The 110,461-nt window shown below is 64.3% G+C and carries 112 protein-coding genes, 1 pseudogene and 2 riboswitches (2 of these 115 running past the window's edge); of the genes and pseudogenes, 66 read left to right on the top strand and 47 right to left on the bottom strand.

Annotated features, from left to right (window positions below):
- A protein-coding gene (locus MY55_RS01900; RefSeq protein WP_047236852.1) for a hypothetical protein crosses the window boundary here: on the bottom strand, positions 1-278 show its 5' portion. The gene continues 73 nt to the left of window position 1, outside the view; only the first 278 of its 351 coding nucleotides appear in the window; its start codon is at positions 276-278; its stop codon lies beyond the left edge, outside the window.
- The gene (gene smpB / locus MY55_RS01895) at positions 275-751 is read right to left on the bottom strand and encodes an SsrA-binding protein SmpB (RefSeq protein WP_255361852.1); all 477 of its coding nucleotides are present in this window, start codon (positions 749-751) and stop codon (positions 275-277) included. The genes MY55_RS01900 and smpB overlap by 4 nt, the downstream gene beginning before the upstream one ends.
- Before the next feature lie 167 nt (positions 752-918).
- On the opposite strand from smpB, the gene MY55_RS01890 reads away from it, so the two are divergent.
- Complete coding sequence (locus MY55_RS01890; protein ID WP_043574228.1) at positions 919-1,356, top strand: type II toxin-antitoxin system RatA family toxin; 438 nt, start codon at positions 919-921, stop codon at positions 1,354-1,356.
- Positions 1,349-1,651 carry an RnfH family protein gene (locus MY55_RS01885; protein ID WP_047248746.1) on the top strand — a complete coding sequence of 101 codons (303 nt, stop codon included), beginning with the start codon at positions 1,349-1,351 and terminating at the stop codon, positions 1,649-1,651. Before MY55_RS01890 ends, MY55_RS01885 begins: the two co-directional genes overlap by 8 nt.
- Before the next feature lie 33 nt (positions 1,652-1,684).
- Here MY55_RS01885 and MY55_RS01880 read toward each other — a convergent pair whose 3' ends face one another.
- The 5 genes from MY55_RS01880 to MY55_RS01860 form a co-directional block, all read right to left on the bottom strand.
- Entirely contained in the window at positions 1,685-3,460 is a 1,776-nt protein-coding gene (locus MY55_RS01880) for a GGDEF domain-containing protein (RefSeq protein ID WP_065201873.1), read from the bottom strand.
- Between the two features lie 45 nt (positions 3,461-3,505).
- A complete protein-coding gene (gene ftsB, locus MY55_RS01875) occupies positions 3,506-3,829 on the bottom strand; it encodes a cell division protein FtsB (RefSeq protein ID WP_043574237.1) in 324 nt (107 codons plus the stop codon).
- A gap of 4 nt (positions 3,830-3,833) precedes the next feature.
- Positions 3,834-5,117 (bottom strand): phosphopyruvate hydratase, encoded by a 1,284-nt coding sequence (gene eno / locus MY55_RS01870; protein WP_047243423.1) that lies wholly within the window; start codon positions 5,115-5,117, stop codon positions 3,834-3,836.
- Positions 5,118-5,197: 80 nt separating this feature from the next.
- A complete protein-coding gene (gene kdsA / locus MY55_RS01865; RefSeq protein WP_043574243.1) occupies positions 5,198-6,040 on the bottom strand; it encodes a 3-deoxy-8-phosphooctulonate synthase in 843 nt (280 codons plus the stop codon).
- Between the two features lie 5 nt (positions 6,041-6,045).
- Positions 6,046-7,686 carry a CTP synthase gene (locus MY55_RS01860; protein ID WP_043574245.1) on the bottom strand — a complete coding sequence of 547 codons (1,641 nt, stop codon included), beginning with the start codon at positions 7,684-7,686 and terminating at the stop codon, positions 6,046-6,048.
- A 268-nt stretch (positions 7,687-7,954) separates the two neighbouring features.
- On the opposite strand from MY55_RS01860, the gene rpmB reads away from it, so the two are divergent.
- Both rpmB and rpmG read left to right on the top strand, forming a co-directional pair.
- Positions 7,955-8,188 (top strand): 50S ribosomal protein L28, encoded by a 234-nt coding sequence (gene rpmB, locus MY55_RS01855; protein ID WP_011137003.1) that lies wholly within the window; start codon positions 7,955-7,957, stop codon positions 8,186-8,188.
- A gap of 34 nt (positions 8,189-8,222) precedes the next feature.
- On the top strand, positions 8,223-8,378 hold the full coding sequence (gene rpmG / locus MY55_RS01850; protein ID WP_017506994.1) for a 50S ribosomal protein L33: 156 nt from the start codon (positions 8,223-8,225) through the stop codon (positions 8,376-8,378).
- A 146-nt stretch (positions 8,379-8,524) separates the two neighbouring features.
- On the opposite strand, the gene MY55_RS01845 is transcribed toward rpmG, so the two are convergent.
- The 9 genes from MY55_RS01845 to MY55_RS01805 are packed head-to-tail and all read right to left on the bottom strand — an operon-like array spanning position 8,525 to position 16,871.
- A complete protein-coding gene (locus MY55_RS01845; RefSeq protein ID WP_047236850.1) occupies positions 8,525-9,376 on the bottom strand; it encodes a uracil-DNA glycosylase in 852 nt (283 codons plus the stop codon).
- Positions 9,373-9,816: a ribosomal protein S18-alanine N-acetyltransferase gene (rimI, locus tag MY55_RS01840; protein WP_047236849.1), complete on the bottom strand. Its 444-nt coding sequence runs from the start codon at positions 9,814-9,816 to the stop codon at positions 9,373-9,375. Before rimI ends, MY55_RS01845 begins: the two co-directional genes overlap by 4 nt.
- Complete coding sequence (tsaB, locus tag MY55_RS01835) at positions 9,813-10,484, bottom strand: tRNA (adenosine(37)-N6)-threonylcarbamoyltransferase complex dimerization subunit type 1 TsaB (protein WP_043574258.1); 672 nt, start codon at positions 10,482-10,484, stop codon at positions 9,813-9,815. The genes rimI and tsaB overlap by 4 nt, the downstream gene beginning before the upstream one ends.
- Before the next feature lie 31 nt (positions 10,485-10,515).
- Entirely contained in the window at positions 10,516-11,739 is a 1,224-nt protein-coding gene (locus MY55_RS01830; protein WP_043574259.1) for an EAL and HDOD domain-containing protein, read from the bottom strand.
- 20 nt (positions 11,740-11,759) lie between these two features.
- On the bottom strand, positions 11,760-13,643 hold the full coding sequence (locus MY55_RS01825) for a chemotaxis protein CheA (protein ID WP_043574261.1): 1,884 nt from the start codon (positions 13,641-13,643) through the stop codon (positions 11,760-11,762).
- Positions 13,644-13,689: 46 nt separating this feature from the next.
- On the bottom strand, positions 13,690-14,442 hold the full coding sequence (gene cheZ / locus MY55_RS01820; RefSeq protein ID WP_043574738.1) for a protein phosphatase CheZ: 753 nt from the start codon (positions 14,440-14,442) through the stop codon (positions 13,690-13,692).
- 44 nt (positions 14,443-14,486) lie between these two features.
- The gene (gene cheY, locus MY55_RS01815; protein WP_080509481.1) at positions 14,487-14,882 is read right to left on the bottom strand and encodes a chemotaxis response regulator CheY; all 396 of its coding nucleotides are present in this window, start codon (positions 14,880-14,882) and stop codon (positions 14,487-14,489) included.
- Positions 14,883-14,933: 51 nt separating this feature from the next.
- A complete protein-coding gene (locus tag MY55_RS01810; RefSeq protein WP_043574264.1) occupies positions 14,934-15,875 on the bottom strand; it encodes a chemotaxis protein in 942 nt (313 codons plus the stop codon).
- A gap of 42 nt (positions 15,876-15,917) precedes the next feature.
- Positions 15,918-16,871: a chemotaxis protein gene (locus tag MY55_RS01805; protein WP_043574266.1), complete on the bottom strand. Its 954-nt coding sequence runs from the start codon at positions 16,869-16,871 to the stop codon at positions 15,918-15,920.
- 291 nt (positions 16,872-17,162) lie between these two features.
- Between MY55_RS01805 and MY55_RS01800 the strand changes: the two genes are divergently transcribed.
- The 10 genes from MY55_RS01800 to cheD all read left to right on the top strand — a co-directional run bounded on the left by MY55_RS01800 (position 17,163) and on the right by cheD (position 28,202).
- Positions 17,163-18,206 carry a sensor histidine kinase gene (locus tag MY55_RS01800; RefSeq protein WP_244270642.1) on the top strand — a complete coding sequence of 348 codons (1,044 nt, stop codon included), beginning with the start codon at positions 17,163-17,165 and terminating at the stop codon, positions 18,204-18,206.
- A gap of 65 nt (positions 18,207-18,271) precedes the next feature.
- Positions 18,272-18,586 carry an STAS domain-containing protein gene (locus tag MY55_RS01795; RefSeq protein WP_043574272.1) on the top strand — a complete coding sequence of 105 codons (315 nt, stop codon included), beginning with the start codon at positions 18,272-18,274 and terminating at the stop codon, positions 18,584-18,586.
- A gap of 243 nt (positions 18,587-18,829) precedes the next feature.
- Entirely contained in the window at positions 18,830-19,141 is a 312-nt protein-coding gene (locus MY55_RS01790; protein ID WP_043574275.1) for an STAS domain-containing protein, read from the top strand.
- Between the two features lie 282 nt (positions 19,142-19,423).
- Complete coding sequence (locus MY55_RS01785) at positions 19,424-19,789, top strand: response regulator (RefSeq protein WP_047236847.1); 366 nt, start codon at positions 19,424-19,426, stop codon at positions 19,787-19,789.
- Between the two features lie 23 nt (positions 19,790-19,812).
- Complete coding sequence (locus MY55_RS01780; RefSeq protein ID WP_047236846.1) at positions 19,813-21,921, top strand: chemotaxis protein CheW; 2,109 nt, start codon at positions 19,813-19,815, stop codon at positions 21,919-21,921.
- Positions 21,922-21,938: 17 nt separating this feature from the next.
- Positions 21,939-22,421, top strand: a complete 483-nt coding sequence (locus tag MY55_RS01775; RefSeq protein ID WP_099049588.1) for a chemotaxis protein CheW — start codon at positions 21,939-21,941, stop codon at positions 22,419-22,421.
- Positions 22,422-22,448: 27 nt separating this feature from the next.
- Complete coding sequence (locus MY55_RS24530) at positions 22,449-25,622, top strand: methyl-accepting chemotaxis protein (RefSeq protein WP_341864701.1); 3,174 nt, start codon at positions 22,449-22,451, stop codon at positions 25,620-25,622.
- A 58-nt stretch (positions 25,623-25,680) separates the two neighbouring features.
- Entirely contained in the window at positions 25,681-26,523 is an 843-nt protein-coding gene (locus MY55_RS01765) for a CheR family methyltransferase (RefSeq protein ID WP_043574282.1), read from the top strand.
- A gap of 9 nt (positions 26,524-26,532) precedes the next feature.
- Positions 26,533-27,591: a protein-glutamate methylesterase/protein-glutamine glutaminase gene (locus MY55_RS01760; protein ID WP_043574285.1), complete on the top strand. Its 1,059-nt coding sequence runs from the start codon at positions 26,533-26,535 to the stop codon at positions 27,589-27,591.
- A 5-nt stretch (positions 27,592-27,596) separates the two neighbouring features.
- Positions 27,597-28,202 carry a chemoreceptor glutamine deamidase CheD gene (cheD, locus tag MY55_RS01755; RefSeq protein WP_047243427.1) on the top strand — a complete coding sequence of 202 codons (606 nt, stop codon included), beginning with the start codon at positions 27,597-27,599 and terminating at the stop codon, positions 28,200-28,202.
- Between the two features lie 12 nt (positions 28,203-28,214).
- Here cheD and fdxA read toward each other — a convergent pair whose 3' ends face one another.
- On the bottom strand, positions 28,215-28,538 hold the full coding sequence (gene fdxA, locus MY55_RS01750; protein ID WP_043574289.1) for a ferredoxin FdxA: 324 nt from the start codon (positions 28,536-28,538) through the stop codon (positions 28,215-28,217).
- 92 nt (positions 28,539-28,630) lie between these two features.
- On the opposite strand from fdxA, the gene gluQRS reads away from it, so the two are divergent.
- From gluQRS to MY55_RS01705, 9 genes are all read left to right on the top strand, one after another.
- Positions 28,631-29,527 carry a tRNA glutamyl-Q(34) synthetase GluQRS gene (gene gluQRS / locus MY55_RS01745; protein WP_043574291.1) on the top strand — a complete coding sequence of 299 codons (897 nt, stop codon included), beginning with the start codon at positions 28,631-28,633 and terminating at the stop codon, positions 29,525-29,527.
- A gap of 349 nt (positions 29,528-29,876) precedes the next feature.
- A complete protein-coding gene (locus MY55_RS01740; RefSeq protein ID WP_047243474.1) occupies positions 29,877-31,160 on the top strand; it encodes an amino acid permease in 1,284 nt (427 codons plus the stop codon).
- A 217-nt stretch (positions 31,161-31,377) separates the two neighbouring features.
- Positions 31,378-31,468, top strand: a riboswitch (glycine riboswitch).
- Between the two features lie 14 nt (positions 31,469-31,482).
- Positions 31,483-31,581: riboswitch (glycine riboswitch) on the top strand.
- A 40-nt stretch (positions 31,582-31,621) separates the two neighbouring features.
- A complete protein-coding gene (gene gcvT, locus MY55_RS01735; RefSeq protein ID WP_065201871.1) occupies positions 31,622-32,710 on the top strand; it encodes a glycine cleavage system aminomethyltransferase GcvT in 1,089 nt (362 codons plus the stop codon).
- Between the two features lie 62 nt (positions 32,711-32,772).
- Complete coding sequence (gene gcvH / locus MY55_RS01730) at positions 32,773-33,159, top strand: glycine cleavage system protein GcvH (RefSeq protein ID WP_047236843.1); 387 nt, start codon at positions 32,773-32,775, stop codon at positions 33,157-33,159.
- Positions 33,160-33,310: 151 nt separating this feature from the next.
- Entirely contained in the window at positions 33,311-36,163 is a 2,853-nt protein-coding gene (gene gcvP, locus MY55_RS01725; protein ID WP_047236842.1) for an aminomethyl-transferring glycine dehydrogenase, read from the top strand.
- A 208-nt stretch (positions 36,164-36,371) separates the two neighbouring features.
- On the top strand, positions 36,372-37,007 hold the full coding sequence (locus tag MY55_RS01720) for a class I SAM-dependent methyltransferase (protein ID WP_065201870.1): 636 nt from the start codon (positions 36,372-36,374) through the stop codon (positions 37,005-37,007).
- Between the two features lie 207 nt (positions 37,008-37,214).
- Entirely contained in the window at positions 37,215-39,194 is a 1,980-nt protein-coding gene (locus tag MY55_RS01715; protein WP_043574301.1) for a putative bifunctional diguanylate cyclase/phosphodiesterase, read from the top strand.
- Positions 39,195-39,309: 115 nt separating this feature from the next.
- Positions 39,310-40,893: an ABC transporter substrate-binding protein gene (locus tag MY55_RS01710; protein WP_047243431.1), complete on the top strand. Its 1,584-nt coding sequence runs from the start codon at positions 39,310-39,312 to the stop codon at positions 40,891-40,893.
- A gap of 401 nt (positions 40,894-41,294) precedes the next feature.
- The gene (locus MY55_RS01705) at positions 41,295-41,945 is read left to right on the top strand and encodes a TetR/AcrR family transcriptional regulator (RefSeq protein ID WP_052941300.1); all 651 of its coding nucleotides are present in this window, start codon (positions 41,295-41,297) and stop codon (positions 41,943-41,945) included.
- A gap of 341 nt (positions 41,946-42,286) precedes the next feature.
- Here the strand turns inward: MY55_RS01705 and MY55_RS01700 are convergent, their stop codons facing one another.
- A complete protein-coding gene (locus MY55_RS01700; protein WP_047236738.1) occupies positions 42,287-43,429 on the bottom strand; it encodes a porin in 1,143 nt (380 codons plus the stop codon).
- Positions 43,430-44,102: 673 nt separating this feature from the next.
- Between MY55_RS01700 and MY55_RS01695 the strand changes: the two genes are divergently transcribed.
- Positions 44,103-44,957: a Rossmann-like and DUF2520 domain-containing protein gene (locus MY55_RS01695; RefSeq protein ID WP_047236739.1), complete on the top strand. Its 855-nt coding sequence runs from the start codon at positions 44,103-44,105 to the stop codon at positions 44,955-44,957.
- Between the two features lie 3 nt (positions 44,958-44,960).
- On the opposite strand, the gene pncB is transcribed toward MY55_RS01695, so the two are convergent.
- From pncB to MY55_RS01680, 3 genes are read right to left on the bottom strand one after another with little or no spacing between them, the layout of a single operon-like run.
- Entirely contained in the window at positions 44,961-46,169 is a 1,209-nt protein-coding gene (pncB, locus tag MY55_RS01690; RefSeq protein WP_047236740.1) for a nicotinate phosphoribosyltransferase, read from the bottom strand.
- Between the two features lie 8 nt (positions 46,170-46,177).
- Positions 46,178-46,882 carry an SAM-dependent methyltransferase gene (locus tag MY55_RS01685; RefSeq protein ID WP_043574310.1) on the bottom strand — a complete coding sequence of 235 codons (705 nt, stop codon included), beginning with the start codon at positions 46,880-46,882 and terminating at the stop codon, positions 46,178-46,180.
- Positions 46,879-47,460, bottom strand: coding sequence for a Maf family protein (locus MY55_RS01680; protein ID WP_043574315.1), 582 nt, complete (start codon positions 47,458-47,460; stop codon positions 46,879-46,881). Before MY55_RS01680 ends, MY55_RS01685 begins: the two co-directional genes overlap by 4 nt.
- A 107-nt stretch (positions 47,461-47,567) precedes the next feature.
- Between MY55_RS01680 and MY55_RS01675 the strand changes: the two genes are divergently transcribed.
- The 11 genes from MY55_RS01675 to MY55_RS01625 all read left to right on the top strand — a co-directional run bounded on the left by MY55_RS01675 (position 47,568) and on the right by MY55_RS01625 (position 57,576).
- Positions 47,568-48,071: a YceD family protein gene (locus tag MY55_RS01675; RefSeq protein ID WP_043574318.1), complete on the top strand. Its 504-nt coding sequence runs from the start codon at positions 47,568-47,570 to the stop codon at positions 48,069-48,071.
- 45 nt (positions 48,072-48,116) lie between these two features.
- Complete coding sequence (gene rpmF / locus MY55_RS01670; protein ID WP_011136965.1) at positions 48,117-48,296, top strand: 50S ribosomal protein L32; 180 nt, start codon at positions 48,117-48,119, stop codon at positions 48,294-48,296.
- 61 nt (positions 48,297-48,357) lie between these two features.
- The gene (gene plsX, locus MY55_RS01665; RefSeq protein WP_043574320.1) at positions 48,358-49,395 is read left to right on the top strand and encodes a phosphate acyltransferase PlsX; all 1,038 of its coding nucleotides are present in this window, start codon (positions 48,358-48,360) and stop codon (positions 49,393-49,395) included.
- Between the two features lie 5 nt (positions 49,396-49,400).
- Positions 49,401-50,360 (top strand): beta-ketoacyl-ACP synthase III, encoded by a 960-nt coding sequence (locus MY55_RS01660; RefSeq protein ID WP_065201869.1) that lies wholly within the window; start codon positions 49,401-49,403, stop codon positions 50,358-50,360.
- A gap of 124 nt (positions 50,361-50,484) precedes the next feature.
- Positions 50,485-51,414, top strand: a complete 930-nt coding sequence (gene fabD / locus MY55_RS01655; RefSeq protein WP_043574334.1) for an ACP S-malonyltransferase — start codon at positions 50,485-50,487, stop codon at positions 51,412-51,414.
- Between the two features lie 84 nt (positions 51,415-51,498).
- A complete protein-coding gene (gene fabG, locus MY55_RS01650; protein ID WP_043574336.1) occupies positions 51,499-52,236 on the top strand; it encodes a 3-oxoacyl-ACP reductase FabG in 738 nt (245 codons plus the stop codon).
- A gap of 108 nt (positions 52,237-52,344) precedes the next feature.
- Positions 52,345-52,587 carry an acyl carrier protein gene (acpP, locus tag MY55_RS01645; protein ID WP_043574342.1) on the top strand — a complete coding sequence of 81 codons (243 nt, stop codon included), beginning with the start codon at positions 52,345-52,347 and terminating at the stop codon, positions 52,585-52,587.
- 165 nt (positions 52,588-52,752) lie between these two features.
- Positions 52,753-53,994 carry a beta-ketoacyl-ACP synthase II gene (gene fabF, locus MY55_RS01640; RefSeq protein WP_047236741.1) on the top strand — a complete coding sequence of 414 codons (1,242 nt, stop codon included), beginning with the start codon at positions 52,753-52,755 and terminating at the stop codon, positions 53,992-53,994.
- A gap of 133 nt (positions 53,995-54,127) precedes the next feature.
- The gene (locus MY55_RS01635; RefSeq protein ID WP_047236742.1) at positions 54,128-55,420 is read left to right on the top strand and encodes an aminodeoxychorismate synthase component I; all 1,293 of its coding nucleotides are present in this window, start codon (positions 54,128-54,130) and stop codon (positions 55,418-55,420) included.
- Positions 55,420-56,232, top strand: coding sequence for an aminodeoxychorismate lyase (gene pabC, locus MY55_RS01630; RefSeq protein WP_047236743.1), 813 nt, complete (start codon positions 55,420-55,422; stop codon positions 56,230-56,232). The genes MY55_RS01635 and pabC overlap by 1 nt, the downstream gene beginning before the upstream one ends.
- A 162-nt stretch (positions 56,233-56,394) precedes the next feature.
- Entirely contained in the window at positions 56,395-57,576 is a 1,182-nt protein-coding gene (locus MY55_RS01625) for a dicarboxylate/amino acid:cation symporter (protein WP_047243476.1), read from the top strand.
- A gap of 170 nt (positions 57,577-57,746) precedes the next feature.
- On the opposite strand, the gene MY55_RS01620 is transcribed toward MY55_RS01625, so the two are convergent.
- On the bottom strand, positions 57,747-58,010 hold the full coding sequence (locus tag MY55_RS01620) for a DUF4936 family protein (RefSeq protein WP_043574350.1): 264 nt from the start codon (positions 58,008-58,010) through the stop codon (positions 57,747-57,749).
- Between the two features lie 94 nt (positions 58,011-58,104).
- Here MY55_RS01620 and MY55_RS01615 point away from each other — a divergent pair, with 94 nt between their 5' ends.
- Both MY55_RS01615 and MY55_RS01610 read left to right on the top strand, forming a co-directional pair.
- Positions 58,105-58,989, top strand: coding sequence for a prephenate dehydrogenase (locus MY55_RS01615; protein ID WP_043574351.1), 885 nt, complete (start codon positions 58,105-58,107; stop codon positions 58,987-58,989).
- Between the two features lies 1 nt (position 58,990).
- A complete protein-coding gene (locus MY55_RS01610) occupies positions 58,991-59,731 on the top strand; it encodes an SDR family oxidoreductase (protein WP_047236744.1) in 741 nt (246 codons plus the stop codon).
- Here the strand turns inward: MY55_RS01610 and MY55_RS01605 are convergent.
- The gene (locus tag MY55_RS01605) at positions 59,728-60,612 is read right to left on the bottom strand and encodes a LysR substrate-binding domain-containing protein (protein ID WP_047236745.1); all 885 of its coding nucleotides are present in this window, start codon (positions 60,610-60,612) and stop codon (positions 59,728-59,730) included. The two genes, MY55_RS01610 and MY55_RS01605, sit on opposite strands and share 4 nt — an antisense overlap.
- Positions 60,613-60,714: 102 nt before the next feature.
- Between MY55_RS01605 and MY55_RS01600 the strand changes: the two genes are divergently transcribed.
- The gene (locus tag MY55_RS01600; RefSeq protein WP_047236746.1) at positions 60,715-61,965 is read left to right on the top strand and encodes an MFS transporter; all 1,251 of its coding nucleotides are present in this window, start codon (positions 60,715-60,717) and stop codon (positions 61,963-61,965) included.
- Positions 61,966-62,025: 60 nt separating this feature from the next.
- Here the strand turns inward: MY55_RS01600 and mnmA are convergent.
- From mnmA to MY55_RS01585, 3 genes and pseudogenes are all read right to left on the bottom strand, one after another.
- Positions 62,026-63,126: pseudogene (mnmA, locus tag MY55_RS01595) on the bottom strand (tRNA 2-thiouridine(34) synthase MnmA); the annotation flags it as partial.
- Positions 63,117-63,683 (bottom strand): hypothetical protein, encoded by a 567-nt coding sequence (locus tag MY55_RS01590; protein WP_047236753.1) that lies wholly within the window; start codon positions 63,681-63,683, stop codon positions 63,117-63,119. The gene MY55_RS01590 and the pseudogene mnmA, both read right to left, overlap by 10 nt.
- A 46-nt stretch (positions 63,684-63,729) precedes the next feature.
- Positions 63,730-64,197 carry an NUDIX hydrolase gene (locus tag MY55_RS01585; protein WP_047243435.1) on the bottom strand — a complete coding sequence of 156 codons (468 nt, stop codon included), beginning with the start codon at positions 64,195-64,197 and terminating at the stop codon, positions 63,730-63,732.
- A 59-nt stretch (positions 64,198-64,256) separates the two neighbouring features.
- On the opposite strand from MY55_RS01585, the gene MY55_RS01580 reads away from it, so the two are divergent.
- The gene (locus tag MY55_RS01580; RefSeq protein WP_043574365.1) at positions 64,257-64,457 is read left to right on the top strand and encodes a (2Fe-2S)-binding protein; all 201 of its coding nucleotides are present in this window, start codon (positions 64,257-64,259) and stop codon (positions 64,455-64,457) included.
- Positions 64,458-64,570: 113 nt separating this feature from the next.
- Positions 64,571-65,047 carry a bacterioferritin gene (gene bfr, locus MY55_RS01575; RefSeq protein ID WP_043574367.1) on the top strand — a complete coding sequence of 159 codons (477 nt, stop codon included), beginning with the start codon at positions 64,571-64,573 and terminating at the stop codon, positions 65,045-65,047.
- A gap of 73 nt (positions 65,048-65,120) precedes the next feature.
- Here the strand turns inward: bfr and MY55_RS01570 are convergent, their stop codons facing one another.
- A complete protein-coding gene (locus tag MY55_RS01570) occupies positions 65,121-66,710 on the bottom strand; it encodes a YdgA family protein (protein ID WP_230623350.1) in 1,590 nt (529 codons plus the stop codon).
- 130 nt (positions 66,711-66,840) lie between these two features.
- Here MY55_RS01570 and MY55_RS01565 point away from each other — a divergent pair, with 130 nt between their 5' ends.
- The 7 genes from MY55_RS01565 (at position 66,841) to MY55_RS01535 (ending at position 73,797) form a co-directional block, all read left to right on the top strand.
- Complete coding sequence (locus MY55_RS01565; protein WP_279625422.1) at positions 66,841-68,058, top strand: DesA family fatty acid desaturase; 1,218 nt, start codon at positions 66,841-66,843, stop codon at positions 68,056-68,058.
- Positions 68,059-68,224: 166 nt separating this feature from the next.
- Positions 68,225-69,061: a class I SAM-dependent methyltransferase gene (locus MY55_RS01560; RefSeq protein ID WP_047248715.1), complete on the top strand. Its 837-nt coding sequence runs from the start codon at positions 68,225-68,227 to the stop codon at positions 69,059-69,061.
- A 113-nt stretch (positions 69,062-69,174) separates the two neighbouring features.
- Positions 69,175-70,545: a pyridoxal-phosphate dependent enzyme gene (locus tag MY55_RS01555; RefSeq protein ID WP_043574761.1), complete on the top strand. Its 1,371-nt coding sequence runs from the start codon at positions 69,175-69,177 to the stop codon at positions 70,543-70,545.
- A 61-nt stretch (positions 70,546-70,606) separates the two neighbouring features.
- Positions 70,607-71,749, top strand: a complete 1,143-nt coding sequence (locus tag MY55_RS01550) for a trans-sulfuration enzyme family protein (RefSeq protein WP_043574373.1) — start codon at positions 70,607-70,609, stop codon at positions 71,747-71,749.
- A gap of 52 nt (positions 71,750-71,801) precedes the next feature.
- The gene (locus MY55_RS01545) at positions 71,802-72,149 is read left to right on the top strand and encodes a RidA family protein (protein WP_043574375.1); all 348 of its coding nucleotides are present in this window, start codon (positions 71,802-71,804) and stop codon (positions 72,147-72,149) included.
- Between the two features lie 335 nt (positions 72,150-72,484).
- Entirely contained in the window at positions 72,485-73,192 is a 708-nt protein-coding gene (locus tag MY55_RS01540) for a hypothetical protein (protein ID WP_080509582.1), read from the top strand.
- A 14-nt stretch (positions 73,193-73,206) separates the two neighbouring features.
- A complete protein-coding gene (locus MY55_RS01535) occupies positions 73,207-73,797 on the top strand; it encodes a C39 family peptidase (protein WP_043574377.1) in 591 nt (196 codons plus the stop codon).
- Between the two features lie 64 nt (positions 73,798-73,861).
- Here the strand turns inward: MY55_RS01535 and miaA are convergent, their stop codons facing one another.
- On the bottom strand, positions 73,862-74,839 hold the full coding sequence (miaA, locus tag MY55_RS01530; protein WP_043574379.1) for a tRNA (adenosine(37)-N6)-dimethylallyltransferase MiaA: 978 nt from the start codon (positions 74,837-74,839) through the stop codon (positions 73,862-73,864).
- 116 nt (positions 74,840-74,955) lie between these two features.
- On the opposite strand from miaA, the gene MY55_RS01525 reads away from it, so the two are divergent.
- The 5 genes from MY55_RS01525 (at position 74,956) to greB (ending at position 78,779) form a co-directional block, all read left to right on the top strand.
- Positions 74,956-75,474 carry a GNAT family N-acetyltransferase gene (locus MY55_RS01525; protein ID WP_043574381.1) on the top strand — a complete coding sequence of 173 codons (519 nt, stop codon included), beginning with the start codon at positions 74,956-74,958 and terminating at the stop codon, positions 75,472-75,474.
- A gap of 80 nt (positions 75,475-75,554) precedes the next feature.
- Entirely contained in the window at positions 75,555-76,187 is a 633-nt protein-coding gene (gene scpB, locus MY55_RS01520; protein ID WP_043574383.1) for an SMC-Scp complex subunit ScpB, read from the top strand.
- Between the two features lie 37 nt (positions 76,188-76,224).
- Positions 76,225-77,625, top strand: coding sequence for a pseudouridine synthase (locus MY55_RS01515; protein WP_047243437.1), 1,401 nt, complete (start codon positions 76,225-76,227; stop codon positions 77,623-77,625).
- Positions 77,626-77,715: 90 nt separating this feature from the next.
- Complete coding sequence (locus MY55_RS01510; protein ID WP_052258010.1) at positions 77,716-78,177, top strand: NUDIX domain-containing protein; 462 nt, start codon at positions 77,716-77,718, stop codon at positions 78,175-78,177.
- 47 nt (positions 78,178-78,224) lie between these two features.
- Complete coding sequence (gene greB / locus MY55_RS01505) at positions 78,225-78,779, top strand: transcription elongation factor GreB (RefSeq protein ID WP_043574385.1); 555 nt, start codon at positions 78,225-78,227, stop codon at positions 78,777-78,779.
- A 75-nt stretch (positions 78,780-78,854) separates the two neighbouring features.
- Here greB and MY55_RS01500 read toward each other — a convergent pair whose 3' ends face one another.
- The 5 genes from MY55_RS01500 to MY55_RS01480 all read right to left on the bottom strand — a co-directional run bounded on the left by MY55_RS01500 (position 78,855) and on the right by MY55_RS01480 (position 85,020).
- Positions 78,855-79,313 carry a MarR family winged helix-turn-helix transcriptional regulator gene (locus MY55_RS01500; RefSeq protein WP_047236749.1) on the bottom strand — a complete coding sequence of 153 codons (459 nt, stop codon included), beginning with the start codon at positions 79,311-79,313 and terminating at the stop codon, positions 78,855-78,857.
- A gap of 88 nt (positions 79,314-79,401) precedes the next feature.
- Positions 79,402-80,037, bottom strand: a complete 636-nt coding sequence (locus tag MY55_RS01495) for a hypothetical protein (RefSeq protein WP_043574386.1) — start codon at positions 80,035-80,037, stop codon at positions 79,402-79,404.
- 120 nt (positions 80,038-80,157) lie between these two features.
- Positions 80,158-82,173, bottom strand: coding sequence for a M3 family metallopeptidase (locus tag MY55_RS01490; RefSeq protein WP_047243438.1), 2,016 nt, complete (start codon positions 82,171-82,173; stop codon positions 80,158-80,160).
- 97 nt (positions 82,174-82,270) lie between these two features.
- Positions 82,271-82,852, bottom strand: a complete 582-nt coding sequence (locus MY55_RS01485; protein WP_047243439.1) for a hypothetical protein — start codon at positions 82,850-82,852, stop codon at positions 82,271-82,273.
- Positions 82,853-82,995: 143 nt separating this feature from the next.
- Positions 82,996-85,020: a M3 family metallopeptidase gene (locus MY55_RS01480; RefSeq protein WP_047243440.1), complete on the bottom strand. Its 2,025-nt coding sequence runs from the start codon at positions 85,018-85,020 to the stop codon at positions 82,996-82,998.
- Positions 85,021-85,233: 213 nt separating this feature from the next.
- On the opposite strand from MY55_RS01480, the gene MY55_RS24375 reads away from it, so the two are divergent.
- From MY55_RS24375 to MY55_RS01450, 6 genes are all read left to right on the top strand, one after another.
- Positions 85,234-86,412: a methyl-accepting chemotaxis protein gene (locus tag MY55_RS24375; protein WP_052877967.1), complete on the top strand. Its 1,179-nt coding sequence runs from the start codon at positions 85,234-85,236 to the stop codon at positions 86,410-86,412.
- Positions 86,413-86,663: 251 nt separating this feature from the next.
- Complete coding sequence (locus tag MY55_RS01470) at positions 86,664-88,607, top strand: methyl-accepting chemotaxis protein (protein WP_081284605.1); 1,944 nt, start codon at positions 86,664-86,666, stop codon at positions 88,605-88,607.
- Between the two features lie 87 nt (positions 88,608-88,694).
- Positions 88,695-89,249 (top strand): chemotaxis protein CheW, encoded by a 555-nt coding sequence (locus tag MY55_RS01465; protein WP_065201867.1) that lies wholly within the window; start codon positions 88,695-88,697, stop codon positions 89,247-89,249.
- A 27-nt stretch (positions 89,250-89,276) separates the two neighbouring features.
- Positions 89,277-89,642 carry a response regulator gene (locus MY55_RS01460; RefSeq protein WP_047237821.1) on the top strand — a complete coding sequence of 122 codons (366 nt, stop codon included), beginning with the start codon at positions 89,277-89,279 and terminating at the stop codon, positions 89,640-89,642.
- Positions 89,643-89,644: 2 nt separating this feature from the next.
- Positions 89,645-89,989 carry an STAS domain-containing protein gene (locus tag MY55_RS01455; RefSeq protein ID WP_052877969.1) on the top strand — a complete coding sequence of 115 codons (345 nt, stop codon included), beginning with the start codon at positions 89,645-89,647 and terminating at the stop codon, positions 89,987-89,989.
- A gap of 7 nt (positions 89,990-89,996) precedes the next feature.
- Entirely contained in the window at positions 89,997-92,144 is a 2,148-nt protein-coding gene (locus MY55_RS01450) for a chemotaxis protein CheA (protein ID WP_047243442.1), read from the top strand.
- Positions 92,145-92,174: 30 nt separating this feature from the next.
- Here the strand turns inward: MY55_RS01450 and MY55_RS01445 are convergent, their stop codons facing one another.
- The 9 genes from MY55_RS01445 to minC all read right to left on the bottom strand — a co-directional run bounded on the left by MY55_RS01445 (position 92,175) and on the right by minC (position 98,988).
- Complete coding sequence (locus tag MY55_RS01445; RefSeq protein WP_047237824.1) at positions 92,175-92,501, bottom strand: Hpt domain-containing protein; 327 nt, start codon at positions 92,499-92,501, stop codon at positions 92,175-92,177.
- Between the two features lie 47 nt (positions 92,502-92,548).
- Positions 92,549-93,178: a response regulator transcription factor gene (locus tag MY55_RS01440; protein ID WP_047237825.1), complete on the bottom strand. Its 630-nt coding sequence runs from the start codon at positions 93,176-93,178 to the stop codon at positions 92,549-92,551.
- A gap of 90 nt (positions 93,179-93,268) precedes the next feature.
- Positions 93,269-93,631: a response regulator gene (locus MY55_RS01435; protein WP_099049587.1), complete on the bottom strand. Its 363-nt coding sequence runs from the start codon at positions 93,629-93,631 to the stop codon at positions 93,269-93,271.
- A 102-nt stretch (positions 93,632-93,733) separates the two neighbouring features.
- Entirely contained in the window at positions 93,734-95,674 is a 1,941-nt protein-coding gene (locus tag MY55_RS01430; protein ID WP_052877970.1) for an ATP-binding protein, read from the bottom strand.
- Positions 95,675-95,919: 245 nt separating this feature from the next.
- Positions 95,920-96,051, bottom strand: coding sequence for a VOC family protein (locus tag MY55_RS24370; RefSeq protein WP_269082735.1), 132 nt, complete (start codon positions 96,049-96,051; stop codon positions 95,920-95,922).
- Between the two features lie 180 nt (positions 96,052-96,231).
- Complete coding sequence (locus MY55_RS01420; RefSeq protein ID WP_043574401.1) at positions 96,232-97,170, bottom strand: LysR substrate-binding domain-containing protein; 939 nt, start codon at positions 97,168-97,170, stop codon at positions 96,232-96,234.
- Between the two features lie 3 nt (positions 97,171-97,173).
- Positions 97,174-97,431: a cell division topological specificity factor MinE gene (minE, locus tag MY55_RS01415; protein ID WP_043574404.1), complete on the bottom strand. Its 258-nt coding sequence runs from the start codon at positions 97,429-97,431 to the stop codon at positions 97,174-97,176.
- A gap of 3 nt (positions 97,432-97,434) precedes the next feature.
- Positions 97,435-98,247 (bottom strand): septum site-determining protein MinD, encoded by an 813-nt coding sequence (minD, locus tag MY55_RS01410; RefSeq protein WP_043574406.1) that lies wholly within the window; start codon positions 98,245-98,247, stop codon positions 97,435-97,437.
- Positions 98,248-98,271: 24 nt separating this feature from the next.
- Positions 98,272-98,988, bottom strand: coding sequence for a septum site-determining protein MinC (gene minC / locus MY55_RS01405; protein WP_047243443.1), 717 nt, complete (start codon positions 98,986-98,988; stop codon positions 98,272-98,274).
- A 409-nt stretch (positions 98,989-99,397) separates the two neighbouring features.
- Between minC and MY55_RS01400 the strand changes: the two genes are divergently transcribed.
- A complete protein-coding gene (locus tag MY55_RS01400) occupies positions 99,398-99,964 on the top strand; it encodes a phasin family protein (RefSeq protein ID WP_043574408.1) in 567 nt (188 codons plus the stop codon).
- A gap of 63 nt (positions 99,965-100,027) precedes the next feature.
- Here the strand turns inward: MY55_RS01400 and MY55_RS01395 are convergent, their stop codons facing one another.
- Both MY55_RS01395 and ppa read right to left on the bottom strand, forming a co-directional pair.
- The gene (locus tag MY55_RS01395) at positions 100,028-100,744 is read right to left on the bottom strand and encodes a hypothetical protein (RefSeq protein ID WP_152681570.1); all 717 of its coding nucleotides are present in this window, start codon (positions 100,742-100,744) and stop codon (positions 100,028-100,030) included.
- 169 nt (positions 100,745-100,913) lie between these two features.
- Entirely contained in the window at positions 100,914-101,441 is a 528-nt protein-coding gene (gene ppa, locus MY55_RS01390; RefSeq protein WP_043574411.1) for an inorganic diphosphatase, read from the bottom strand.
- A gap of 127 nt (positions 101,442-101,568) precedes the next feature.
- On the opposite strand from ppa, the gene coq7 reads away from it, so the two are divergent.
- From coq7 to MY55_RS01355, 7 genes are all read left to right on the top strand, one after another.
- Positions 101,569-102,189: a 2-polyprenyl-3-methyl-6-methoxy-1,4-benzoquinone monooxygenase gene (gene coq7, locus MY55_RS01385; RefSeq protein ID WP_043574413.1), complete on the top strand. Its 621-nt coding sequence runs from the start codon at positions 101,569-101,571 to the stop codon at positions 102,187-102,189.
- 190 nt (positions 102,190-102,379) lie between these two features.
- The gene (gene frdA, locus MY55_RS01380; protein ID WP_065201866.1) at positions 102,380-104,155 is read left to right on the top strand and encodes a fumarate reductase (quinol) flavoprotein subunit; all 1,776 of its coding nucleotides are present in this window, start codon (positions 102,380-102,382) and stop codon (positions 104,153-104,155) included.
- Positions 104,152-104,898 carry a succinate dehydrogenase/fumarate reductase iron-sulfur subunit gene (locus tag MY55_RS01375; RefSeq protein ID WP_047237829.1) on the top strand — a complete coding sequence of 249 codons (747 nt, stop codon included), beginning with the start codon at positions 104,152-104,154 and terminating at the stop codon, positions 104,896-104,898. Before frdA ends, MY55_RS01375 begins: the two co-directional genes overlap by 4 nt.
- Positions 104,895-105,293, top strand: coding sequence for a fumarate reductase subunit C (locus tag MY55_RS01370; protein WP_043574423.1), 399 nt, complete (start codon positions 104,895-104,897; stop codon positions 105,291-105,293). Before MY55_RS01375 ends, MY55_RS01370 begins: the two co-directional genes overlap by 4 nt.
- A complete protein-coding gene (frdD, locus tag MY55_RS01365; protein WP_080509568.1) occupies positions 105,290-105,658 on the top strand; it encodes a fumarate reductase subunit FrdD in 369 nt (122 codons plus the stop codon). The genes MY55_RS01370 and frdD overlap by 4 nt, the downstream gene beginning before the upstream one ends.
- A gap of 252 nt (positions 105,659-105,910) precedes the next feature.
- Entirely contained in the window at positions 105,911-106,552 is a 642-nt protein-coding gene (locus tag MY55_RS01360) for a hypothetical protein (RefSeq protein ID WP_146008356.1), read from the top strand.
- Between the two features lie 211 nt (positions 106,553-106,763).
- Positions 106,764-107,450, top strand: coding sequence for a hypothetical protein (locus MY55_RS01355; protein WP_146008355.1), 687 nt, complete (start codon positions 106,764-106,766; stop codon positions 107,448-107,450).
- 70 nt (positions 107,451-107,520) lie between these two features.
- Here MY55_RS01355 and MY55_RS01350 read toward each other — a convergent pair whose 3' ends face one another.
- From MY55_RS01350 to MY55_RS01340, 3 genes are all read right to left on the bottom strand, one after another.
- Positions 107,521-108,549 carry a DUF475 domain-containing protein gene (locus tag MY55_RS01350; protein ID WP_065201865.1) on the bottom strand — a complete coding sequence of 343 codons (1,029 nt, stop codon included), beginning with the start codon at positions 108,547-108,549 and terminating at the stop codon, positions 107,521-107,523.
- Between the two features lie 112 nt (positions 108,550-108,661).
- Positions 108,662-109,861: a DUF1615 domain-containing protein gene (locus tag MY55_RS01345; RefSeq protein ID WP_047236980.1), complete on the bottom strand. Its 1,200-nt coding sequence runs from the start codon at positions 109,859-109,861 to the stop codon at positions 108,662-108,664.
- Positions 109,862-109,904: 43 nt separating this feature from the next.
- Positions 109,905-110,461 carry the 3' portion of a peptidoglycan DD-metalloendopeptidase family protein gene (locus MY55_RS01340; protein WP_043574438.1) on the bottom strand. 121 nt of this gene lie beyond the right edge of the window, so 557 of the gene's 678 nt are visible here — the last part of the coding sequence; the start codon falls outside the window, past its right edge — the gene reads right to left on this strand; the stop codon is at positions 109,905-109,907.

The following is a 110,461-nucleotide window of genomic DNA, read 5'->3' as shown; positions in this document are numbered from 1 at the left end:
ATCAGCACGCCCATCAGCACCATGCCCACCGCCGCGAAGTGGCTGACGCGCAGGCCCAGCTGATCGACCGCGTAGACGGCGGCGCCGGTGTAGGCCAGCATCGGGCTGGTCACCAGCGTGGATTTGTTGAATCCATCCAGCGCCAATAGCAGCACGCCCGCCGCGAACAGCAGCAGGGCGAGCAGGGTGGTGGTGTTGGGCAGCAGGGCGGTGCTTTTCAGCAGCCAGACGCATCCCAGGCAGATCAGCGCGATGGGCAGGGCGGCGCCGCGTTTCATGCCGCGCCCCGGTGGCTCTTCATCACGCGCTGTTTCTCGCGCTGCCATTCGCGGTCTTTTTCGGTATCGCGCTTGTCGTGCAGCTTCTTGCCCTTGGCCAGGCCGACATTGGCCTTGACGTTGCCCTTGGAGTAGTGGAGGTCCAGCGCCATCATGGTGTAGCCGGCGCGTTCCACCTTGCCGATGAAACGGTTGATCTCGGCCTGCGACAGCAGCAGCTTGCGCGGACGCACCGGGTCGGGATTGACGTGGGTGGAAGCGGATTGCAGAGGGGTGATGTGGCAGCCTATCAGCCAGAAGGCGCCGTTTTTCCAGTCGACGTAGCTTTCCTTCAGCTGCACGCGGCCGGCGCGGATCGCCTTGACCTCCCACCCTTCCAGCACAAGCCCGGCCTCGAGTTCTTCCTCGATGAAGTAGTCGTGGAAAGCCTTGCGGTTCTGGATGATGCTCATGTGTGGCGGGTTCCTTTGAATCCGCCATTGTAGCAGAAGCCGGCGCGCAACCAAAGTCGTGCCTTTTCAGTGGTTTGACGTGAAGATATCGTCTTGGCAGCCGCCGCCAAGGCGGAGCGGGGCGGTTTTTGCTAGAATTGCGGCTTGATTGTCAGATCCGAGACCCCGGCCGCGCCGGGTTTTTGCCGATGCAGCATGTCGAAAAAAGCGTCCTGGTGGCGCACACGCCGGCGCAGATGTATGCGCTGGTGGACGATATCGAACACTACAGCCGTTTCCTGCCCTGGTGCGGCAAGACCGAGGTGTTGTCGCGCGGTGAGGGGCAGGTGGTGGCCAGCCTGCACATCGACTACCTGAAGGTGCGCCAGCACTTCACCACCCGAAACCGCAATGTCGAGAACGAGTCCATCCACATGGAGCTGGTCGACGGGCCTTTCGAGTCGCTGGAGGGTTTGTGGCGCTTCAAGCCGCTGGGCGATTTCGGCTGCAAGATAGAATTCAGCCTGCGCTACCAGTTTTCCAGCCGCATCCTGGAGAAGCTGATCGGCCCGGTGTTCGGCCATATTTCGGGTTCGTTGGTGGACGCCTTCATCCAGGAAGCGGACAGGAAGTACGGCAATGATTGAGACGCTGGAGGTGGAAGTGGCGTACGCGCGGCCGGACCGGCAGTGGCTGGTGCCGCTGCGGCTGCCGGCAGGCGCCACCGCGGCGCAGGCTGCGGCCGAGTCCGGCATTCTGGCGCAGTGTCCGGAACTGGACATGGCCACGCTGAAGCTGGGCGTGTTCGGCAAGGCGGTCAAGCCGGACGCGCCGCTGCGCCAGCATGACCGGGTGGAGATCTACCGCGCGCTGCTGGCCGACCCCAAGGAAGTGCGGCGCCAGCGCGCCGCCGCCGGCAAGGGCATGAAAAAAGGCGGCTGAGCCGCCTGTCCGCTTCCGCATGGCCGCGTCTGCTTACTCCAGCGCTTCCTCGGCGGAACAGACGCGGTTCTTGCCGTTGATCTTGGCCTGGTACATCGCGTGGTCGGCGCGCTCCAGCACGTCGGTTTCCTGTTCGCCCAGATGCCAGCGGGCGACGCCGGCGCTGAAGGTGATCAACAGCTTGTCGTTGTTGGCCAGGAAGAAGGTTTTGGTCAGTTCGCGTTGCAGCCTTTGCACCGTCAGGATGGCTTCGTTCTCCGGCGTGTCCGGCATCAGGATCACGAATTCCTCGCCGCCGAAGCGGGCGACGATGTCGGCCGGGCGCAGGCTGTGCTTGATGGTGTCCACCAGGTATTTCAGCGCGTCGTCGCCGGCCAGGTGGCCGTAGCGGTCGTTCAGCTGCTTGAAGTTGTCGACATCTATCAGCGCCACCGACAGCGGCGCCGCGGTGCGCTCGGCGCGGCCGATCTCGCGCTGGAAATATTCGGCCAGGCCGCGGCGGTTGTAGGCGCCGGTCAGCTGGTCTTCCTTCACCTTGGCGCTGGCGGCCTCCAGCGCGTTTTCCAGTTCGTGGATGCGGTGCTCGGCGGCTTCCACCTGCTCCTTGGCGGAAATCAGCTCGTCGCGCGAGCGGGTGAGGTCGAGCTGCATCATCGAGGTGTCTTCCATCAGCGCGCTGATGATGCCGCCCAGGTCGTCGACATTGCTGGTTTGCTTCAGCTTTTCGCTGTGGGTCTGGATCTTGGCGTGGAACTCGTCGGTGCTGTCGGTCATCAGCGCCAGCCGGCTGACGAAGCGGTCGAGCAAGGCGCGCAGCGAGCTGGCGGCCTCGTCCAGCGAGCTTTTCTGCATGCCTTGCTTGCGTATCACTTCCTTCAGGCTGGTTTCCAGCTGGTAGACCTGCTGCATCGACAGCGGTTCGTGGGTGAGCAGCTCCTGCAGCGAGCTGACCTGGCCCAGCAGGTATTCGTCGGAGCGGTTCAGCTCCGCCACATTGTCCAGCATCAGCCGCAACAGGTTGGTGAGCCCGGAGGCGAGGCGGCCTTCCTGCTGCGACTGCAGCTCCAGCTTGATCATGAAGGCCCTGAGCTTGGGCATGAAGGCGTTGAGGCTGGCGTCGTCGGCGACGCCGTCCAGCTCCTTGAGCAGGCCTTCCAGGCAGTCCACCAGGTCGGGGTAGCTGGCCAGCCGCGGCTCCAGTCCGTGCTTGAGCGCGAAAGCCAGCGTGCGCTGCCACGACAACCAGTTGTCGGAAACGGCGGCGGGCGTGCCGGTATCCGCCGCATCCGCGGCGCCATCCGGCTGCGGGGTGGTTTCCCGGAGGGAGGGCGCGGCGTTCCAGTTTTGCAGCAGCGCGGTCAGTTTCTGGTTGAGTTCTTCCGGCTGATTGCCGTAATTGATCAGCACGCGTTCCAGCGCGCTTTGCTTGTGGTGTTGCGGCAGGTCGGGCTGGCGGGTTTCCCAGCTGCGCATCAGGTTCTGGATCAGCAGGCCCCAGCTTTGCGACAGCTGCTGGGTGGCGAAGCTGCCGCGCAGGAAATCGATGACGAGCTGCGGCGCCTGCTCCCAGCGGCTTTCGTCCAGGGCCTGGCGCAGGCGCGACAGGGTGACCTTGGCCTGGACGTTGTCCTGCGGCAAGGTTTCCAGCGCCCGCAATAGCAATACGGCCAGCTTGTTGTCGCGCACCATCGGGGTTTGCGTCAACTCGTGGTAAACCCGCTCGAAGTTTTCCGGCGTCGGCAGCAGTTTCCGCGTGGACAGCTGCTTCAGGGTTTCACGTGCCACTTCGATAGGGTTTTGTGTCGTCATTGCCCAAACCTTGGTGCTTTTAAGGCGGCCTGCCATCATGGGTTGTCAGTGGGAGTGAGTGTCCGTTATCGGGTGACTCGGCAGCGGGGTGTTCTTGCTGGGATCCAGCAGTTGGAAGAACACTTCGCCGTTGCGAATCATGCCAAGTTCGTTACGAGCTCTTTCCTCTATCGCATCGCTGCCTTGCTTGAGGTCGCGCACTTCGGCGTCAAGGGCGGCATTGCGGGCGACCAGCTTTTGGGTGGTCGCCCGCTGTTCCTGCAGCTGTTTGTCCAGCTGCCAGACCCTGAGCCAACTGCCCTTGCCGAACCACAGCGGCCATTGCAAGGCAAGGATCACGGTTACCAGGGTCACGGTCAGCCAGCGCATGCAATCACTTCAGATGGTAGAAAGCCGCGCGGCCCGGGTAGTGGGCGGCGTCGCCCAGCTCTTCCTCGATGCGCAGCAGTTGGTTGTACTTGGCCATGCGGTCGGAGCGCGACAGGGAGCCGGTCTTGATCTGCATGCAGTTGGTGGCGACTGCCAGATCGGCGATGGTGCTGTCTTCGGTCTCGCCCGAGCGGTGGCTCATAACGCAGGTATAGCGGGAACGCTTGGCCAGATCAACTGCTTTCAGGGTTTCCGACAGCGTGCCGATCTGATTCACCTTCACCAGCAGCGAGTTGGCCACGCCCTTGGCGATGCCTTCTGCCAGGATCTTCGGATTGGTGACGAACACGTCGTCGCCGACGATCTGCACCTTCTGGCCCAGACGCTCGGTCAGCAGCTTCCAGCCGTCCCAGTCCTGCTCGGACATGCCGTCCTCGATCGAGATGATCGGGTACTTGTCGGCCAGGTTTTCCAGGTAGTCGGCGAACTCTTCCGAGCTCAGCGACAGCTTCTCGGCGGTCAGGTGGTACTTGCCGTCGCGGAAGAATTCGGAGGCGGCGCAGTCCAGCGCGATCATCACGTCCTGGCCGGCGACGTAGCCGGCGGTGTCGACGGCTTCCAGGATCAGCTTGATCGCGTCTTCGTGGCTTTCCAGATTGGGGGCGAAGCCGCCTTCGTCGCCGACGGTAGTGGCGTAGCCCTTCTTGTCGCAGATCTTCTTCAGGTTGTGGAAGATCTCGGCGCCCATGCGCAACGCTTCGCGGAAGGTTTGCGCGCCCACCGGGATGATCATGAATTCCTGTATGTCCAGGGTGTTGTTCGCGTGTTCGCCGCCGTTGATGACGTTCATCATCGGCACCGGCAGCGCCATCGGGCCGGCGCCGCCCAGGTAGCGGTATAGCGGCAGGCCGGCGTCTTCGGCGGCGGCGCGGGCCACGGCCATCGAAACGGCCAGCATGGCGTTGGCGCCCAGGCGGGACTTGGTCTCGGTGCCGTCGAGTTCGATCAGGGTCTTGTCGATGAAGGTCTGGTCGGAGGCGTCCAGGCCGATGATCGCTTCGCAGATCTCGGTATTGATGTTGTCTACGGCCTTCAGCACGCCCTTGCCCAGGTAGCGGCTCTTGTCGCCATCGCGCAGTTCCAGGGCTTCCCGGGTGCCGGTGGAGGCGCCGGACGGCACCGCCGCGCGGCCCATCACGCCGGATTCCAGCAATACGTCCGCTTCCACGGTCGGATTGCCGCGGGAGTCCAGGATTTCGCGAGCTACCACGTCAACGATCGAACTCATTGTCTTTCCCTTCATAGCTTTCGGTTGAACTTGCAGAGGCGGTTCGCCGGGCCTGCCCGGCGGACTCTACCGGCTGTGTATTACAGCGAGTGCTCAGGCCAGGGAGTTTGCTTGACCAGCTCGTCCATCGCCTTGAGCGTGGTCAGCAATTCCTTGATGCGAGCCAGCGGCCAGGCGTTGAGGCCGTCGGACATCGCGCGGGCGGGGGCCGGATGGGTTTCCAGGAAGATGCCGGCGATGCCGGCGGCCACCGCGGCGCGCGCCAGCACCGGCACGAAATGGCGCTGGCTGGCGGCGGCGTTGCCGGGCAATTGGACCGAGTGGGTGGCGTCGTACACCACCGGACAGCCGGTTTCGCGCAACATGCTGAGCGAGCGCATGTCGGATACCATGTTGTTGTAGCCGAACGAGGCGCCGCGCTCGCAGACCATGAAGCTGTCTTCCTCCAGGCCGGCTTCGCGCGCCGCTTCGCGGGCCTTGAGGATGACCTGGCTCATGTCGCCAGGGGCCATGAACTGGCCCTTCTTGATGTTTGCCGGTTTGCCGCATTGGGCGACTGCGCGGATGAAGTCGGCCTGGCTGCTGAGGAAGGCCGGCGTCTGCAGCACGTCCACCACGCTGGCCACCTGGACCACTTCGTTTTCGGTGTGGACGTCGGTCAGCACCGGCACTTCGATCTGGCGCTTCACCTCGGACAGGATGCGCAGGCCTTCGTCGATGCCGAAGCCGCGGAACGAGCCGCCGTAGGTGTAGCTGGCCTTGTCGTAGCTCGACTTGTAGATGAAGTGGATGCCCAGCGCGTGGGCGATCTCCTTCAGCTGGCCGGCGGTGTCCAGCGCCATCTGTTCGCTTTCGATCACGCTGGGACCGGCGATCAGGAACAGCGGCTGCTGCAGGCCGACTTCAAATCCGCACAATTTCATCTACTTCAGTTTCCTTGCTTGTCAGCCTGGTATGCCAGAGCGGCCTTCACGTAGGCGATGAACAGCGGGTGGCCGTCGCGCGGAGTGGAGGTGAACTCGGGGTGGAACTGGCAGGCAAAGAACCAGCGGTGGTTGGCCAGCTCGACGGTTTCCACCAGCTTTTCGTGGCCGGAAGAACGGCCGCTGATGGTCAGGCCGGCTTGCTCCAGGCGCTGGATGTAGTAGTTGTTCACTTCGTAGCGGTGGCGGTGGCGCTCGACGATCTCGGTGTTGCCGTAGACGCGCGCCGCCAGCGAGCCGTCGACCAGGTCGCATTGCTGGCCGCCCAGGCGCATGGTGCCGCCCAGGTTGGAGTTCTCGTCGCGCTTTTCCACCTTGCCGTCGTGGTTCACCCACTCGTCGATCAGCGCCACCACCGGGTAGTTGGTGTCGAGGTCGAATTCGGTGGAGTTGGCGCCGGCGAGGCCCGCCACGTCGCGCGCGTATTCGATCAGCGCGATCTGCATGCCCAGGCAGATGCCCAGGTAGGGGATGTTGTTCTCGCGGGCGAACTTCACCGCCTTGATCTTGCCTTCCACGCCGCGCTTGCCGAAGCCGCCCGGCACCAGGATGGCGTCCATGTCCTTCAGCGAGTCGGCGCCGTCGCGATCGATCTCTTCGGAGTCGACATAGATGATGTTGACGCTGGTGCGGGTGTGGATGCCGGCGTGCTTCAGTGCTTCGGTCAGCGACTTGTACGATTCGGTCAGATCGACGTACTTGCCCACCATCGCGATGTTGATGGCGTGGTCCGGATGCTGGATGGCGTCGATGATGCCGTCCCATACGGCGAGATCGGCCTTGGGCAGGTCCAGTTGCAGCTGTTCGGCGATGATGTCGTCGATGCCCTGGGCGTGCAGCATGCCCGGCACCTTGTAGATGGAGTCGGAGTCGTAACAGCCGATCACCGCGTTCTCTTCGACGTTGCAGAACAGCGCGATCTTGCGTTTTTCGTCTTCCGGCAGCTCGCGGTCCATCCGGCACAGCAGGATGTCCGGCTGAATGCCGATTTCGCGCAGTTCCTTCACCGAGTGCTGGGTCGGCTTGGTCTTGATTTCGCCGGCGGTGGCGATGTAGGGCACGTAGGACAGGTGCACGTACAGCGTGTTCTTGCGGCCGTGGTTGGAGCGCATCTGGCGGATGGCTTCCAGGAAGGGCAGCGATTCGATGTCGCCGACCGTGCCGCCGATTTCGACGATGGCGATGTCGGCGTCAGCGGCGCCTTCCTTCATCTTCAGCTTGATTTCGTCGGTGATGTGCGGAATCACCTGCACGGTGCCGCCCAGGTAGTCGCCGCGGCGTTCCTTGGTGATGACCGATTCGTACACCTGGCCGGTGGTGAAGTTGTTGCTCTTCTTCATCTTGGCCTGGATGAAGCGTTCGTAGTGGCCGAGGTCCAGGTCGGTTTCCGCGCCGTCTTCGGTCACGAAGACTTCGCCATGCTGGAATGGGCTCATGGTGCCCGGGTCGACGTTGATGTACGGGTCGAGCTTCAGCATGGTGACTTTCAGCCCGCGGGATTCGAGGATGGCGGCGATGGACGCGGCGGCAATGCCCTTACCCAGGGAGGACACCACACCGCCGGTTACGAAGATGTACTTGGTCATGAGATTACGGCTCTATGGGAATCCGGGATTTTACCCTGAATTTGTCGCAAGTTAAATCACCTGTGGCCATCTTGTTGCGGGAAAGAATGCAACACTGGACGCCGGCTGTGGAGATAGTGCTCGCGTCGCTGTGGTGAATCCGTTACAATCCCCGCCGAATGTTTGAACGAGAATCGCACCCGGCAGCACCAAGGGTGCGTTTTATGCTTGAATGTCTGGCTTTATTTATGTTATAAATCCAGCTTTTACCGGTTTTGGGAGTTTAACCATGGCGCGTGTTTGCAAAGTCACCGGCAAGCGTCCGATGACCGGGAACAACGTTTCCCACGCCAACAACAAGACTAAACGTCGTTTCCTGCCGAACCTGCAATATCGCAAGTTCTGGGTGGAGAGCGAAAACCGCTGGGTGCGCCTGCGCGTATCCAACGCTGCACTGCGTACCATCGATAAAGTTGGCATCGATGTAGTGCTGGCTGATCTGCGCGCTCGCGGCGAGATCTGAGCGGTCAACCAGATAAAGCACTGAGGTACACATCATGCGCGATAAAATCAAGCTGGAATCCACTGCTGGCACCGGCCACTTCTACACCACCACCAAGAACAAGCGCACCATGCCGGAAAAAATGGAGATCAAGAAGTTTGATCCCGTTGCCCGCAAGCACGTTCTGTACAAAGAAACCAAGCTGAAGTAAGCCTTGTTTCCGGTTGGTTGAAGAGCCCTTCTCTGGTGCACGGAGAAGGGTTTTTTATTGCCTGCGGCCCGTCCGCCGGCGAGTGCATGCGAAAAAGCCAGTCCACGGACTGGCTTTTTCGCGTTCATGGCTGGCGGCGGGGCGGATCAGCCGCGGCCGGCGGTCTGCTGGAAGATGCGCCTGGCCAAGAGCAGGTCCTGCCAAGCCTTGGCCTTGTCCGGCTGGTTGCGCAGCAGGTAGGCGGGATGGTAGCTGACCACCATCGGCACGTCCTGGTAACGGTGGACGCGGCCGCGCAGCCGGCCGATCGATTCCTCGGTCTGCAGCAGGGTTTGGGCGGCGAAGCGGCCCAGCGCCAGGATCAGCGTCGGCTGGATGTGGCGGATCTGCTGCTGCAGATAGCCGTGGCAGGCGGCGATTTCATCCGGGGCCGGATTGCGGTTGCCCGGAGGCCGGCATTTGAGCACGTTGGCGATGTAGACGTCCTGCTCGCGATCGAGTCCGGTGGCGGCCAGCATATTGTCGAGCAGCTGTCCTGCCTTGCCGACGAAAGGCAGGCCCTGCCTGTCCTCCTGTTCTCCCGGCGCTTCGCCTATCAGCAGCCAGCGCGCCTTGGGATTGCCGCGGCCGAATACCGTCTGGATGCGGGTTTCGCACAGGCGGCAGCGCTGGCAGTCGGCAACCTGGCGCTCCAGCTGCGGCCAGTCGAGCAGGGGCATTTCGCTGCGGGCGGCAGGGGCGGGCGCCATTTCGGGCGCCGGCTGCGGCTGGGCGGGCTCGCGCAGCGTTTCCGCCTTGGGCGTTTCCGCCGGGATGGAGGCGATGGCGACTTGCGGCGCGACGTCGATGGCTGGGGCCGAGGTTTCCGGTTCGGCATCGGGCAGGGCGGCGGCCTGGGCGCGCAGCAGCAGCGCCGGGTGTTGTTCGAACCAGCCGTCGCGCGGCTGCCAAGCCGGGCCCAGGCCCATGGTTTGCTGCAGCAGGCTGTTGCGGCTCACAGGGCGGCCTCCATCAGGATGGCGTGCTCGCGGCCATCCTGGGTCGGGTAATAGTGTTTGCGCATGCCGCACTGGCGGAACTGGCAATGCTGGTACAGGCGCAGGGCGGGGGCGTTGCTTTCGCGCACTTCGAGAAACAGGCGGCGGCAGCCGGAGGCGGCGAGGTCCAGCATCGCGTGCCGCAGCAACTGGCGACCCAGCCCTTGCCCCTGATTCGATTTGGCGATGACGATGTTGAGGATCTCAGCTTCATCCAGCGCGCGCATCACCAGCATGAAGCCTTGCAGCGCGTCGCTGTCGTCGAATACGCCGTAGCATGGGTAGCCGGCGGCGATGGCGTCGCGGTACTGGCCAGCGCTCCAGGCGTGCCCGGCGGCTTGCCGCTCGATATCGGCCAGTCGTTGCGGATCGTCCGGGCTGAACGGGCGGACCACGCTCATCGGCTGCGGACCTGCTGCTGCTCGACCGAGGTCAGCGCCACTTTGTTGCGTACGTAGAGCAGTTCCGCCTCGCGCGGGTGGCCGGCCGGATAGCGGCCGCTTTCGGCCAGGCGGATGTAGGCTTCGGCATGGGGGCGCGGGAAGGGCGACAGCGGCAATTGCGCGCGGCTGTCGGCCAATAGCTGCGGATAGCTGTCGAAGCCATCGCCGGCGAGCAGGGTGGTGCCGGCGGGGAGGCGGATGTCTTCAGGGGACATCACGCTGATCGGCGACAGGCGCCGCCAGTCGGCGCCGGTCTGGTAGAGCGCGGTGTAGACCTGTTGCATGCGGGCGTCGAAGCAGACCAGCACCTGGCCTTCTCCAGCTTGCCAGGCCAGATTGTCCAGCGTCGGGATGCCGGTGACGGGCAGGTCGGCTGAGTAGGCCAGGCCCTGGGCCAGGCCGCAGGCGATGCGCAGGCCGGTGAAGGAGCCCGGGCCCTGGCCGAAGACGATGCCGTCCAGCGACGACAGCGCGACGCCGGCCTCGGCGAGCAGGCGCGACACCTCCGGCAGCGTGCGCTCGGCGTGCTTCTGCGCGACGCATTCGTGGAAGACCAGCGTTTCCGTTTCCAGGCTCAGCGCCAGGGAGAGATAGGTGGTGGAGGTGTCTAGGGCTAACAGTTTCATTGGGCTTGAGGCAACCTTGCAAGGCTGTGGATTATAAGCCCAGTTCCTCCACCCAGGCGAGCGCGGAGATGTGGGCCTGGTTCAGCTGTTCGCTGGAGAGCCCCAGTTGGTCGCACAATTGCGGCACGCCATCTAGCCCACCGTCCTCGCAGGCCTTGGCCAGCCGCAGGTAGTGGCTCATGGCGCCGCGCTCGTGCAGCAGCGCGTCGGTGATGGGAGTGGGCAGTTGCAGATGTTCGATGATCTTGTCCATCGGCATGTCGAACAGCACGTCCAGCAGGCTGAACAGGCCGACGATGAACAGATTGTCGTTGACGTCGTGGCGTTCGCCCAGCGTGATGCCCAGCAGCTCCATGAAGCGGCCGCGGGTGACCGCGGTTTTCTGCAGCGCCGGCGGCGCATGGTTGTCGTCGGAGGCGGTGACCAGCAGCAGGGTCAGCCAGCGGTAAAGCTTCTGGTAACCCAGCACGGTGACGGCGTGCGAGAACGAGCTGATCGAGGTGTTGAGCCCCGCCGCCGCCGAGTTCACGTAGCGCAGCAGCTTGTAGGACAGCGCCACGTCGCGCTTGAGCACCTGTTCGATGTCGCGGATGTCGGCATCCAGCCGCAGCAGGTTGAGCAGCTCCAGGGTGTTGCTGAAGGTGGGGTGGATCACCTTGGCGGCCAGCGTTTCCGGCTTGGCGAAGTAATAGCCCTGGAAGCCGTCCATGCCCAGCTCCTTGCACAGGTGGAATTGGGCGTGGGTTTCCACCCGTTCGGCAATGCGGATCAGCGGGTAGCTGCGCAGCCGCGCCGCCAGCATCTGGAAGCGGGTGGTGTCCTGGTTTTGGATGTCCAGCTTGACGTAGTTGGCGAGTTCGAGGAAGGCGGCGGCCGGCGATTCGAAGCTGAAGTCGTCCAGCGCGATGCCGAAACCCATCGCGCGCAGATGGCGCGCGCGCGACAGCAACTCGTTGCTGGGCACGATGCGCGGCGAGATGTCGAGGATGATGCGGCGCGGCGGCAGCAGCTCAAGGAACTCGCTGTTGAGCATCGTCTCGCCGATATTGATGAAGGCCAGCTTGTTGCCTATCAGCCAGCTGGTGCCCATATTGTTGAGCGTGTTCACCAATACGTCGGTGTCGGCCTGCAGCTCGGTGTGCTTGCCGACGCCCACTGCGTCGCCGCTGGGACGAAAAAGCAGCTCATAACCTATGAGCTGCTGATTGCGGTTCAGAACCGGCTGCCGTCCGATGAAGGCAGTGTTTGAGGTCATTCTTGCACCTTACTGTGAGCTTAGGTGGCAATCACATCCGTCGTCCGCACCGTGGTGTTGTTGCTTTCGCTGGAGGCGAGCAGGTCTTCCATATCGAGCACCAGCACGACTGAGCCATCGCCGGACAGCGTCGCGCCGGCGACGCCTTTGGGGCGGATGTTCTGCAGCGGCTTGATCACCACGTCGTCGCGGCCGACGAAGGAGTCGATCGCCAGGATGAAGGACTTTTCCGCGGACTGCATCAGCACGCCGAAGTATGGCTTCTGCGTCGGCGCCCAGCCCAGCAGGCCGGCCAGCGTCTTCAGCGGCAGGATTTCATCGCGCACCACGATGGTGGGCTTGCCCGAGACCTCCTGGATGGCGCCGCTGTCGATGGTGATGATTTCGCGCACCATGGCGAGCGGAACGGCGAACGGTTGATTGCAGGCGCGCACCACCAGCACTGGCAGGATGGCGAGGGTCAGCGGCAGCGAGATGCTGATGCGGGTGCCTTCGCCGCCTACCGAGTTGATGTCGATGCGGCCGTTCAGTTTCTGGATGTTGGTGCGCACCACGTCCATGCCGACGCCGCGGCCGGACACGCTGGAAATCTGGTCCTTGGTGGAAAAGCCGGGCAGGAAGATCAGCTGCAGGCACTGCTTCTCGTCCAGCGAGTTGGCGGTTTCCTGATCGATCAGGCCCTTTTCGATCGCCTTGCGGCGCAGGGCGTCCGGGTTCATGCCCTTGCCGTCGTCGGTGATCTCGATCAGGATGTGGTCGCCGACCTGTTCTGCGGTCAATTGCACCAGCGCTTGCGGCTTCTTGCCGCTGGCGACTCGGTCCTCAGGCGACTCGATGCCATGGTCGACGGCGTTGCGGACCAGGTGGACCAGCGGATCGTTCAGATCCTCGATCATGGTCTTGTCGAGCTCGGTTTCCTCGCCGGACAGCACCAGTTCCACTTCCTTGCCCAATTGGCGCGCCAGGTCGCGCGCCAAGCGCGGATATTTCTGGAACAGGCGGCCGATAGGTTGCATGCGGGTTTTCATCACCGCGTTCTGCAGATCCCCCACCAGCAGGTCCAGCTGGCTGATGGCTTCGTCCAGCGAGCGCAGCGTGTTGGTGTCGCGGTTGCCTTGCAGAATTTCGGTGCGCAGCGTGGTCAGGCGGTTCTTGGTCAAGCCGATTTCGCCGGACAGGTTGAGCACCATGTCGAGCCGCACCGTATCGATGCGGATGGTGTTTTCCTGCGGGCCGCTGGCGGCGGGAGCGTTGCCGCTGGGCTTGGCTTGCTGCGCAGGCTTCGGCGCCGGCGGCTTGGCGGCCGGAGGCGGGGCATCCACTCGCGCCGGCGCCGGTGCCGCGGCGGCGACTGGCGCGGCAGGCGCTGCCGCGGGGGCCGCAGCGGCGGCTGCGGGAGCGACTGCCTGGTACAACTGATTCCAGTCCGGGCTGCCGGCGGCAGGGACTGCGGCCGGAGCGGCTTGCTGGACGGCCGGCTCCGGCGCGGCGGGCGCGGCTTCGGTCAGCGGCTCGCCCGCCAGCGCGGCATCCAGCGCGGCCAAGATGCGGGGGTCGGCGTCGCCGGGCATCAGGCCCTGGCCCAGGGTGCCGAACATGTCGCGCACGATGCCGGTCGCGTCCAGAATCACGTCCATCACTTCCGAGGTGATGTGCAGCTCGCCGTTGCGCAGCTTGTCGAACAGGTTTTCCGTGCGGTGGCACAGGTTGACCATGGGGATGACGTTGAGAAAGCCCGCCCCGCCCTTGATGGTATGGAAACCGCGGAAGATATCATTGAGCAGCGCCTTGTCTTCCGGACGCTTTTCCAGTTCGACCAGTTTGTTGTCCACATCGGACAGAAGGTCGGTGGACTCCATCAGGAAGTCCCCTAACAACTCTTCCATGCCGCCAAATTCGCTCATTTTTCCACCCCACGCGTCGTACGTTGTCTGCTCTTGCTTGCGTTGCTCAGAAGCCCAGGCTTTCCAGCAGATCGTCTACCTGCTGCTGGCTGTTGACCACGTCGGTCCGGCCTTCCGGATTGATGACGGGGCCGTTCAGCAGGCTGCTGTTGAGCTCGCCCTTTTTCTCGTCGGGAGAGAACTCGATCAGGAAGCTGACCAGCTCGGTTTCCAGAATCTTGACCATGCCCATCATCTTCTTGATGACCTGCCCGGTCAGGTCCTGGAAGTCCTGCGCCATGACGATTTCGAGCAACTGGGTATTGGTCGCCTGGGTCTGGCTGGGCACGTCCTTCAGGTATTGTCGGGTTTCGGCCGCCAGGTTCTTGAATTCTTCCACGCTCAGCAGGTTGGCGAACAGCTTTTCCCAGCGTTCGCTGAGCGCTTGCGCCTGGCGTTCGAGATTGTCCTGGAACGGTTTGGCGATGTCGGTGGCGTTCAGCACGCGCTCGGCCGAGTTTTCGGTCAGCGTCGCGATATAGGCCAGCCGGTCCTTGGCATCCGGAATGGTTTCGGCTACCCTTTCCAGCGATTTGTCATATCCAAGATCGCGCAGCGCGTCATGCATCTTGCGGGTCATCTGCCCGATGTGTTCGTACATCGTGGAGGGATTGGTTTCACTTGAGAACATCTTGGAAGCGGTCTCTTCGCCTGCCGGCGCGGCGGCCGGCGGCTCCTGATCCTGCTGCTGGCGCGCAACGCTTTCAAACAGGGCTTCGAGCTCTGGCGAGTCTCCATTCTCCAACATATGGTCCGGCACTTTCAATCCTCCTCAATGCGAATGCGGGCAGTCTTGTGCGATGCTCAGGCTGGCTTGTTCATGTTCTGGAAGATTTTGTTCATTTTCTCTTCCATGGTGGCCGCGGTGAAAGGCTTCACTATGTAGCCGCTGGCGCCCGCCATGGCTGCCTCGATGATGTTTTCCCTTTTGGCCTCGGCGGTGATCATCATGAACGGGAGATGCTTGAGCTGAGGATCGGCCCGGACTGCCTTGAGTAGCTCAATGCCCGTCATATTGGGCATGTTCCAGTCGGAAACGACGAAGTCGAAGCTTTGGGTTTTCAGCTTGTGCAACGCCACCTGGCCGTCTTCAGCCTCGTCGACGTTGGTGAAACCCAACTCTTTCAGCAGGTTGCGGACGATCCTTCGCATGGTGGAGAAGTCGTCCACGACCAGAAATTTCATATTCTTGTCTGACATCGAGGTATATCCTGAATTATCTATGTTCCATCAAGGCGCACATTGTAGCGACTACCTTTGCAGGAATGGAATCAAAGTTTCTGCCAACACGCCCGGGTCAAACTTCGCCACATAGGAATCCACGCCGACGCTGGAGCCCATCGCCCGGTTGGCGTTGGACGACAGCGACGAGTGCATGATCACCGGAATGCCCTTGAAACGCTGGTCGGATTTGATCAGCTTGGTCAGCACGTAGCCGTCCATTTCCGGCATTTCGGCATCCACCAGAATGATCTTCAGGTAGTCGTGCAGGCATTCGCCTTCGCCCCAGTTGCGGCCGGCCAGCACCTGCAGGCGGTCCCAGGCCTCGCGGCCGTTGGTGGCCTGCTGGAACTTGATGCCCATTTTTTCCAGCACGCCGGTGATTTCCTTGCGGGCAACCACCGAGTCGTCGACGAAGAAGATGTACTGGTCGATTTCCAGCTGGGCGGTCGGCACGTCCGGCAGGCGCGGCTCGCCGACGACGCTGGCGAGAATCTGCTCGACGTCGAGGATGGAGACCAGCTTGCCGTTTTCCAGCTCGGTGACGGCGGTGATCAGGTTTTGATTGGTGCCCGCCGCCGCCATGATGTTTTCCGGCGCGCGCACCTTGTCCCAATCCACCCGGATGATGCGGTCCACCGAGTCCACCAGGAAGGCCTGGGTGCTCTTGTTGAATTCGGTGACGATCATGGTGTCGAACTTGCTGCCGTTGTTGTCATGGCCGATGAACTTGGCCAGAGAAATGACCGGAATGATGTTGCCGCGCAACGACAGCACCCCCTCCACGCCGAAGGGCATGTTGGGGGTCTTGGTGATGGCCGGCGTCTGCGAGACTTCGCGCACCTTGAACACGTTGATGCCGAATGTCTCGCGGGTTCCCAGAGAGAACAGCAGAATCTCCATCTTGTTGGAGCCGGCAAGCTTGGTCCTGGCGTCAACAGTGGCAAGCAAGGAGGCGTCGGTGCTAGGCATGTCTTATCCCTATCCCTTGAGAATCTTGAAGTAAGGCCGTACTTAGTTGCTCGGTTCCAGTTTCAGCATCTGACGCAGCTTGCTGGCCAGCTTCTGCGGCTCGAATTTGGCGACGTAGGAGTCGACGCCGACCGACTCGCCGAGCTTCTGGTTGGACGATCCGGACAGCGACGAGTGCATCAGCACCGGGATGCCGGAGAAGCGCGGATCGCTCTTGATCATCTTGGTCAGCATGTAGCCGTCCATTTCCGGCATTTCCACGTCGGTCAGCACCAGATGCAGTTCGTCGCACAGCTGGCGGCCGGCGGCCTCGGCCTGGCTGGCCATTTTCTGCAGGTCTTCCCAGCCGCGCATGCCGTTGATGGCCGAGGTGTACTTGATGTTCATCGCTTCCAGCGTGCGCTCGATCTGCTTGCGCGCCACCGCGCTGTCGTCGGCGAAGAAGATGCGGCGCTCTTCCTTTACCGGTTCGATATTGATGAAGCTGTGCCCGTCATCGACGATGCTGGTTTCGGCAAGCACTTTTTCCACGTCCATCATCATCACCAGCGTGCCGTTGTCCAGCTCGGTGACCGCGGTCACCAGGCCGGCCATGCGGTTGGTGATCATGTCGGGCGGCACGCGCATGGCGGACCAGTCCAGCCGCAGAATTGTGTCGACCGCCTCGACGAGGAAGCCTTGAGTGTGGCCGTTGTACTCAGTGACTATCATGATTTCCGGGCGGTTGCTGGTCACAATGCCAGCGTATTTCGCCAGGTCGATCACCGGCACCAGCGCGCCGCGCAGGCTGACCATCCCTTCGACCGAGGACGGCATTTCCGGCGCCGACGTGATTTCCGGCGTGCGCATGACTTCGCGCACCTTGAACACGTTGATACCAAAAACTTCCTTGCGGCCGGTACGCTGATCATGCCCTAGGGAAAACAGCAGGATTTCCAGCTTGTTGGTGCCTGCCAGTTTGGTTCTGGCGTCGATTTTTTTGAGAAGCTCTGACACAGAAACCTCCGCAGCATCTTTTGGAATGGCGTACTACTTCCCTTTATACGCCAGATATGAGTTTTTCCCGGTTTTTTTTGCTCGCGGCCATGTCGGACGCAAGTTGGCTGACCGTAGATGGATCATTATCATACTGTTTAAGTGGTTTTTACAAATGACAGTGAAGCGATGGCGACTATGGTTTCAAGCCTGAAGGATCAGCAGCAACTGGAGGCGGCATTTGAGCAGTTCAATGCGGTTTCCAGCCAACTCATTGATGCATATAGGCAACTTGAGGTTCAGGTCAACGTTTTGAACGCCCAATTGGACGAGGCGAACAATCAGTTGCGCAAACAGCGCGACGAGAATGCCGCGTTGGCGGAACGTTTGGCACTGTTGCTTAAAGTGCTGCCGGCCGGCGTGGTGGAGCTGTCGCCGGAAGGACGGGTCATCGCGGAGAACCTGGCGGCGGAGATGCTGTTAAATGGCTGTTATATAGGTGAAATGTGGTCGGATTTCATGACCGGCCTGCAGCGTTCGGAATTGGACGATACCTATGCCTTGGAACAGGGCGGCGAGTCGCGCCGGCTGACGCTGCAATACCAGGATCTGCCGGCTTCGGGCGGGCGGATTGTGCTTATTCACGATGTCACCCGGCTGCATCAGCTGACCAGCGAGCTGGCGCAGCAGCAGAAACTGGCCTCGATGGGCAGCATGGCCGCGGCGCTGGCGCACCAGCTGCGCACGCCGCTGGCCAGCGCGATGCTGTATACCGCCAATCTGAAGCAGGATATTCCGCGGCCAGAGGACCGCGCCCGCTTCGTCGACAAGAGCCTGGCCAGGATGCGGGCGCTGGAGGGCTTGATCCAGAATATGCTGAGCTATGTGCGCGGCCAGATTTCGTCGCTGGAGATGGTGGAGGTGGCCGCGCTGTTGGAGGATGTCTGTTCGGTAATGGCGCCGCAATGCCATGACAAAGGTGTGATTTTTGATTGCCATCTGCCGGCGGAGTCTGCCATAACGGTCTTGATAGACCGCAAAGCGTTGCAGGGCGCCTTGCTCAATCTGCTGGAAAACGCGCTGCAGTTCACGCCGCCGGGCGCGATGGTGGCGCTGGCGGTGGAGAAGCTGCGGGACGGCGTGGTTTTCCGCGTCGACGATGGCGGTCCGGGGGTAGACGCCGCGGTGGCCGACAAGATTTTCGAGCCGTTCTTCACCATGCGCCCGGGCGGCACCGGCCTGGGGCTGGCCATCGTGAAGAAGGTGGCGGAAGAACTGGGCGGCAATGTACGTTGTTACAACAGGACGTCGGGCGGCGCCTGTTTCGAGTTGAAGCTGCCGGTCTGCCGGGAGTAATGTCCGCGATGGGCGACGCAGTCCGTTCAATGTATCTGGAATCTAAGGAAAGCCGAGGATCAGTGATGAAACCGATTGTGAGCGTAGAGGGGAGTATCGGAACCATGCGGCTGATTGGGCAGTTCGACTTCAACTTGCACAAGGATTTCCGCCAGGCCAGCCAGGAGTTGCTGGACAATCCGGCGGTGCAGGAGATTCATGTCGATTTCGACCAGGTGCCCTTTCTCGACAGTTCCGCGCTGGGGATGCTGCTGCTGTTGAAGGAGCGCGCCGCCGGGCAGAAGAAATCGATGATCTTGATCAATTGCCGGGAGGCAGTGATGCAGGTGTTTGAAATCGCCTGCTTCAACAAGATGTTCACCATCCGCCCCGCGTCCTGAGCCGCGGTCGGCGCCGCGCGTCCGCCGGCCGGCGGACGCATTCGTTTTCTGTTTGGGATGCCGGGCCAGGGGGAGCGAACTGTCGGCCTGCCCGGCCATGATTTTGAAAGTGGCAATCTGCGTTGTTGCAGCAAGGTGGCGGATGGCGAAGGCTTCTCCCTTGCAACTGGCAGGCCGCGGGCGAAGCATTCGGCTGTCCGTCAAATTTTGGAGGCAAACCTGAAGGAAAGCCGAGGATCTGAAATGAGACCGATAGTCAAAGTGGAAGGCGGCATTGGCCGGATCATCCTGATCGGGCAGTTCGATTTCAATCTGCACCGAGAATTTCGCCAGGCAGGCCAGGAGTTGCTGGACAATAACGCGGTGAAAATCATCCGCATCGATATGGAACAGGTGCCGCAAATAGACAGCTCGGCGCTGGGCATGCTGCTGCTGTTGCGGGAGAGAGCGGCCATGAACCGGATGACTATGGAGATAGTCAACTGCCAGCCGGCGGTGAAGCAGGTGTTTGAGATCGCCAATATGTCCACCCATTTCAACTTCCAGTTCGCCTAAGCCGCGTCCGGCGCATCATCGTGGCACGTCCTCAGCCGGGCAGCGAGCTGCCCGGCTTCGCACAGAGTCCTTGCCCCGTCTCCCGCGTGCTTCGCGCAGAATCTGCTTGATTCGCTTCCGATTATGGTTGATCACATAAAATGATGAGCGGGATTGGCCGAGCGGCGAAAGACGGCGACGGCGCGGCTGCCGTGTTTGCCGATGACGCCATCCGCCGGTCCCGGCCAGCAGGCCTGGCGGCGGCGATCGCATCGATCGGAATCATTTGCTAGCGGAAATCCCATGTCGAAGAAAATCCTTACCGTCGATGATTCGGCGTCGATCCGCCAGATGGTCAGCTTCACGCTGAAGAGCGCCGGATATGAGGTAGCCGAGGCGGCGGACGGCAAAGCCGGGCTGGGCAAGGCGCTGGGCGCGCAGTTCGATCTGGTGCTCACCGACCAGAACATGCCGGGCATGGACGGGCTGACGCTGATCCGCTCGCTGCGCAAGCAGCCCGCCTACGCGGCCACGCCGATCCTGATGCTGACCACCGAGTCCAGCGATGAAATGAAGACGCTGGGGCGAGCCGCCGGCGCTTCCGGCTGGCTGGTCAAGCCCTTCGACCCCCAACGGCTGCTGGATGTCGTCAAGCGCCTGGTCGGTTAGCGCGGCGTCCGGAAGGAGGGCCCGTGGCCATCGATATGTCGCAGTTTCACCAGGTTTTCTTCGACGAGGCGGATGAGCACCTGGCCGGCATGGAATCGCTGCTGTTGGCGATCGATGTCGGCGAGCCGCAGGCGGAAGACCTGCATGCGGTGTTCCGCGCCGCGCATTCGATCAAGGGCGGCGCGGCCACTTTCGGTTTTTCCGACATGGCGGACCTGACCCACGTGCTGGAAAGCCTGCTGGACCGGGTGCGCAAGGGCGGCGTGAAGCTGACTGCGCAGATGGTGGACGTTTTCCTGCAAGCCAAGGATGTGCTGCACGGCATGCTGGCCGCCCACAAGGGCGGCGCGCGCGCCGACCCGGAACGCGCCGAGGCGGTGCGGCGGCGGCTGCGGGACATCGAAGACAGCGCCGGCGGCGAGCCGGCGGCGGCGCCGGCGCTGGTCGGGGCGGCGATGGCGCCTGGGCAGGAGCGGATCTGGACGCTGTTTCTCGAATTGTCGCCGGCGGAGGGCCTTGATATGCGCCGGCTGCTGGACTCGCTGGCCGCCCATGGCGACCTGACCGTGGTGCAGCAGGGCGCGGCGCAGGCCGGGCTGCCCTGGGTGGCGGTATTCACGTCTGCGCTGGACGCCGGCGAGGTGGCCGAGTCGCTGGCTTTCATGCTGGCCCCCGAGCAGTTCCGCATCAGCGTCGATCATGGCTGCGAGGAAGGCGGCGGTTTCGGCTTGTTCCTGTCGGGCGACGCCGCGGCCGCCGCAGCGGAGGGAGCCGGCTCCGGCTTCGGTTTGTTCGAGCCGCCGCCGCCAGCCCGCGGCGCCGATATCGAGGGCGAGGGCTTCGGCTTGTTCGCCGAAGCGCCCGGCGTGGTCAAACCCGCGCCAGCCGCCGTTGCGCAGGCGGACAAGGGGCCGGCGGCCGGCGAGAGCTCGATCCGGGTCAATATCGAAAAAGTGGACCTGCTGCTCAATCTGGTGGGCGAGCTGGTGATCACCCAGTCGATGCTGGTGCAGTCCGGCAGCGCGCTCGATCCGGCCGAGCATGAGCGCCTGCTCAGCGGCATCGGTGCCTTGCAGCGCAATTCCCGCGAACTGCAGGAGGCGGTGATGTCGATCCGGATGACGCCGATCGCCTTCGTCTTCAAGCGATTTCCGCGAGTGGTGCGCGACTTGGCCGGCAAGCTTGGCAAGCAGGTGGAGCTGAAAATGGCGGGGGAGAACACCGAACTGGACAAAAGCTTCGTCGAGAAGCTGTCCGACCCCCTGACCCACTTGGTGCGCAACAGCCTGGACCACGGCATCGAATCTCCTGCAGTCCGCAGCGAAAAGGGCAAGCAGCCGGCCGGCAAGCTGACGCTGCGCGCCTTCCATCAGGGCGGCAGCATCGTCATCGACGTTTGCGACGACGGCGCCGGCCTCGACCGCGAGCGCATCCTGGCCAAGGCGCGCGAGCGCGGCATGGAGGTTCACGACGCCGCGTCCGACCAGGAGGTCTGGAACCTGATCTTCGAGGCCGGTTTCTCCACCGCGGCGGAAGTCACCGACATCTCCGGCCGCGGAGTCGGCATGGATGTGGTCAAGCGCAATATCCAGAGCATGGGCGGCCGCATCGAAATCGACTCGATGCTGGATGTCGGCACCACCATCAGCATCCGCCTGCCGCTGACGCTGGCGATCATGGACGGCATGTCGGTGCGGGTGGGCCGGGAGATTTATGTGCTGCCGCTGGGTTGCGTGCTGGAGTCGCTGCAGCCGGCGCCGGGCGAGATCAAGACCATCGCCGGCCGCGGCGAAGTGGTGCGCATCCGCGGCGAATACCTGCCCATCGTCATGCTGGGCCGGCATTTCGGCGTGGCGGACGCCGGCTGCGCCGCCACCGGCGGGATTCTGGTGGTCGTCGAGGCATCGGGCGGGCGGGCGGCGCTGCTGGTGGACGACCTGATCGGACAGCAGCAGTTCGTGGTGAAAAATCTGGAAACCCATTACCGCAAGGTGGACGGCCTGGCCGGCGCCACCATCCTGGGGGACGGCCGGGTGGCGCTGATCCTGGATATCGCAACCATAGTCCGCAGCCACGGCGGCCAGCGCGGGCCGGCCAGCGCCGTCGCGCCGGCCGAGACGGGCGCAGGGTAGGCGGGGGGGAGCGGCCCATGCCGATGGACAAGCCTAACGACGCCCAGGCGCGCGAACTGCTGGTGTTCACGCTGGGCGACGAAGAATATGCGATTGACATACTGAAGGTGCAGGAGATTCGCGGCTACGACGCGGTGACGCGGATCGCCAACGCGCCGGACTTCATCAAGGGCGTGATCAATCTGCGCGGCAGCATCGTGCCCATCGTCGACCTGCGCTTGAAATTCGGCCTGGGCGACCCGCAGTACAACGCCTTCACCGTGGTGATCATCCTGAATCTCGGCAAGCGGACGGTGGGCATGGTGGTGGACGGCGTGTCCGACGTGGTCCAGCTGGGCCAGGAGGCGCTGCGCGCGCCGCCGGAGTTCGGCGCCAGCGTCGATACCGCCTATATCGAAGGCCTGGGCATGGTGGACGAGCAGATGATCATCATCGTCGACATCGAGCGCCTGATGAACAGCGAAGAGATGGCGCTGACCGACGCGGCGGCCCGGTCCTGACGGCGGCATCCTAAGGGAGAAGCAAACATGAGCGACATGAAGCTGAAGCATCAGCTGGCCCTTGGCTTCGGGCTGCTGCTGGCGGCGCTAGCGGCGGCTTTGTTCCTGGCGCAGGCGCAATTGCGCGGCCAGCAGGCGCGCGACGACGATGCCGCCGCCGGCCGGCTGATCCAGGCCGGGCAATTGGCGCTGGCGGGGCGGGCGCAGGATGCCGGCGCCCAATTGGTTCTGCGCGTGGCCGGCCTGCTGGCCGGCGGCGACGGCGCGCAATGGCGGGCAGAGCAGCCGCGGGTCGACGCCGCGCTGGAGGCGGCGATGACGGGGCTGAGCGCGTTGACGGCCCATGCCGCCGGCGACGGCAAACCGCTGCTGGAGGCCGCGCGCGAGGCCGGACTCGCCGTGCGCGGCCAGATCGCCGACTACCGCCGGCTGGCGGCTGCGGCCCATGGCGACGAGGCGCGGATCTATCTGCGCGCCTCGCTGTGGCCGGCAGCGCAAAAATACCAGGAGGCGGTTGGCCGCTATGCCCGCTTCGAGGGCGAGCAGTCGCTGCGGCTGGCCGCGGCGGAGGCGGGCGCATCGTCCGGCCGCGCCGCGGACGGAGTCGCGGTCGCCGGCGCGGCGCTGGCGGCGCTGGCCGTCGCGCTGTACTGGCTGTTGGCGCGGGCTCTGGAGAGGCAGTTGGGCGGCGATCCGCGGGTACTGGCGATGGTGCTGCGCGAATTGGCCGGCGGCGAGGTGCGCACGGCGTTCAATGTGCGCGACGGCGACGACAGCAGTCCGTTCGCCTTTCTGCGCGCCGCGGTGTCGCGCTCGCTGGAGAACATGCGGCTGCGCAGCGCGCTGGATGTGTGCACCACTAATGTGATGATCGCCGACGGCGAGCATCAGGTGGTGTACGCCAACCGGGCGGCGCTGGACATGTTCCAGCAGGCGGAGGCGGACATCCGGCAGGAGCTGCCGCAGTTTTCCGCCCGGGCGATCCTGGGCTGCAGCATAGACAGCTTCCACCGCAATCCCTCGTTCCAGCGCGGCTTGCTGCAGGATTTGCGAGGCACCCATCGCGGCACCATCAAGGTGGGCGGACGCACCTTCCATCTGGTGTTGACGCCTATCCTGGATGGACAGAACCGCAAGCTGGGCGCGGTGGTGGAGTGGGTGGACGCCACGCGCGAGCTGGAGCGGAAGGCGGAAGAGGATGCGCGCCTGGCCGCCGACCGCCTGGCGGCGGCGGAGAACGCCCGCATCCGCAGCGCGCTGGACGTCTGCACCACCAACGTGATGATCGCCGACGCGGAGCATAAGATCATCTATGCCAACGGTTCGGCGCTGGCGATGTTCCGCAACGCGGAGCCGGACATACGCAAGGATATTCCCAGCTTTTCGGCCAGCCGGCTGCTGGGCTCCAGCATCGACGAATTCCACAAGAATCCCGGCTACCAGCGCGGCCTGCTGGCGCAGGCGCGGGACACGCACCGCTCGTCCATCGCGGTGGGCGGGCGCACCTTCGGCCTGATCCTGTCTCCGGTGGTCGGCGCCAAGGGCGAGCGGCTGGGTTCGGTGGTGGAATGGCAGGACAACACCGAGATGCTGCGGCTGCAGCAGGAGGCGCAGCAACGGATGGACCAGGAGCGCGCGCAGGCCGCCGAAAACGCCCGCATCCGCAACGCGCTGGACAATTGCACCACCAATGTGATGATCGCCGACAACGAGCGCCGCATCATCTACATGAACCACAGCGTCACCGACATGCTGCGCAGCGTGGAGGCCGATCTGCGCAAGGCGCTGCCCCATTTCGACGTGCGCCGGCTGTTGGGCACCAGCATAGACGAGTTCCACAAGAATCCCGCCCACCAGCGCGAGCTGCTGGCCAATATGCGCGCCACTTACCGCGCCGAGATCGTCGTCGCCGGCCGCACGTTTTCGCTGGTGTCCAATCCGGTGTTCGGCGCCGACGGCGCGCGGCTGGGTTCGGTGGTGGAGTGGAAGGACCGCACCGCTGAAGTGGAGATCGAGCGCGAGGTGGCCGGCATCGTCAGCGCCGCTTCCGCCGGCGAGTTCGGCAAACGCATCGATGTGGAGGGCAAGCAGGGCTTTTTCCGCTTGCTGAGCGAAGGCGTCAATCAGCTGATGGGGGTGACCAGCCAGGGACTGGCCGATATCGCCGGCGTGCTGGGCGCGCTGGCCGGTGGCGACCTCACCCGCAGCATATCGGCCGACTACCAGGGCCTGTTCGGCCAGCTGAAGGCCGACAGCAACGCCACCGTCGACAAGCTGAAGGAGATCGTCGCCAATATCAAGGACTCCACCGACACGATCAACACCGCGGCGCGGGAGATCGCCGCCGGCAACGCCAACCTGTCCAGCCGCACCGAGCAGCAGGCGGCCAGCCTGGAGGAAACCGCGTCCAGCATGGAGGAGATCACCAGCACGGTGCGGCAGAACGCCGAAAACGCCAGAAAGGCCAATTCGCTGGCGATAGGCGCGTCCGACATCGCGGCGCGGGGCGGCAAGGTGGTGGGCGACGTGGTGTCGACGATGAACGAGATCAACGACAGCGCCAAGAAGATAGTCGACATCATCAGCGTGATCGACGGCATCGCCTTCCAGACCAATATCCTGGCCCTGAACGCGGCGGTGGAGGCGGCGCGCGCGGGCGAGCAGGGCCGGGGCTTCGCGGTGGTGGCCAGCGAGGTGCGCAGCCTGGCGCAGCGCTCGGCGGCGGCGGCCAAGGAAATCAAGTCGCTGATCGGCGACTCGGTGGACAAGGTGGAGTCCGGCAGCCGGCTGGTGGACGAGGCGGGGCGGACCATGGACGAGATCGTGGTGTCCATCCGCCGGGTGGCCGACATCATGAGCGATATCTCGGCGGCCTCGGCCGAGCAAAGTTCGGGCATCGAGCAGGTCAACCTGGCGGTCACCCAGATGGACGAAAACACCCAGAAGAACGCCGCGCTGGTGGAGCAGGCGGCCGCGGCGGCGGAGTCGCTGGAAGAGCAGGCGCGCTATTTGTCCGGCGCGGTGGCGGTGTTTCGGCTGGATGAATCGGGGCGAAGCGGCCAGCCGCCGCAGACGAGGCCGCTCGCCAGCCGGCAGCCGGCGGCGTGGACATTCGCCGCCAAGGGACGGGGTCCGGCGCGGGCGCTGGAGCCTATCCGTCCGCCGCGGGACGCGGACGACGGGACATGGGAGGAGTTTTGAGCGGCGGCATCCGCGGCAGGCCCGGCGGCGCGCTGGCTAAGGAGCGGGCGGGGACGGCATGATGGACGAGACCGAGCTGAAATTCACCGGCAGCGATTTCCGGCGGGCGCGGGACATGCTCTACCAAAAGGCCGGCATCGCGCTGCACGACTCCAAAAAACACATGGTCTACGCGCGCCTGGCGAGGCGGGTGCGCTCGCGCGGACTGCGCAGTTTCGGCGAATACCTGGACCTGCTGCAGCAAGACCAGGAGGAGGGCGAGTGGCAGGGTTTCATCAATGCGCTCACCACCAACCTCACGTCCTTCTTTCGCGAGCCGCATCATTTCGAGATGCTGCGCGAGCATGTCCGCCGACGCCGGCCGGCGGGGGAGACGTTTCGGGTGTGGAGCGCGGCCTCCTCCACCGGAGAGGAGCCGTATTCGATAGCCATCACCTTGCTGGAGTCGTGGCGCGAGTCCGGCGGCGGCGCTTTCGAGCTGCTGGCGTCGGATATCGACACCCAGGCGCTGGCGCAGGCGGCGCGCGGCGTTTATCCGCTGGAGCGAGTCGTCCAGCTTGCGCCGCATCTGCTGAAACGCTATTTCGACAAAGGGGCGGGAGCCAATGAGGGCATGGCCAGGCTCAAGCGGCAGGCGCGGGAGGCCGCGCTGTTTTTCCAGTTCAACCTGGCGGCGTCGACATGGCCCGATATCGGGCGTTTCGACGTGATTTTCTGCCGCAATGTGCTGATCTACTTCGACAAGGCCACCCAGGCGGACATCCTGTCGCGGATGGCGCCGTGCCTGAAGCCGGATGGCCTGCTGTTCCTGGGGCACTCGGAAAACATCTCGCATCTGACCGAGGCCTTCGCCGGCTGCGGCAGGACGGCCTATCGGCTGGCGCGCCCGGACGGCGGCTAGGAGGCGGGCATGGCGGTCATCCGGAGCAAGATCAGGGTGGTGGTGGTCGACGATTCGGCGCTGATCCGCAGCCTGCTCACCGCCATCATCAACGGGGCGCCGGACATGGAGGTGGTGGCGACCGCCTCCGACCCCATCCTCGCCCGCGAGCGGATACGGGAAACCAGCCCGGACGTGGTGACGCTGGATGTGGAAATGCCGCGCATGGACGGGCTGGAGTTCTTGCGCCGGCTGATGCGGCTGCGGCCGACGCCGGTATTGATGATCTCGTCGCTGACGGCGGCAGGCTCCGAAACCGCGCTGGCGGCGCTGGAGCTGGGCGCGGTGGATTTCGTGCACAAGCCGGCAGAGGATGTCGCGCGCAGAATGCCGGACTATGCGGAGGAAATCCGCGCCAAGCTGAGGATGGCGGCGGCCGCGCGTCTGCGCCAGCCGATGCGTTTCCCGCCGGTTCCGGTTGGCATGCTGGCTGGCCCGGACGCCGGGCGCGCGCTGATTTTCGTCGGCGCCTCGACCGGCGGCACCGAGGCGATCAAGGAGTTTTTGCTGGGCATGCCGGCCAATTGTCCGCCCATCCTGATCGTCCAGCACATGCCGGAACATTTCACTTTCACCTTCGCCGCCCGCCTGGACCGGTTGTGCGCGATGCGGGTGACAGAGGCCAGGGATGGCGAGCCGGCGCAAATCGGCGCGGCTTACATCGCGCCGGGCCACTCGCACATGCGGGTGAGGCCGGGCGGGCCGACCGGCTATCAGATCGCGCTGGACCAAGGCGAACCGGTCAACCGTCATCGCCCGGCGGTGGACGCGCTGTTCGATTCCGCCGCGCGGCATCTGCGCGGCAACGCCATCGGCGTGCTGCTCACAGGGATGGGGCGGGACGGCGCCGCCGGCCTGTTGCGGATGCGCCAGGCCGGCGCCGTCACTTTCGGCCAGGACGAGGCCAGCTGCGTGGTGTACGGCATGCCGAAGGAAGCGGTCAAGGCGGGGGCGGTGATGCACGTCTGCCCGCTGGCTTCGCTGGCGTTCCGGGTTGTCGAGTGTCTGCAACTGCATGGCGAAAGGTAGATGACATGAACTTCCCCGGCGCGATGGATGGCAACCGCTATTACGACAAGCATTTCCAGACGATGGCGGTGAAGGTGTTCCCCGGCGAATTCCACGCCACCAATCAGCGGCTGATGCTGGTGACGCTATTGGGCTCCTGCGTGGCGGTGTGCTTGAGCGATCGCACCGCCGGCGTCTGCGGCATGAACCACTTCCTGCTGCCGGAAGGCTCGCTGGATCTGGGCGCCGGCGCTTCCGCGGCGCGCTTCGGCGTCAACGCGATGGAGTTGCTGATCACCGACATGCAGAAGCTGGGGGCGATGCGGCACCGGCTGGAGGCTAAGATCTTCGGCGCGGCCAATGTGCTGGAGGGCATGACCGTGGTGAACGTCGGCGAGCGCAACAGCCAGTTCATCCGCAGCTACCTCGCCAACGAGCAGATTCCGGTGCTGGCCGAAGACTTGCTGGGCGAGTGCGCGCGCAAGGTGTATTTCTTCACCGAAACCGGCAGGGTGCTGATCAAGAAGCTGAAGCGCAGCGGCGTGGCGGTCAAGGCCGAGCAGCCCTACCGCGGCCGCATCCTGGAACAGGGCGAAGGCGCCAAGACCGGCGACATCGATCTGTTCCTGTGACAGGCGGAGCGTTCAGCGTTCCAGGTATTGCAGCTTGTCCTTCACCTCGGCCCAGTCGGCATGGTCGGGCAGCGGATCGATCTTTTCGGTGATCACCGGCCAGTTCTTGGCCAATTCCGCGTTGAGGGCCAGGAAGTTTTCCTGGCCCTTGGGCAAGTCGTCCTCGGCATAAATGGCGCTAATCGGGCACTCCGCCACGCACAGCGAGCAGTCTATGCATTCTTCCGGGTCGATGGCCAGGAAGTTGGGCCCTTCATGGAAGCAGTCCACCGGGCACACGTCCACGCAGTCGGTGTATTTGCATTTGATACAGGCATCGGTTACAACGTACGTCATTCTGGTGTCCTCATCGAGGCTGAATCGTAGATCGGGATAATGGTATTTTAGCGATAATTCGTCCCCTTGTAGATTTCAGTCCTCCAATCCCGATGTCCAAGTCATCATACCGGGGCCGTTTCGCCCCCAGCCCCACCGGCCTGCTGCATGCCGGCTCCCTCAGCACCGCGGTCGGCAGTTATCTGGAGGCCCGCAGCCGCGGCGGCGAATGGCTGCTCAGAATGGAAGACCTCGACCCGCCGCGGGAAATGCCCGGCGCGGCCGACGACATCCTGCGCACGCTGGAGGCCTTCGGTTTCGAATGGGATGGCGAGGTGGTTTACCAGAGCCGGCGCCACGAGCGCTATCGCGCCGCCCTGCTGCAGTTGGCCGCCAGCGGCCATGCCTACGCCTGCTGCTGCACCCGCAAGGAAATCGCCGCGGCCGCCCGGCGCGGTCTGGACGGCTATGTCTATCCCGGCACCTGCCGCAACGGCTGTCCCGGCGGCAGGGAAGGCCGGGCCTGGCGCTTGCGCGCGCCCGACCGGGATGTGTCGGTGATGGATCGTCTGCAGGGCGAATGCCGGCAGAACCTGGCCGGCGACATCGGCGATTTCGTGCTGCTGCGCGCCGACGGCTTTTGGGCCTACCAGTTGGCGGTGGTGGTGGACGACGCCGAGCAGGGCGTCAATGACATCGTGCGCGGCGCCGACCTCCTGGTGTCGACGCCGCGCCAGCTGCAGGTTTACGACAGCCTGGGCCTGCCGCCGCCCGGCTATTGCCACCTGCCGGTGCTGACCAACGCCGCCGGCGAGAAATTGTCCAAGCAGACGCTGGCGCCGGCGATAAGCGGCGGCGACGCCGCGCGCCAGCTGCGCGCGGCGCTGGGCTGGCTGGGCCATCCGCCGCCGGCCGAGTGCGGCAGGCTGGACGAACTGTGGCGTTGGGCCATCGCCAATTGGTCGCTGAGCCGCGCGCCGCGCGGCCCGCTGATCCTGCCTCATGCATAAGCGTCCGCTTATTCAATTGACATAAGCATCTGTCGCGTAACGGTTTTTTTGTAAAAAAATCGCCAATGCGACATGTTTTTACGTCAAATCTGTGTTTTAATGCGCCCTTTTTTTCCGGCGCGGCGGCTGGCGCCCGCGGCGCGGCGATGCCGAGAGATCGGCCAAGAAGCCCAGGCTGGGCTATCTTGAAGCCTGTGAGGCGAGCCAGCTGATGCCGTTGTTTCCCATTATTCCGCATGTTTGACGCCGGGCCGGCCAGCGCCCGGCGCTGGATGCTTTCGCCCTAGACGGAGAATCAGGTTTGAGCGAAAACAGTTCCATCCAAAAGAAAGGCTCGCTCGGGGTCTGGATGTGCACCGCCCTGGTGGTGGGCAATATGATAGGTTCCGGCGTGTTTCTGCTGCCGGCCTCGCTGGCGCCGTTCGGCGGCATCTCGATGCTGGGCTGGTTGCTGACCTCCGGCGGCGCGATCTGCCTGGCGCTGGTGTTCGCGCGCCTGTCGGCCATCCTGCCGCGCGAAGGCGGGCCGTATGCCTATATTCATGCCGGCTTCGGCGATTTCGCCGGTTTCTGGATCGCCTGGGGCTACTGGATCGCGCTGTGGGCCGGCAATGCCGCGCTGGCGGTGGCGGCCACCAGCTATATGCAGGTGTTTTTCCCCATCCTCGGCCATAACGAGCCGCTGGCCGGCGCTTTCGCCATCAGCCTGATCTGGATCGTCACCTGGATCAACAGCCGCGGCGCGCGCAGCTCCGGCATGGTGGCGGTGGTCACCACGCTGTTGAAGCTGCTGCCGCTGGCCGCGGTGACGTTCATCGGCTTTTTCCACATGCATCCGGAAAACCTGGCCTTCAATCCGCACGGCAAGCCGCTGCTGTCGTCGCTGTCGGCCACCATGGCGCTGACGCTGTGGGCCTTCTTGGGCCTGGAGTCGGCATCGGTGCCGGCGGGCGATGTCGTGGAGCCGGAAAAGACCATTCCGCGCGCGACGGTGATCGGCACCTTGCTGGCGACCGTGCTCTACATTTTGTCCACCATCTCGCTGATGGGGCTGATGCCGGCCGACACGCTGGCCGCGTCGCAAGCGCCGTTCGCCGACGCCGCCCGGCTGATGTGGGGCGACTGGGGCTATTGGGCGGTGGGCTTCGGCGCGGTGGTGTCCTGCTTCGGCGCGCTCAACGGCTGGAGCCTGATGCAGGCGCATGTGCCGGCCGCCGCCGCCAAGGACAAGCTGTTCCCCAGCCGCTTCGCCCAGCGCAACGCCGCCGGCGTGCCCATCTTCGGCCTGGTGCTGTCCAGCGCGCTGGTCACCATCCTGATGGCGATGAAATACGCCGGCGGCGACAGCGGCGTGAAGATCTTCGAATTCATCATCCTGCTGGCCACCGCCACCACGCTGCTGCCGTACGCTTTCTGCTCGATGGCGCTGATCGCCATCATGCTGATGCGCGGCAAGGCGTTCGCCCCCAAGGACTACGTCGCCCCCGGCTTCTTCGCCGGCATCGGCTTCGTCTATTCGCTGTGGGCATTGTACGGTTCCGGCGCCGATACCGTGATGTGGGGCATGCTGTTGCTGATGCTGGGCCTGCCGGTCTACGTCTGGCAGTTGAAGGAGCGGCACGCGGCGGCTTGAGCCAGCGCCGCCAGAGCCCGAAAGCGCAGCGTCGACCGCTGCGCTTTTTTCATGGCCGCCCGCGGCGGATGGCGGCTATGGCTCAGGAAATTTTCATATTCGAATAATAATAAACACAAAAAATTTGCGATATTTTTCTGATAAACACAGAAAAATAAACTGTTTTACTTCGAAATAAACTCGGCTTGCCAAGCCGCCGCGACTGCCACCATAATCGCCGGGTCATACAGGAGAGAGCGGCCCCGCGGCCGCCGCCGAAGGCGCAAGTGCACCCGCAATCGCTCAGGCAAAAGGACTGTATCACGGGGTCGGCGGCTGCCGGCTTGCGCAATCTGGAGAGCGGCGCCTGCGTGGCGTCCACCGAAGGGGCTAACGGCTGATCCAGCCGGAAAATCTCAGGTGCAGGGACAGAGGGGTGTGGTTGACACAGGCTATCCACACTTTTCTCGAAGGAACCGCGCATGACGGCCCCGAAACGTACCCCGCTGTTTGACGCCCACGTCGCCGCCGGCGCGAAAATGGTTGATTTCGCCGGTTGGGAAATGCCCATCCACTACGGCTCCCAGCTGAAAGAGCACGAGATCGTCCGCTCGGACGCCGGCATGTTCGACGTTTCCCACATGACGGTGATCGACATCACCGGCGCCGACGCCAAATCCTGGCTGCAAAAACTGATCGCCAACGATGTCGCCAAGCTCGGTTTCGAGGGCAAGGCGCTGTATTCCGGCATGCTCACCGCCGAAGGCACCGTCGTCGACGATCTGATCGTCTATCTCACTTCCTATGGCTACCGCATGGTGGTCAATGCCGGCACCACCGAAAAAGACCTGGCCTGGATGGAAAGCCAGAAGGCCGGCTTCGACGTGGCGCTGCAAGTGCGCCGCGATTTGGCGATGCTGGCGGTGCAAGGCCCGCAGGCCATTGAAAAAGTCTGCTCCATCAAGCCGGAGCTGGCCGATGCCATCCGCGCGCTGAAAGTGTTCCAGGGCCTGCCGCAGGACGAGTGGTTCTACGCCCGCACCGGCTATACCGGCGAAGACGGCCTGGAAATCATGGTGCCTGCCGATCAGGCCATCGCCTTCTTCCATCAATTGCAAGCCGCCGGCGTCGCCCCCATCGGCCTGGGCGCGCGCGACACGCTGCGCCTGGAAGCCGGCATGAACCTGTACGGCCACGACATGGACGAAACCGTGTCGCCGCTGGAGGCGGGCATGGGCTGGACCATCGCCTGGGAGCCGGCCGAACGCAAGTTCAACGGCCGCGAGGCGCTGGAGGCGCAGAAGGCCGCCGGCGTGAAGATGAAGCAGGTGGGCCTGGTGCTGGAAGGCCGCGGCGTGCTGCGCGAAGGCTTGAAGGTAGTGGTGGAGGGCGTCGGCGAAGGCGTGATCACTAGCGGCACCTTCTCGCCCACGCTGAAGCATTCCATCGCCATCGCCCGCGTGCCGGCCGCCACCGGCGCCACGGCCCTGGTGGACCTGCGCGGCGCGCTGACCGATGTGCGCGTGGTGAAGATGCCCTTCGTGCGCAACGGCAAGAAAGTATTCGAATAATCTGGCTGCAGTGTTGGAACTGCCGCCGCCATTGATCTGATCTTAAGCTGGAGAACTTCAAGATGAGCAATATCCCCGCCGAACTGAAATATGTGGAAAGCCACGAGTGGCTGCGTCTGGAAGCCGACGGCTCCGTGACTGTGGGCATCACCGCGCACGCGCAGGAATTGCTGGGCGACATCGTGTTCGTCGAACTGCCGAAAGTGGGCGCGGCCCTGGCCCGCGACGAGCAGGCCGGCGTGGTGGAGTCGGTGAAGGCCGCTTCCGACGTCTACTGTCCTATCGCCGGCGAAATCCTGGCGGTGAACGAAGAGCTGGAAGGCGAGCCGGAACTGGCCAACAGCGAGCCCTACGGCGATGGCTGGTTCTTCAAGATCAAGCCGGCCAACGCCGCCGATCTGGATGGCCTGATGGACGCCGCCGCCTACGCCAAGGAAATCGGCGCCTGATAGCTGAACCCGCCCTGCAGTCGCCAGACGCAGGGCGTTTTTTTTGGCCGCGAAGCCAGCCGCCGCGCACCGGCCGGCGGACGATGAGCCACGCGCTCTCTCCGCCCGCCGGCGATGGCGGGCTTCGCGGCAGCAATGGAAGGTCCTGAACATGTCGCTCTCCGCACTCTTCAATCGCAACGAATTCATCGCCCGCCACATCGGCCCGTCCGACGACGAGCGCGCCGAGATGCTGGCCGCCATCGGCGCGGCCTCCATCGACGCGCTGGTCGGCGAAACCCTGCCGGCCGACATCCGCCTGAACCGCGCGCTGGATCTGCCGGCGCCGCAGCCGGAAGCCGAGGCGCTGGCCGCCCTGAAAGCGGTGGCCGCCAAGAACGTGGTCAACAAATCCTTCATCGGCCTCGGTTACTACCCGGTGAAGACGCCGTCCGTGATCCTGCGCAACGTGCTGGAAAACCCGGGCTGGTACACCGCCTATACCCCGTACCAGGCCGAGATCGCCCAGGGCCGGCTGGAGGCGCTGCTGAACTTCCAGCAGATGGTGATCGACCTGACCGGCCTGGAAATGGCCAACGCCTCGCTGCTGGACGAAGCCACCGCCGCCGCCGAAGCGATGGCGATGGCCGGCCGCGTGTCCAAATCCAAGTCCACGCGCTTCTTCGTCGACAGCCGCGTGCTGCCGCAGACGCTGGACGTGATGAAGACCCGCGCCAAGTACTTCGGCTTCGAGCTGGTGCAGGGCCATCCGGAAGAGGCCGGCAACGGCGATTACTTCGGCGCGCTGTTCCAGTATCCGGGCGAAGCCGGCGATCTGATCGACCTGACCCCGCATATCGCCGCCATCAAGGCCAAGGGCGGCGTCGTCGCCGTCGCCGCCGACGTGATGGCGCTGGTGGCCTTGAAGTCGCCGGGCGAGATGGGCGCCGACATCGCGCTGGGCAATACCCAGCGCTTCGGCGTGCCGATGGGCTTCGGCGGCCCGCATGCCGCCTATTTCGCCTTCAAGGACGAGATGAAGCGCTCGGCGCCGGGCCGCATCATCGGCGTCTCCATCGACGCCAAGGGCAAGACCGCGCTGCGCATGGCGTTGCAGACCCGCGAGCAGCACATCCGCCGCGAGAAGGCCAACTCCAATATCTGCACCAGCCAGGTGCTGCTGGCCAATATCGCCGGCTTGTACGCGGTCTACCACGGCGCCGAGGGCGTCAAGCGCATCGCCGCCCGCATCCACCGCTTGGCCGCCATCTTCGCCCACGCGGTGCAGGCCGCCGGCGGCAAGCTGGTGTTCGACCGCTTCTTCGACACCGTGCAGGTGGACGCGCCCAAGGCCGACGCCATCTACGCCGCCGCGCTGGCGGCCGGCTACAACCTGCGCCGCGTGGGCAAGACCGTGTTGGGCGTGGCCTTCCACGAGGCCGCCACCGAGGCGGATCTGGCCAAGCTGATCGAGCTGTTCACCGGCAAGCAGGCAGATATCGCCGCCTTGGACGCCGCCGCCCAGGATGCGATCCCGGCCGCGCTCAAGCGCGAATCCGCGATCCTGAGCCACCCGGTGTTCAATGTGCACCATAGCGAGCACGAGATGCTGCGCTATATGAAGAAGCTGGAAAACCGCGACCTGGCGATGAATCATTCGATGATCAGCCTGGGCAGCTGCACGATGAAGCTGAACGCCACCAGCGAGATGATTCCGATCACCTGGCCGGAATTCGCCAATATGCACCCGTTCGCGCCGCGCGAGCAGACCGTGGGCTATCTGGAAATGATCGCCGGCCTGGAGAAGCAGCTGCGCGCGATCACCGGTTTCGACATCATCTCGATGCAGCCGAACTCCGGCGCGCAGGGCGAGTACGCCGGCCTGTTGGCGATCAGCCGCTACCACGAGTCGCGCGGCGAAGCCCATCGCAACATCTGCCTGATTCCGCAATCGGCGCACGGCACCAACCCGGCCACCGCGCAGATGATGAATATGCAGGTGGTGGTGGTGAAATGCGATGAGGCCGGCAACGTCGACGTCGCCGACCTGAAGGCCAAGGCAGAACAGCACGCCGCCAACCTGGCCGCGCTGATGATCACCTATCCGTCCACCCACGGCGTGTTCGAGCAGGCCATCAAGCAGATCTGCGAAATCGTCCACGCCCACGGCGGCCAGGTGTACATGGACGGCGCCAACCTCAACGCCCAGGTGGGCCTGACTCGTCCGGCCGACATCGGCGCCGACGTGTCGCATATGAACCTGCACAAGACCTTCTGCATCCCGCACGGCGGCGGCGGCCCGGGCATGGGCCCGATCGGCCTGAAGGCGCACCTGGCGCCGTTCATCGCCAACCACGTGGTGGCGCCGGTGCCGGGCGCGGAGGCAGGCCAAACCGCGGTATCCGCCGCGCCGTTCGGCTCCGCCTCCATCCTGCCGATATCGTATATGTACATCGCGATGATGGGCGCCGAGGGCATGAAGCAGGCAACGGAAAACGCGTTGCTGTCGGCCAACTACCTAGCTACCCGCCTGGGCGAGCACTACCCGGTGCTGTACACCGGCGCCAACGGCCGCGTCGCCCACGAGTGCATCATCGACTTGCGCCCGCTGAAGGCCGCTTCCGGCGTGACCGAAGTGGACGTGGCCAAGCGCCTGATGGACTATGGCTTCCACGCGCCGACCATGAGCTTCCCGGTGCCGGGCACGCTGATGATAGAGCCGACCGAATCGGAGCCGAAGGCCGAGCTGGACCGCTTCATCGCCGCGATGGCCGCCATCCGCGCCGAGATCGACCAGGTGCAGAACGGCGCATGGCCGGCGGACAACAATCCGCTGGTCAACGCGCCGCACAGCAAGGCCGACATTGCGGGCGACTGGAACCGGCCGTACAGCCGCGAGCAGGGCCTGTTCCCGCTGCCTTACGTGCTGGAGAACAAGTTCTGGCCCAGTGTGAACCGCATCGACGATGTCTACGGCGACCGCAATCTGGTCTGCAGCTGCCCGGGCATCGAAAACTACATGTGACCTCGGCGCTGCCGAATCCCTGTCGCCCCGCCAGGCCATGTCTGGCGGGGTTTTTCATGTTCAATGGCAAATTAAGTGTAAATACTTAGAAAGAATAACTAAGTAGTCATACGTTTTTGTACGAACTATCACTCAATGAACAGCACGGAGCGCGCGCTGCGCGCAGTGGATGCTGGGAAATATCGTCGGCATGAGCGGGGTGAGTGAAATGGGAATCGCTAATTTTGACGCTTTCTATCGCAGCAATGGTTCTTTCTATGGCGACCGGCCAGCCTTGTCGCTGATGTATTTTCTGGACAAATTCGATGTGCGGGGCGGCGGGCAGGGACTGGACTTGGCCTGCGGCCAGGGACGCAACGCCTTCTATCTGGCCAGCCTCGGTTTTTCGATGTACGGCGTGGATGAATCTTCGGAGGCGGTTTCCCGCATGGGCGAGCTGGCCGACCAGCGCCGGCTGTCGGTGTGCGGCAAGGTGGTGAACCTGGCCGACCTGGAGATCGAGCCGCAAAGCTACCGCATCATCGTCGCCTATACCGCGCTGGATCACCTCGACGCCGCCGCCGGCGAACGGCTGGCCCAGTCCATGATGGCGGGGCTGGAGCCCGGCGGCTACTTGTTCGCGGCGGTGTTCATGGTGGATGACCCTGGCTGCAGCGGCAGGGGGGGCGATGTCAGCGAAACCGCCGCCTATGTCCGCCATTACTACCGGCCGGGCGAGTTGCGCGAACAGTTTTCCGCGCTGGCGCCGCTGGCTTACCAGGAGGAGTACGCGCTGGATCTCAGCCACGGCCGGCCCCATCATCACAGCATGGCCAGGCTGTTCGCCTGCAAGCAAGCCGCCTGAACGGCAGGCGCGGGATGACGAAAAACAGGGCGAAATCGCCCTGTTTTTCATTGGCGCCCGGCATTGCGGCGACGTGGACCGGTGGTGAGTAAAAAATGGTCAGGTCATGAGACGTGTTTGCTACAATGGCGCCTGTCCGCGATGGCAGTTGCGTGGCGTTTTCCAATGAATAAATAAAAGGTTGCGGCATCTATGCCGATAGGAAGCATGCTCTCCTGGCAGGGAGGGGATCTGGCGTTGCTGGAGGCCCTGGGCCTGCCGCTATGGATTTTCGATATCGATCACAAGCGCGTGTTCTGGGCCAATCAGGCCGCGCTGCGGGTGTGGGGGGCGCGCAGCCTGGCCGAGTTGCAGCAGCGCGACATGTCGCTTGACATGTCGGTTTCGGTGGCGCAACGGCTGGGCCAGTATCAGCAGGACTTCGAGCGGGAAAACGCCAGCTTCGTCGAAAGCTGGACCCTGTATCCCAATGGCCGCCCCTGCGTGCTGAAGGTGGCGTTCCGCGGCATCCGCGCCGACGGGCGGGTGATGATGTTCTGCGAAGCGCAGAACCCGCTGAGCGCCGATCCGGCCAGCTTGCGCAGCGCGGAGGCCTTGATGCACACCTCGGTGCCGATCACGCTGTACGACTCCGCCGGGATGGCGCTGTACCGCAATCCCTCCGCCCGCGCCCAGGTGGCGGATGCCGGCGAGCGCTGGCGCCAGCATTTCCTCCACGACGGCGATTGGCAGGCGCTGCAGCAGGGCGTGGCGGCGGTCGGGGAGGCGCGCCAACTGGCGCGCGTGCATACCCGGCGGGGCGAGCGCTGGCACGAGATCGCCGTGCGCGCTTGCCGCGACGCGGTGTCCGGGCAGGACGCGCTGCTGGTCAGCGAGGTGGACATCACCGATCTCAAGCATGCCGAAGCGCGCGCCAGCTTCCTGGCCAATCACGACGTGCTGACCGGCTTGCCCAACCGCAACGGCATCCGCAGCGATTTCCTGCCCTATCTGCAGCAGGCCCTGCGCAATGGCCGCCAGGCGGCGCTGATGTTCATCGATCTGGACCGCTTCAAAAACGTCAATGATTCACTCGGCCACGCCCGCGGCGACGAGCTGCTGGTGGGCATGACCGCGCGGCTGTCCCGGCTGCTGCGGCATGACGAGAAGGCGGCGCGGCTGGGCGGCGATGAGTTCCTGGTGATGCTGGCGGCGCCGGACGCCGCGGGGCGGGCGGAAGCGCTGGGGCGGGACATCCTGCAGGCGCTTGGCATGCCGATCCGTCTGGGCGGCATGGACATCAGCGTGTCGGCGTCCATCGGCATCAGCGTGTGCCGCGACGGGACGCTGGACCTCGAGCAGATGATGCGCCACGCCGACCTGGCGATGTATGCGGCCAAGGATGCGGGCCGCAACAACCTGATGTTCTTCACGCCGGCGCTGGAGGCGCGCACCCAGGCGCAGCTGGCGCTGGAGAGCGATATCCGCCGCGGCCTGGAGCAGGGCGAGTTCGTCGCCGGCTTTCAGCCGCGGGTGGATGTCGCCAGCGGCAAGGTGGTCGGCGCCGAGGCGCTGGCGCGCTGGAACCATCCGCAACGCGGCCTGCTGAAGCCCGACAGTTTCATCCAGGTGTGCGAGGACAGCGGGCTGATCCTGCAACTGGGACGGCAGATCCTGGCCCAGGCGACGCGGCAGCAGCGCTTGTGGCGCGAGATGGGACTGGACTTGATGGTGTCGGTCAATCTGTCGCCGTGCCAGTTCGTCGACCCGGCGCTGCCGGCGATGGTGGCCGCCGTGCTGGCGGACAGCGGCTGCCAGGCGGACAGGCTGGAGCTGGAGATCACCGAGTCGGTGCTGCTGGGCCATGACGATCAGACCATGCGCACCTTGCAGGCGCTGCGGGCGCAGGGGGTGAGCATCGCCGTCGACGATTTCGGCACCGGCTATTCCAATCTGGCCTATTTGCAGCGTTACCCGCTCAGTTCGCTGAAGATAGACCGTTCCTTCATCGCGGATCTGGACAGCACGCCGGCCATCGCCGAATTGATCATCACCATGTGCAGGATGCTGGGGCTGAAAGTGGTGGCGGAAGGGGTGGAGACGCCGAAGCAGCTGGCCTGGCTGCGGCAGCGAGGTTGCCAGGAGTACCAGGGCTATCTGTGCAGCCCGGCGCTGGCGGCTGGCGAGTTCCACAAGCTGTTGTTGTGAGCGGATGCTCTCCTTATATCAATATGTAGATTAAGTCGTTGGTTTTTGCCCCATATTGACTTACCCTAATGCGATTCATGCTGCCGGCATTGCCGGCGGCCGTCAGGAGAACATCATGAAAACCATCAACGCCCTGCTGTTGGCGGCGTGGCTGCCGGCCCTGGCCGTCGCCGCCAAGCCGCTCACCGTTTGCACCGACGCCAATCCGGAAGGCTTCGACGTGGTGCAATACAACTCGCTGGTCACCACCAACGCCTCCGCCGATGTGCTGATGAATCGCTTGGTGGAGTACGACGCCGCCAGCGGCAAGCTCAAGCCCGGCCTGGCGCGCAGCTGGGAAGCGGGAGCGGATGGCCTGAGCTATACCTTCCACTTGCGTCCCGGCGTGAGCTTTCACTCCACGGAATACTTCAAGCCCAGCCGCGCTTTCAACGCCGACGACGTGGCATTCACTTTCGAGCGGATGCTGAATCCGGACAATCCCTGGTACAAGACCGCGCCGACGGGCTATCCGCATGCGCAGGCGATGCAGTTTCCCAAGCTGATCAAGGCGGTGCGCAAGCTGGACGCGCAGACGGTGCGTTTCGAGCTCAACTACCCGGAAGCCACCTTCCTGTCCAGCCTGACCATGGGTTTCGCCTCGATCTACTCCGCCGAATACGCCGGCCAGCTGCTGGCCGCCGGCAAAACGGCCGATCTCAACAGTAAGCCGGTCGGCACCGGGCCTTTCGTCTTCAAGAGCTTCGCCAAGGACGCGCAGGTGCGCTACCTGCCGAATCCGGCCTATTTCGGCGGCAAGCCCAAGGTGTCGGCGTTGATCTACGCCATCACGCCCGATTCCGCGGTCCGTTTGCAGAAGCTGCGCGCCGGCGAGTGTCAGATCGCGCTGTCGCCGAAGCCGCAGGACGTGCAGGCGGCGCAGGGCGATGGCAAGCTGCGGGTATGGCAGGCGCCTGCCTTCATGACCGCCTTCGTCGCGTTCAACAGCCAGAAAAAGCCGCTGAACAGCCCATTGGTGCGGCAGGCGATCAATCTGGCTTTCGACAAGGCCAGTTATCTGAAGGCGGTGTTCGGCAATACCGCCGTCGCCGCCAACCTGGTGTATCCGCCCAACACCTGGAGCTACGACAAGGCCATCAAGCCTTATCCGTACGATCCGGCGCAGGCCAGGAAGCTGCTGGCCCAGGCCGGCTACCCCAATGGCTTCGATGTCGGCATCTGGGTGCGTCCGGGCGGCAGCACCCTGAACCCCAATCCCAAGGCCGGCGCCGAGATGCTGCAGGCCGATCTGGCGAAAGTGGGCATCCGGCTGCAGATCAAGGTGCTGGAGTGGGGCGAGCTGATCAAGCGCGGCAAGGCCGGCGAGCACGAAATGCTGTTCATGGGCTGGGCCGGCGACAACGGCGATCCGGACAACTTCCTCACGCCCCAGTTTTCCTGCTCTGCGGTGCAGTCCGGCACCAATTTCGCCCGCTATTGCGATCCGCGGCTCGACAAGCTGATAGCCGACGGCAAGAAAACCAGCGACTTCAAGGCCAGAGCCAAGCTGTATCAGGCGGCGCAAAAGCTCATCCACGAGCAGGCCTTGTGGCTGCCGCTGGCGCATCCCACCGCCTTCAGCCTGGCGCGCAAGGATGTCAGCGGCTATGCGGCCAACCCCTATGGCCGAGTCGATTTCTCCGCGGTCAGCCTGAAGTGACGACGCTGGCGGAAGCAGTCCATCAGCAATTAATGAAATAGAGCAGGTTCTATCTTTTATCGCGCATTTGCGCCGCCGCAAGGCGGGCGCGCGCAGGGCGGCGGACAATGCGCACCTCCGCCCCGCGCGGGGCGCCTGGGCAAGGGCCGGCCATGACTGCCGCTGCGGCGCTGCCGCCTGGTGTTTGGGCCAGTTCCGGTTAACGAAGCAAGTTGCATATTCCACTGCGGGTTTTGGTAGTATTGCTGTAGTGGCCGGTTGCGATGTGGCCACCAGGGGAGAGAGGAGCGCCGTGCTGTTGGCGTGTCTTGCTTGTTATTAGAATGTGCCCACCCTCGCTTGCGTACGTCGTTTCGCGTATTATCTGGCCGGGCTTGGGACGATAAATGATAAAACAATAGATGCAAACCAGACGAACACAGCAAAGCCGCAGGGAGTCCACCATAGGCAAACTGGTGGAGGCGGCGATCGAATGCCTGATGGAGTGCGGCTACCACGGCACCAGCGTGCAGTTGATCTGCAACCGCGCCGGGGTGTCGCAGGGCGCGCTGTTCCGCCATTTCGCCACCAAGAACGAATTGATGCAGCCGGTGGGGCGCAAGGTGGTCGACGATATCTTCGAGGCCGGCTTGGCCCTGGCCGGCAAGCTGCCGCCCGGCATGCCGGAAGAAGAGCGCATCGTGGCGCTGATGAAGGCGCTGGTGATGGCGCCGCGCCATATCGTGCTGCTGGAGCTGCTGATGGCGGCGCGCACCACGCCCGATCTGCGCGAAATCTTCCTCGGCAACGCCAGCATCTATTTCCGCGACCGCTTCGTCGCGATGATGGCTTCGCTATTCCCGCGCTACGCCATTTCCACCGGCTTTTTCGCCACCTTGCTCACCATGATGACCACCATGCACGGCATGGCGCTGTACCGCACGCTGTCCGAGCATCCGGATGGCGATAAAATGCGCGAGCAGTGGTTGCAAAACGCGCTGCGCAGCGAGCTGGAGCGCATCCGGCTGGAGGGCGCGGATAGCCGCAACCCGGTGTATCAGCTGCCGTTCTGATCCGTTTTCGGGTTCACCATCACCCACCCCGTCGCTTGCGGCGGGGTGTTTGTTTTTGCGCGGCGCTTGCGGGACTGGGCGGCTCGCGAATCGAAAATGGCGCCAGTAGCTGGCTGCGGAACGGCAATGGGATGGCCGGCCGATTGGGCTGGCGTCGGCGGATGTCACTCTGTGTGAAAGCCGGGATGCGGCTTGTCGATGCTGTTGCCGTTGGCTGGTCCGGTCCGGCGGCAATGCTTGAACTAGCTGTTTTCGCCAAGCCGGCAGCGAATGGACGTAAAAAAGCCCGCCGAAGCGGGCTTTTTCATTCTGTTCACAGGTTCTTGCGTCGAACCGGTTAATTAGAATGCGTGAACCATGTTCAGGCCGAAGGACTTCAGGTCGTTGTTGCCGGTGCCCTTGACAGCGATCTGGCCGTATTGAGCGCCGATGGTGGTGCGCTTGGATACAGCGTAGTCAGCGCCCAGTACGTACTGGTCGTATTGGGTGTTGTCCAGCTTCACGCCGCCGACTTCAACCTTGTCGCCGTGAGCGTAGGTGAATTTCGGGGTGATGGCGCCGAAGGTGTAGCCAGCGGTCAGAGCGTATTCGCGAGTCTTAACCTTGCCGTTCGCGCTGATGGTTTGGCCATTCGGTACTGCGAAGCCAGCGATAACTTGGTTGCCCCAAGCGCTGCCAACTACATCCAGGCCGCCCTTGGCTTGCTGGTAGCCGAAGCCAACGAACAGGTTGTTGGCATTGTAGCCAACTTCCAGGCGGTGCTTCTCGTTAGCAGTGTCATTCTGGGCGAAGCTGGCAACTGCAGTGTGGTTGGCATCTACTACGCCAACCGATTCGATTTTGCCAGTGGCTTTGTCTACGACAACGGCAACGCTGCTAACCGCTTTGCTTTCGTGGCTGTAGTTGTACTTGCCGAAGAAGCCGCTGTTCTCGTAGCCCAGGCCCAGGTTGTAGGTTTCGCGATCGGCAGATGCTTGGCCCTTGGTTTCCTTGGCGCCGTATTGCAGGGCGGCGGTCAGGCCCGGAACCACGGCCGGCAGGTCGTAGCGTACGGAGTTCTTCAGGCGGGTAGCGTCGCGGGTGAAGATGCCCAGACCCAGCGCGTTGCTGTTGTATTCCCAGGTGTCAACCGTGCCCATGTCGCTGTCCAGGAAGTTGGACACGTTGCCGAAGCGCAGGGTACCCAGGTTGCTTTGCAGGCCCAGGAAGGAGTTGCGGTTGGCGAAGGTGCCGCTGGAGGAGCCGGTGCCGGTGCCATCAATGCCGAAGCCGGTCTCAACTTGCCAGATAGCCTTCAGGCCGCTGCCCAGATCTTCAGCACCCTTGAAGCCGATGCGGGAACCCAGATCGTCGATGTTGGTTTGCTTGGTTACGCCGTTGTCGTTGTACTCAACGCCGCCTTTGATCTTACCGTAGATGGTTACGTCAGCAAAAGCTGCAGCCGGCAGGGTGGCTACCAGCAGGGCAATCAGACTTTTTTTCATGGTCAAGTCATCCTTTTTAGGTTTTAGGAATGTGAGCAAATGCTATTGGCTGGGTTGTGAAAATGCAACTATGGCTGGCGGATAGTGTTGTGATCAAGCAACGATTGTTGCTTTTTAGCAAAGTAAATGTTCGATTTTTTGTGTCGTAAGTTATTGAATAGTCAGGACTGTTACTTTGTATTTGCGCGGCGGATTGTCTTGTTGCAAAAAAACGTCAGTGCGTAGGAACACCTGTTTTTGCGGAATTTCTTGGCGGATTGAGGTGATTTAGGCAAAAAAATAGCCCGCCAATGCGGGCGGGCTGAAAAATCAACGTGACTTGAAGTGAATCCAGGCGGGCGCAGATTGCATCTGCTTGAATTCGCTTGCGATCATACTAAAAGAAAGCATCAGCTATGTAAATGGTGCAAATGTTCAAATTATGTTGCTGATATGTGTGAAGTGTTCGTGCAAGATATTGGTTTTAAACAGTAATATTATTTTTACTTTTGTTTTTCGTAGTTTTATCCATATGGCGATGTGAGGCTTTTTGGCCACGGGTTTCCATGCGGATGGGCGCGCTCATATCAGGCAAGAGCGGCGGTGATCGGGCGCGCGAGGGGTGTATGGCCTACAATCCGGGCGATGTTGGATCGAGCGGGCGGGGCTTGGCTCGGGAAAGGTATATATAAGGATGCGGACGCTGACGGTGATCGGCCCCGGACGGTTGGGCAGCAGCCTGGCGCGCTTGGCGCGGCTGTCTGGGCAGTTTGAGGTGGTGGATGTGATGGCCAGGCGGATGCCGCCGTTGTTGCGGGCTTGCGAATTCATCGGCGCGGGGCGGGCGGTGAGCGATATGCATCAGCTGGCGGCGGCGGATCTGTACTTGCTGGCGGTGCCGGACGCGGCCATCGCATTCTGCGCCAGGGCGTTGGCCGCCGCTGGGGTGGTGCCGGCCGGGAGCGTGGTGTTCCACGCTAGCGGCGCGGGAGAGTCCGCGCTGCTGCGGCCGCTGGCGGAGCAGGGCGCGCATGTCGCCAGCCTGCACCCGGCGTTCTCCTTCGCCGACCCGGAGCGGGCGGTGGCGGGGTTTGCCGGCACTTTGTGCGCGCTGGAGGGCGATGAAGAGGCCTGCTCGCGCCTGGAGGGTTTCGCCGCGGCGCTGGGAGGCAGGCCGTTCCGGCTGGGGCCGGGCGGCAAGGCGGCTTACCACGCCGGCTTGTCGGTGGCGTCCAATTTTCTGGTGGCGCTGCTGGAAATGGCGGAAGGCCTGACCCGCCAGGCTGGCGTGCCGGATGGGCTGGCTGCGGATTTGCTGGGCGGGCTGATGCGGCAAACGCTGGAGAACGCGCTGCTGCTGGGACCGCATGCGGCGTTGACCGGCCCCATCGTGCGCGGCGACGTCGGCACGGTGGAGCGGCACTTGTCGGTGCTGGAAGATGCGGAGCTGGCGTCCGCCTACCGGGCGCTGGGCCGGCAGGCGGTGGCGCTGGCCGGCGACAGGTTGCCGGCGCAGGCGCGCCAGCAGTTGATGGCGCTGCTTTATTGAGGGCTACTGCGGCGCGGCGATGCGGAACACCTGGCGCAGGTAGGCGAGGAAGGTTTCGTCGCTGCACATGGTCTTGCCGGGGCTGTCGGACAGCTTGGCCACCGGCTGGCCATTGCAGCTGACCAGCTTCAGCACGATCTGCAGCGGCTCCAGGCCCATATCATTGGTGAAGTGGGTGCCGATGCCGAAGCTCACCTGGATGTGCGGGCTGAAGTGGCGGTGCAGCTGCAGCGCGCTATCCACCGACAGGCCGTCGCTGAAGGTCAGCATCTTGCTGGCCGGGTCGATGCGCAGCTTGCGGTAGTGGGCGATGGCTTTCTCGCCCCAGATGTAGGGGTCGCCGCTGTCGTGGCGCAGGCCGTCGAACAGCTTGGCGAAGTAAAGGTCGAAGTCCGCCAGGAAGGCGTCCATTCCCACCACGTCGGTCAGCGCGATGCCGAGGTCGCCGCGGTATTCCTGCACCCAGGATTCCAGCGCCGCCTTCTGGAAGTCGCGCAGCCGCACGCCCAGCGCCTGGAAGGCCTGGAAGAACTCGTGCGCCATGGTGCCGATCGGCGTGATGCCCAGCTTGCGCGCCAGATGGACATTGCTGGTGCCGCGGAAGATTTCCGGCAGCGCGGCGTTCAGCCTTTCCACCACGTGCTCCTGCCAGTCGCGGCTGAAGCGGCGGCGGGTGCCGAAATCGGCGATCAGCAGCGGGAAGCGCTGTTCCGCCGCCTCCTCGCGCTGGAAGCGCTCCAGTTCCGCCAGCTTGGCCTCCAGCCGGCGGCGGCCTTCTTCGCGCACTTTCTGGTTGTCCAGCGGGCGGAAATACAGCTCGTTGACGATGGCCAGCACGAAGATCTCGAAGAACATCGCCTGCACCATCGGCCCCTTGATGCGGATGGCCAACTGCTCGCCTTCCTCCGCCACTTCGATGAAGCGGCGCTGCAGATGGAACAGCTCCAGATAATCGACGAAGTCGCTCTTGATGAAGCGCAGACCGCGCAGATAGTCCAGTTCATCCTGGCTGAAGCGCAGCTGGCACAGGTGGTCGAGCTGGGTTTCCAATTGCTGTTTCAGCTGGGTCAGCGGCGTGTCCGGATGGTTGCGGCACTTGAACTCGTATTCGCCGTGCGCGGCCGGGAACTGGTGCAGCACCACTTGCAGCATGGTGAACTTGTAAAGATCGGTATCCAGCAGCGACTGGATGATGGGCGTGTTCTTGGGCATGGCGCTTCTCAGGCGGCGTGGATCACGAAGATGGCCGGCCGCTTGTGCAGATCGGGCGGGTTTTGCGGCCAATCCTGCACCCGATGGCTGACGATGGTCTGCGTCGGCAGGGTCAGGTCGCAGGCTACCGCGAGCCGGGTGGAGGGCGCCAGCGTCTCGCGCAGTTGCTGCAGCAGCGCGTTGTTGCGGTAAGGCGTTTCGATGAACAGCTGGGTTTCGTTGCGCTGCCGCGAGCGCTGCTCCAGTTCTTTCACCAATTTGGCCTTTTCCGCCGCATCCACCGGTAGGTAGCCGTGGAAGGCGAAGCATTGGCCGTTGGCGCCGCTGGCCATCAGCGCCAGCAGGATGGACGAGGGGCCGATCAGCGGCTCGACGCGGATGCCATGCCGGTGGGCCAGCGCCACCAGCTGCGCGCCGGGATCGGCCACCGCCGGGCAGCCGGCTTCGGAGATCAGGCCGACGTCGTGGCCGGCTTGCAGCGGCGCCAGCAGCGCGGCGACATCCGCTTCCTTGGTGTGTTCGTTCAGCGTGCTCATGGCCAGCTCGCGGATCGGCGCGGTTACGCCCAATGCTTTTAGATGCTTGCGCGCGGTTTTTTCCGCCTCGACCACGAAGTGGGTGATGTGGATCACCTTGGCGCGCTCGCCTTCCGGCAGCCAGGCGACGTTTTCGTCGCCGAGCGGCGCGGGGATCAAAAACAAGGTGCCGCTCATTTCAGCACCTCCACGCCTTCGTTCGCCAGCATGCTGATCAGTTGGAACAGCGGCACGCCGATCAGCGCGTTGGGGTCGTCGGATTCCACTTTTTCCAGCAGCGCGCCGCCCAGGCCTTCGCTCTTGGCGCTGCCGGCGCAATGGAGCGCGTCCGGTTCGCGGGTCAGATAGTTGCGGATCTGCGCCTCGGTCAGCTGGCGCAGCGTCACGCGGGTGATGCCCACGCACTCCTGCAGCCGGCCGCTGTGGCTGTTGTGCAACGCCAGCGCGGAGTGGAACACCACGGTGCGGCCGCTCATCCACTTGAGCATCTCCACGCCGTTTTCAAAGCTGCCGGGCTTGCCGATCTGCTTGCCGTCCAGCAAGGCGACCTGGTCGGAGCCGATGATCAGGGCGTCGCGGTGCTTGCCCGCCAGCGATTGCGCCTTGGTGCGAGCCAGCCGCACGGCGGTTTCGAGCGCGGTTTCGCCGGCCAGCGGCGTTTCGTCGCAGATGGGCGCCTCGGCGCTGAATGGCAGGCCGAGGCGGGCGATGATCTCTTGGCGATAGCGCGAAGTGGAGGCCAGTACGATTTGCATGGGTTCGGGGTCGGGTTGCGGCAAGGCCGGGCGCCGGGGCGGGCGCTTCCGTCCTTGCCTTGTTTCTTTTGACAAATCAGGGGAGTGGATTGTAACATGCGAGGTTTATGTCTAAACCGATTTTGATCGACCCGCTCAAGTTCGCCCGGGAAGGGCGTTCGCAGTCCGGCCTGGTGCCGGTTTGCGAACTCGACGAGCGTGTGCACAGCGACCTGTCCGACACCTCCGGCGAGGTGTCGTATCAGCTCACGGGCTTTCGTGACGAGCTGCAGCGCTTCGCGCTGCGCATCCAGCTGGATGCCAAGCTGCAAGTCACTTGCCAGCGCTGCCTGGACGGCATGCCGTTCAGCTTGGCCACCGATTCGGTGATCACGCTGTTTGCCAGCCAGGAAAAGCTGGATGAAGCCTGCGAGCAGGACGAGGAGCTGGACGCCATTCTCGCCGAGCCCGAACTGAACGCGATTGCGCTGATCGAAGACGAAATCATAATGGGCTTGCCGCATTCGCCCAAACACGACGAATGCAGCAGGGATACTCTCTCGCTCGCCAAGGCTGACAAGCCCAACCCGTTTGCGGTGCTGGCGGCGCTTAAGAGACCCAAGTCCGAGTAACCCGGATTCGCATTAGAATCTACTTGAATTTCTTAGGAGTCGACCATGGCTGTTCAACAGAACAAAAAGTCCCCGTCCAAGCGCGGTATGCATCGTGCCCACGATTTTCTGACCGCTCCGGCACTGGCAGTTGAAGCCAGCACCGGCGAGGCCCACCTGCGTCACCACATCAGCCCGAACGGCTTCTACCGTGGCCGCAAGGTTGTGAAGACCAAGGGCGAGTAATTCGCTCCCGTCTTCTCTTCCTTCCCGAACTTAGGTAGGCACTTTTATACCGCAATCGTTGATGACTATCACCGTCGCGGTTGATGCTATGGGCGGTGACGTTGGCCTCAAGGTTACCGTCCCGGCATCGATCCAATTCCTGCAAGACCACCCCGACACCCATCTGATTCTCGTAGGCGACCAGCCAGCCCTGGAGGCGGAACTGGCCCTGCACGACGGTGCCGTGCGTGAGCGCATCCTGATCCAGCACGCCACCCAGGTGGTGGGCATGGACGAGGCGCCTCAGCTCGCCCTCAAGAATAAAAAAGATTCGTCGATGCGGGTGGCGATCAATCTGGTCAAGGAAGGCAAGGCTCAGGCCGCCGTGTCCGCCGGCAATACCGGCGCGCTGATGGCGACCGCCCGCTTCGTCCTCAAGACCATTCCCGGCATAGACCGTCCCGCCATCGCCAAGCTGCTGCCCAATGTCAAGGGCACATCCTGCGTGCTGGATCTGGGCGCGAACGTCGATTGCACCCCGGAACAACTGTTGCAGTTCGGCATCATGGGGTCCGAACTGATGAGCTGCCTGCAAGGGCGGAGCCATCCCAGCGTCGGGCTGCTGAATATCGGCAGCGAAGACATCAAGGGCAACGACAATATTAAAAAGACTGCCGAACTGCTGCGCCAGTCGGAGCTGAATTTCTACGGCAACGTGGAAGGCGACGACATCTGCAAGGGCACGGTGGATGTGGTAGTCTGCGACGGTTTTACCGGCAATGTGGCGCTCAAGACAGCTGAGGGGCTGGCGCACATGTTCGCCGTCTTCCTGAAGGAAGAGTTCGGCCGCAGCTGGTGGACGCGCTTGTGCGCGCTGGCCGCGCTGCCGGTGCTGGCGCTCTTCAAGAAACGCATCGATCCGCGCCGCTATAATGGAGCCAGCTTGCTGGGCCTGCGCGGCATCGTGGTGAAAAGCCACGGCGGCGCCGATGTCACAGGATTCCGTTACGCGTTGGCGCAGGCATGCGAGGAGGCCGGCTCCGACGTGATTGGTCACATCGCCGAACGGGTTGCAAATCAATTAAACAACCTCAAGCAATCCGAGGCAGAAGCGAACTGACAAACATGGGCTATTCCCGCATTCTCGGCACCGGCAGTTATCTGCCATCCCAGGTGCTCACCAATGCGCAATTGGCCGAACGCGTGGATACCAGCGACGAGTGGATCGTTTCTCGCACTGGCATCCGCGCGCGCCATATTGCCGACGATCAGCACAAGACCAGCGACCTCGCGCTGATGGCCGCCAACGCGGCCATCGAAAACGCTGGCATAGACAAGCACGAGATCGACCTGATCATCGTGGCCACCACCACTCCGGACATGATTTTCCCCAGCACCGCTTGCATCTTGCAGGAAAAACTGGGGCTGCCGGGCATTCCCGCCTTCGATGTGCAGGCGGTGTGCGCCGGCTTCATCTACGCGCTCTCCACGGCCAACGCCTACATCAAGAGCGGCATGGCCAAGAAAGCGCTGGTGATCGGCGCCGAGATCATGTCGCGAGTGCTGGATTGGGACGACCGGCGCACCTGCGTGCTGTTCGGCGACGGCGCCGGCGCGGTGGTGCTGGGCGAGTCCGACGAGCCTGGCATCCTGCACGCCAAGCTGGCCGCCGATGGCCGCTACCAGGGCCTGCTCAACACCCCGGCGCAGATTTCCGGCGGCAAGATCCAGGGCATCCCCTACTTGCACATGGATGGTCCGGCGGTGTTCAAGTTCGCCGTCAAATCCTTGTCCGACATCGCCGTTTCCACCTTGAAGGAAGCCGGCGTGGACAAGGCCGCGGTGGACTGGCTGGTGCCGCACCAGGCCAATCTGCGCATCATCGAATCCACCGCCAAGCATTTGGGCCTGGACATGGCGCGGGTGGTGGTGACGCTGCCATCCCAGGGCAATACCTCGGCCGCGTCGATCCCGCTGGCGCTGGACGTGGCGGTGCGTGATGGCCGCATTCAGCGCGGCCACACCGTGCTGCTGGAAGGCATAGGCGGCGGTTTCGCCTGGGGCGCAGTGCTGCTGACATTTTAAAAGTGACGCAATAATGGTGGTTTTGCCGCCAGATCGCCGATAATGACAGGGTTTCTTGATCGGCGTGCTTGGCAATCACCATCGCTTTGCGTCATTCTTTGCGTCGAATTCTCTGGAGTCGACTATGGCTTTTGCTTTTCTGTTTCCGGGTCAGGGCTCGCAAAGCCTGAAAATGATGGACGGCTTCGCCGACCTGCCCGTGGTGCAACACACTTTCGAAGAAGCGTCCGACACGCTGTCGCTGGACCTGTGGGCGATGCTGCAGGCCGACAGCGCCGATGCGATCAACGCCACCGTCAATACCCAGCCCATCATGCTGGCCGCCGGCTATGCCACTTATCTGGCTTGGCAGGAGCTGAACGGCAAGCAGCCGTCGGTGGTTGCCGGCCATAGCCTGGGCGAATACACCGCCCTGGTGGCGGCGGGCGCGCTGCCGTTCGCCGAGGCGGTGAAGCTGGTCCGTTTGCGCGCCGAGGCGATGCAGGCGGCGGTGCCGGTCGGCGTCGGCGCGATGGCGGCGATCCTCAGCCTGTCCGACGACGACATCCGCGCCGCCTGCGCAGAAGCCGCGCAGGGCGAGGTGGTGGAGGCGGTCAATTTCAATTCGCCGGGCCAGGTGGTGATCGCCGGCCACAAAGCCGCCGTCGAGCGCGCGATGGAGCTGTGCAAGGCGCGCGGCGCCAAGCGCGCGCTGCCGTTGCCGGTTTCGGTGCCGTCCCATTGCGCGCTGATGCGCCCGGCGGCGGACCGTCTGGCCGACGCGCTGCGGGATGTGCATTTGAACGCGCCGGCGATTCCGGTGCTGCACAATGCCGATGTCGCCGGCTACAACGACGCCGAGCAGATCCGCGACGCGCTGACGCGCCAGCTGTACATGCCGGTGCGCTGGACCGAAACCATCCAGAAGCTGGCCGCCGACGGCATTTCGCTGATGGCCGAGTGCGGCCCGGGCAAAGTGCTGGCGGGACTCGCCAAGCGCATCGATGGCGACGTCAAGTGCCTGGCGTTGACCGATCGCGCCGCGCTGGAAGCCGCCCGCGACCAGCTGGCCTGACAGGATGAAAACCGGACAGGCCTGGCCCTGCCCGTGGCGGCCCGTACGAACAAGGGCGGGCGCCGACAACAAGGAGACACATTGATGAGTCTGCAAGGCAAAGTGGCGCTGGTGACCGGCGCCTCGCGCGGCATCGGCGCGGCGATCGCCGACGCGCTGCTCGCCGAGGGCGCGGTGGTGATCGGCACCGCCACCTCGGAATCGGGCGCGGCCGCCATCCACGAACGGCTGTCCGCCAAGGGCGGCGCCGGCCGGGTGCTGAACGTGACCGAAGACGGCGCGGTGGAAGCGCTGATCGAATCGGTGGAAAAGGAATTCGGCGCCGTCGCTGTGCTGGTCAACAACGCCGGCATCACCCGCGACGGCCTGCTGATGCGGATGAAGGATGAGGATTGGGACGCCATCATGGATACCAACCTGAAGTCGGTGTTCAAGGCTTCCAAAGCCGTGATGCGCGGCATGATGAAGGCCCGCTCCGGCCGCATCGTCAATATCGCCTCGGTGGTGGGGGCGATGGGCAATGCCGGCCAGGCCAACTACGCCGCCGCCAAGGCGGGCATCATCGGCTTCACCAAGTCGATGGCGCGCGAGGTCGGCAGTCGCAATATCACCGTCAATTGCGTGGCGCCTGGCTTCATCGATACCGACATGACCCGCGCGCTGCCGGAAGCGCAACGCGAAGCGCTGGTTGGCCAGATTTCGCTGGGCCGCCTGGGCGACGCCAAGGATATTGCCGATGCCGTTGTATTTTTGGCGTCGGACCGTGCGGCCTACATTACGGGCCAAACCTTGCACGTTAACGGGGGTATGCTGATGCCATAATCTGGCCCGGCATGCGCCGGGGCGAGATTTAGGTAGGCTGCTCTAATTTTTTTTGTAGAATACCGGGGTTTTGCTATCCCGAATCAGAAAGGTCAAGGGTTTATACAAATGGAAAACAACATCGAACAGCGCGTCAAGAAGATCGTTGCCGAACAACTGGGCGTGAACGAAGCCGAAGTGAAGAACGAATCCTCCTTCGTTGACGACCTGGGCGCCGACTCGCTCGACACCGTTGAGCTGGTGATGGCTCTGGAAGAAGAGTTCGAGTGCGAAATTCCGGATGAAGAAGCCGAGAAGATCACCACTGTTCAACACGCTGTTGACTACGTTAACGCGAACCTGAACAAATAATCCCTTTTTTCGGGACCAGGACCTCTGCCCGGTGCTGCTTCGGCTCGCCTGCAGAGGTTCTTTTGCTAGAAGGTTCCCAAACGTGCGTTTGAATTATCATATGATTCAGACGAGCGGCAAGGTTTCATGGGGAGACTGCCCTCCCATCTCTCACGGAGATTCTTCGTGTCCAAACGCAGAGTTGTAGTAACCGGCCTGGGCCATGTGTCCCCGGTCGGCAATGATGTCGCCACCGGCTGGGCCAATCTGGTCGCCGGCAAGAGCGGCATCGCCAAGATCACCCGTTTCGACGCCAGCGACATGGCGTGCCAGATTGCCGGCGAGGTCAAGGATTTCGACATCGCCCAATACATCTCGCCGAAAGAAGCGCGGCGAAACGACCTGTTCATCCATTACGGCATCGCCGCGGCGCTGCAGGCGGTGACGGATGCGGGGCTGGACGACATTCCGGGCTTGGACAAGACCCGGGTCGGCGTCAATATCGGTTCCGGCATCGGCGGCTTGCCGCTGATCGAGGAAACCGGCGTGGCGCTGATGGAAGGCGGCCCGCGCAAGATCGGCCCGTTCTTCATCCCGGGCTCGCTGATCAACCTCATCGCCGGCCAGGTATCCATCCTGAAGGGCTATCAGGGTCCCAGCTACGGCATCGTGTCCGCCTGCACCACCGGCGCGCACTGCATCGGCGACGCCGCTCGCCTGATCCAGTACGGCGACGCCGACATCATGGTGGCTGGCGGCGCCGAAGGCGCGGTATCGCGCCTGGGCATCGGCGGCTTCGCCGCGATGAAGGCGATGTCCACCCGCAACGATGATCCGGCCGCCGCCTCCCGTCCGTGGGACAAGGGCCGCGACGGCTTCGTGATGGGCGAGGGCGCCGGCGTGCTGGTGCTGGAAGAGTACGAGCACGCGGTGAAGCGCGGCGCCAGGATCTACGCCGAGCTGATCGGCTTCGGCATGAGCTCCGACGCGCACCATATCACCGCGCCGAGCGCCGAGGGCCCGGCCCGCGGCGTGGCCAACGCGCTGCGCGACGCCGGCATCAACGCCGACGCGGTGCAGTACGTGAACGCGCACGGTACTTCCACGCCGCTGGGCGACGCCAACGAAACCCAGGCGATCAAGATGGCTTTCGGCGACCACGCCAAGAAGCTGGTGGTCAACTCCACCAAGTCGATGACCGGCCACTTGTTGGGCGGCGCCGGCGGCGTGGAGGCGATCTACACCATCCTGGCGATCCACAAGCAGGTATCGCCGCCGACCATCAACTTGGTCGAGCAGGATGTGGAGTCGGGCTGCGATCTGGATTACGTGGCCAACACCGCGCGCGACATGAAGATCGAGGTGGGCATCTCCAACTCCTTCGGTTTCGGCGGCACCAACGGCACCCTGGTGTTCAAACGCGTCTGATCGCCTGCCGGCGATTGACAGAGCGAACCGCTGCGCTACACTCGCAGCGGTTTTCTTTTTTTCCGGCGCCGCGCGCAAGGCTGCCGCCGGAGGTCGCAAATCAGTGCCGGGCCTTGCCGGCCCAGGACTTTGGATGTTCACCCAGAAACTCGACTTCATTCCCGACCTGCTGGCCCTGCATGCCGCGGACCGCGAACACTTTCCCTATCTGATGCAGTCGTCCGGCGACAGCGGCTGGGACCTGCTGCTGATGCAGAGCGAGCGGCGCGTGTTCATGGCAGGCGAGGGGCAGGCCTTCCTCGACGCCCTGCGCGCGTTCCGCCCGCAGCCGGTGTCCAACCCGCATGAGCTGCCCTTTGTCGGCGGCTGGTTCGTCTACCTGGCCTACGACCTGCTATCCGAATTCGAGCCGCATGTGCCGGCCGCCTTGCCGGACAGTTTCCCGCTGGCGGTATGGGCGCGCACGCCGGCGGCGGTGCTGGTGGACCGCGCGAAAAACGAAGCCTGGCTGGTCGGCGAAAGCGCCGACGACTGGCACGCGCTGGAGCGCTTGGTCGCGCGTCAGCCCGATTTCCAGCCGCGGCTGGTGGCGCTGGCGGCGCTGGAGGAGGACCCGCCCGAGTGGTATACCGAGGCGGTGGCGCGCCTGAAGCGCTACATCTACGAAGGCGACGTGTTCCAGGTGAACATCTCGCGCGGCTGGCGCGCCGAATTGGCCGACGGCATCGCCGCGCCCGACCTGTTCGCCGCCCTGCGCCGCGCCAATCCGGCGCCGTTTTCGGCGCTGGCCGACTTCGGCGATGCGCAGATCGTCAGCTCGTCGCCGGAGCGGCTGGTACGGGTGCGGGATGGCTGGGCGGAAACCCGGCCCATCGCCGGCACCCACCCGCGCTCGAAAGACCCGGCCGAGGACGCCGAATTGAAAAAACGGCTGATCAGCAGCGTCAAGGAGCGCGCCGAGCACGTGATGCTGATCGACCTGGAGCGCAACGACCTGGGCCGCATCAGCCGGCCGGGCACGGTAGAGGTGAACGAACTGATGGCGGTGGCCAGCTACGCTTACGTGCACCATATCGAATCCAACGTCCGCGGCAAGCTGCGCGACGAGGTGGCGCCGGCGGATGTGCTGCGCGCGCTGTTCCCGGGCGGCACCATCACCGGCTGCCCCAAGGTGCGCACCATGCAGATCATCCGCGAGCTGGAAAACAGCGCGCGCCGGGCCTATACCGGCAGCCTCGGCTATCTGAACCGCGACGGCACCATGGACTTCAACATCCTGATCCGCACTTTCATGCAGGAAGGCAATAAGCTTCGCTTCCGCGCCGGCGGCGGCATCGTCGCCGACTCCGACCCCGAGCGAGAGCTGCAGGAAACCCGCCACAAGGCGCGCGGTTTGCTGCGCGCGCTGGGCGTGGAGCAGGCCTGATGGCGATGCTGGTCAACGGCCTGCCGGCCGAGGCGGTGTCGGCGCTGGACCGCGGCCTCGCTTACGGCGACGGCGTGTTCCGCACGCTGCAGCTGCGCGACGGCCGGCCGCGGCTGTGGCGCTGGCAGTACGCGCGGCTGGCCGACGACGCCGCCCGGCTGGCATTGCCGCTGCCGGACGAGCAACTGCTGCTGGATGAGCTGGCGGCGCTGGGGCGCGAGCATCCGCTGGCGGTGGGCAAGATCACGCTGACCCGCGGCGTCGGCGCGCGCGGCTACGCGATGGCGGCGGCGGGCGAGCCCACCCGCATCGTGTCGGCGGCGCCATGGGCCGGCTACCCGGAGGAATACGGCGAGCGGGGCGTGAGCGCGCGCTGGTGCGAACTCAGGCTGTCCTTGCAGCCCCGGCTGGCCGGCGTCAAGCATCTGAACCGGCTGGAGAGCGTGCTGGCGCGTTCGGAATGGAGCGATCCGGCCATTCAGGAAGGCCTGCTGCTCGACCAGGACGGCTGGCTGGCGGAAGGCACCATGAGCAATGTGTACCTGCTGCGCGACGGCGTGATCCACACCCCCTTGCTGGATTGCTGCGGAGTAAACGGCGCGGTGCGGGATTGGTTGACAGAAAATGTTTCAAGTTTCGGACTTGAATTTACAGAATCGAGACTTTCTCCCGCCGATTTGATTGACGCTGACGCGGTGTTTCTCTCCAATAGCCTGATAGGCCTCTGGCCGGTGGCCCGCCTGGGCGACCGCGCCTGGACGCCTTCCCCTTTGCTGCAGACGCTGCGGCAAGCCTTATTACAACAAGCCTGATGCGTTGCGCCGGAGGGACTGCCGGCGCGATGTTCCGCTTGCCGCTTCGGCAGGCTCCCCCTTCTTCCGCCCGCACCGGCCATTCAGGCCGGCGGGATGGTTTTGCCTCGGCATGGCCGCATGGAAGGGCGGCAGGCTGGACAAGCTGACAAGAGGTTGCCTGTGAAGTTGATCCTGAAGTTGCTGGCCGGCATGGCGCTAGGCATCGCGCTGGGCCTGTGCGCGCCCGCGCCGCTGCTGTCGCTGTTGCTGACGTTCAAGGGCCTGTTCGGCCAATTCATCGGTTTCATGATCCCGCTGATCATCGTGTTCTACATCATGAGCGGCATCGCCGCGCTGGAGAGCGGATCGGGCCGGATGCTAGGCTGGACCGTAGGCCTCGCCTACGCGTCCACCGTGCTGTCCGGGGCGCTGGCTTTCGCCGCGGCGTCGACCATCCTGCCGCAATGGGTGGGCGAGGCCGCCGCCGCGCCCGCCGCCGCGGCGCAGGCCGCGCCGTTGTTCAAGCTGGAGATCAAGCCGCTGTTCGACGTGATGACGGCGCTGATGCTGGCCTTCGTGTTCGGCCTGGGCATCGCCGCCACCGGCGCGGCGCGGCTGCGCGAGATAGCCGAGCAGGGCAAGGACATCGTCGAGAAGGTGCTGGCCCGCGTGCTGGTGCCGCTGCTGCCGGCCTACATCGCCTGCGTGTTCGCCGAGATGGCCGCCGCCGGCAGCGCGCTGGACACCTTGAAGACCTTCGGCGCGGTGCTGCTGTTGGCGATCGGTCTGCACGCGCTGTGGCTGGCGCTGCTGTACGGCGCCAGCGGCCTGTTGTTGGGGCGCAACCCGTTCGCGTTGCTGCGGGCGATGCTGCCGGCCTATTTCACCGCATTGGGCACCATGTCGTCCGCCGCCACCATCCCGGTGGCGCTGCGTTCGGCCGGCGCCATGAAAGTGTCGGCGCCGGTGGGGAATTTCGTGATGCCGCTGTGCGCCACCATCCACCTGTGCGGCTCCACCATCACCCTGGTCAGCTGCGCCACCGCGGTGATGCTGATGACCGGCGGCCTGGCGGTGCCGGGCTGGGAAGTGATGCTGCCTTTCATCCTGCTGCTGGGGGTGACCATGGTGGCGGCGCCGGGCGCGCCGGGCGGCGGCGTGATGGCGGCGCTGGGCATTCTGTCCAGCGTGCTGGGTTTCCCGGAGGCCAGCCTGGCGTTGATGATCGCGCTGTATCTGGCGCAGGACAGCTTCGGCACCGCCTGCAATGTGGCCGGCGACGGCGTGATCGCGCTGTGGGTGGACCGGCTGGCCGGCCGGGCCGGGCAGGGCTGCGCCGCGGCGGCGCCCCAGCGCGGCTGAAGGTGATTTGCTAAGCAGAACAAGTGATTTTGGCCGGCGGCCATCGTTGCGTATATTGGCTGCCTGGCCGCATGACTTGCCGCCCGGCGCGCAAGGTTTCGGTTTCTCTCGTATCGTGTTTGTTTGACAGGCCGGGCCATGCGCCCGGCCTTTTTCTTGTCCGGCGCGTTTTAAAGCGGCTGGAACCATTCCTGATGCGCGGCCAAGCTCTCCAGCCCGTGCCGGCGGCGCGCAGCCAGCCAGGCGGCGAGGAAGGCGTCGCGGTCGTCAATGTCCGGATACACCTCCATCCAGGTGTCGGCGTCATCGCAGCGGCGCAGCAACTGCCCGGGCCAACCGGCGGCGGCCAGTTCCGCGTGCAGCGCGCGCAACTGTTCCAGCAGCGCGCCGCGATCGGCTCCAACCTTGAAATAGCAATACAGCGTCGGCTTCATCCGCGTCTCCCGGCCATGGGCTGGCCATGGCGGCAAAATCGCTTATGATAGACCTTCGTGCCGTCGTTGGGGCGGCCAGGACAAGGGGAGCGCAGTGCAGCAGCAGATAGACACCCTGGTGGTGGCGGGCGTCGGCCTGATCGGCGGGTCGTTCGCGCTGGCCTTGAAGCGGGCCGGACGGGTGCGACGGGTGATAGGCGTGGGCCGCACGCTGGCCAACCTGGAGCGGGCGCTGGCGCTGGGGGTGGTGGACGAGATCAGCCAGGACATCGCCGCGGCGGCGCCGCGCGCCGACCTGGTGCTGCTGGCGTCGCCGGTGGGGCAGATGGGCGCCTTGATGGCGGCGCTGGCGCCCGGCTTGCGTCCCGGCGCCATCGTCACCGACGGCGGCAGCACCAAGAGCGATGTGGCCGCGCTGTACCGCCGGCACCTGCCCGACCATCTGCCGTGGTGCGTGCCGGCGCATCCTATCGCCGGTTCCGACATGTCGGGCGCGGTGGCGGCCCAGTACGGCTTGTACGAAAACCGCCGCGTGGTGCTGACGCCGCTGGCCGAAACCGCGCCCGAGGCGGCGGAGACGGTAGCGGCGTTGTGGCGCGCCTGCGGCGCGGAGATCCACAGCATGAGCGCCGCCGAGCATGACGCGGTGTTCGCCAGCGTCAGCCATTTGCCGCACTTGCTGGCCTTCGCTTATGTCGACCGGGTGGCGGCCAAGGACAACGCCGAGCGCTGCTTCGATTTCGCCGCCACCGGCTTTCGCGATTTCACCCGCATCGCCGGCAGCCACCCGGAAATGTGGACCGACATCAGCTTGGCCAACCGCGACGCGCTGCTGGCCGAACTGGCCGACTACCGCGCCGGGCTGGAACGTCTGAGCGCCATGCTGGCGGGCGGCGACGCCGCCGGGCTCCAACAGCTTTTCAGCGAGGCGCGCGGCGTGCGCACCCGCTGGCATCAGCAATTCCTGAGGAGGGGCTAGGGTGGACGGCAAGGTAGCCCTGGTGACCGGCGGCTCGCGCGGCATCGGCGCGGCGACGACCCGGCTGCTGGTCGCCGCCGGCTGGCGGGTGGCGGCGAACTATCGCGCCGACGAGGCCAGCGCCGCCGCGCTGAAAACGGAACTGGGCGATGCGGTGGAGTTGTTCCGCGCCGACGCGTCGGACGAGCGGGCCATCGTCCGCCTGTTCGACGACGCGTTGTGCCATTACGGCCGGCTGGACGGCCTGGTCAACAACGCCGGCGTCACCGCGCCGATGTGCCGGCTGGAGGATTACAGCGCCGAGCGGGTGGAGCGGGTGTTGCGCGTCAATGTGCTGGGGCCGCTGCTGTGCTGCCGCGAGGCGGTGCGGCGCATGTCGACCCGCCACGGCGGCGATGGCGGCGCCATCGTCAACGTGTCGTCGGCCGCGTCGCGGCTGGGCTCTGCCGGCGAATACATCGATTATGCCGCCAGCAAGGGCGCGATAGACACGCTGACTCTGGGCCTGGCGCGCGAGGTGGCGGAGGAGGGCATCCGCGTCAACGCGGTGCGCCCGGGCTTGATCGAGACCGGCATCCACGCCGCCAGCGGCGAAGCGGGCCGGGTGGCGCGGCTGGCGCCGTCGGTGCCGTTGCGGCGCGGCGGCCGGGCGGAGGAGGTCGCCGAGGCCATCGTCTGGCTGCTGTCCGACGCGGCCTCATTCTGCACCGGCAGCCTGCTGGACGTGTCCGGCGGCCGCTAGTCTTTGGCCACGCCGGCCAGGAAATGCGCCACCAGCGGCGATGTTTCGTCGCGGCGGGTGGCGATGCCCATCGCCAGGTAGGCGTCGCTGTCCGATAGCGGAACGTAGCGCACTGCCGGAATCTGCACGCATTCCAGCGGCGAGGGCAGGATGGCGATGCCGACGCCGGCCGCCGCCAGGCCGATCTGGGTGATCGCTTCGCCGGCCTCCTGCACCACGTTCAACTCCAGCCCGTTCTGTCGCGCCAGCTGCAGCACCACGTCGCGCAGGCCGGCGCCGGACTCGCGCGGATAGCCTATCAGCGGCTCGCGCGCCAGATCCGCCAATGCCAGGCTGGCGGCGCCGGAGAGCGGATGGGCAAGGGGCAATACCGCCAGCAGCCGGTCGCGGTGCAATTCTTCCACCTGGATCAGCGGGCTGGGCGTCGGGCCGTTGAAACGGACGAAGCCTAGGTCCAGCTGCTTTTTTTCCAGCGCCTCGAACTGGCCGGCGGTGAACATTTCGCGCAAGGTCAGCCGCACATCCGGGTAGGCCTCGCGGTAGCGGTGCAGGCTGCGGTGCAGAATCGGCGTCAGCGGCAGCGACGAGGTGAAGCCTATGCGCAGCTCGCCGGTTTCTCCGTTGGCGGCGCGGCGGGCGGCCGCGATGGCGGCGGCGCTGTCGGCCAGGATCTGTCGCGCGCGCGGCAGGAATTGGCGGCCGGCGGCGGTCAGTTCCACCTTGCGCTGGTGGCGGAGGAACAGCGCCACCCCCAGTTCCGCCTCCAGCGCCTGGATCTGCTGGCTCAGCGGCGGCTGGCCGATGTGCAGCCGTTCGGCGGCGCGGGTGAAGTGCAGTTCTTCCGCCACCGCCAGGAAATAGCGCAGATGCCTGAGTTCCATATTTGATATTTTAAAAGTATTAATTGCTGTTGAAATATATATTGGACTGGAGGAAAGGCCAAGCCTAAGCTGACAGCATCGCAAGCCTGATGAGATTTTGCCGTGTCCGCCCCCGCTTCCTCCGCGCTGCCTTCCGCCGTTCTTGCCGCCGCATCCGCGGCGGGCAAGCTGCAGGCCGGCACGCCGGCTTTCCGCTCCACCTCCCGCGCGATGTTCGTCGGCGGTTTCTGCACCTTCGCCATGCTGTACAGCACCCAGCCGTTGATGCCGGTGTTCGCTCATGATTTCGGCCTGACGCCGGCCGCGGCCAGCGGCGCGGTGTCGATGGCCACCGGCGCGTTGGCCATCAGCCTGATTCCCGCCAGCCTGCTGTCCGACCGCTTCGGCCGCCGTGCGCTGATGAACGGCGCGCTGGGCTTGGCCGCCTTGCTGATGCTGCTGTCGGTCTTCGTCGACGGCTTCGGGCCGTTTCTGTTCTTGCGCGCCTTGTTCGGCGTAGCGCTGGCGGGCTTGCCGGCGGTGGCGATGGCCTATCTGAGCGAGGAGGTGGATGGCAAGTCGCTCGGCCACTCGATGGGCCTTTACATCGCCGGCAACGCCTTGGGCGGCATGTGCGGCCGCTTCCTGGCCGCGGTGCTGGCCGACCATTTCGGCTGGCGCGGCGCGCTGCTGGCCTTGGCGCTGCTGGGTTGCGCCGGCGCCTGGCTGTTCTGGCGCTGGCTGCCGCCGTCGCGCCATTTCCAGCCGCGGCGGCAGGATTTTGGCCGGCTGCGGCGCGAGCTGGCGGCGGTGGCGCGCGACGGCGGGCTGCCCTGGCTGTTCCTGGCCGCCTTCCTGCTGATGGGCTGTTTCGTCAGCCTGTACAACTACCTGGGCTTCCGTCTGCTGGCCGCGCCGTTCGGCCTGAGCCAGAGCGCGCTGGCGCTGGTGTTTTCCTTGTACGTGGTGGGCATCTGGGCATCGGCCTGGGTGGGCAGGCTGGCCGACAGGCTGGGCCGCCGCAACGTGCTGTGGCTGATGGTGGCGCTGATGCTGGCCGGCCTGGCGCTGACGCTGGCCGACACGCTGTGGCTGCTGGTGCCGGGCATCGCCTTGTTCACCTTCGGCTTCTTCGCCGGCCATTCGGTGGCCAGCAGCTGGGTGGGCTTGCGGGCGAGGGAGGCGAAGGCGTTGGCTTCGGCCCTGTACCTGTGCTGCTATTACCTGGGCTCCAGCGTGTACGGCTCGGTTTCCGGCCTGATGTGGGGCGGCGGCGGCTGGCTGGGCGTGGCGGCGGCGTTGGCGGCGGGATTGTCGGCGCTGCTGGCGGCGGCGTTGTGGCTGCGCCGGCTGCAGCCGTTGTCGCAGGGCTGAGGCCGGGCGAAATGAAAAAGCCCCGCGTGCGCTACGCGGGGCAGTGTCGTTTGGGGCGGCTTACTGGATGATGCCGCCGCCCAGGCAGATGTCGCCGTCGTACAGCACGGCCGACTGGCCCGGCGTCACCGCCCATTGCTTTTCGCGGAAGGTCAGGCTGGCCTGGCCGTCGACGATAGGAGACAGGCTGCAGCCGGCGTCTGCCATCCGGTAGCGGTTTTTCGCGCTGTAGTCGCCGGGCTTGGGCGCGTCCGGCAACGTCCAGCTGAGGTCGGCCATCGACAGCGTGGGCTTGAGCAGCAGCGGGTGGTCATGGCCTTGCACCACGATCAGCCGGTTGCCCGGGATGTCCTTGCCGGCGACGAACCAAGGCTCGCCGTTGCCGTCGCGCGAACCGCCTATGGTCAGGCCCTTGCGCTGGCCCAGCGTGTAGTACATCAGGCCGATGTGCTCGCCCACCGTCTTGCCGTCCGGCGTCACCATGGCGCCGGGCGAGGTGGGCAGGTAGCGTTTCAGGAATTCACGGAAGGGACGCTCGCCGATGAAGCAGATGCCGGTGGAGTCTTTCTTGGCCGCGGTGGGCAGGCCGGCTTCCTCGGCCAGCTTGCGCACCTCGGTCTTGCGGATGTCGCCCAGCGGGAACATGGCTTTGGCCAGCTGGTGCTGCTGCAGCCGGTACAGGAAGTAGCTCTGGTCCTTGGTGTGGTCCACCGCCTTCATCAGGTAGTGGGTGCCGTCCTTTTCCAGCTTGCGCGCGTAGTGGCCGGTGGCGATGCAGTCGGCGCCCAGTTCCATCGCGTAGTCGAGGAAGGCCTTGAACTTGATCTCGGCGTTGCATAGCACGTCGGGGTTCGGCGTGCGGCCGGCCGAATATTCCTTCAGGAAGTACGAGAACACGCGGTCCTTGTATTCCTTGGCGAAGTTGACGATTTCCATGTCGATGCCGACGATGTCGGCCACGCTCATCGCGTCCAGCGCGTCCTGCTTGATCGAGCAGTACTCGTCGTCGTTGTCGTCTTCCCAGTTTTGCATGAACACGCCGATCACCTCATGGCCTTGCTGCTTCAAGAGCCAGGCGGTCACCGACGAATCCACGCCGCCGGACATGCCGACGACTATGCGTTTCTTACCCGTCACGGGCGTTTCCTTCCTTACTTTTGCTGGCCTGACGCGTCAGGCGCGGACACGGCCGGCGGCTCGTATCCCTTCATCCAAATCGAAAGGGGAACCACCACGGGCGGTTCCCCGAAATCCCTGAACCAGGTGTCCACCGCCCAGTCCTGGCCGGCGGCGATGTCGTGCAGCACGCCGGTGTAATGTAGATCCAGTATCCACGGCGCTCTCCATGCAGGTGGCGCCGCATGGTGGAATTTCAACCAGCCCTGTCGGTCGAGATAGCCGAGAAAAGCGGTGACGTTGCTGCTGTGGTCGACGCAATCCATCCGGCCTTCGGCCGGGCCGTCATGGAAATTGCCGCCCTTGTCCTGCCAGATGGGAGTGTCGCGCGCGGCGATGCGGTATAGCGCGACGACTGCGTCGCTGACCACTTCGCGTTCGGCGGCGGCGGAGCCGGCGCGCGCCAGGCGGGCGGCCAGCCAGTCGCGGGCCTCTTCGGAAATTTCAAAGTAGGCTTGTCTGGAACAACGGTAATGATAACAGATGTTTAAGCCATCGGCGCGGGCGGCGGCGGGAAGCAGGCACAGCAGAATCAACAGCAATGGCGTCAGGCATGGCGGCATGGGCGGGCATCCGGTTGGGGGCGGGTCAGCGCAGGTCGCGTATCAGATCGAGAGGGTAGCGGACGCCGGCGATGTAGTCGGCCAGGCAGCTCAGCACCACCGGGCTGCGCAGCCGGGCTTGCTGGGCCTGGATCTCCTGGTGGCTGAGCCAGTGCACGGCGACGATGCCGGCATCGAGCGCGGCGGGTTGTTGCGGCGGCGCCGCGCTGCCGTGGAAGGCGAAGCGCAGATAGGTGATGTCGCTGCCGGGGCGGTCGGCCAGGTAGATGCCGGTCAGTCCCTGCGGCGTAAAGCGCCAGCCGGTTTCCTCGCGGGCTTCGCGCTCCACCGCCTGCAGCAGCGTTTCGCCGGGTTCCAGATGCCCGGCCGGCTGGTTCAGCCGCAGGCCGTCGGCGGTGTCTTCCTCCACCATCAGGAAGCGGCCGCCGCGTTCGACAATGGCGGCGACGGTAGCGTTGGGCTTCCACTCTCTTTGCAGGTTATTGACAATCATTCTTGTTTGTCTCTATGATGATGATAACTATTCTTGATTGTAAGCCGAAGGGGGCTCACATGTACGTTTGCCTGTGCAATGCAGTGACCGACAGCCAGATCCGCCAGGCCGTCCATGCCGGCGCCAGCCGCATGTGCGATCTGCGCCGCGAGCTGGGCGTCGCTTCCGATTGCGGCAAGTGCGCATGCATGGCCAACCAGGTGCGCAAGGACGCCCAGGCCGAACTGGCCGTCTGCTCGGTGGCCCGCACCGCCGCCTGAGCGTTTTTCTCCTTCCTCTGCGCCGGCTCCACGCGCCGGCCGGCCGCATTTCCGCCTTGAGACTCGCCCTCGCTGTGCCATAATGCCTTGATAATTTCCCTGGAGGATACGGCATGCAAGGCGACAAGAAGGTCATCAAATACCTGAATCAGATTCTCAGGAACGAACTCACCGCGATCAACCAGTATTTTCTGCATGCGCGCATGTTCAAGAACTGGGGCCTGAAGAAGCTCAACGAGCACGAATACGAAGAATCCATCGATGAAATGAAGCACGCCGACAAGCTGATCGAGCGCGTGCTGTTTCTGGAAGGCCTGCCGAATCTGCAGGATCTGGGCAAGCTGCACATCGGCGAAACCCCGCATGAGATGCTGCAGTGCGACCTGAAGCTGGAGATGGAGGCGCTGCCGCTGCTGCGCGAGGCGATCGCCTACTGTGAAACCGCCAAGGACTATGTGACCCGCGACCTGCTGGAAGACATTCTGGAGAGCGAGGAAGAGCATGTGGACTGGCTGGAGACCCAGCTCGACCTGATCGAGCGCGTCGGCATCCAGAACTACCTGCAAAGCCAGATGGACGACGCGTCCTGATTTCGCTCGGAATCGGCGCGCCATGAAAAAGGGCTGTCATCAGACAGCCCTTTTCACATCCGGCGTTTGTCGCTTACTTCTTGGCCGGCGAGGCCGCCGGCGCCGAGGCGTCCGTCGGCTCCTCGCTTTCCTCCCAGGGCAGGGCGACCTTCTTCTTGTGGATGGTCAGGCCCTGGGCGCTGTAGTTGAGCTCGGTGGAGATCTGCCCGTTTTCCTCGACGATGTAGTCCTGCGCCTTCCATTGCGCCAGCTGGCTGTCCAGCAGGCTCTTGGCCAGGTCGTCCACTTCCTGCATGTTCGGCTGGTCTTCCGCGGTGTGGTCGACGGTGAACAGGTTGCGGAACTGGGTCTGCACCAGGTTCTCCAGCGTCTGCCGCGGCAGGCTGGCCTTGGCTTCGACGGTGAAGCGCTTCGCCAACTGGGTGAAGTCGTTCAGGTCGGCCGAGGTGAAGCCGTGGATGCCGGCGCTGGCCTGCAGCGTCGCTTCGCCGGTCGGCATCTTCAGGTAGAACTCGTTGATCAGCACCTTGGGGCTGTTTTCCAGCAAGGGCCCGATATTCCTCTTGAGGGTGTCGACGTACTGGCGGCGCAACACCGCCGGGTCCACGCCTTCGAACGGGATCTGGCCGATGGCCTTGTCCAGCTGGGCCAGCGTGCGGCCGTGCAGGTGATTGACCGCCACATCCAGCCGCAGCGGGCCATAGCGGTTGGCGTTGAAGCTCAGCTCGGCGAAGTTGACCTTGCCGCGGCTGTTGATGAAGTCGTCCTGCTCGCTGGTGACGATCTGGTAGCTGAAGTTCTTCAGCGCCACCGAGGAGGGCTTGAACTCGCCGGACGGGTTGACGAATTCGCCGACGCGGACGCGGGTCATCAGGTAGATCAGCTCGTTCAGCTTGATGCTGTACGGCACGCTCTCGCGCGAACTGAGCTGGACGTTGCCTATGGTCAGCTCGCTGGTGCCCAGCTTGATGTCGGTGTTGCCCGGGCGCATGTCGGACAGGTAGCGGACGCCCTCGAACGACACCGTGCCCTTGCTGGCGGCTTCCAGCAGGAAGCCCGGCGACAGCGCCTCGGTCTTGTATTCCTTGTAGCCGTTGGCGTAGTCGACCTTCAGGTCGAAGCCCTTCCACTTCATCTTGACGCCGGACAGCGCCTCTTCGTAGTCGAAGGCGGGCACGTTGACGTCGAGCAGGCCGCCGCCGCTGAAACCGATGTGGTTGGTGATGGTGATCGGCTCCTTGTCGCCGAAGAAGGTCTTCAGCGTCTTGCGGGTGGAGTCGCTCATCGCGAATTCAGTCTTCACCAGCGCCCAGCCCGGACGGAAGTGGAAGCCGGACAGCCCGGGCAGCGGGCCGTGCTGGACATGATTGGTGAACTTGATGGTGGCGTTCAGCAAGGGCTTCATATTGTCCGGCAGCATGTTTTCATACGGGCCGGACAAATGGCGGTTGAACACCAGCTCGGTGGTCTCGGTGGACGAGAACCAGCCGCGTTCGTAGCTGTGCGATTTGACCTTGAACAGCGGCAGGCTGGCCAGCATCCGGTGCTGTTCCTGCAGGGTGTCTTCGGCTTTGACGCCTGCCAAGTAGCTAGAGGCTGCATACAGGACAAACAGGCCACCGAGGGTGGCGCCGGCAATGATCAGTCGACGTTTTGGCAACACTAGTATTTTTCTGCACTAGGGTGAAATGATGCCCTATGGTACACCAATGCACCGATGGATGCGCTGCCTGGCGCGTTGCGCGGCCAAATTTGACTCTGCATGGCGGCGGGGCTTGCTATAGAATAGAGCTTTGTATCTAAACACCGGACGCATCGAATACATGAACCTGAACTGGCTCAACGGTCTCTTGGATCTGCCATGGTGGGGCAATATCGTCGCCGCCCTGATCCTGACCCACATCACCATCGCCTCGGTCACGATTTTCCTGCACCGCCACCAGGCCCACCGCGCGTTGGACCTGCACCCGGCCCCCAGCCATTTCTTCCGCTTCTGGCTGTGGCTGACCACCGGCATGGTGACCAAGCAGTGGGCGGCCATCCACCGCAAGCACCATGCGCGCTGCGAAACGCTGGAAGACCCGCACAGCCCGCAAGTGCTGGGCATCAAGAAGGTGCTGTGGGAAGGCGCGGAGCTGTACCGCGCGGCCTGCAAGGACCAGTCCATCATGGACAAGTTCGGCCACGGCACGCCGGATGATTGGCTGGAGCGCAACGTCTACAGCCGCCACAACGCCAAGGGCATCGTGCTGATGCTGATCATCGACCTGGCGCTGTTCGGGCCGATCGGCCTGTCGATCTGGGCGGTGCAGATGGTGTGGATCCCGTTCTGGGCGGCCGGCGTGATCAACGGCCTCGGCCACTTCTGGGGCTACCGCAATTTCGAGAACGAGGACGCCTCCACCAATCTGGTGCCCTGGGGCATTCTGGTCGGTGGCGAAGAGCTGCACAATAATCACCATACTTTCGGCACTTCGGCCAAGCTGTCGTATAAATGGTACGAATTCGACATCGGCTGGATGTACATCCGCATCCTGGAAATGCTGGGCCTCGCCACCGTCCGTAAGGTGGCGCCGCAATTGGCGCAGGATCCGTCCCGTCCGCAGCTGGACCTGGAGCATCTGCAGGCCATCGTCGCCAATCGCTACGCCATCGCCGCGCGCTATGCCCGCGAGCTGCGCGACGAATACCACGCCGAGCTGGGCAAGCTCAGTCTGCCGGAGCTGCCGCAGGTGAATCTGCCGCGCAAAATGAAAATATGGCTGAAGCAGGACGCCAAGGACACGCCGGAGGACGAGCGCTTGCAACTGGCCCGTCTGCTCGAGCAAAGCCAGGTTTTGGCCACCATCTACAATATGCGCCAGGAGCTGACCCGGCTGTGGGAGCGCTCCAACCTCAGCCGCGAGCAGTTGCTGAAGGAGTTGCAGGACTGGTGCGCCAGGGCGGAGGCTTCCGGAATCGCCGCGCTGCAGCGCTTCTCGTTGAGTCTGCGCCAGGCCGCGCTCGCCTGATCCTAACGCGCAGGCAAAGCAAACCCGCATCGGCAGATGCGGGTTTTTTCATGCGCGCACGGTTGTTAGAGTTTTTTTCTATATTCAAATTTCAAATGAAATTTGATTTCAAAATACTCATTGGAAATATAATGGCCACCTGATGTTTACTGGGACGAGGTGGAAGATGAGTGCATTGCAACTGGCGGAAACGCAGGCCGATCTGCCCTATATCCATGGGTTTTCCGCGGCCGAGCAGGCGCGGCTGGTGCGCCAGGCGCGCTTTTCCGAAGCGATGGTGTATCGCGATGTCGATTTCTCCGGCGTGGAGCGCTTGCTGGAGGTGGGCTGCGGCGTCGGCGCGCAAACCGAGATCCTGCTGCGCCGCTATCCGGAGCTGGCCATCACCGGCATAGACTTCAGCCAGCGTCAGCTGGCGGTGGCGCGCCAGCGTTTGCAGGGCAGCCCCTATCACGAGCGGGTTCGCCTGCAGCATATGGACGCCGAGGACCTGGACTTCGCGCCGGCCAGCTTCGACGCCGCTTTCCTGTGCTGGATACTGGAGCACGTGCATGCGCCGGAGCGCGTGCTGGCCGAGGTGCGGCGGGTGCTCAAGCCGGGCGCGCGGCTGTACGCGACCGAGGCGATGAACGCCTCCTTCTTCCTGGCGCCGTATTCCCCCAATCTGCAGCAATACTGGCTGGCTTTCAACGACCATCAGCTGTCGGTGGGCGGCGACCCCTTCGTCGGCGCCAAGCTGGGCAACATCCTGCAGCGGCTTGGCTTCCGCCAGGTGGAGACGCAGGTGAAGACCTGGCATCTGGACAGCCGCGAACCGCACCGCCGCCAGCTGGTGCTGGATTACTGGACCGAGCTGCTGTTGTCGGCAGCCGACCAGCTGATCGAGGCGGGCAGGGTGGACAGCCAGCTGGTGGAAACGATGACGCGCGAGTTGCGGCAGTTGCGCAGCGATCCGGAACTGGTGTTCTTCTATAGCTTCATGCAGGCGAGCGCCGTGGTCTGAGCCGCGGCAAGGCCGGGGACTGATGCCGGCTGGTTTTTCGAGTAGAAATTTTTTTGCTTTTTATATAACAAAAATTACTTATAGTAATTTTATAATAGCCGGGAGTTTTGATCATGAAAGACGATTCCGTCCTGTCGCTGATAGGCAATACCCCCTTGGTCCGCGTCTCCCATCTGGACACCGGGCCGTGCGAGCTGTACCTGAAGCTGGAGAGCCATAACCCGGGCGGTTCGATCAAGGACCGCATCGCCCTGACGATGATAGAGGCGGCCGAGCGCGATGGTTTGCTGAAGCCCGGCGGCACCATCATCGAGGCCACCGCCGGCAATACCGGCCTGGGCCTGGCGTTGGTGGCGGCGCAGAAAGGCTATCCGCTGATCCTGGTGGTGCCGGACAAGATGAGCCGCGAGAAAATCCTGCATCTGCAGGCATTGGGCGCGCAGGTGCGGCTGACCCGCTCCGACGTGGGAAAGGGCCACCCGGAGTATTACCAGGATCTGGCCGCGCGCATCGCCGCGGAAACGCCGGGCGCCTGCTACATCGACCAATTCAACAATCCCGCCAATCCGCTGGCGCACGAAACCACCACCGGGCCGGAAATCTGGCGGCAGATGAACGGCGAGGTGGATGCGGTGGTGGTAGGCGTCGGTTCCAGCGGCACCCTGACCGGCCTGACCCGCTTTTTCCGCGCCAAGGCGCCGGGCACCGCCTTCGTGCTGGCCGATCCGGTGGGTTCGGTGATGGCCGATTATGTCGAAACCGGCAGCTTCGGCCAGGCCGGCAGCTGGCTGATCGAGGGCATAGGCGAGGACTTCATTCCGCCGCTGACCGACCTGTCCATGGTGAAGCGCGCCTTCCGCATCAGCGATCAGGAAAGCTTCGATACCGCGCAGGAATTGCTGCGCGCCGAAGGCATTCTGGCAGGCTCTTCGTCCGGCGCGCTGCTGGCGGCGGCGCTGCGCTATTGCCGCGAGCAAACCGAACCCAAACGGGTGGTCACGCTGGTGTGCGACAGCGGCAACAAGTATCTGTCCAAGATGTACAACCGCGACTGGCTGGTGGACCAGGGCATGCTGAGCTTGCCGGTAGTGGGCGGTCTGACCGATCTGATCGTGCGCCGCCACCAGGACGGCAGCACCGTGTCTTGCCATCCGGATGAGGCGCTGTCTGTCGCCTACCAGCGCATGCGCCTGCACGACGTATCGCAGCTGCCGGTGCTGAAGGACGACAAGGTGGTGGGCATCCTGGATGAATGGGACCTGCTGCTGTCGGTGCACGGCGAGCCGGAGAATTTCCGCCAGAACGTCGACAGCGCGATGAGCAGCCATGTGCAGACGCTGTCGCCGCAGGCCTCGCTGCAGGACTTGCTGCAGGTATTCAACGCCGGCCACATCGCGCTGATAGTCGACAAGGGCCGCTATCTGGGCCTGATCACCCAGGCCGACTTGCTGGCGTTCTGGCGCCGCCAGCCGCGCGCCGCCTGAACCGTTTTCCCGCCCCGGCCGCTTGCGCCGGGGCGCATGATTTTCAGAAAAGGACAGAAACATGACCGATTTCCACACCCTGGCTGTGACCGCCGGCGCCCACGAAGACCCGTTCGGCGCGGTGATGCCGCCGATCTACGCCACCTCCACTTATCGCCAGCGCGCGCCGGGCGAGCACACCGGCTACGAGTACTCGCGTTCGCAGAACCCGACCCGCGAAGCGCTGGAGCGCGCGGTGGCCGAACTGGAAGGCGGCGCGCGCGGCTACGCTTTCGGTTCCGGCCTGGCGGCGATTTCCACCGTGCTGGAATTGCTGCCGGCCGGCAGCCACCTGATCGCGGTCAACGATCTGTACGGCGGCACCTACCGCCTGTTCGAAAAAGTGCGCAAGGCCAGCGCCAATCTGGAAGTGACCTACGTCGCTTCCGAAGACAGCGCCGCGCTGGAAGCTGCCATCCGGCCGAACACCCGGATGATCTGGGTGGAAACGCCGTCCAATCCGCTGAACCAGCTGGTGGACCTGCAGCAGGTATCCGCCATCGCCCGCCGCCACGGCCTGATCGGCGTGGTCGACAACACCTTCGCCTCGCCGGTCAACCAGCGGCCGCTGGACTTCGGCTTCGACATCGTCGTGCATTCCGCCACCAAGTATCTGAACGGCCACTCCGACGTGGTGGCCGGCGTGGCGGTGGTCAGCCGCGACAAGCCGGAGCTGGCCGAACAGCTGGCCTTCCTGCACAACGCGGTGGGCGCCATCCTGGACGCCTTCCCCAGCTTCCTGGTGTTGCGCGGGCTGCGCACGCTGGCGCTGCGCATCGAGCAGCACAACCGCAATGGCCTGGCCGTCGCGCGCTGGCTGGAAGCGCAGCCGTGGGTGGAAAAAGTGCTGTATCCGGGCCTGGAGAGCCATCCGCAGCATGAGCTGGCGCGCCGCCAGATGCAGGGCTACGGCGGCATCGTGTCGTTCTACCTGAAAGGCGACGTCAAGGCCTTCCTGGCCAAGCTCAAGCTGTTCGCGCTGGCGGAGAGCCTGGGCGGCGTGGAAAGCCTGGTGTGCCTGCCGGCGGCGATGACGCACGCCTCCATCCCGGCCGAGCGCCGCGCCGCGCTGGGCATCCACGACAACCTGATCCGGCTGTCGGTCGGCGTCGAGGGCGAGGCGGCGCTGATCGCCGATCTGGAGCAGGCGCGGCGGGACAGCTGAGCGCAATGCCGCTAGAATCGACGGCGACAACCCACCGCATATGGAGAACGATATGAGCATCTACCGTCACAAGCAGGGCGCCCGCCTGGCCGAGGCCGTGGTCAGCAACGGACTGATCTTCCTGGCCGGCCAAGTGCCGGAAAACACCGACGCCGACGCCCGCGCGCAGACGGAAAACGTGCTGGGGCAGATCGACGCCCTGTTGAAGGAACTGGATTCCGACAAGAGCAAGATCGTCGACGTCACCATCTTCCTGGCCAGCCTGGCCGATTACGACGCGATGAACGCCGCCTGGGACGCCTGGGTGCCGGCCGGCCACGTGCCCGCCCGCGCCACGGTGGAAGCCAAGCTGGCCAATCCGGCCTGGAAGGTGGAGATCAAGCTGGTCGCCGCGCGCTGAGCTGCCGCATCGTTCGTTCAAAGCCCGCTGCCGTCAGGCCGCGGGCTTTTTCTTTTCGCGTTTGGCTAAGGGGGATTTCGGCTTGCGGCGGTGGCGGCGTGGCGGCTTCGATACTGGCCTTCCGGGCAGGAATGACTTGGGCGGGCGCTTTAATTTTCGCGCGCAAGTTCATGTAAATTCTTGAGTTTCAAAATAAAAATCAAAACATTGTACCTAATTGGCATTGTTGCTCTGCTGATTAGCGGTCGCTATGACTAGCAATGTATGCGCCGGACATAATCCGCCCGCATCCAGCCATGCACGGCAACCGCATCCCAACCCAGGAGAGCCGACACATGCAGTCCAAATCCTTGATCGCGGCAGTCTTGTTCAGTCTTGCCGCCCTGGCCGGCGGGCCAGCCGGCGCGCAACCCGCGCCGTTTTCCGTCTCGTCGCAAACCGCGGCGGAGGCCGCCGCCGCGGCCAGCCGCGGCCTGGCGCAATTCGCCCGGCAAAATCTGCTGGACTTCGGCGCCAGGTTGCCGGCGGGCTTCCCGCTGGATGTCGCCGACGGGCGGGAGCTGCCCGCCCTGCGCATCGGCCCCGGCTTTCCGGTGTACAGCGTAGACCCGCAGCAATTGCTGGCGGGCAACGGCGACATCAGCCAGCTGATGGCGCCGACCGGCAGCTGGCGTTTCGTCGTCTATCTGCGACAGCAGGCGGTGGGCCTGGTGACGGTGGAGCAGGTGGGTGGCCATTGGGAGGCGGTATCGTATGGCGCCGCCGGATTGGCCAAGAGCCTGGAGTCGCTGCAGGCGGCTTATGGCAACGCCGAACGCAGCAACACCCGCTTTGTCAGGGTGTATCAGGCGCAATCCGACTTCCTCGAGGTGAGTCCGGCCGGGGGCGGCAAACCGCGCTTCGCCGCGCTGGCCTCGGCCTACGCGTCGCTGGCGCTCAAACCCCAGGCGGCCGGCGCCGTCGGCAATGGCCTGATGGATAGCGCCGACTTCATCGAGCCGCTGCGCGCCGCGGTGCGCAACAACCTTTCCCGTTTCCGCTGATCCGGAGGAATGCCATGACCGGCAATCGATTGAGCAACACCGCGCTGGCGGCCGCGCTGCTGGCGGCCAGCATCGCCGCGCAGGCCGACAGCAAGCTGCTGGGCGTCCCCTTGACCGTGCAGGAGCATAGCCAGTGGTGCTGGGCGGGCTCCAGCAAGGCGGTGCTGGCGTGGTACAAGCAGACGCCGAGCCAATGCGCCATCGTCAACTGGGCCTTCGGCATCAACTACGCCTGCGGCAACAGCAATTTCAACTGGAACAGCGACGCCAACAGCCCCAACAATATGTTCGGCGGCAACGGCAGCCTGCAGGACATCCTGACGAATTGGGGCGTGTCCAATTACACGGTATACGACTATCTGTCGTGGACCCACGTGCAGCAGGACATCCAGGCCAATCGCCCCTTCGTGATCCGCTATGGCTGGACCAGCGGCGGCGGCCACTTCATCGTCGGCCGCGGTTACCAGACCGGCAGCGGCGGCAATTACCTGTACATGATGAACCCGTGGCCGGGCGAGGGCATGACCTATGCCAGCTACAGCAGCGTGGTGTCGGCCAGCGACCATGATTGGACGCATACCCTGCGGATGAACGCCAGTCCCTGAACCTTTTGCCGGGCGAAGATGTAAAACGGCAGGCGCGCGCCTGCCGTTTCGCGTTGCGTGGCGTTCAGAACGGCCCGCTGAAACGTAGCGCGTCGGCTGGCGGCTTGCCGGCGAGGAAGTCCGCCACCGCGTCCGTCAGCAAGCCGGCCAGGTCTTGTTGCTGGGCATCCACCGGCATCACGTCCAGGCCGCGGGTCCAGGTCAGCTGGCGTTTGGCCAACTGGCGGGTGGCGGCGATGCCGCGTTCGATGAATTCGCGGCGGTCGTACAGGCCGTCCTGGTGTTCCCAGGCCTGGCGATAGCCGACGCAGCGCATCGACGGCAGGTCCAGGCTCAGGTCCGGATATTGGGCGCGCAGGCGGCTGACTTCGTCGAGGAAGCCTTGCTCCAGCATGATGTCGAAGCGCTGCGCGATGCGTTGGTGCAGCCAGCCGCGCTCCCGCGGCACCAGCGCCAGCGGCAGGTGTCTGAAATCGGCGGCGGCGGCCTTGCCTTGGGCGATCAGTTCCGACATCGGCCTGCCGCTCAGCAGGCACACCTCCAGCGCGCGGTGGATGCGCTGGGCGTCGTTGGGATTGAGCCGGGCGGCGGTGGCAGGGTCCAGTCCGGCCAGCCGGGCGTGCAGCGCCGGCCAGCCCAGCCGCGCGGCGTCGGCGTCCAGCTCGGCGCGCAGCGCGGCGTCGGCCTGGGGCAGATCGGACAAGCCCTCCAGCAGCGCCTTGTAATACAGCATGGTGCCGCCCACCAGCAGCGGGATGTTGCCGCGGGCGGAGATTTCGCCTATCAGGCGATTGGCGTCGGCATGGAACTGCGCCGCCGAATAGCTTTGCAGCGGGGTGATCACGTCTATCAGATGGTGGGGGCAGGCCGCCATTTCTGCCAGGCTGGGCTTGGCGCTGCCGATATCCATCCCGCGGTAGACCAGCGCCGAGTCGACGCTGATGATCTCCAGCGGGAAACGGCGGGCCAGCTCCAGCGCCAGGCCGGTTTTGCCGGAGGCGGTGGGGCCCATCAACAGGATGGCTTGTGGGGTGTCGCTCATGAGAATGCTCGCTGCGGTCAGGGAGAGATTGTCGCATAGCCGGCGCGGGCGCGCGCAAAAGGCTTGACCTTGCCGCGCAGCTGTTTACGATGGGAGTATCGATCCGGGAGCCGCCAATGAAAATCGAAGCCGCCAGCGAGCACCATCTGTCAGCTTATCGCCGTTACTTCCAGGCCTGCCGCGAAGCGGATTTCGAATATTACCGCGGCCTGGAGGACGACGCCGGCCACTGGCTGGGCCAGGTGGTGCTGCATGCGCAGGGCAAGTCGCTGCCGGCGGGCTGGGTGCCTTGCCAGACCTGGTTTCTGCTGACGGGCGAGGGCGAGATCATCGGCGCCGCCCGCTTGCGCCAGGGCGAAACCGATGTGATACAGGATGTGATCGGCCATATCGGCTTCGAGGTGTTGCCGCAGTGGCGCGGCCATGGCTACGGCCGGGTGCTGCTGCAGTACGTGCAGGCGTTGGGCAGCAGCCCGGCCTGCGGCAATTGGGTGCTGGTGTGCGACGCCGACGATCCGGCCGCCATCCGCACCATAGAGGCTTGCGGCGGCCAGCGGCTGGAGGACATGCCGCAGCCGGATGGCCGCGTGCTCAGGCGTTTCAGCCTGACTTCGCTGGCCGGACTGATGGATTAAGTTTCACCCGCGGCGAAAAACGTGTAGAATCCGAGGCTTCCCGCGCTAAGCCCCCTGTAATTCTCCGGCACCCCGGTTTAATGTCCACCATTACCGATTTAAAATATCTGAAGATCGTGCTGGAAACAGCCTTGCTGACGGCCCAGGAGCCGTTGTCGGTTTCCCAGCTGAAAAAGCTGTTCACCGAAGACGTCAAGGCCGCCTTGATCAATGATATTCTGGATGACATTCAGGGCGACTGGCGCGGACGCGGCATCGAGCTGGTAAAGCTGGCTTCCGGCTGGCGCTTTCGCGCCAGGGCCGAATTCACGCCCTATCTCAACCGGCTCAATCCGGAAAAGCCGCCGCGGTATTCGCGGGCGGTGATGGAAACCCTGGCGATCATCGCCTACAAACAACCTGTGACCCGTGGCGACATCGAGGCGATACGCGGCGTATCCGTCTCCACCAATGTGATGCAGACCCTGCTGGAGCGGGGCTGGATCGAAGTCATCGGTCACAAGGACGTGCCGGGCCGTCCCGGCCTGTACGCCACCACGCGCAAGTTTCTGGACGATTTGAGCTTTGTCTCGCTCAACGATCTGCCGCCATTGGCGGAGCTTGGCACACTGGTGGTGCCGGACACCCAATTGCAAGACGACAGCCCCGATGCGGGCGCAGACGATCTCCCCCTCGACGATGAGGCGGACAATTTAGAGCCTGTCGCAGAATAAGCTTTCTGCCAGTTGCTCCCATGGAAAGAGCAAACACATGTCTACAAAAGGACAACGTACCAACGCGCGCCAACCGGTTGCGCGTGTCAAAGGTCGTGAAACCGCACAGCCGCGTCAGAATGCCGGCCGCAACCAGGGCCAGCAAGCGCGCCAAGGCAAGTCCGGCCCGAGCGCCCAGCCCCGTTTCCCGCAACAGCAGCAAGCCGGCGCTGGCCAGCAGAACGGCCGCCGCAACGGTCCGGCGCGCCAGCCGCGCGATGCTTACGGCAACCCGGCGGTGCCCTCGCAGAATGGCGTGCCGCTGTTCAAGCTGAGCCGCCGCGAACAGGAGCAACAGGCGCTGGCCGCCGCCCGCGGCAAGCCGGTCTACGGCCGCGACAGCAATGGCGACGTCAACGGCAACGTGGCGCTGGACCACGAGCGCCGCTTCGGCAACAAGAACGCGGCGGCGCCGGTTGACGGCAACGCCGCCAAACCGCCGCGCGGCCCCAAGCCCGAAGGCGAAGGCCGCGGCCGACCGCAGCAGGTGCAGAAGGCCAAGAAGCTGCGTCTGCGCAGCCCCAGCCAGGACATCAAGAGCAAGTCGCAAAAGCTGAAGGAAGTGCGCGTCGATCTGAACGAGATCGAGCCCATCCGCCTGCAGAAGGCGCTGTCCTCGTCCGGCGTCGGCTCGCGCCGCGAAATGGAAGAATGGATCGAAGCCGGCCTGGTCACCGTCAACGGCAAGAAGGCCAATCTGGGCGACAAGGTCGGCCCGCACGACCGCGTGATGGTCAAGGGCGACGCGATCAAACTGAAATGGCCTGACCGCCTGCCGCGCGTGATCATGTATCACAAGGAAGAGGGCGAGATCGTCACCCGCGACGATCCGGAAGGCCGCGTCACCGTGTTCGACCGCCTGCCGCAAGCCAAGTCCAGCCGCTGGGTGGCCATCGGCCGCCTGGACGTCAACACTGCGGGCCTGTTGCTGATCACCACCAGCGGCGAGCTGGCGAACCGCATGATGCACCCCAGCTTCGAAGTGGAGCGCGAGTACTCGGTGCGGGTGATGGGCGAGCTGACGCCGGAAATCATGAAGGAAATGGTCAAGGGCGTGGAGCTGGAAGACGGCCCGGCGCGTTTCGACCGCATTTTCCAGACCGGCGGCCAGGAAGAAGCGGCCAACCAGTGGTTCAACGTGGTGATCAAGGAAGGCCGCAACCGCGAAGTGCGCCGGATGTTCGAGCACTTCGGCCTGACCGTCAGCCGGCTGATGCGCGTGCGGTTCGGCAATATCGGCCTGCCGCCGCGCCTCAAGCGCGGCCAGTTCTACGAGCTGAACCCGGCGGAAGTGGCGGCGGTGATGAAATGGTCGAATCTGACCGTCACCGGCGGCAAGAAGGCGCCGGCTCAGCGCAAGGCATCGGCCCGCAAGCCGCGCACCCCGCGTCCGGAGTAAGACGCGCCGTCCGTGCTGGACGGCTTGACCGCGGGATCAAGCATGGGCGACCGCCGATTGGCGGTTGCCCGTTTTGTTTTGGGGGGAAGCGTGGAAGATTTCGGCCAGAATCAGGACGCCGGCCTGGCCTTGCCGGCGGAGCCGCGCAAACAGCGCGCCGCCATCGTCATCATCGAAGGCGGCAAGCTGCTGCTGATGCGCAGAATCAAGCCGGGCAAGGATTATTACTCGCTGCCCGGCGGCAACATCAAGAAAAACGAGACGCCGGCGATCGCCTGCGTGCGCGAGACGCGCGAGGAGACCGGCCTCAACGTCTGGCTGGGCGACAAGCTGTGCGTGCTGGAAGGCCGCAGCCGCACCGAGCATGTGTTCGTGGCGCGCGAGCACCGCGGCATGCTGCGGCTGGGCGGGCCGGAGTTGGCCAAGCTGTCTGCCGACAACCATTACGAGCTGGCCTGGCTGGACGCGGCGGCGCTCTGCGCGGTGAAATTGCGGCCCAAGGCGTTGCTGCCTTACTGCCTGGCGCTGCTTGAGGGCGGCGATCAGGCATAATGGGGCGGCGGCGCGCGCCGACATCAATCAGCAAGACGGAAACCATCATGAGCAAGGCGTTCACCAAGGAAGAAGACCAGGCGGAAGACGATCTGCCATCGGAACAGCGCTTGCCGGCGGCGAGCAAGAACTACATCACGCCCGGCGGCTGGCAGCGCTTGAAGGACGAGCTGTACCATCTGGTCAACCGCGAGCGTCCGGAAATGGTGCAGGTGGTCAACTGGGCGGCCAGCAACGGCGACCGCTCGGAAAACGGCGACTACCTGTACGGCAAGCGGCGCTTGCGCGAGATCGACCGCCGCATCCGCTTTTTGACCAAGCGGCTGGAAATCGCCGAGGTGGTGGACCCGGAAACCCGCGAGGCGACCGATCAGATCTTCTTCTCGGCCACGGTGCTGATCCAGCGCGGCGACGGCGCCGAGCAGCGGCTGACGATAGTCGGCGTCGACGAGATAGACCTGCCGCGCGGCCGCATCAGCTGGATCTCGCCGATCGCGCGCGCTTTGCTGAAGGCCCGCGAAGGCGACAGCGTGCTGTTCCGCGGCCCGGACGGCGACGAAGACATCGAGGTGCTGGAAGTCTGCTACTGCAAGGTGGAATGAGCGGCGGGCGCATGCCGCCCGCGCAAGGAAAACGGCCCGGTCGGCGACGACCGGGCCGTTTCGCATGCGGCGGCGTCAGGGCAGGATGTGCTCGGACAGCTTGCCGTTGATCAGAAACCAGTCGCGGGTGGCCTTGTCGCCGCAATCGCCGAAGGCGGTCTGCAGCAGGCGCTGCTGCTCGCGGTGCAGGCTTTCCTCCAGCCGCAGGCCTTCCTCGCTCAGGCTGAGCTGCTTGACCCGCTTGTCGTGCGGCGCGGCCTGGCTGCAGATCAGCTCCATTTCCAGCAGCTGGCGCAGCGGGATGTTGATCGCCTGCTTGGTCACGCCCAGAAAACCCAGCAAATCCTTGACCGACAGCTTGGGATAGCGGGCGACAAAGAACAGGATGCGATGGTGGACGCGGGCCAGGCCGCGCTTGGCCAGCATTTCGTCCGGCTTGGTGGTGAGCGCCTTGTAGGCGTAGAAGAAAATCTCCACGGCAGCCCTGGTGTCCAGGCTGCTTTCTGCCTCCTTTGTCACTGCGGTCGTGCTCATGATGTTCCCTGTTGGTTGATCTGCGTTGCTAGCATAACCGGAATCGCCCTGCCGCGAGCTTGGATTCCGGGGACTGCCGGCCGTTCGGCTAGTTGCCGCGAACCACGACATTGACGCTGGACAACGGGTGCGATCCGATTTCGCCGATGGCGACGCTGACCCAGGTGTTGTCCTTGTGCGCCACCAGGTAGCGGTCGGATTTGTCGTAGACGATGAAGGACGAACTCAGCGCGGTCTGCCACAGATTGACATGGTTGGCGCAAGGTTTGTCGCAGATGAAGTCCAGTTTGTAGCCGTCCTGGCTCAGCTGGCTTTTGTACGCTTCCCACACCTGCATGGTGCTTTGCGAATCAGGATGGTTGTACAGGTCCTTGTAGACCTGGCCGCGCAGCAGCTCGGCCTTGGCCACCCGGATCGAGCCGTCGCTGTTCTGGTTGGGCCGCGACAGGAAGACGGTGTATTCGTCCAGTTCCTTGTAATGATGGTTGTATTCGTCCAGCTTGGCCAGCAGCGGCGAGCCCACCGGTGACGGGCGGTTGAGCTTCAGCCGGGGCGTCAGGGAGCCGTCGCCGGTGGCTGGATTGCCGCCGGAGACGCTGTTGCCGACATTCTTGGCGGTGTCCACGGCCTGGTTGACCGAATTGAGCACCGAGCCCAGGTCAAAGGCCCGGGCGCTGCCGGATAGCGCGGCGAGGGCGAGGCAGGCTGCAGCGAGGTGACGCATGCTTGACTCCATGGCATGGGTAAAGAATGCGTCAGTATCCTGGCAGCAAGCGAATATTTCAATGACATTTTCATGCTCCCGCCGATGGGCGGGAGCGGGGTGTTGCGGCCAGGCTGCGGCTCAGCCGGCCAGACCGCGTTTTTCCAGCATGGCGCCAGCGCTGGGGGCGTGGCCGCAGAAGGCCTGGAAGGCTTGCTGCGGATCGCGGCTGTTGCCGACGCTGAAAATGTGCCGGCGCAGGCTGTCGGCCAATTCGGCGTCGAAGGCGTCGCCGCGCGCTTCGAAGGCGGCGAAGGCCTCGGCCTCCAGCACTTCGGCCCACAGGTAGACGTAATAGCCGGCCGCGTAGCCGCCGTTGAACAGGTGGCTGAAGTGAGACAGGCGGTGGGCCAGCCCGGCTTCCGGCGGCAGGCCATGGCGGCGGCAGACTTCGTCCTCGAAAGCGGCGATGTCGTCGACGCCGTCGCCGGCCTGGTGCAGCTCCAGATCCAGCAGCGCCGAAATGACGTAGCGCACGGTGGCGTAGCCTTGCTGGAAATTGCGCGCCGCCAGGATCCGGGCGATCAGCGCCGCGGGAATCGCCGCGCCGGTTTCGACGTGGCGCGCGTGCCGCTCCAGCACCTCGGGCACCAGCGCCCAGTTCTCCAGCAGCTGCGACGGCAGTTCGACGAAGTCGCGCAGCACCTGGGTGCCGGACAGGCGCTGGTAGCGCACATCGGACAGCAGGTGGTGCAGGCCGTGGCCGAACTCGTGGAACAGCGTGCGCACGTCGTCGAAGCTCAGCAGCGTCGGGCTGCCCTTGATGAAATTGGTGTTGTTGACGGTGATGGGCAGGGAGCGGCCGCCGTTGCGGCCCTGGGCGCGGTAGATGCTGGCCCAGGCGCCGCCCGACTTGCCGGGGCGGGCGAAGTTGTCGCTGAGGAACACGCCGATCAACTCGCCGTGCCGGTATACCTCCCAGCCCTTCACGTCGGGATGATAGCGCGGCAGGTCGTCGCGTTCGGCGAAGCTCAGGCCGAACAGCCGGCCGGCGACGTCGAACATCGCCGCCTGCATGTTTTCCAGGCTGAAGTAGGGCTTCACTTCGGCGTCGTCGAGCGCGTAATGCTCGAGCCGCGCCTTCTCCGCCAGGTAGCGCCAGTCCCAGGGCTGGATGTCGGGGTTCAGGCCCTGTTTGCGCGCCAGTGCCTGCAATTGCAGCTTTTCCCTGGCCAGCAGCACCTTGGCGGGCGCCCACACCTGTTCCAGCAGGCGATGGACGGCTGCCGGCGCGCCGGCCATGCGGTCGGTCAGCGCGTAGTCGGCGTAGTTGGCGTAGCCCAGCAGCCGGGCCTGGCGCTGGCGCAGCGCCATGATGCGGCGGATCAGAGGGCGGTTGTCGCGTTGCGGCTGTTCGCCGCGTCCGACCCAGGCGCGCCAGGCGGTTTCGCGCAGGTCGGCGCGGCTGGAGTGGGCGAGGAAGGCGGTGACGGACGAACGCGCAAGCGTGACGGCATGGCCGTCCAGGCCGCGCTCGCGGGCGGTTTGCGCCGCGGCGGCGCGCAGCGAGGCGGGGAGGCCGGCGAGATCGTCCTCGCCGCTCAGGCGCAGCACGAATTCGGATTCGTCGGCCAGCACGTTCTGGCCGAATTGCGCGGACAGGCGGGCCAGCTCTTCGTTGGCGTCGGCGAACTCGCGGCGATCTTCGCCGCGCAGACAGGCGCCGGCCATGGTGAAGTCGCGATGCAGCCGCTGCAGCAGGCGGCGCTGCTCCTCGTTCAACTCCAGCTGCGGCGCTTGCCGCAGCACCGCGTCCAGCCGGGCGAACAGCGCTTCGTCCAGGCAGATGGCGCCGTGGTGGGCGGCCAGCTGCGGCGCCAGTTCGCGCTCGGCGGCCCGCAGTTCGGCATCGGAATGCGAGCTGCGCAGATTGTGGAATACCAGCGATACGCGCTTGAGCGGCAGCGCGGCGGCGTCCAGCGCCTCCACGGTGTTGGCGAAGCTGGCCGGCTCCGGCTGATTGGCGATGGCGGCGACGGCGGCGCGATGTTCGGCCATCAACTGCTGCAGGGCCAGCGCGAAGTGCTCGGCGCGGATGGCGTCGAACGGCGGCAGTTGGTGCGGGGTGTCCCAGTGTTGCAGCAGCGGATTGCTCATGATGATGGCTCTATGGTGAGGGATGATGGTTGCGCGGGAGAAGTCTCCGTCAGCGGTCTATCGCTTCGTCCAGGTACGGACGACGGAGACATCGCGTTCACTGGGACTGGACTTCGTACGGGGTGTTGCCGGGCGTCACCTTGAACTGCTTGCTGATGTGGGCGACGATCGGGTCCCATTTCGCGCGCTGGCTGGCCGGGTAGCGGATGTCGAAGGTCATGAATTGGTCGTCCACCAGATAGGTCTTCTGGTAGAAGATCTTGTCGCCTTCGGTGCCGGAAATCACGAACCAGTCTTTCTTGATGGTTTTGAAGGCGACTTTGCGCGGCTGGCCGGATTCGGATGGTCTTTTCAAGTCGTCGCGGTATTCGCTTTGCAGCGTATCGTCGTTGGCGTTGTTGATGCCGGACGCGGTCATGACGGTTTGCCCATCGGGCGAGGTGAAGGCCAGGCCGTCGCCGTTGTCGGGCTCTTCGCCCGGAATCAGCAGACCTTTGGGGTAAGGTATGGAAAAGGGGAAGCGGACGTTGGCGTAGTTGAGGTAGTGGATGCGGGCCGCTTCCGCCGGGGGCGAGGCCTTGTGCGTAGGCTGCTGCGATTTCCAGAACAGCGCGCCGATGGCGAGGAGGACGATGGTCGGGAGCAGCCACTTGATGGATTTGCCGATTTTCTTTGTCATGCTTGCGAGGTGACGATTAGTTTCATGGAATGGCCATTTTATCCGTTCCGGGGCGCGGCAGGTATGGACCATTCGGGCGCGCTTGATTCGCGCGCGCGGGAAAAGCCACCGGGCGGGGGAGGCCCGCCCGGTGGGCTGCGGCCTTACTGCAGGCCGCGTTTCTTCAGCATCGCCGCGGCTTGCGGGTCGCGGCCTCGGAAGGCGCGGAAGGCGGCGCGCTGCTCGACGGCGTCGCCGGCGCTGTAGATATGGCGATAGAGCTTGTCCGCCAGCGCCGGGTCGAAGGCATCGCCGGCTTCCTCGAATGCGGCGAAGGCTTCCGCCTCCAGCACTTCCGCCCACATGTAGACGTAGTAGCCGGCGGCGTATTCCGGACCGGTGAAGATGTGGCGGAAGTGCGGCGGGCGGTGATTCATGCCGGCCGCGGGCGGAACGCCCAGCCGTTCGCGTTCGGCGGCTTCGAAGGCGGCGATGTCGACGCCGTCCGCGTCGGCGCGCTGGTGCAGCGCCAGGTCGATCAGCGTGGAGGCGGTGTAGCGCACCGTTTCGAAACCCTGGTTGAAATGGCGCGCCGCCTTGATCTTGGCCACCAGCTCGGCCGGGATGGCCGCGCCGGTTTCGGCGTGGAGGGCATGCTTGGCCAGCACTTCCGGCACCAGCGCCCAGTTCTCCATCAGCTGCGACGGCAGCTCGACGTAGTCCCACGGCGAATTGGGGCCGGCCAGCAGCCGGTATTCGACGTTGGACAGCAGGCCGTGCAGGCCGTGGCCGAACTCGTGGAACAGCGTGCGCACGTCGTCGAAGCTCAGCAGCGTCTGGCCGTGGCCGGCTTTGGCGAAGTTGTTGTTGTTGACGACGATGGGCAGCGCTTCGCCGCCGTTGCGCGCTTGCGAGCGGTAGACATGCATCCAGGCGCCGCCGCGCTTGCTTTGGCGCGCGTAGTTGTCGCCGAGGAACAGGCCGATCACCTTGCCGCCGCGGCTGACTTCCCAGGCGCGCACGTCCGGATGGTAGAGCGTGAGGTCATGGCGCTCGGCGAAGCTGAGGCCGAACAGCCGGCGGGCGACGTCGAACATCGCCGTCACCATGTTTTCCAGGCCGAAATAGGGCTTGATCTCGGCGTCGTCCAGCGCGTAGCGGGCGATGCGCACCTTCTCGGCCAGGTAGAACCAGTCCCAGGGCTGGATGTCGGCCGGCTCGCCGAGCCTGGCGGCCTCTTCGCGCAGCATGGCCTTTTCCGACTCGAAGCGGGCCTTGGCCGGCTCCCACACCTGTTCCAGCAGCGCATGCACGGCGGCAGGCTTGCCGGCCATGCGGTTGGCGATCGCGTAGTCGGCGAAAGTGTCGAAACCCAGCAGCCGCGATTGCTCGACGCGCAGCGCCAGAATCTCCCGCGCCAGCGGGCGATTGTCGCGCTCGGCATGTTCGCCGCGTTCGGTCCAGGCGCGCCAGGCGGCTTCGCGCAGCTCGCGGCGGGCGGAGAAGGTGAGGAAGGGCACGATGGACGAACGCGACAGCGTGATCGCCCAGCCCTCAAGGCCGCGGGCCTCGGCGGCGGCGCGGGCGGCGTCCAGCAGGAAGGGCGGCAGGCCAGCGAGGTCGTTCTCGCCCAGCGGCAGCGCGTACTCGGCCTCGTCGGCCAGCACGTTCTGGCCGAAGGCGGTGGTCAGCTCGGCCAGCCGGGAAACGATTTCGGCGTAGCGGCGGCGGTCTTCGCCCTGCAGCTTGGCGCCGGCGCGGACGAAGTTGCGGTGGATCAGGTCCAGCAGCCGATCCTGTTCCTCGCTGAGGCCCAGCTCGGCGCGGCGGGCGTGGACGGCGTCCAGCCGGGCGAAGAAGCCGGCGTGCATGTAGATGCGGCTGTTGTGCTCGGCCAGCTGCGGCGCGGTGCGGCGTTCCACTTCCTGCAGCTCGGCCGAGGTTTCCGATGCGGTCAAATTATCCAGCAGCAGCTGGGCGCGCTCCAGCCGGCGGCCGCTGCGGTCGAAGGCGGCGGCGGTGTTGGCGAAGCTGGGCGCTTCTTCCAATGCGGCCAGCGCGTCGATTTCGGCCAGGTGCTCGGCGAACAGCGCGGCGAGGGCCGGTTCGAAATGTTCGGGGCGAATCAGGCCGAACGGCGGGAGCTGGTGGGGGGTATTCCAGTCTTGCAGCAAAGGATTGGCGTTCATGGCGCTCTTCTCTGTCGGTTGAGGGATAGTCTCGACATGACTTTAGCATGTTGCGCGTGGTGAAGGAATGCGCCGCCGGGATACTCAGTTTCCTGAGTGCGGACTACCGGTAAGCTGGGATGGCGGGCCGAGACGTGGCTGGCCAGAATTCAGCCATGTCAGCGCATGACCCTCTGCGCTGCTTGCCATCCTGTCCTCGCTCGGAGCACGGCAATGAAATCTTCCATCCGCCTGCCTTTCAGCCTTACTGTTTTTCCGCTGGTTTTGGCGCTGGCATGCGCGTCGTTTTTGCTTGGCGTGCTGGGGGCCCATCCGATCGCGCTGTCGGCGGGCGGGGCGCTGCTGGCTTTAGGATGGGCTGGCCGGACATGGATGGGCCGGGATGTGGGCCGCTTTATAGACGCTTCTGTGCAGCGGAGCCGTACGATATCCGACGCGGAGACGGCGGTGCATCGCGATCAGGCGGCTTATCTGGACTCGTTGCGCGTCACTTGCCGCGCCATGCTGCCGCGCTGGCGCACAAACGTGGAGCTGGTGCGCGCGCAATCCGAGTCGGCAGTCGATGGGCTGGTGGCGGAATTCCGAGATATCCGCAGCCGGCTTAAGAGAGCCTTGGGAGCTTTTGCCAGCCAAGGGCAGGAAGATCTGGCGTCTACCATAGGCGGGGCGCGCGACGAGCTGGAAACCATCTTGTCTGAGCTGAAAGCCGCGACTGCGGCCAAGCAGCAGATGATGGGAAATATCGCCTCACTGGTGCAGTTGACCGAGGACCTTCAAAAAATGGCCATCGAGGTTGGCGACATCGCCGCGCGAACCAATCTTCTGGCGCTGAACGCCGCCATCGAGGCGGCGCGCGCGGGGGAGAGCGGCCGCGGCTTTGCCGTCGTCGCCGACGAGGTTAGGAAGCTATCCAATTTGTCCGCGACTACGGGCGCCAGCATCCGGGACAAGGTATCGACTGCCAATCAATTGGTCGGCGGCGCCCTGGCCGCCGCCGAGCGGCTGTCTAGCGAGGACAAGCGCCTGCTTGTCAGTTCCGAAAGCGCCATCGCGGCGACGCTCGCCCGCATCAATCAAGCGGCCGATGGGCTGGCCTCTGCCAGCGCCAGCCTGCGGGCGGAAAATCTCCAGGTCAGCCAACGCATCGAGGAAGTGTTGGTGAATCTGCAATTTCAGGATCGCACCGCCCAGATCATGGGATGGGTGCTGTCCGATATGGGGCGGTTGGATGAACGGTTGACGCAGGACGAGGAGCAGGTCCGGCAGGGCGAGGTGCCGCAACCTATCAGTGTCGATAGCTGGGTGGAAAAGGCGGAAAGCCAGTACACCACCTTGGAGCAAGCGCCCCATCGGCATCAGGTCGATGCGCAATCCAGCATGATTTTGTTTTAAGAGCCGCTCGGCAAGCCCTGATCCCGCGTTGCGCCTCCCTCGATCTGTGTCGGCGAATCTTGGCTCAAGTGTATTTCGAGATTGTTAGCGGCTCCAGGGGCTGGCCCCGATGTTGAGCAGTGCGAGGTATCGGATGAGTCAAGAAAAACAAGCCATCAGGCGAATGGATTTTCGGATAAGGGAAAAATGGCGCTCGATCTTGAGTATCGGTTCGATCGCAATCTGAAGTGTTATTTACCAGGGAGTACATCATGGCTTTTTTTGATAACCGGCAGCGCGCTGTAATCGCATCGTTGACGCTTCTGATCGTGTTGACGGTTTTTTCCGATGTCGCCCTGTTAATCGCTCATGGCGGCGTTTATGAGGGTGAAAAGATTTGGGTGAATGCCGCCATATGGGTCAGCACCTTGTCTTTGCCTCTGTTATTGATGGCCGCATGGCTTTCCCGCAGCCAGGAAAATGGCATGCCGGCGCTTGTCGCCATGCTCGAACAGATGGCAAACGGCAATCTGAATACGCGTCTGGAAATTTCCTCCCATGGCGAGGCCGGCCGCGTCGCGCGCTTGGCCACGCAAATCCAGTCCGGTTTGCAAACGTTGCTGGCCGATATGAAACGCATGTCGGCCGAACACGAGGCGGGCGATATCGACGTGCGCATGGACGAAACCAAGTTCGAGGGGGCTTACCGCGAGATGGTCAGCGGCATCAATGAGATGGTGGCGGGCCATATCGCCGTGAAGAAAAAAGCCATGGCCTGCGTGAAGGAGTTTGGCGAAGGCAATTTCGATGCCCAGCTGGAAGTGTTCCCCGGCAAGAAGCGCTTCATCAACGATACCGTTGAGCAGGTGCGTGCCAATATCAAGGCCTTCATCGGTGAAATGAACCATATGTCGGCCGAGCATGATGCGGGCGATATCGATGTGCGCATGGATGAGGCGAAATTCCAGGGCGCGTATCGCTCCATGGCGGCCGGCGTCAATAGCATGGTGGCGGGCCATATCGCCGTGAAGAAAAAAGCCATGGCCTGCATCAAGGAGTTTGGCGAGGGCAATATGGAAGCGCCGCTGGAACTCTTTCCGGGCAAGAAGCGTTTCATCAATGACACAATTGAGCAAATGCGCGCCAATATCAAGGCCTTGATCGTAGATACCGACATGCTGGTCCAGGCGTCGGTGGAAGGGCGCCTGGACGAGCGCGCCAACGCGAATGCGCACCGCGGCGATTTCCGCAAAATCGTCGAAGGCATCAACAAGACGCTGGACGGCATGGCGGGGCCGGTGAAAGAAGTGATGCGGGTAATGGAGTCCCTGGCGGTCGGCAATCTGACTTGCCTAGTGGAAGGACAGTATGCGGGAGATTTCGATCAGCTCAAGCGCTCCGTCAATACCAGCGTGGACCAATTGGCCCAGACCATACGCCAGGTGAGCGAGGCGATAGAGGAGATATCCAGCGCACTGAATCAGGTGAACAGCGCGTCGCAGGCGCTGTCGCAGAACGCGACCGAGCAGGCCGCCAGCCTGGAGCAGACCACGTCCTCCATGGAGGAAATGTCAGTCTCCATCGCGCAGAACACCGATAACGCGGTAGTGACTGATGGCATCGCCACCCAGTCCGCCAAGGATGCGATGCGCGGCGGAGACGCGGTGGACGAGACCGTGAAGGCGATGCGCGCCATCGCGGACAAGATAGGCATTATCGACGACATTGCCTACCGGACGGACCTGTTGGCGCTGAACGCTGCAATCGAAGCCGCGCGGGCGGGCGAACACGGCAAGGGCTTCGCCGTGGTGGCGGCTGAAGTTAGAAAACTGGCCGAACGTAGCCAGATCGCGGCGCAGGAGATCAGCGGTCTGGCTGCCAACAGCGTACAGACGGCCGAGCAGGCGGGCCAGCTGTTGTCCGAAATGCTGCCGTCTATCAACAGGACGGCGGATCTGGTGCGTGAGATCACGGCGGCGTCCAACGAACAGAGCATAGGCACGAACCAGATCAACGAGGCGATGAACCAGCTGAACTTGACTACGCAGCAAACCGCGTCGGCATCGGAAGAACTGGCGGCGACCGCGCAGACGGTGGCCGAACAGGCCGAGCTGCTGCGCAATCTGATGAGTCAGTTCGAGCTGCGCGAATCGCACGGCAACGCCATGCGCGACACCATGGCCCTGATGAGAAGCGGCGGGCGCTCCTACGCATGAAAGCCCGCGGCATCCGCCGCGGCGTAATGGATCAGGCGGGCAGGACGCGCTTGCCGAGCGCGGTCCCTGCCTGCCGGGGAGAAATGCATGGCGGACAATCAAGCGAGCAACCCGAATCCGGCAATCGGCGCCGCGCAACACGAATCCAGCGTCGGCAAGCTCTATCTTGCCTTCAGCCTGGGGGGGAATGCCTACTCCATCGAGATCGAGCGGATCCGGGAAATCATCGAATACGACGTGCCAACGGCGGTGCCCATGATGCCGCTCGCCGTGTGCGGCGTCATCAATCTGCGCGGCGCGGTGGTGCCGGTCCTCGATCTGGCTGTGCGCTTCGGCCACCACCCTATCGTCGTGAGCCGTCGCAGCTGCTATGTGATCGTGGAGGTGGAGCATGGGGGCGCATTGCACGTGATCGGTTTGCTGGTGGATCGCGTGACGGCGGTGGTGGAAATCGACGATGCGGACATTGAGCCGCCGCCGGCTTTTGGCGCGCAAATCGACGTGGACTTCATCGCCGGCCTGGCGCGCCATGACAATCGTTTCCTGATCATTCTGAACATGGCGCGCGCCTTGTCGATAGCGGAAATATCCGCGGTGACGAGGATGGGCGAGGAGAAACTGCCTCAAGCCGATCCGGCTTGAGGCTGACAGGCCTGGGAGGGCAATGCCATGGCAAAACTTATACTGGTGGTGGATGACTCCGCGTCTTTGCGGTCCTTGGTGGCGATGACGCTGACCGATGCCGGCTATGAAGTGATGGAGGCCTGCGACGGCGCCGACGCTTTGTCGAAATTGAAGGGGCAGCGCATCAGCCTGGTGATTTCGGATGTGAACATGCCCAATATGGACGGACTCACTTTTGTCCAGGAGCTCAAGAAAAATCCAGCATACAAGTGCGCGCCGGTGATCATGCTGACGACCGAGGTGGCGGAGGACAAGAAACAGGCGGGCCAGTCCGCCGGCGCCAAGGCCTGGATGGTCAAGCCGTTTCAGCCCAAGCAAATGCTGGCTGCGGTTGAGTTGCTGGCGAGCTGAGCATGGACTTCTCCTTGGACTTCGATGAAGAAACCGGCCGGCATCTGTTTCGGGGCGAATTGGGCGTCTATACCGCCCATGCGGTGCAGGCGGTTTGGCTGAATCTGTTGCAGGCTGCCGACGGCATCTGCATGGATTTGGCCGGCGTCACGGAAATCGATACCGCCGGGCTGCAGTTGCTGTTGCAGATGAAGCTCCACGCCGCCAAGAGCGTGAGCTTCTGCAACGCGTCTGAGCCGGTGCGGGAAATGGCCAGGCTGGTGAATCAGGAAGCTTTGCTCAAGCAGCCCGACGCTGTGGGCGAGGGCTGGCTTGACCGCGCCGCTGGTCGTCACTACACAAGGTGAGTTCGATATGGAAAACGATACCCTGTCCGCCGCGTTCGCTGTTTTCATAGACGAGGCGCGGGACCTGATCGGCCAGATGGAAGACATATTGCTGCGCTTGGAGGCCGGCAGCGCGGATGGCGACGATCTGCCCGCGCTGTTCCGTTGCGCGCATACCATCAAGGGCTCGGCCGGCATGTTCGGTCTGGAGGAGGTGGTGCGCTTCACCCACGTGGTGGAAAGCGTGCTGGATGAGTTGCGTAACGGCGCTTTTGCGTTTGATTCCGATCTGGCCAGCGTGCTGCTGGATTGCCAGGATCACATCTCCGGGCTGATCGCCGCCGCAACGGACGGAGGCGAGGCGGACCGCGCGCGCAGCGACGCGCTGATTCCGCAGCTGTCGCGTTGGCTGGGGCAGGAGGCACCGCCCGCCGCGTCCGCGAGCGAAGCGCTTCCGCAGCAGGAGGCGACCGGGGATGAGCAAGGGGTGGCGTCGCCGTTCTGGCATCTGTCTCTGCGCTTTTCTCCGTCCATTCTCTGCGATGGCATGGATCCGCTCAAATTCATCAATTATCTGAACCGCTACGGCCGCGTCCAGCATGTGGAAACGGTTTGCGACCACCTGCCGCCGCTGGAGGCGGCAGACCCGCAGCAGTGCTATCTGGGTTTCGAGGTGGTTTTGGACAGCGCCGCCAGCGCGGAGGAGATCGCCAGCGTATTCGCCTTCTGCGCTGAAAGCGCGAGCATCGTCATCCTGCCGCCGCACAGCCCGCTGCCCGCGTTTCAGCGCTTGATCCAAGCCTTGCCGGAAGCCTCCGGCCGCGTGGGCGAAATCCTGGTGGCCTGCGGAACCTTGACGTCCGACGAGTTGTACCGGTTGCTGGTTCTGCCGCACGGGGGCGGCGAAGCATTGCCGGTCGAGCCAAGGGGCGTGGGCGAGGAGGCGCAGCCCAAGCCCAAGCCCAAGCGCGAAGAGGAGCGGCGGCCGGCTGAGGGCGGCAGCGTCAAAGTGCCGGCCTGCCGGCTGGATGCCTTGATCGACCGAGTGGGCGAACTGGTCATCGCCGGCGCGGGCAATCAGGCGCAGGCCGCCAAAGCCGCCCATCCGGCCATGCTGGAGGCGGCTTCCCAATTGTTGACGCTGGTGGAGGCCGTGCGCGACATGGCGCTGCAGCTGCGCATGGTGGCCGTAGGAGAGGTCTTTTACCGCTTTCCGCGCGTGGTGCGCGACGTGGCGAAAGAACTGGGCAAAGAGATAGAACTGCGCATCTCCGGCGCGGAGGCGGAACTGGACAAATCCATGGTGGAGAAAATCGCAGATCCGTTGATGCATCTGCTGCGCAATGCCATGGATCACGGCATCGAACCGGCGGAGACGCGCATCGCCCGCGGCAAGCCCATGCAAGGCACCGTCACGCTGAAGGCCTACCACGAGTCCGGTGCCATCATGATCGAGGTGGCGGATGACGGCGGCGGCTTGGATCACGAGAAGATTCTGCGCAAGGCGATAGAGAAGGGCATCGTGGCGGATGGCGCGAATCTGTCGCGCCACGACATCCATCAGTTGATCCTGGCGCCCGGCTTCTCCACGGCGGAGCGTGTCACCAATCTGTCGGGCCGCGGCGTGGGCATGGACGTCGTGAAGAGCCATATCGAAGCGCTGCGCGGCTCGTTGGTAATCGAGTCCGAACCGGGCCGTGGCACCACGATGCGGCTGTGCCTGCCGCTTACGCTGGCCATCATCGACGGTTTCCATGTGGGAGTGGGCGGCGCGCAGTTCATCGTGCCGCTGGACATGGTGGTGGAGTGTCTGGAGCTGCCGCAGTGCCAAGGCGATGTGGATTATATGGACAAAGACGGCGCCGCCTTGCCCTTCGTGCGCTTGCGTGAGCTGTTTGGCGAGCGCGGCCCGGCTCATCCGCGGCCGCGCGTGGTGACCGTCAGTTTTGCGGGCAAGCGCATCGGCCTGGTGGTGGACAGGATTTACGGCAAGTGCCAAACCGTCATCAAGCCGCTGGGTGCCCTGTTCCAGCATGTGCCCTGCGTGACCGGTTCGACGATACTCGGCGACGGCGAGGTCGCCCTGATCATAGACGTCGTCCAGTTGATTCAGGGCGTGGTGGCGCGGGACGTGCAGCAAAGACAAAGAAACGCGTCTGTGGCGTTGACGGCATGAGCGCGTTCCTGCCCAGCAAGCAGGCGCGGCTTATGTTAGCGCGGCCAGGGCCGCCAGATCGGCCAGAAACTGCCGCCGCATGCCCGCGTCAATGGGCGGCGCGTCCGCGGCCAGCCAGCCATCGAGCAGGCATTCCAGGCTCCGGCAGCGCCGCCCCAGCTCCGGTTGGCCAAAGGTGCCGCCGGAGCCGGCGAGCTTGTGCAGACGTTCCCGCAAGACGGAATACACAGCTTGATCGGCGGCCTCGCCGTTCAGTTGGGCTGCCAGAGCTTGCATCTCGTCCAGTTGGCGGAGCAAGCGGTCCTGATATTGCGCGCGCAATGCCTGCATCCGTTTTTGCGTTTCGGCGGCATCCATGTCTTTCCTTTCGCCGCGCATCGCCTGATTCTGCGTGGGGCATACGCTTACTCTCGCTTGCCGGCGGTCTTGCGCTGCCACAGCTCCATGCTGCTCAGCAATTTGGCCGTGGAGGACGCGCGCATTTTCTTCAAGACGCTGCTGCGATACTGCTCTGCGGTATTGAGCGTCACGCCCAGCTTATCGGCGATTTGCTTGCTGCTCATGCCGGAGGCGATTTCATCGAGGACTTGTTTTTCGCGCGGCGTGAGATTCGCCAATCTGGCCTGAAAGACTTCTTTTTCGCGGACTTTCTGTTTCCGCTGCGGCAGCGTTTGCAAGCATTGTTGAACGCAGTCCAGCAACTCCTGCCCTTGGATGGGTTTTTGCAGGAACTCCAACGCGCCATCCCGCATGGCGTCCACCACCACCCGGATATCCGCATGCGCCGTCATGAAGATCACCGGCATGTCCAGCGTTTCACTGCGGATCTGCCGCTGCAGGTCCAGCCCGCTCATGCCCGGCATGCGCATGTCCAGGACGACGCAAGCGCATTGATGCCGCTTGGCGTCCTCCATGAACGATCGCCCATCGGGATAGCCGATCACCGGAATTTTTATGCTGCCCAGCATCAGGCATAGCATTTCCCGCAGCGCGTCGTCGTCGTCGATTACGGCGACAAAATCGTCATTCATCATTTTCCCTCTGCGTGGGAGCGGATTTTCTGGCTGTTTCGCCGGCTGCAGGCCCGGCGCGCCTGGCGTCGCCGCCGCCGATCAAAGCTTGTTCTAGCCGATTTCCGGCGCGAGCGAGCGGATCAGGCCGGGCAGCTCCAGCGGATTGAACGGTTTTTCTATCACGGCCGTTGCGCCCAGCGCTTTGAGTCTTTCGATTTCCTGTTTCTGTACTTTCGCCGTCAGAAAAATGATGGGCGTCAGCGCGAGCGCCGGGATGGCTTTCAAACGGCTGAACGTGTTGGGACCATCCATTTCCGGCATCATCACGTCCAACACGATAATGTCGGGCGGCGAGGCCTCGGCCCAGGAGATGGCGTCGATGCTCGATGCGCACAGCTTGATTTCCATGTCCTGTTCCTGCTCGAACGCGAATGCGAAGATGCTTCGAATATCCTGGTCGTCGTCGATGAACATCAGCTGTATTTTTCTTGATGACATGGCGGCTCCTGTAACAGGCAATCGGCCCGGCGGCGCATCCGCCGCGCTCATCTGAAAGGCTGAGTGCGGAAGAGGGCTTTATGCATGGTTTATTGCGGATAATATGGTTTTTTCCAATGCGGCCAAAGTCGCATGCCGGGGAAACCAGTGAATGGCCAGGCCCTCCGTCTGGATCGATTCCAGATAGTCCGTTTTTCTTTCATCGGGCAGAACCAGCGCTGGCGCATTCAGTCCCCGCATGCTGAGGATAGCCTCAATCATGGCCAGGCTTTCATGGTGGGGCAGGTCGATCAAGACGGCCTGGTAGGCGGTGTGCCGCAGCAAATCGAGCGCAATGTGTCCCCGATAGGCGCCGTCGCTCTCGACGCCTTGCTCATCAAGCGAGGCGCGCAAGGCTTCGGTTTCGCTTTCCTCGCGCTTGCATATCAGCAGACGGGATGGCTTGGCGGCAACCAGCGCGGTGGCGGCGGGAAGATCGAAATGGAATGTGGTGCCTGTGCCCATGGTGCTCTCGTAATCCAATAGGCCATGGTGGCGCTCTATGATGGCTTTGGTAATGTTCAGGCCCAGCCCGGCGCCGCTCTTTTCTCTGGTGTCGGATTTATCCGCTTGGGCGAAGCGATTGAAGATTTCACTGCGGAAACTTTCTGGAATACCTCTTCCCTCGTCGTGTATCGCCACCCGGTATCTGTCCTGGATTTTATGGATGGAGATTTCCACGATGCCATCGACTGGAGAGAATTTGACGGCATTGGACAGCAGATTGGAAATGGCTTGCATCAGCCGGTTCGGGTCGCCTATGACGTAGGATTGGCTCAAGGCATTTAAAGCTTGGAGACTGACGCCGCTTTGATGGGCATAGGCCTCGTTGGCCTTGATCGACTGCTTGACCAAGGCGGACAAATCGACCTTTTCAAAGGTGAACTCCAGGTGGCCGGCCTCTATTTTTTTCAGGTCCAGTATGTCATTGGCCAGCGCGGTCAGCCGGGCGCAGTTGCTGCTGGCGATTTCCAGCAGTTGCCTGGTCCTGGGAGAGAGCGTTTCGTCGCCGCCGTTCAGGGCCAGGACCAAGCCGCCATGAATCGAGGTCAGCGGGGTGCGCAGTTCGTGGCTGATGGTGGAAATGAATTCGTTCTTGATGCGTTCCACTTTTTTGCGTTCGGAAATGTCTCTGGCCACCGCGACGAACATGCAGCTTCCTTGCAGGTGCATTTCGCTGATGGAGAGTTCCAGCGGAAAAGTGGCGCCGTTGCGGTGCAGGCCGGTGACTTCTTTTCCATGTTCAAGGAGCGGCAAGGCTCCCGCCATGCCAGGCATGCCGCCGGCCATGCTTTGGCAGGGGTCCGCTATCAGCATGTCTAGACTCCGGCCGGCCAGCTCGCTGGCGGCATAGCCAAAAATGCGGCATGCCGCCGGGTTGGTGCTTTCCATGACGCCATGGGCGTCCAGCGTGATGATGCCGTCTATCACGGTGTCCAGCACGGCGCGCAGGCGCGTGTCGGAATCATGCAGCTGTTTGATGAGGTCGGCGGCAGGTTGCATCAGCATCATGTCGACGGTGCTGGCGGCCAGATCCCGCAGAGCCGCCAACTGCTCCGGACTGGGTGTGTGCGGCATGCGATCGATCGCGCACAGCGTGCCCAGGCGCACGCCGCCGCCAATGTCCAGCGGAGCGCCTGCATAGAAGCGGATATGAGGATTGCCGGTGACGAGCGGGTTGTCGGAGAAGCGCGGGTCCAGCTGGGTGTCGGCCACGCAAAGAACGTCGTCGCCCAAAATGGCGTGCCCGCAGAAGGAAATGTCGCGGCCGGTTTGCTTGGCATCCAGTCCCTGATGAGATTTGAACCACTGACGGCCCGCGTCGACGAAGCTGACCAGGGCGATGGGGACCTGCATGATGTGCTGGGCGAGCCGCGCGATGCGGTCAAAGCGCTCTTCAGGCGGCGTATCGAGGATGTTCAGCGCATGCAGCGCCGCGATGCGCTCGGTTTCATTGCTCGGGTTGTCCGGTTTCTGCATGGGAGGGAGAGTCCTTGCGCCTAGGCTTTGTCCTCCCTGAAGGATAGTTTCCCGAGCGTGGGCTCACAAACTCCTTGGCAGGCGGAGAGCGCGCCGCATATGTCGGTCCGCGTTGCGTGGCAGATTCTGTGCGATGCGCCACAGCGCGCGGAACGGGGCGGTCAGCGTGAAGTCCCGCATCCGTCACGGCTGCTCCGTCAATGCGCCGATGTCGGTCCGGTAACGTGTGGCGATGTCGCGGCGCGTCAGGCGGCGGCGTTTTCCACCAGCAGATGCATCATGCAGTTGGCGGCGAATTCCGGATGGTGATAGTCCTGCAGCAGCAAGCCGCAATGGCCGGGGACGAAGCAGGCGGCGCCGTGGCTGTCCGGCTTCATTTAGAAGCCGATGTCGCGGTAGAAGGCCTGCGACAGCTTGAAGCCGCGGGCGGAGAGGAAGGCTTTCAGTTCTATGCTGGCCAGTTCGTTCATAGCCTTGCCCTGCCGTTTCCTGATGGTGAAAAAAATCCCGCGGCGGCAGAACCGGCGCGGGAGCGGGCGTGATGGCGACTGCGCCAGTCACTGCAGCTTGGGCTCGCCCTCCAGCATGACGACGCCGGGCAGGCCGGAGCGGAACACCGCCTGCTGCAGGGTGTCGATCGCCTTTTTGCGGAAGAACTGCTTGCGCGTCACCAGCAGCACGCGCCGCTGCGGCGCCGGCTGGCTGAACGGCACCACCGACAGCAGCGTTTCGTCGCCGGGGCCGACCGAGGTGGCCGGCATCACGGTGACGCCCATGCCGCTGGCCACCATGTGGCGTATGGTGTTGAGCGAGCTGCCCTGCAGCGTGCTGGCCAGATTGTGGCCGAAGTGCTGGCGGCTGGACAATTCGCTGCAGGCTTGCAGCACCTGGTCGCGGAAGCAGTTGCCCTGGGTGAGCAGCAGTACGCTCTCCTCGGCCAGCTGGCAGGCGTCGACCTGCGGCTGCTTTTCCCAGGGGTGGCCCTTGGGGGTGGCGACGACGAAGGGCTCGTCGTACAGCGGCCAGGCTTCGATGCCGGTTTCCTCGAAAGGATCGGCGACGATGATGGCGTCGACCTCGCCGCGCTTGAGCATTTCCGCCAGCCGGGAGGTGTAGTTCTCCTCCAGGATCAGCGGCATGTCCGGCGCCAGGATGCGCAGCGCCGGAATCAGCTTGGGCAGCAGGTAGGGACTGATGGTGAAGATCACCCCCAGCTTCAGCGGCCCGGCCAGCTCGTTCTGGTGTTCGCCGGCCAGCCGCTTCACCGCCTCGGCCTCTTCCAGCACGCGCTGCGACTGCTCGATGATGCGTTCGCCGATTTCGGTGACCGCCACTTCCTGGCCGCCGCGTTCAAACAGGGTGATGCCCAGCTCGTCTTCCAGCTTCTTGATGGCGATCGACAGCGTCGGCTGGCTGACGAAGCAGCTCTGTGCCGCGCGGCCGAAGTGGCGCTCGCGCGCCACCGCCACGATGTAGCGCAGTTCGGTCAGCGTCATGGCTTAGCGTTGGTGTTCCGGCAGCACGATGTTGACTTCCAGGACTTCGTAGTCGTCCTGGCGCTCCACCTGCACCTTGATGTCTTCCAGGTTGACCGCGACATATTTGGAGATCACCTCCATCAGCTCGCGCTGCAGCGCGGGCAGATAGTCGGGGGCATCGCGGCCGTTGCGTTCGTGGGCCAGGATGATCTGCAGGCGTTCGCGGGCGATGGCGGCGGACTTCTGGCGCTTGCCGAAAATCATATCGATCAAGGACATGGCTTAACCTCCAAACAGGCGCTTGAGGATGCCCACCTTGGGGGCGTCCAGGAAGCGCATCGGGCGTTGTTCGCCCAGGAAACGCGCCACCACGTCGGAATAGGCGTCGGCCACGTCAGAACCCTTCAGATGGATGGCCGGCGTGCCGGAGTTGGAGGCTTGCAGCACGCTCGGCGATTCCGGAATGACGCCCAGGAGCGGCACTCGCAGGATTTCCTTGACGTCGTCCACCGACAGCATCTCGCCCTTGTCGACGCGGCCCGGCGCGTAGCGGGTGATCAGCAGGTGCTCCTTCACCGCCTCGCGGCCTTCCTCGGCGCGCTTGGACTTGGACGACAGGATGCCCAGGATGCGGTCGGAGTCGCGCACCGACGACACTTCCGGGTTGGTGACGATCAGCGCCTCGTCGGCGAAGTACAGCGCCATCAGCGCGCCCTTCTCGATGCCGGCCGGGGAGTCGCAGACGATGTATTCGAAGCCGTTGTCGGCCAGCTCTTTCAGCACTTTTTCCACGCCGTCCAGCGTCAGCGCGTCCTTGTCGCGGGTTTGCGAGGCCGGGATGATGAACAGGTTGTCGCAGTTCTTGTCCTTGATCAGCGCCTGGTTGAGGCTGGCCTCGCCGTTGACGACGTTGATCAGGTCGTAGACCACGCGCCGCTCGCAACCCATGATCAGGTCGAGGTTGCGCAGGCCGACGTCGAAGTCGATCACGGCAGTCTTGTGGCCGCGCAGTGCCAGGCCGGAGGCGAAGCTCGCGCTGGTGGTGGTTTTGCCTACGCCACCCTTGCCGGATGTCACAACGATGATTTTTGCCACGGGGCTTTCCTTTGGAAAAATGTGTTACTCGCCGAGCGCGGCCATCACCAGGCGCTCGTTCTCAAGATAGATCTGGGAGGGCTTGCCTAGGATGCTGTCGGGCAGCGCCTGTTCGATGGTGCGGTACACCCCGGCGATGGATACCAGTTCGGCCTCCATGCTGCGGGTGAAGATGCGCGCGGCGGCGTTGCCGCGCGCGCCCGCCAGCGCCCGGCCGCGCAGCGGGGCGTATACATGGATGTTGCCGTCGGCGATGACTTCGGCGCCGGCGCTGACCATCGCCAGCACGATCAGGTCGCAGCCCTTGGCGTAAATCTGCTGGCCGGCCCGCACCGGGCGGTCGACGATCATCGCGCCGGCGGGCGCAGCAGCAGGTTCGACGGCGGGCTTGGCCGCAGGTTCCTGCGGCGCTTGCGCCGAACGCGGCAAGGCGGCGCTGCTGGCGAAAGCCAGGCCGAACTGGCTGGCCACCGCCGCCAGCGCGTTGTCCGGGTGGCGCAGCGCCACCGCGCGGATGCCGCGGCGGCTGAGCAGCGGCAGCAGGCGGCCCAGATCCAGCTCGGCCGGATTGGGCAGCGCTTCCACATCGAGCACGAAGGCTTCGGCCGGCGCGCCGCTGGTGTTGCCGAAGCGCGCGTCCAGCGCCTGGCCCAACTCATCCAGGTTGTCGGTGCGCAGCAGGATCGCCAGCAGGTCAAGGCTGGCGGATTTGATATCAAAGGCGTTGGCCACAGGGCTCATGGGGTAGCTTTTATATGTAGATAGATTTCTTCTATGGCGCGAGTGTACTGGCTTGACGGCGGGCTTTCAATGGCGGCGAGACGGCGGCCGGGGCCGATGAGGCTTTGGCGCGGCGGGCGGGCGGGGAAGGTGAGTCGCCCAAGCAACAGCGGACTGTTGCGGCGCAAAATGGACTGTCCGGACGGGCGGGTGGCGTCACTGGCGTTCCGTGTAATGATAATGGAATTTTGCTGTGGTAAAACTCGTGTCAAAATAGCCGCTTAGTTTATTGTGCGGCGCAACATTTCCTTGACCGGGCCATCCTCGGCGCGCTACAGTATGATTGTTGCGATGCAACATCGCGCGGAACAACAGTTTTGTTGCTGTATCACTGAGTCGTTGTCTACCCGACATTCTAGGAGCTGAATACATGTTTACCACCACCCAGGAATTCTCTGCCCTCGGTCAGTCACAGTTCGACAAGGCTGTCCGTTTGTCCTCCATCGTGCTGGCCGGCGCCGAACGCTTCGCCAGCCTGCAGCTGGACCTGTCCCGCAAGCTGCTGTCCGACAACGCCGAAGCGTTCAAGGCGCTGAGCGAAGTCAAGGACGCCAAGTCGCTGAGCGACCTGCAAAGCGGCCTGGCGCAGCCGGCGCTGGATCAGGCTTTCTCCGCCGCCCGCAACGTCTACGACGCCGCGCTGCTTACCCAGAACGAGCTGTCCAGCTTCGTCGAAGAGCAGATCGCCGAAAACAGCAAGGCGCTGCAAACCAGCCTGGATCGCCTGTCCAAGAGCGCTCCGGCTGGTTCCGACATCGCCGTCGCCGCGCTGAAGACCCTGCTGAACACCTCGACCGCCGCTTTCGAAAGCGTGTCCAAGACCGCCAAGAAGGTTAGCGCCGAGATCGCCGAAGCCGGCGTCGAAGCCGCCACCAATTCGGCCAAGGCCGCCAGCGCCGCCGTCAGCCGCAAGAAAACCACCACCAGCGCGGCCTGATTCCGCTTTTCGCTCTGGCTCGAGCGCGAAACCCGCCCGCGGCGCAAGCCGCCGGGCGGGTTTTCATTTGCCGGCCGGCCGGCAGGCGGCCAGGGCGGCGGCCAGTTTCTCCAGCAGGGCCGGCCAGTCCTGGCTGTCCGGCAGCGCCAGCGCGATGGCGCGGGCTAGGTTGGCGGCGAAATGCCGCGCCTCGTCCGGCAGCGGCGACGGGTAGGGCGGGCGCTGGCCCAGATGTTCGATCAGGTAAGCATCGGCGAGCTGGCGCAGCTTGTCCGCCAATTGCCACTGGCTGGACAGCATTTCTTCCCATTGCAGCGCGCGCGGCTGGGCGTCGGGCAAGGGCAGCGCGGCGCGGCCGGCGTGCAACAGCGCGGCGAACACCCGCTGGCAGAAGCGGGCGCTGTGCGCCGGGCCGCAATGCAGCCAGCAGCCGGCTTGCGGCGCCAGCGCGTCCAGCAGGGTCAGCGTCTCTCCCGCAGGCGGCTGCCGGCTGCCGGCCAGCAGCATGAAGCCATGTTCGGCGGCCGGAGCCTGCCAGTCGCCGCCCAGTTCGATGAAGGCGAAGCCGGCGTCCTCGCATTGTCGCTGGCGGCGCGCCAGCGCGGCGTCGCCGTCCCGGCCGAGGTCCAGCCAGCCGTCTTCCAGCGCGATGCCGATCCAGTCGGCAGGCCACGCCGCCGGGCCGCTGGCGGACGCGGCCGGCAGTCCTCGCGCCGCTAGCCGGCGCAAGAACCAGGGAAGATGGGGAGCATGTCCCGAGATGCGATACGAAACAGCCATGTCTATGCCGGTGGGGCCGCTTGGCGCGGCATGGTTCCTGTTAGAAGCGTGGCAGATGCGGGGAAATACGGCAAACCATTATCCCGCGCAACAGGCGGATTGTGCAATGCAGCATTCGGCGGGCGCAAAAAAACCGGCCATAGGGCCGGCTTGGGCTCGGAGCGGCGGCTTATTTGCCGAAGCGAGCGATGCCTTCCACCAGTTCGGTCTTGGCGTCTTCCAGCGTGCCCCAGCCCTGGATCTTGACCCATTTGCCCTTTTCCAGATCCTTGTAGTGCTCGAAGAAGTGCACCATCTGCTGGCGCAGCAGTTCCGGCAGGTCTTCCAGCTTCTGGATGGACTTGTACATCGGGCACAGCTTTTCCACCGGCACGGCGACCAGCTTGGCGTCCACGCCGCCGTCGTCTTCCATCTTGATCAGGCCCAGCGCGCGACAGCGCACCACCACGCCCGGCGGCAGCGGGAACGGGGTGACCACCAGCACGTCCACCGGGTCGCCGTCGCCGGCCAGGGTTTGCGGCACGAAGCCGTAGTTGGCCGGGTACATCATGGAGGTGCCCATGAAACGGTCCACTACCAGCGTGTTCCAGTCCTTGTCGAATTCGTATTTGATCGGAGCGGCGTTGGCGGAGATTTCGATGACGACGTTGAAGTCGCCCGGCATGTCTTTGCCCGGGCCGATGCTGGCGAGATTCATGGAGTGGAATCCTTGAGAGTTGTTGAACGGTATTGCTTGACCCGGCGATTATATCAGCAGCTGTCCTGGATGTGCCGCGAAGGTATAATCGCCTTCTTCAAGGATGGACGCGCAAGGAAGCATGCCGATGCTGGACAAATTGATCGTGGAACTGGACAAGGGCCTGCGCACATTGTGCGCGCCGGCGCACAGCGCGCGCGCGCATCCGGACCAGGATATTTCCGAGGCCGACTTGAGCGCGGCCGACAAGCGCCACGCGCTGGGGCTGATGCGGGTCAACCATTGCGGCGAAGTGTGCGCGCAGGCCTTGTACCAGGGCCAGGCGCTGACCGCGCGCGACCCGTCCGCGCGCGAGGCGCTGCGGCAGGCGGCGCAGGAGGAGGTGGAGCACCTGGCCTGGACCGAGCGCCGCATCCGCGAGTTGGGCGGCCGTCCCAGCCTGCTCAACCCGCTGTGGTATACCGGCTCGCTGGCGCTGGGGGTGGCGGCCGGCGTGCTGGGCGACAAATGGAACCTGGGCTTTTTGCAGGAAACCGAGCGCCAGGTCGGCGCGCACCTGGACAGCCACCTGAGTGCGCTGCCCGACGACGACGCCAGAAGCCGCGCCATCGTCAGCCAGATGCGCGACGACGAGCTGCAGCATGCCGAGATGGCGCATGAGCTGGGCGCGGCGGAATTGCCGGCGCCCTTGAAGGCGGCGATGAAGCTGTCGGCCAAGGTGATGACCGGCAGCAGCTACCGCATCTGATCCGCCGCCGTTTCTCACTTCAAACCCGCGCCCCATTGGCGCGGGTTTTGTTTGGCGGGCGCTTGACCGGAGTCATGGCGCGGGCTCGCCGCCAGGAGATGAGTCGCCGCCGCTTGACCAAGGTCTAGAACCTCCTCGCCATCCTCGCCTAGCCTGCCGGAAACGTTTCGATTCCAGCAGGAGGCAGCAGATGAAAACCTACCAGGCCGACATTGCGATCGTCGGCGCCGGCGGCGCCGGATTGCGCTCGGCGATCGCCGCGGCTCAGGCCGATCCCGGACTCAAGATCGCGCTGGTGTCCAAGGTGTATCCGATGCGCAGCCACACGGTGGCGGCGGAGGGGGGCTCGGCGGCGGTCAAGCAGGAGCACGACAGCTTCGACGCCCACTTCCACGACACCGTGGCCGGCGGCGACTGGCTGTGCGAACAGGACGTGGTGGAGTATTTCGTCCGCCAGTGTCCGCAGGAAATGGTGCAGCTGGAGCACTGGGGCTGTCCGTGGAGCCGCAAGGAAGACGGCAGCGTCAACGTGCGCGCCTTCGGCGGCATGAAGATAGAGCGCACCTGGTTCGCCGCCGACAAGACCGGCTTCCACATGCTGCACACGCTGTTCCAGACCTCCATCCAGTTTCCGCAGATTCAGCGTTTCGACGAATACTTCTGCGCCGACCTGATCGTCGAGGACGGCCAGGCGCGCGGCGTGCTGGCCATCGAGATCGCCAGCGGCGAAAGCTTGCTGATCGAGACCGGCGCGGTGGTGATGGCCACCGGCGGCGCCGGCCGGGTGTTCCGCGAGAACACCAACGGCGGCATCGTCACCGGCGACGGCATGGCCTTGGCCTACCGCCACGGCGTGCCTTTGCGCGACATGGAATTCGTCCAGTACCACCCGACCTGCATGCCGCGCACCGGCCTGCTGTTCACCGAGGCCTGCCGCGGCGAGGGAGGGGTGTTGATCAACAAGGACGGCTACCGCTACCTGCAGGACTACGGCCTGGGGCCGGCGGAAGACAAGCCGCGCAACAAGTTCATGGAGCTGGGCCCGCGCGATCGGCTGAGCCAGGCCTTTTGGCATGAGCAGCAGAAGGGCCGCGCGGCGCAGGGGCCATGGGGCGAGGCGGTGTATCTGGACCTGCGCCACCTGGGCCATGACAAGCTGCGCGAGCGCTTGCCGCAGATCTGCGAGCTGGCCGAGGAGTTCCTCGGCATCGATCCCGCGCAGGCGCCTATCCCGGTGCGTCCGGCCGTCCACTACACCATGGGCGGCATCCTGGTGGACGGCAGCTGCGCGTCGCCGCTGCCGGGGCTTTACGCCGTCGGCGAGTGTTCCAGCGTCGGCATCCACGGCGCCAATCGGCTGGGTTCCAACTCGCTGGCCGAACTGGCGGTGTTCGGCAAGGCGGCGGGGGAGGCCGCCGCGCGTTTCGCCCGCGACAACCCGCCGGCCGGGCGCGGCGTTTTGCTCGAACAGGCCAGGGCGGCCGAGGCGCGGCTGCTGGCGCTGCGCGACCGCCAGGGCTCGGAGCGCATCGCCGACATCCGCGGCGAAATGGCGCAGGCGATGGAGCAAGGCTGCGGCATTTACCGCACCGCGGCCGGCATGCAAGCCGCCTGCGACAAGCTGGCTGATTTGAAGCAGCGCTTCCACTACCTGAACGTCGAGGACAAATCCAGCGTGTGGAACAGCGACTGGCTGCTGGCCATCGAACTGGGCTACCAGCTGGACGTGGCCGAGGCGATCGCGCATTCGGCGTTGCAGCGCAAGGAATCGCGCGGCGCCCACCAGCGGCTGGACGGCTATGAGCAACGCGATGACGCCAACTTCCTCAAGCACAGCCTGGCCATCCATCAGCCTGACGCCGCGCCGCGCATCGCTTACGGCGCGGTCAAGATCACCACGTCGCCGCCCGGCGTGCGCGCTTACGGCGCGGCGGGCGCGGCCGCGGAGCGGGGAGAGACGGCATGACGGACAAGACGATGATCATCGAAGTGATGCGCTACCGGCCGGAACAGGACGGCGAGCCGTGGCCGCAAAGCTTCGAGGTGCCGTACAGCGACGACATGTCGGTGCTGCAGGGCCTGCAATACATCCGCGATTACCTCGATGGCACGCTGGCGTTTCGCTGGTCCTGCCGCCAGGCCATCTGCGGCAGCTGCGGCATGATGGTGGACGGCGTGCCCAAGCTCGCCTGCAAGACCTTCCTGCGCGACTACCCGGGCAGGGTGAGAATAGAGGCGTTGCATCATTTTCCCATCGAGCGCGACCTAGTGGTGGTGCTGGACGATTTCATCGAGAAACTCGAAAGCATCACGCCCTATATCGTGCCCAAGGAAAACAAGCCCTTGTCCGAGGGGGAATACAAGCAGACGCCGGCGCAGATGGACTGGTACGCCCAGTTCAGCGGCTGCATCAACTGCCTGCTGTGCTACGCCGCCTGTCCGCAGTACGGTCTGAATCCGGACTTCCTCGGCCCCGGCGCCATCGCGCTGCTGCACCGCTACAACCAGGACAGCCGCGACGGCGCATCCGAGCAAAGGATGGAGCTGCTGGCGGCGCAGGAGGGCGTGTTCAACTGCACCGCGGTCGGTTATTGCTCGGAAGTCTGTCCGAAGGCGGTGGATCCGGCCAACGCGGTGAACCTGAACAAGACGGCGGTGGCCAAGGATTATTTCCTGCGGTTCGCGCGTCCCAAGGGAGCGTGCAAATGAACAAGCGTCGACCTTATGTACGGCCCATGGGCGGCTGGTGGCGGAAGAGCCCGTACTTCATCGAGTACATGGTCCACGAGGGCACGGCGCTGTTCGTCGCCGCTTACGCTTTTGCGCTGCTGTTCGGCCTGTGGCGGCTGAGCCAGGGCGAGGCGGCATGGAACGGCTTCATCGCGGCGCTGCGCAGCCCCTGGTCTGTGTTGTGCCACCTGATTCTGTTCTTGATGATCGGCTACCACAGCTACACCTGGTTCAAGATCATGCCGCGCACCTTGCCGCCGCTGATCATCGGCGGCAAGCGCGTCTCCGCCGCCGCCATCACCGCCGGCGGCTTCATCGCCGCGCTGCTCGCCAGCCTGGCCTTGCTGGGCATCGCATGGGGGATCTCGCAATGAGCAAGCGACAACTGAAGCGTTCCCACGCGCCCATCTTCTGGGGGCTGTTCGGCGCCGGCGGCATGCTGGCGGCCTTGTTCGGGCCGATGCTGGTGTGGATCACCGGTTTCGCCGCGCCGCTGGGCTGGCTGCCGGCCAAGGCGGCCAGCTACCAGGGCGCGCTAGCCCTGGCGCAGAGTCTGGTGGGCAAGGCGGCGCTGTGGGGGCTGGTCAGCTTGCTGTTGTGGCACGCGGCGCACCGCATCTACCACAGCCTGCACGATATCGGCGTGCATGGCGGGCCGGCCGCCAAAGCCTTGACCTATGGCGTGGCGATGCTGGGCACGCTGCTGGCGGCGGGCCTGCTATTGCGTTTGGGGCGCTGACGCCGGCTTGTGGTTTCTACTTAAATCCCCCCGGGTGCCGCTCTTTTTGCGGCACCCGTCCGACATCTGCGCTGTTTTCCGGCCTTGACGCATTTTTTTCCCGCCTATAGTGGATTGTCCGCCATGTCATTTCCATGCGCGGCCCATCATTTTGCATGTGTGCTGGCATTTGCCATTTTTTCGCCCAGCGGCATGCCGCTTGCCGGGCGAAGCCACAGTTAGCGGGTTTGCAAGCTGCGCAAGGAGAATGCGATGTCGCTTGGGTCTGTGACTGGCAGTTATTCCATTGCCCCGCAATATGTTCCCGCCACCGCTCCCGGCGTGCTGGCGCCGTCCGGCAACCAGGGGCAGGCAGCCGCCTCGCGCCGCCAGGACAATGGACCGGACGGCGGTTTCGGGCAGGAAGTGGCGCTGGCGCTGCAGCAGTCAGGCCTTAATCTTGCCGCCGCCGGCAACTACAACAACGCCGGCGAGCGCACAGGCGACGCCGGCCCGCAAAACAATGCGATAGGCGCGCTGTCGGGCAGCGCCGGCAGCAATGTCCAGCAGGCGCTGCATACTTTCGTCCACGCGGTGTACCAGGCGGTGCAGGCCGAAGGGCTGTCCAGCAGCACCGCCGGCGCCGGCCAGGGGCCGGCGTCCAGCGGCTACGGCGATTTCCAGAGCAATCTGCAGAAGCTGCTGCAGGATGTGAGCAACGGCAGCCAGAACGGCGCCACCACCAGCCTGGCCTCGGCGTTCAAGGATTTGCAGCAGTCCTTGGGCAGCGGCAACGGGACCGGCGGGTCGCAACAGGCGTCGCTGCATACTTTTCTGCAAAACCTGCTCACCTTGCAGAACGACCAGGCGCTGTCGGCCGGCGGCGTCGGCTCGCTGCTCAATACCAGCGCCTGAACCCCGCCGACACCCAGGCTATACTGAAACCAGCGCCGCGCGGCGCGTCCGGAATCCGGGCCGGTTGTAGCGTTTTTGGCGGGTAGATTGGCTGAATTTTCCTTAATTAACATAAATTTACAGCTTGTCCATTTGTCTAGGCGCCGGAAAGCCGATATACCGATATCAGCGCATGCTGAGACGGATGGATCAGTTCTTTAAGGAGAGCATCATGTCGGTCGGATCTCTGGGCAACAGCTCAATCTCTTTGCAGTACACGCAGGTGGATATCCAGGAAAGCTTTTCGTCGGATCAGGGGCAATCTTCCGGCGGCGGCGCGGTTCAGGGAACGGGCGGCGGCGGACACCATCATCATGGCGGCGGCGGCGAGTTGACCCAAAGCGTGCTGCAGGCCTTGCAGCAATCGGGGCTGCTGCAGTCTGGCTCCTCCAGCAGCGGGACGGACTCGTCCTCGGATGGAGATTCCGGCTCGACCGGCGCGGTGGATGCGACGGGAGGAACGCAGCAGCAGGCCGTGCATGCTTTCATCCATTCCTTGTTCCAGGCTTTGCAGCAGGAGGGAGCGGCATCCGGCAGCCAGAGCGGCAGCAGCGAGGCCGGCAGCAGCGACCAGTCCGGCGACGCCACGACGGCGGCATCCGGCAGCGGCGGCTACGGCAATCTGCAGAACAATCTGCAGCAGTTGTTGCAGGACATCGCCAACGGCACCCAGAACAGCGCCACCTCGACCTTGAGCAGCGCCTTCCAGAATCTGCAGCAGGCTTTGGGAATCGGCGGCAGCGGGCAATCGTCGCAATCGTCGCTGCAGTCCTTCCTGCAAAACCTGACCAATAATCTGCAGCAGAATCAATTTGGCAGCAGCGCCGGCGTGGGGGCGCTGCTGAGCACCTCGGCCTGAAGCCAGGCTTTGGGGAGCGTGGGAAAAACAAGGCCGGCGAAACCCGGCCTTGCTGTTTGTCGGGCGGCGCTCAGGGCTTGCCGCGCGAGGGCAGGCTGGTCAGGATGCCCAGCGCGATGATGGCGACGCTGATCAGGCCGGTCGTCACTTCCCCCAGTTCGACATGCAGCGCGGCGGCATACATGATGGCCACCAGCGCGGCGATCGCCCAGAACGCCGACACTTCCAGGTATTTGAACTGGCTCATCACATTGCGCTCCACCAGGTAAAGCGTCAGCGAGCGCACGAACATCGCGCCGATGCCCAGGCCGGCGGCGATCAGCCAGAAATCGTTGGTGATCGCGAAGGCGGCGATCACGCCGTCCATCGAGAAACTGGCGTCCAGCACTTCCAGGTAGACGAAGCCGATCAGGCCGTTCTTGGCGGCGGCGGTCTGGATATCCATCCCGCCGAACAGCTGCTTGAACATATGCAGCGCCATGAACACCACATAGCCCCAGAAGCAGCTGCTGATGAACGGCATTTTCTGGCCGGCGGGCAGCAGCGCGGCGATGGCGGCCACCACCAGGATAGTGACCAGCGACTGCGCGTTTTCCACGCTGCCCAGCCTGGCCAGCAGCGGCTCGATGCCCGGCACCCAGTGCTCATCCTTCTCATGCTGGACGAAGTATTCGATCACCACCATCAGCAGGAAGGTGGCGCCGAAGCCCATGATCATCAGGTGGCTGTCGTGCATGATCTGCTGGTAGCGCTCCGGCTGCTTGGTAGCCACCGCGAAGGCCTCCGCCAGCGACACGCCGCCGGCAGTCGACACGATCAGCAGCGGGAACAGTATGCGCATGCCGAATACCGCCACCGCGATGCCGACGGTCATGAAGATCTGCCGCCAGCGCGGACTCATCGCCTTGAGCACGGTGGCGTTGACCACCGCGTTGTCGAAGGAAACGCTGGTTTCCAGCACCGCCAGCACCGCGGCGGTGACCAGGAAGGCGCCGGCCTGTTCGACGCCGCCCTGGGCGTGTCCATACCAGGCGACGATGGCCAGCACGGCCACGCTGAAGGCCAGCGAGCCGCGGAAATAGGAAAAAGTTGAACGCATGTGCAATTACCTGATTATTTTTGCGGTTTTCCCGCTGTTCTGGAATGCGAGAACGGCCGGAAAGTCCGGCCGTTCGCATTGGCAATTATAAAGCGGGATCAAGCGTTTGGCATCACGGGGCCGGGGTTTGCCGCAATAGTACCAAGCAGCGCCGGTAGCGGCCGTCCACCCGATTGGCGAACCATTCGGTGGTGAGTTTGCGGCTGATCTTGGGGCTTTTCAGGTCGATCTGCGGCATGGCCGCGCGCGGCAGCGGGCGGCCGGCCTGTTGGTCGGCCAGCGCGAAAACCTGGCGGTAAAGCTGGGTCTGGCCGAAGCCGACGCTCTTTTCCTGCCGAAGATCGCGCTGGATGGCGGCGGCGCCCATGGCCAGCCGCCCCGACAGCGAAAGCGCCGCCTGCTGGCTGCCGGAGGCGGTTTGGCCCTGGTAGTTCAGCAGGTCGCCGTCCAGCGCCAGCTTGCGGCCGGACAGGCGGGACAGCGCGGCCTGGAAGGCGGCGTTGCGGCTGCTGTAGCGGCCGGCGTTGAAGTCGGCGAAGCGGTACAGCATGTCCTGGTAAGGCGCCGGATATTGCAGCAGGATGGCGGCGCCGAAGTAGACGCCGCCGCGGCGGCTGAATACCTGGTGGCGGATGCTGTCGCTGTGCGGGTAGGGATAGGGCCAGACTTTGGCGTGGGCCTCGGCGAACTCCACACTGACCTGCATCGGCCCGCCGGTGCGGATCGGGTTTTTCATGTCGGGCAGGCCCATCTTGCCGGCTTCGCGCGCCATGTCCTCGAACAACAGGTTCATCTCGCGCTCGGTGCGCAGATTGTCTATCCGGGCTTTATAGCTCTGGCCGTTGGGCGAGCCCTTCAGCAGCGCGGTTTTCACCACCGACAGCGGCACCAGGTAACGGTGCGCCTTTTCTTCTATCTTGCCCCAGACGATGCCGGGCAGGCCGGGCACCACCGGGTCGGCCTGCCAGCTGGATTCCTGTTCTATCACCGCGGCCAGCGCGCAGACATTGTCGGCGCTGGCCGGAATCCGCAGGTGGCGCAAGGCGGCGTCGATGTCGGCGATCCAGCCCTGGCGGTCGCGCGCTTGCGGCGGCACGGCGCGGGCGATGAGCTCGCGGGACGCGGGCGCAGCCTTGGCTGGCGGCGCTTGCGGCACCGGATTGGAGGCGGGCGCCGCCGGGGTGGGCGAGGCGGTTTCGGGCGGCAGCTGTACGGCGGGCGCCGAGGCGATGGGCGCCGGCGCGGGTTGCGGCCGCGGGCCGGCGCAGGCGGACAGCAGCGCGGCGAGCAACAGGAGCGAGGTGCGTTTCATTTCATTATGGTTTCGAGCAGGGCGAAATCGTCGGCGGCGCGGATCAGCGCGGCGGCAGATAGGGCGCCGGGTCCACCGCCTGGCCGCGCAGCCGCAGCTCGAAGTGCAGCTTGACCCGGTTGGCGCCGGTGTCGCCCATGGTGGCGATGGTTTGTCCCGCGCTCACCTGATCGCCCTCGTTCACCAGCAGCTGCTGATTGTGGGCGTAAGCGGTCAGCGTGTCGTCGCTGTGCTTGATGATCAGCAGGTTGCCGTAGGCGCGGATGCCCTTGCCGGCATACGCCACCTTGCCGGCCGCGGCGGCCTGCACCTTGTCGCCGGCGTTGCCGGCGATGTCTATGCCCTTGTTGCGGTTGCCGTCGAAGCCGGCGATCAGCGCGCCGGAGGCAGGCCACTGCAGCTTGATGTCGAGCCGGGCCGGCGGCGGCGCCGGCTTTTCCGCCGGTTTGGCCGGCGGGCGGCTGGCGTTGCCGGCGGTTTTGCCGGCGGATGGCGGCTGCACGCGCAGCAATTGGCCGGCCTGGATGTTGGAGCTGTCCGACAGCTGGTTCCAGCGCGCCAGGTTGCCGACGCTTTGCCGGTGCTTGCGGGCGATGCGGT

This window comes from Chromobacterium subtsugae, assembly GCF_001676875.1.
Lineage (GTDB): Bacteria > Pseudomonadota > Gammaproteobacteria > Burkholderiales > Chromobacteriaceae > Chromobacterium > Chromobacterium subtsugae.
This window is presented reverse-complemented; position numbering and strand designations above follow the sequence as displayed.

What these genes read in the sequence shown, in the direction of transcription:
- MY55_RS01890 (WP_043574228.1), top strand. Translation starts at nt 919, where the DNA reads ATGCAGCATGTCGAAAAAAGCGTCCTGGTGGCGCACACGCCGGCGCAG.
- MY55_RS01885 (WP_047248746.1), top strand. Translation starts at nt 1,349, where the DNA reads ATGATTGAGACGCTGGAGGTGGAAGTGGCGTACGCGCGGCCGGACCGG.
- MY55_RS01880 (WP_065201873.1), bottom strand. Translation starts at nt 3,460, where the DNA reads ATGACGACACAAAACCCTATCGAAGTGGCACGTGAAACCCTGAAGCAG.
- ftsB (WP_043574237.1), bottom strand. Translation starts at nt 3,829, where the DNA reads ATGCGCTGGCTGACCGTGACCCTGGTAACCGTGATCCTTGCCTTGCAA.
- eno (WP_047243423.1), bottom strand. Translation starts at nt 5,117, where the DNA reads ATGAGTTCGATCGTTGACGTGGTAGCTCGCGAAATCCTGGACTCCCGC.
- kdsA (WP_043574243.1), bottom strand. Translation starts at nt 6,040, where the DNA reads ATGAAATTGTGCGGATTTGAAGTCGGCCTGCAGCAGCCGCTGTTCCTG.
- MY55_RS01860 (WP_043574245.1), bottom strand. Translation starts at nt 7,686, where the DNA reads ATGACCAAGTACATCTTCGTAACCGGCGGTGTGGTGTCCTCCCTGGGT.
- rpmB (WP_011137003.1), top strand. Translation starts at nt 7,955, where the DNA reads ATGGCGCGTGTTTGCAAAGTCACCGGCAAGCGTCCGATGACCGGGAAC.
- rpmG (WP_017506994.1), top strand. Translation starts at nt 8,223, where the DNA reads ATGCGCGATAAAATCAAGCTGGAATCCACTGCTGGCACCGGCCACTTC.
- rimI (WP_047236849.1), bottom strand. Translation starts at nt 9,816, where the DNA reads ATGAGCGTGGTCCGCCCGTTCAGCCCGGACGATCCGCAACGACTGGCC.
- tsaB (WP_043574258.1), bottom strand. Translation starts at nt 10,484, where the DNA reads ATGAAACTGTTAGCCCTAGACACCTCCACCACCTATCTCTCCCTGGCG.
- MY55_RS01830 (WP_043574259.1), bottom strand. Translation starts at nt 11,739, where the DNA reads ATGACCTCAAACACTGCCTTCATCGGACGGCAGCCGGTTCTGAACCGC.
- MY55_RS01825 (WP_043574261.1), bottom strand. Translation starts at nt 13,643, where the DNA reads ATGAGCGAATTTGGCGGCATGGAAGAGTTGTTAGGGGACTTCCTGATG.
- cheY (WP_080509481.1), bottom strand. Translation starts at nt 14,882, where the DNA reads ATGTCAGACAAGAATATGAAATTTCTGGTCGTGGACGACTTCTCCACC.
- MY55_RS01810 (WP_043574264.1), bottom strand. Translation starts at nt 15,875, where the DNA reads ATGCCTAGCACCGACGCCTCCTTGCTTGCCACTGTTGACGCCAGGACC.
- MY55_RS01795 (WP_043574272.1), top strand. Translation starts at nt 18,272, where the DNA reads ATGAAACCGATTGTGAGCGTAGAGGGGAGTATCGGAACCATGCGGCTG.
- MY55_RS01790 (WP_043574275.1), top strand. Translation starts at nt 18,830, where the DNA reads ATGAGACCGATAGTCAAAGTGGAAGGCGGCATTGGCCGGATCATCCTG.
- MY55_RS01785 (WP_047236847.1), top strand. Translation starts at nt 19,424, where the DNA reads ATGTCGAAGAAAATCCTTACCGTCGATGATTCGGCGTCGATCCGCCAG.
- MY55_RS01775 (WP_099049588.1), top strand. Translation starts at nt 21,939, where the DNA reads ATGCCGATGGACAAGCCTAACGACGCCCAGGCGCGCGAACTGCTGGTG.
- MY55_RS24530 (WP_341864701.1), top strand. Translation starts at nt 22,449, where the DNA reads ATGAGCGACATGAAGCTGAAGCATCAGCTGGCCCTTGGCTTCGGGCTG.
- MY55_RS01765 (WP_043574282.1), top strand. Translation starts at nt 25,681, where the DNA reads ATGATGGACGAGACCGAGCTGAAATTCACCGGCAGCGATTTCCGGCGG.
- MY55_RS01760 (WP_043574285.1), top strand. Translation starts at nt 26,533, where the DNA reads ATGGCGGTCATCCGGAGCAAGATCAGGGTGGTGGTGGTCGACGATTCG.
- cheD (WP_047243427.1), top strand. Translation starts at nt 27,597, where the DNA reads ATGAACTTCCCCGGCGCGATGGATGGCAACCGCTATTACGACAAGCAT.
- fdxA (WP_043574289.1), bottom strand. Translation starts at nt 28,538, where the DNA reads ATGACGTACGTTGTAACCGATGCCTGTATCAAATGCAAATACACCGAC.
- gluQRS (WP_043574291.1), top strand. Translation starts at nt 28,631, where the DNA reads ATGTCCAAGTCATCATACCGGGGCCGTTTCGCCCCCAGCCCCACCGGC.
- MY55_RS01740 (WP_047243474.1), top strand. Translation starts at nt 29,877, where the DNA reads ATGTGCACCGCCCTGGTGGTGGGCAATATGATAGGTTCCGGCGTGTTT.
- gcvT (WP_065201871.1), top strand. Translation starts at nt 31,622, where the DNA reads ATGACGGCCCCGAAACGTACCCCGCTGTTTGACGCCCACGTCGCCGCC.
- gcvH (WP_047236843.1), top strand. Translation starts at nt 32,773, where the DNA reads ATGAGCAATATCCCCGCCGAACTGAAATATGTGGAAAGCCACGAGTGG.
- gcvP (WP_047236842.1), top strand. Translation starts at nt 33,311, where the DNA reads ATGTCGCTCTCCGCACTCTTCAATCGCAACGAATTCATCGCCCGCCAC.
- MY55_RS01720 (WP_065201870.1), top strand. Translation starts at nt 36,372, where the DNA reads ATGGGAATCGCTAATTTTGACGCTTTCTATCGCAGCAATGGTTCTTTC.
- MY55_RS01715 (WP_043574301.1), top strand. Translation starts at nt 37,215, where the DNA reads ATGCTCTCCTGGCAGGGAGGGGATCTGGCGTTGCTGGAGGCCCTGGGC.
- MY55_RS01710 (WP_047243431.1), top strand. Translation starts at nt 39,310, where the DNA reads ATGAAAACCATCAACGCCCTGCTGTTGGCGGCGTGGCTGCCGGCCCTG.
- MY55_RS01705 (WP_052941300.1), top strand. Translation starts at nt 41,295, where the DNA reads ATGCAAACCAGACGAACACAGCAAAGCCGCAGGGAGTCCACCATAGGC.
- MY55_RS01700 (WP_047236738.1), bottom strand. Translation starts at nt 43,429, where the DNA reads ATGAAAAAAAGTCTGATTGCCCTGCTGGTAGCCACCCTGCCGGCTGCA.
- MY55_RS01695 (WP_047236739.1), top strand. Translation starts at nt 44,103, where the DNA reads ATGCGGACGCTGACGGTGATCGGCCCCGGACGGTTGGGCAGCAGCCTG.
- pncB (WP_047236740.1), bottom strand. Translation starts at nt 46,169, where the DNA reads ATGCCCAAGAACACGCCCATCATCCAGTCGCTGCTGGATACCGATCTT.
- MY55_RS01685 (WP_043574310.1), bottom strand. Translation starts at nt 46,882, where the DNA reads ATGAGCGGCACCTTGTTTTTGATCCCCGCGCCGCTCGGCGACGAAAAC.
- MY55_RS01680 (WP_043574315.1), bottom strand. Translation starts at nt 47,460, where the DNA reads ATGCAAATCGTACTGGCCTCCACTTCGCGCTATCGCCAAGAGATCATC.
- MY55_RS01675 (WP_043574318.1), top strand. Translation starts at nt 47,568, where the DNA reads ATGTCTAAACCGATTTTGATCGACCCGCTCAAGTTCGCCCGGGAAGGG.
- rpmF (WP_011136965.1), top strand. Translation starts at nt 48,117, where the DNA reads ATGGCTGTTCAACAGAACAAAAAGTCCCCGTCCAAGCGCGGTATGCAT.
- plsX (WP_043574320.1), top strand. Translation starts at nt 48,358, where the DNA reads ATGACTATCACCGTCGCGGTTGATGCTATGGGCGGTGACGTTGGCCTC.
- MY55_RS01660 (WP_065201869.1), top strand. Translation starts at nt 49,401, where the DNA reads ATGGGCTATTCCCGCATTCTCGGCACCGGCAGTTATCTGCCATCCCAG.
- fabD (WP_043574334.1), top strand. Translation starts at nt 50,485, where the DNA reads ATGGCTTTTGCTTTTCTGTTTCCGGGTCAGGGCTCGCAAAGCCTGAAA.
- fabG (WP_043574336.1), top strand. Translation starts at nt 51,499, where the DNA reads ATGAGTCTGCAAGGCAAAGTGGCGCTGGTGACCGGCGCCTCGCGCGGC.
- acpP (WP_043574342.1), top strand. Translation starts at nt 52,345, where the DNA reads ATGGAAAACAACATCGAACAGCGCGTCAAGAAGATCGTTGCCGAACAA.
- MY55_RS01635 (WP_047236742.1), top strand. Translation starts at nt 54,128, where the DNA reads ATGTTCACCCAGAAACTCGACTTCATTCCCGACCTGCTGGCCCTGCAT.
- pabC (WP_047236743.1), top strand. Translation starts at nt 55,420, where the DNA reads ATGGCGATGCTGGTCAACGGCCTGCCGGCCGAGGCGGTGTCGGCGCTG.
- MY55_RS01620 (WP_043574350.1), bottom strand. Translation starts at nt 58,010, where the DNA reads ATGAAGCCGACGCTGTATTGCTATTTCAAGGTTGGAGCCGATCGCGGC.
- MY55_RS01605 (WP_047236745.1), bottom strand. Translation starts at nt 60,612, where the DNA reads ATGGAACTCAGGCATCTGCGCTATTTCCTGGCGGTGGCGGAAGAACTG.
- MY55_RS01585 (WP_047243435.1), bottom strand. Translation starts at nt 64,197, where the DNA reads ATGATTGTCAATAACCTGCAAAGAGAGTGGAAGCCCAACGCTACCGTC.
- MY55_RS01580 (WP_043574365.1), top strand. Translation starts at nt 64,257, where the DNA reads ATGTACGTTTGCCTGTGCAATGCAGTGACCGACAGCCAGATCCGCCAG.
- bfr (WP_043574367.1), top strand. Translation starts at nt 64,571, where the DNA reads ATGCAAGGCGACAAGAAGGTCATCAAATACCTGAATCAGATTCTCAGG.
- MY55_RS01560 (WP_047248715.1), top strand. Translation starts at nt 68,225, where the DNA reads ATGAGTGCATTGCAACTGGCGGAAACGCAGGCCGATCTGCCCTATATC.
- MY55_RS01555 (WP_043574761.1), top strand. Translation starts at nt 69,175, where the DNA reads ATGAAAGACGATTCCGTCCTGTCGCTGATAGGCAATACCCCCTTGGTC.
- MY55_RS01550 (WP_043574373.1), top strand. Translation starts at nt 70,607, where the DNA reads ATGACCGATTTCCACACCCTGGCTGTGACCGCCGGCGCCCACGAAGAC.
- MY55_RS01545 (WP_043574375.1), top strand. Translation starts at nt 71,802, where the DNA reads ATGAGCATCTACCGTCACAAGCAGGGCGCCCGCCTGGCCGAGGCCGTG.
- MY55_RS01540 (WP_080509582.1), top strand. Translation starts at nt 72,485, where the DNA reads ATGCAGTCCAAATCCTTGATCGCGGCAGTCTTGTTCAGTCTTGCCGCC.
- MY55_RS01535 (WP_043574377.1), top strand. Translation starts at nt 73,207, where the DNA reads ATGACCGGCAATCGATTGAGCAACACCGCGCTGGCGGCCGCGCTGCTG.
- miaA (WP_043574379.1), bottom strand. Translation starts at nt 74,839, where the DNA reads ATGAGCGACACCCCACAAGCCATCCTGTTGATGGGCCCCACCGCCTCC.
- MY55_RS01525 (WP_043574381.1), top strand. Translation starts at nt 74,956, where the DNA reads ATGAAAATCGAAGCCGCCAGCGAGCACCATCTGTCAGCTTATCGCCGT.
- scpB (WP_043574383.1), top strand. Translation starts at nt 75,555, where the DNA reads ATGTCCACCATTACCGATTTAAAATATCTGAAGATCGTGCTGGAAACA.
- MY55_RS01515 (WP_047243437.1), top strand. Translation starts at nt 76,225, where the DNA reads ATGTCTACAAAAGGACAACGTACCAACGCGCGCCAACCGGTTGCGCGT.
- greB (WP_043574385.1), top strand. Translation starts at nt 78,225, where the DNA reads ATGAGCAAGGCGTTCACCAAGGAAGAAGACCAGGCGGAAGACGATCTG.
- MY55_RS01500 (WP_047236749.1), bottom strand. Translation starts at nt 79,313, where the DNA reads ATGAGCACGACCGCAGTGACAAAGGAGGCAGAAAGCAGCCTGGACACC.
- MY55_RS01495 (WP_043574386.1), bottom strand. Translation starts at nt 80,037, where the DNA reads ATGCGTCACCTCGCTGCAGCCTGCCTCGCCCTCGCCGCGCTATCCGGC.
- MY55_RS01490 (WP_047243438.1), bottom strand. Translation starts at nt 82,173, where the DNA reads ATGAGCAATCCGCTGCTGCAACACTGGGACACCCCGCACCAACTGCCG.
- MY55_RS01485 (WP_047243439.1), bottom strand. Translation starts at nt 82,852, where the DNA reads ATGACAAAGAAAATCGGCAAATCCATCAAGTGGCTGCTCCCGACCATC.
- MY55_RS01480 (WP_047243440.1), bottom strand. Translation starts at nt 85,020, where the DNA reads ATGAACGCCAATCCTTTGCTGCAAGACTGGAATACCCCCCACCAGCTC.
- MY55_RS24375 (WP_052877967.1), top strand. Translation starts at nt 85,234, where the DNA reads ATGAAATCTTCCATCCGCCTGCCTTTCAGCCTTACTGTTTTTCCGCTG.
- MY55_RS01470 (WP_081284605.1), top strand. Translation starts at nt 86,664, where the DNA reads ATGGCTTTTTTTGATAACCGGCAGCGCGCTGTAATCGCATCGTTGACG.
- MY55_RS01465 (WP_065201867.1), top strand. Translation starts at nt 88,695, where the DNA reads ATGGCGGACAATCAAGCGAGCAACCCGAATCCGGCAATCGGCGCCGCG.
- MY55_RS01460 (WP_047237821.1), top strand. Translation starts at nt 89,277, where the DNA reads ATGGCAAAACTTATACTGGTGGTGGATGACTCCGCGTCTTTGCGGTCC.
- MY55_RS01455 (WP_052877969.1), top strand. Translation starts at nt 89,645, where the DNA reads ATGGACTTCTCCTTGGACTTCGATGAAGAAACCGGCCGGCATCTGTTT.
- MY55_RS01450 (WP_047243442.1), top strand. Translation starts at nt 89,997, where the DNA reads ATGGAAAACGATACCCTGTCCGCCGCGTTCGCTGTTTTCATAGACGAG.
- MY55_RS01445 (WP_047237824.1), bottom strand. Translation starts at nt 92,501, where the DNA reads ATGGATGCCGCCGAAACGCAAAAACGGATGCAGGCATTGCGCGCGCAA.
- MY55_RS01440 (WP_047237825.1), bottom strand. Translation starts at nt 93,178, where the DNA reads ATGATGAATGACGATTTTGTCGCCGTAATCGACGACGACGACGCGCTG.
- MY55_RS01435 (WP_099049587.1), bottom strand. Translation starts at nt 93,631, where the DNA reads ATGTTCATCGACGACGACCAGGATATTCGAAGCATCTTCGCATTCGCG.
- MY55_RS01430 (WP_052877970.1), bottom strand. Translation starts at nt 95,674, where the DNA reads ATGCAGAAACCGGACAACCCGAGCAATGAAACCGAGCGCATCGCGGCG.
- MY55_RS24370 (WP_269082735.1), bottom strand. Translation starts at nt 96,051, where the DNA reads ATGAAGCCGGACAGCCACGGCGCCGCCTGCTTCGTCCCCGGCCATTGC.
- MY55_RS01420 (WP_043574401.1), bottom strand. Translation starts at nt 97,170, where the DNA reads ATGACGCTGACCGAACTGCGCTACATCGTGGCGGTGGCGCGCGAGCGC.
- minE (WP_043574404.1), bottom strand. Translation starts at nt 97,431, where the DNA reads ATGTCCTTGATCGATATGATTTTCGGCAAGCGCCAGAAGTCCGCCGCC.
- minC (WP_047243443.1), bottom strand. Translation starts at nt 98,988, where the DNA reads ATGAGCCCTGTGGCCAACGCCTTTGATATCAAATCCGCCAGCCTTGAC.
- MY55_RS01400 (WP_043574408.1), top strand. Translation starts at nt 99,398, where the DNA reads ATGTTTACCACCACCCAGGAATTCTCTGCCCTCGGTCAGTCACAGTTC.
- MY55_RS01395 (WP_152681570.1), bottom strand. Translation starts at nt 100,744, where the DNA reads ATGGCTGTTTCGTATCGCATCTCGGGACATGCTCCCCATCTTCCCTGG.
- ppa (WP_043574411.1), bottom strand. Translation starts at nt 101,441, where the DNA reads ATGAATCTCGCCAGCATCGGCCCGGGCAAAGACATGCCGGGCGACTTC.
- coq7 (WP_043574413.1), top strand. Translation starts at nt 101,569, where the DNA reads ATGCTGGACAAATTGATCGTGGAACTGGACAAGGGCCTGCGCACATTG.
- frdA (WP_065201866.1), top strand. Translation starts at nt 102,380, where the DNA reads ATGAAAACCTACCAGGCCGACATTGCGATCGTCGGCGCCGGCGGCGCC.
- MY55_RS01375 (WP_047237829.1), top strand. Translation starts at nt 104,152, where the DNA reads ATGACGGACAAGACGATGATCATCGAAGTGATGCGCTACCGGCCGGAA.
- MY55_RS01370 (WP_043574423.1), top strand. Translation starts at nt 104,895, where the DNA reads ATGAACAAGCGTCGACCTTATGTACGGCCCATGGGCGGCTGGTGGCGG.
- frdD (WP_080509568.1), top strand. Translation starts at nt 105,290, where the DNA reads ATGAGCAAGCGACAACTGAAGCGTTCCCACGCGCCCATCTTCTGGGGG.
- MY55_RS01360 (WP_146008356.1), top strand. Translation starts at nt 105,911, where the DNA reads ATGTCGCTTGGGTCTGTGACTGGCAGTTATTCCATTGCCCCGCAATAT.
- MY55_RS01355 (WP_146008355.1), top strand. Translation starts at nt 106,764, where the DNA reads ATGTCGGTCGGATCTCTGGGCAACAGCTCAATCTCTTTGCAGTACACG.
- MY55_RS01350 (WP_065201865.1), bottom strand. Translation starts at nt 108,549, where the DNA reads ATGCGTTCAACTTTTTCCTATTTCCGCGGCTCGCTGGCCTTCAGCGTG.
- MY55_RS01345 (WP_047236980.1), bottom strand. Translation starts at nt 109,861, where the DNA reads ATGAAACGCACCTCGCTCCTGTTGCTCGCCGCGCTGCTGTCCGCCTGC.